Raw genomic sequence first — 112,014 nt, 5'->3', positions numbered from 1 at the left:
TCCCACGGCGGCCCTCGACGCCGCCCGCACCGCACAGCGCGCCGCGATCGGCGCCGCCCGGGTACCCGCCTGGTTTCCCGCCGTGGCCGGGCTGACGTATGTGGCCGGATTCGGCCTGCTCGGCGCCGCCGCGCTCACCCACGGCGGCGGGCGGCCAGCGCTCGCCGCGGCCGGTGCCGTGCTGTGCGTTCTCAATATCGTGGCCTTCGCCCTTGTGGCCGGGCGGGCGGTGCGTGCGGGTGTACTGCCGCGATCGAGCGGGAGCACGGTGCCGGCGCAGTGGGTCTGGGTGTCCGGCTGGCTCGTTCCGACCGAGATCCTGCTGGCCGGGCTGGTCTGGCTGGTGACCCGTGAGGTCGGGTGGGGATGTGTCGCCTTGGGCGTGCTGCTCGGGATCTCGACCTGGTGGCGGATGTCGGCCCTGCGGCAGCACGTCGCAGCGAGGTGAGCGCAGTGGGTGGCCTCGACGAAGCTTTCGCCACGATGCCGCGGCTCAAGGCCGCCGCGTTCCTGGCGGGCTGCGCCGAGGCCGAATTCGGCGTCGTCGCGGAGAAATGCGATATCGCGCCCTCCGCGCTGTCGAAGGCCGCGGTCACGCTGGAAGAGGCGGGCTACGTGCGGATCCGCAAGGGTCATGTCGGCCGTCGGCCGCGAACCTGGCTGTCGCTCACCGAGTTCGGCCGCACCGCCTTCACCGCCCACCTGGCCGCACTCACCGACCTGACCGAACGCGGTCGCGCGCACACGCCCACGGAGACGCCGGAAGGCAACGCGCCGTAGGCTGCCCGGGTGCTGACTGAACCGGATCCGCGGCTGATCGACACGGTCGCCTGGGTGTTGATCGAGGGCGGCCGCATCCTCTGCGCTCGCCCGGCCGGCAAGGACGAGTTCTACATCCCGGGCGGCAAACGCGAAGGGGCCGAGACGGATCTACAGACCCTGCTGCGGGAGATCGACGAGGAGCTGACCGTGGCACTCCTGCCGGAAACGGTCGCGCACGTGGGCACCTACGAGGCCGCGGTATCGAGTGACACCGCGACGGTGGTCCGAATGGCTTGTTACACCGCCGATTTCACCGGCGTCATCGCGCCGAGCAGTGAGATCGCCGAGATCGACTGGTTCGGCTACGCCGACCGTCCCCGGGTGCCCCTGGTAGACCAGGTGCTGTTCGACGATCTGGTTGCCCGGGGGCTGCTGCCCGCCGATTCACAGGACTGAAGGTCCGGGCCTCATCGGGTTCGGCAAGCACCGAACACCGTGTCCGACCCACCCAACTGGTGCTGGGTGACGCCGTGTCGGGTGACCGTGTCGTAGTTCTGCTCGGAGCCGTTGGCGAGCGTGTCGGATTCGGCCACCCACTGCTCTCCCCATTGCCGGGCGTCGGTTGCGGTGCCGGTGAAGGTGGCACTACCCGTCTGCACCCGCGCCACCTCCGCGAGCACTCGTACATGGCCTATCTCGTGCGCCCGTACCCGCCGCATGTACTCGGCGACGGATTTCTGCTGGACCGCGGTCTCGCCCGGCCATGTAGGCGTGGTCAACGTGATCGTCGTGGTGCGGAGCGGGGTCCCGGTGAAAGCGACTCGATATGACGATGCGGTCAGCGGAGCGAATGTGTATGACCTGTTCCACCGCCAGTTGGTTATCCCCGCGTTACCCACGACCTGAATCCAGGACGCGGCAGCCTGGCAGTTCGCGAGGCTCTTGGTTTTCGTAGACACACTCCACCACTGCCCGAAGCCGTCTTCCGCGGGGGTTTTCAGCGCGGTGCACAGGTCGCTGCTTCGGAATCTTCCCGCGATCGGCTGACAATCGAGTTGCGCGACCGCTGGACCGGACAGGCCGGTGATCGTCACAGCGAGAATCACCAGCGGCAATACCCGGCACAGGATCCGCCGCATGGAAACCGATCGGCCGATTACCGACCAGCCCGCGGTGAACCCGTTCCGGTCGCACGGCACCTATCCATTCTGAATCGTCGGTTCCGGATCCACTAGGGGGGCTACGACGAGCAGGTGACCGTCTGGCCCTGCGGTCGTCGACATCTTCAGCCCCTCCGATCCCACGTGCCGCCACCGACCCGCTCCGGGACTGAGCGCCCCACCTGCGGCGCTGTCGACTTCTGCGCGGCGCGACTCAGGCGGTGGGGCGCAGGCCGCTGAGTACCCGGATCGCGTCCGACAGCGGGATCATTCGCTCGGGTTGTTCTGCGGCCAAACCCATTTCGATGTATTGCCGGATCAGCATCGAGGCGGTGACGCATCTGTCCGCCGCCACCTCGCGCAACCGGTCGCGCAGGCTCGCGGGCAATTTCAGCGACGTGGTCACCATGTGCTGTTCCGTCTCCGCCGCGGTCGGCGGTAGCGCGGGGACCGCGCCGGTGTCGTCGAAGACCAATCCGGCGACGATATCGGCTGGGTCGCCGCCTACGGGTTCGAAGCTGTCGTTCATCGCTGTGCCTCCCATGCGGTGTATTCGGCGAGCTGATCGGGCCGCATCGGGGCGGCCAGCATGATCTGCCAGGAGGTGGCGTAGGGGCGCGGCCGGCGCAACAGCACCACGAGGGGCCGGTTCTCGTCGGTGCGTCCCCAGACAGTAAGCACGGACAGGCCGTTCGGGGTCTTCGCCGGCCGGGGCCAGCGCGTCGCCGAGTAGAGCACCTCGATCACCTCCCACCGGGCGATGTGCGCGCGGTCGAGCAACGGCTGGGCGCCGATCCACCACTGATATTCCACGTGGGTAACCATAATACCTCGGTATTACCCCTCGTCGGAGGGTTGCCGAACCGCAACGCCCGGCTTTACGGCATCGACCGTAATTGCGCGTGCAGCCGCTCGTACTTGTCCCCGTCGTGCCACTCGCCCGGCGGGAACGGGGAGGGCTCGCCGCCCATCTCCCGGTATCGCTGCCGCATCGGCCCGAGATCGAACAGGTCCACCGGGCCGATGTCCCCGCCGGCCGCTTCGAGCTTGTTCTGCCACTGTCGATACCGCGCGCTTCCGGCCTCGACCTCCGCCGCCCACTGCGACGACGACGTCAACATGTCGTGGTCGAACACGGCGACAGCGCTCGGCGACCTACCCGCCTGCTCCAGCCCGAGGTTCATCAGGATCCGCGAATGCCGGCCGTGGAAGTCGCCCTGCCAGGCGTGCGCGGAAATGAGCCGCTGCTGGAACTCGGCGGCCAGCCGGTAAGGGTCGGAACCCGGCTCTACCTTCGCGGCGTTGTACCAGTCGCACAATTCCTCGTGGAATGCGCGCGCATTCTCCACGCTGCCGAAGTGCGGGTAAATGATCAGACCGTTCTCGGTGGGCGGGTTGATTTGACCGTGCTGACCGACCAGCCCGCCCGGTGGATGGTATGTCGACAGCGGATCGTCTGCGATCGCGGCCAATTGCTCCGCCGTAGGCAGGGCGTCCAGCCGACGCACGGTCCGAGCACCGGGCCGACCGGCGATTTCGGGCTCGAACACGAGCCCGTAGGGTTCGGTGCGGACCGGGCCCGACACATGTGTGAGCAGCGGGTTCTCCTCGATGGCGGCCAGCTCGCTCCGTGACAACGGCCTCCGCAGACTACCGATTCCCAGCATCGGGATCCCGCCCATCTGCCCGGCGATCTCCGGGCTGTGCCGAATTTGCAGCCTCCGATGTATTTCGCCCATGAGGTCCACCGACATGTCGCGGTCGAGGTTTCGCCGGGCGTCGAGCCAGCTGGCCCAGCCCTCGGGACCGTCGAATATCGTTTCCGGCCGTGGCTGGCCGGAGATGTAGCCGATATCGCGGAACTTGTCCTCCATGAACAAGCTCATTTCGAGCGCCCAGTCGGCGTCGGTCCGGATACCGTGCGCGGCCTCCAGCCGGCGGATCTGCTCCTCGATGGGCAAGTCCAGAAAGCCGTCCGCCGCGGTCGGGTCCGGCGCGTGGACCGGTCCCCGCGCATCCGCGCCGGAATCCGAGTTCGCGGCGGTGGGATCGCGGGCGACGGGCGGGTCGCCGATCAGTTCGCGGCCGTCCTGGTCGACCGCGCTCATCCGTTCCGTCTCCCGGACCTCTTCGGCCAGATCGCCCAGGGTGCGTTGCATCCGGGGGCCGGCCCGGTGGGCGAGTACCTCGACCATGTCGTCGCGCATGCGCCGGAGCAGAGCGCGTCCCGCGTCGACCAGGGGCGCCTCGCTCACCGAGCCCTCCGGCAGACCGCGGGCCGCGCATCGTCGGCCGACCGCGGAAGCATCCGCACCAACTCCATCTCATACCCGAATCCACTGCCGCACATAGCTTCCCGGGTCATGACGGCGCGGAACGCCATACGCGCCCGCTCATTGTGACCGGAACGGCTCAGTCGGGGAGCATCGGGACCGTCAGGCCGGTACCTCGGTGCAGTAGGGCGGCGCGCGTGACGGCGTCGGACCCGAACCGGTCGCGTAGTGCGTCGAGCGTGGAATCCAGCGTGGAGTCGGCGCGGGCTTCCAGCGGGAGGGTCAGTTGCATACTGTCGGCGTCGTCGAGATTGGTGAGCGACAGGCCGATCAGGGTGAGGCCGCGCTCGTGGATCAGCGGCAGTGCCGCCGTCAGCAGGGTACGGACGGCGTGCAGCAGGACCGCGTCGCGGTCGGTGGGCTCGGGCAGGGTGTGCGAGCGGGTGGCGCGGGTGAAATCGTCGAATCGCATGCGCAGCACCACAGTTCGGCATACTCGCCGGGCCGCGCGCAGGCGCCGGCCGAGCCGGTCGGCGAGACCGTGGGCGTAGGCCTCGATCTCGTCGTCGGCGCGGACCCGCCGGCCCAGAGCGCGCTGGGCACCGATCGAGCGCCGCCGGCGCCCGGTATCGACCCGGCGCGGGTCCTGAGCGCGCGACAGCGCGTACAGATGGCGGCCGGCCGCCGGTCCGACCGCGGCGGCCAGCGGGCCCTCGCCCAGTTCCGCCAGTTCACCGATGCGGCGAATACCCCGCTCGTGCAACGCACGAGCGGTGACCGCGCCGACGCCCCACAGCCGCTCGACCGGCAGCGGGTGCAGGAACTGCAGCTCGCCCTCGGGCGGTACCTCCAGCAGGCCGTCGGGCTTCGAGACCGCGCTGGCCACCTTGGCCAGGAATTTCGTGCGCGCGATACCGACCGAGATCGGCAGGCCGACCTCGGCACGCACCCGCGCGCGCAACCGCTGGGCGATTTCGACCGGGGAGCCGGCGATCCGCCACAGCCCGCCGACGTCGAGGAACGCCTCGTCGATCGAGATGCCCTCGACCTCGGGGGTGGTGTCGCGAAAGATCTCGAAGACCGCCTTGCTGGCCGCCGAATAGGCGTGCATGCGTGGCGGTACCACGACGGCGTGCGGGCACAACCGCAGTGCCTGTTGCACATTCATCGGTGTGCGCACGCCGGAGGCTTTCGCCTCGTAGCTCGCCGCCAGCACGACGCCGCCCCCGACCAGTACCGGTCGGCCGAGCAGGCGTGGGTTGTCGCGCTGCTCGACCGAGGCGTAGAACGAGTCGAGGTCGGCGTGCAGGATCGCTGCCCGCGCGGCGTGTGGAGGCCGCCGCTGCTGGGCGGCATCGCGCGCAGAACTACTGGTGGACGATCCGGGCACTCACCGATGGTCGCACACCGGCGCCATGGTGTCGAATATATGTTCGATCAGTTGTGTTCGATCCGGGCGGATCGAATCAGAGCATGACCCCGGGGACCGACAGGGTCGAAGCGGTGATGACTGCCGCGAAAATGAGTCCGATGACGTGCTTCATGTTGCCCTCCAACAAGATTCGGCTGCTGCTTCAGCGGGCTGAATACTAACAACAGACGAACCCGACACGAAATCCGTTACCGCCAACACGCCGCTTGTGATATGGCCGAGATTTTCCAGCGAAAAAGTAGAACCTGTTCTACTCTGGAGGCGAGAGCCGGACGGACGGCCCATCGATCGCGCGACCGTGGCATCCGTTCGGGTGGATCCACCAAGAGGAGTACGCAGGTAATGCGCACCGAGATTTGTGATCGCCTGGGCATCGACGTCCCGATCTTCGCCTTCACCCACTGCCGCGACGTGGCCGCCGCGGTCAGCAACGCCGGCGGGATGGGCGTGCTCGGCGCCGTCGGGTTCAGCGCCGAACAGCTCGAGATCGAGCTCACCTGGCTCGACGAGCACGTGAAGGGCTTCTACGGTGTCGACCTGGTGATCCCCGCCCGCTACGAGGGCGCCGGGATGGACGACCTGTCGCCCGAGCAACTCGAAGCCGCTCTGGCGGAACGGGTTCCGGCCGGGCACCGCGAATTCGCCGAGGAGCTGCTGAACTCGCACAACGTGCCGCACCTGCCGCCGGAGGAGCAGCACGCGCAGCTGCTCGGCTGGACCGCGGTCACCGCCGCCCCGCAGGTCGAGGTGATCCTGCGCCACCCCAAGGCCAAGCTGGTCGCCAACGCCCTCGGCACCCCGCCCAAGGACGTCGTCGAGAAGATCCAGGAGTCGGGCCGGCTCATCGGCGCGCTGTGCGGCTCCGTCAAGCACGCCATGAACCACAAGAACGCCGGGCTCGACTTCGTGGTCTGCCAGGGCACCGAGGGCGGCGGCCACTGCGGCGAGATCACCTCGATGGTGTTGTGGCCGCAGGTCGTCGAGGCCGTCGGCGACCTGCCGGTGCTGGCCGCCGGTGGCATCGGCTCCGGCGCGCAGATCGCGGCCGCGCTGGCCATGGGCGCCGCGGGCGCGTGGACCGGCTCGCTGTGGCTGACCGTCGAGGAGGCGAATGTGCCTCCGGCCCAGCAGCAGACGCTGCTGGACGCGAGCAGCAGCGACACCGTGCGGTCCAAGTCCTGGACCGGTAAGCCGTGCCGCATGCTCAAGAACGACTGGACCGAGGCGTGGGAGCGCTCCGACACTCCGTCGCCGCTGCCCATGCCGATGCAGATGATGGTCGCGCTCGACGCGGTCAAGCGCGGCCACCGCTACCCCGAGGCCGCGAAGGATGTCGCGTTCAACCCGGTCGGCCAGGTCGTCGGGATGATGACGAAGGTCGAACGGACCGGTGCGCTCATGGGCCGGCTGGTCGAGGAGTACCTGGCGGCGTGCGCCCGCCTGGAGGCGCTCAACCAGCGCTGATTCCCCAGGCCCGTTCGAGGCCGGGAAAATACGTGCAATGTCCGGATCCGGTTGTGGAGAAAGATCTTTCGCCACAGCCGGATCCGGACGTGAGTCACTGGATGTTCACATGCGCTGCTCGGCACGGTCTTTCACGGCGGCGGTCATGGCCGCGAAGCCGCTGCGCAGCGCCGGGCCCATGATCGAGGTGACCACCGGCCGCAGCCAACCGTCGATCTCGAAGTGCGAATCGTAGCGGCAGGAACCGTCGCCCTGCGGGGTGATCGTGTGGGTGCGCAGACTGCGCAGCGCGCCCGCGGGATACGGCTTCATGCTGTACCCGAAACCGGTACCCGGGTTGACGGTGTGGATCCATTCCCGCTGCCGCACTTCACGTCCCGCGATCAGCTTCACGGTCATGTCGATCGGGGCGCCGGGCGCCAGGGTGGCTTCACAGGACAGGCAGAACGGGTTCCATTCGGCGTAGGCGGCGAAGTCGGTGAGGACGTCCCACACGGTCTGTGCGGGCGCGTCGATGTGGACCGAGTGGTCGAGAACGAAGGCCATTTCCGCACCGTACCGGTCGGTCGGAGCCCGCCGCAGCGAGACCCCGGATCACCCGCGAATTCCCCAGGCGGAACGCGTTCCTCCACAGGAACGCGTTCCATTCACAATCGGCGGCCGCCGGACGTGAACAACACTCGTTCCACCCCCGTCCCGAGTCGCCCATAACACCCGAAACGGGAAGGGGCACGGACGGATTCGAGTCGGGTTGTCCCCAGTGGGGACAACGCTCGAGGATCAGGCGCGGCCCAGCGCGAGGGTCACGTTGTGCCCGCCGAAACCGAACGAGTTGGTCAGCGCGTAGCTCATCGCCTGCTTGCGCGCCTCGCCGTGCACGATGTCGAGCTCGACACCCTCGTCGGGCTCACTGAAATTCAAGGTGGGCGGGACGATTCCGTCGCGCAGCGTGCACAGTGTCAGGATCGCCTCCAGGGCGCCGACCGCCCCCACCGAGTGCCCCAGTGCCGACTTCGGCGCGTACACGCTCGCGTGCGGGACCACCGAGGTGATCGCGCGGGCCTCGGAGACGTCGCCGACCGGGGTCGCCGTCGCGTGCGCGTTGACGTGCTCGATATCGGCCGGCACCAGACCCGCCGTCGCGATCGCCTTCCGCATCGCCCGCGCCGAACCGGCGCCCTCCGGGTCGGTGCCGGTGAGGTGATAGCCGTCGGAGGTGATGCCGGCGCCCAGGACCCGGCCGTGCACGGCCGCGCCGCGCGCGGCCGCGAACTCCGCCGACTCCAGCACCAGCAGCGCGCCCGCCTCGCCGAAGACGAAACCGTCACGGCTGCGGTCGAACGGCCGGGAGGCGCCCGCCGGGTCGTCGTTGCGGGTGCTCAGAGCGCGCAGCATGGCGAAGCTGGACAGCTGCAGCGCCTCGATGTAGCTCTCCACACCACCGGCGACCACCACATCGGCCTCACCGGTCGCGATCAGCCGCCACGCGTGCGCGATCGCCTCCGCACCCGACGCGCACGCCGAGGTCGGGGCGAAGACACCACCGCGGGCGCCGACCTCCAGCCCGACCCGCGCGGCCGGGCCGTTCGGCATCACCATCGGCACGGTCAGCGGGGCGACCTTGCGATACCCGCCCGCGCGGATGGCGTCGATCGCGGAGATGAAGGCGTCACCGCCGCCGAGCCCGGTGCCGATACTGACCGCCAGCCGCTCCGGGTCGACCCCGGGCGTACCCGCCTTGGCCCACACCTGCCGGCCCAGCACCAACGCCAGCTGCTGCACATACGAGTGCCGGCGCTGCTCGATCCGGGTCAGATGCACGCTGGGGTGTTCGACCAGCCGGCCACCGATCCGGACCGGCAGATCGTACTCGGTGAGGAAATCGTCGTCGAGGGCCCGAATACCGCTGGCGCCGTCCACGAGCGCCGACCAGGTGGCGTCCAGCTCGGGCGCCAGCGAGGTGGTCGCGACCATTGCCGTCACGACGACATCGCGGCCGGTCGCGGTATTCGAAACAGTCATGCGTCACTGGATACCGCGACCGACCCTCACCAGTCAAACCAATGCCGCAACTCGGACACCGCGCCGCCGCCGGTGACACAGACGGCGCTCCGGGGAACCACAGCCGGGCGCCGCGCGCCGCGTTCGCTACCGTTGATCCGAAATGCCCGAATCCGCCGGATCGACCGACCGGCGAGAGATGCGCGAGCGGAAGGTGGAGACGGCGGATTGAGTGAGAGTTCGATCGCGTGGGAAGACGGTGCACTGGTCACCATCGATCAACGCGGGCTGCCGCACGAGCTGCGGGAACTGCGGATCACGACCGTGGACCAGGTCATCGACGCGATCTCGACGCTCGCCGTCCGCGGCGCGCCCGCGATCGGCGTGGCCGGCGCGTTCGGGGTCGTGCTCGCGGCGCAGAAGTTCGGCGGTGATATCGAGGAGGTGACGGCCGAGGCGCAGCGCATCGTCGCCGCCCGGCCCACCGCGGTGAACCTGGCCTGGGCGGTGCAGCGCGTGCTGGCCCGCCTCCCCGAGGGCGCCGAGGCCGTGCTCGCGGCGGCACTCGAGCTGCTGGCCGAGGACGGCCGGGTCAACCGGGCCGCCGCCGCGCGCGCCGCCGACCTGGTCCAGGAACTGGTCCCGGGCCGCCCGCTGCGGGTGCTCACCCACTGCAACACCGGCCGCCTGGCCACCACCGCCCACGGCACCGCGATCGGCGCCCTGCGCGAACTCCACGCCCGCGATGTCCTCGAGTCGGTGCTGGTCGACGAGACCCGCCCGCTGCTGCAGGGCGCCCGCCTCACCGCGTGGGAACTGGCCGAGGCCGGTATCCCGCACCGGCTGACCATCGACTCGGCCGCGGCCTGGGCGATGGCCACCGGCCAGGTCGACGCGGTCCTGGTCGGCGCGGACCGGATCACCGCCGACGGCTCGGTCGCCAACAAGATCGGCACCTACCCGCTGGCCCTCGCGGCCCGCGCCCACGGCATCCCGTTCATCGTGGTGGCGCCGGAGTCCACGCTGGATCCGGCGACCGCGACCGGCGCCGAGATCGTGGTCGAGGAACGGTCCGCGCACGAGATCACCCACGTCGGCGGCGTCGCGACCGCACCGGCCGGCACCGCGGTCTTCAACCCCGCCTTCGACGTCACCCCGCCGGAACTGGTGACCGCCGTGGTCACCGAGGACGGCATCCGCTACGGCACCGTGCTCACCGCCGCCGCGGGCGCGGCGATCGCGGCCACGGCCCGCGGCCTGTACGACCGGGACTGGATGCCCGGCACCGCCGGCAACATCTCGGTCCGGGCCGGCGAACGCGCCGTGGTCACCGGAAGCGGCCTGTCCAAGGGCGAATTGACCGCCGCGGACATGGTGACCGTGAACGTCGCGGACTCGGCGAAGGTGTCCGGCAGCCGGAAACCGTCCGCGGAGACCACGATTCACACCGCGGTGTACCGGGCCACCGACGCCGCCGCGGTCGTGCACGTCCACCCGCCGTACGCGACCGCGCTGTCGGTCGGCGCGCCGGATCGCCTGCGGTTCACCGGATACGAGCTCATCAAGGGACTCGGCGCGACCGAAACCGTCGACATTCCGGTCTTCGCCAATCATGCTGAGGTCGCCCGGATCGGCGCCGACATCGAGCGTCACCTGATCGAGCACCCGGACAGCCCGCCGGCGCTGTTCATCGCCGGCCACGGCATCACCACGTGGGGCGCGAGCCTGGAACAGGCCCGCGATCGCGCCGAGTGCCTGGAGGCGATGAGCCGCCTGGCCCACCTGACCGGCCGGCGCGAGATCGACCCGGGCACACCGGGGACCGACCGTCACCCGGACCGGACACCACAGAGTTCTCAGGAGCAGCCGAAATGACCCTGTTGCAGATCATGGCCGACAGCGACGCCACCGACATACGGTTGCGGACCTCCGACCCGGCGGTCATCGCGGCCGAATTGAACCGGCGCGGAGTCGATTTCGACCGCTGGCCGATCCTCGAGACGCTGGACGCGACCACGGCCACCGACGACATCCTGGCCGAATATGCCGGGCGCATAGAGGAATTGAACGCCGACGGCCGGTTCAAGTTCATCGACCTGGCCCGCATCCACCCCGACGCCGCCGATCCGGAATGGCCGGCCAAGGCAGCCGGGGCGCGCGGCAAGTTCCTCGCCGAGCACCGGCACGCCGAGGACGAGGTGCGCTTCTTCGCCGCCGGGCGCGGCTGCTTCTACCTGCACCTCGGCGACGAGGTCCTCGCAACCGTCTGCGAGGCAGGCGATCTGGTCTCGGTCCCGGCGGGGACCCTGCACTGGTTCGATATGGGAACCGAGCCGGAGTTCGTCGCGGTGCGGTTCTTCGAGGAGGAGGACGGCTGGATCGGCGACTTCTCCGGCAACACCATCGGTGAGCGGTTCCCGACTCTGGACGAATTGGTGGTGACTTCATGAGCGCAGTGGTCTCGGCGATCGTCGTCGACATCGAGGGCACGACCAGCCCGACCGATGCGGTACGCGGTGAGCTGTACGGTTACACCCGGCAGCGGCTGCCGGAATGGCTGGCCGAAAACGCCGGCGGCGTGGCCGACGAGGTCGTCGCCGGGGTGCGCGAGCTGGCGGATCGGCCCGACGCCGACCTCGACGAGGTCGTCGAGATCATGCGCGGCTGGCTGAACGCCGACGTGAAGGCGGAGCCGCTGAAGACCGCGCAGGGCTATATCTGCGCGGAGGGTTTCCGCTCCGGCGACCTGTACGGCGAGTTCTTCCCCGACGTGCCGCCGGCGCTGACGGCCTGGCACGCGGCGGGCCGCACCCTGTACGTGTATTCCTCGGGATCGATTCGCAACCAACAGGATTGGTTCACCTTTGCCCGAGACGGCAAGCTGTCCAACCTGATCAGCGGCTGGTTCGACCTGACTAACGCCGGACCGAAACGCGACATCGCCTCGTACCAGGCGATCGCGGCGGCCGTCGGGGTGCCCGCGGGCGAGATCGTGTTCCTGTCCGACCAGGCCGACGAACTGGACGCCGCGGTGGCGGCGGGCTGGCAGGTGGTCGGGGTGACCCGGCCCGGCGAACCGAATCTGCCCCGCGAACCGCACCGGTGGGTCACGACGTTCACCGAACTCGCCGACCTGAGCCACTGACCGTTCGGGGGTCTCCGGCCGGAGACCCCCGAACAACGGTGTGCCGCAGTCAGTTCGACATGGCCTGCGAGCGGTTGATCAGGTGCTCGATGAGCGTGGTCAGCACCGCTTTGCAGGAGTTGCGGTCGCGGGCGTCGCACAGCATGACCGGCTGCTCGCCCGGCAGGTCGAGCGCTTCACGCACCTCTTCGGGCGTGTAGCGCGGGGCACCCTCGAAGCAGTTCACCGCGACGGTGAAGCTGAGCCCGCGCCGCTCGAAGAAATCGATGGCGGCGAAAGAGGATTCGAGGCGGCGGGTGTCGGCGATGACCACCGCGCCCAGCGCGCCACGCGCCAATTCGTCCCACAGGAACCAGAATCGGTCCTGGCCCGGGGTACCGAACAGGTAGAGCACCAGCTTGTCGTCGATGGTGATGCGGCCGAAGTCCAGCGCGACGGTCGTGGTGCGCTTGCTCTCCACGCCCGACAGGTCGTCGACACCGGCGGACAGCTCGGTGATCATCTCCTCGGTGCGCAGCGGCGCGACCTCACTGATCGACGCCACCATCGTCGTCTTGCCGACACCGAACCCGCCGGCGATGAGGACCTTCACCGAAGCGGCGAGGCCGAGGTCTGGATTGGTTTGGGGCACGGTGTTCCTACAGCTTTCGGATTCCGTCGAGCACTGCTCGCAACACGGTCAGGTCGCCGGTGTCGACGTCGGCCGCGGGCGCTCGGAACCGCAGCAGCCCGTCAGCGATGAGGTCACCGACCAGGATCTTGGACACCGCCAGCGGCAGTGTCAATTTGGCCGAGACCTCGGCCACCGACTGCGGCTCCCGGCAGAGCCGCAGGATTTCGGGATATTCCGGTTCGGTTCGCCGCAGCCGGGGTCCGGGCACCACTGTTGCGACCAGGGTGAGGATGTCGAGGTCCTGGCCCGCCCCCACGGTGCGCCCACGGGTCACCGTGTAGGGACGGACCAGTGGGCCCGCCTCGTCGTCGAACCACTGACCGCGCCCGGTCATGACGAGTGGCGACCGGCCTGGTCTACCAGTCCGGTACGGGGATAGGTGGTCAGCAGGCTGCCGATCCGCTGCACGGTCAGATTCATCTCGTAGGCCACCATGCCCAGGTTCGCGTCGTCGGTGGCCTGCAACGCGATACAGGCGTTCTCACCGGCCGCGGTCACGAACAGCACCGCCCGGTCGAGCTCGATGACCGCCTGCCGGACACCGCCACCGTCGAACCGGGTGCCGGCACTGCGCGCCAGACCGTACAGGGTGGCCGACATCGCACCGAAATGCTCGGCGTCCTCCCGGACCATGGTCGAGGACCGGCCCAAGAGCAGCCCGTCGGTCGAGTGCACCACTGCGTAGCGCACTCCGGCCAGCCGGTCGACCAGTTCGTCGAGCAGCCAACCCAGATCACCTGCGGAGTTAGAAGTCACCGCTGCCTTCCTGTTCCTGCGCCCGGAAACGGTGCGCTGTCGTCGTGACGGTCTCGTCGGGTACGGCCCGGCGGCCCTGCCGGGTGCCGTTCTCGATGGCGGACATCAGGTCTCGCGCTTGGTCCGCCGACCGGGGCCGCTGCACCGCAGGCCCGTCGGCCGGGCGATGCGTCAGTTCGGGGGAGATGCTGGCCTGACGCCGGCGCCGCGGCAGCGGCGGGCGTCCCGGCACGTCCACCGGGCCGGGAGTGGCCGGCGCCTCGTAGGACTCGCGCAGCGGGGCCTGCGGCCGGAACTGCGGCTGCGACGGGTACGGGTCCGGCTCGGCGAAGGGCGCCTGCTGCGGGTAGGAGGTCGGCTGCTGGAAGGAGGCGGGCTCCGCGATCGGTGCCTGCTGCGGTGCCGGTGTCGGCTCGGGGTACGAGATCGGCGCCGGCGGCGCGACGGCCACCGTGGACTCCGTTTCCGTTGCGCCGGTGACGATTTCGGCCGTGATGATCGGGAGTGCGGCCGGCTCGGCGGCGTGCGCGGGCGCCCGGTCGAGTTCGGGGCGGCCGATCGCGGTCCGGTCCCGGAGGTGGTCGGCGTCGGCCGCCTCGCTGACCACGAGCGAGGTGGGGATCAGCACGATGGCCTTGATCCCGCCGTAGTCGGACTCGGTGAGCCGCACCGAGATTCCGTGCTGGGAACCCAGCTGCGCCACCACGAACAGGCCCAGGCGGGAGTCGGCGGTGAGCGAGGCGACCCCGATCGGCGGCGGGTTGCGCAGCAGCTCGTTGCGGCGCTCGCGGTCCTCGGGCTCCATACCGACACCCTGGTCGGAGATCTCGATGACCAGGCCGCGCCCGACGACATTGGCGTTCACGTCCACCCGGGAGTCGGGCGGGGAGAACGCGGTGGCGTTGTCGACCAGTTCGGCGAGCAGGTGCACGAGGTCGGTGACGACCGCGCCGACCACGAACAGCTGCGGCATCCGGCCGGTGCGCACCTGCGCGTAGTCCAGGGTCTCGCCGACCGCACTGCGGACCAGCTCGACCAGCGGCACCGGGCGCCGCCACTGCCGGCCCGGCCGGCCACCACCGAGGATGGTGAGGTTCTCGGCGTTGCGGCGCTCGCGGGTGGCGAGGTGGTCGAGCCGGAACAGCATCTCCAGCAGCTGCGGGTCCTCCTGGCGGGCCTCGGCCTCGTCCAGGATCTCCAGCTGCCGGTGCACGACGAGCTGACTGCGGTGCGCGAGATTGAGGAACACCGCCTGCACGCCCTCGCGGGTGCGGGCCTCGGTGACGGCACCCTTGACCGCGGCATTGAACGCCTGGTTGAAAGCCGCTGCGACCGAGCCGATCTCGTCGGAGCCGAAGTCCAGGTGGCCGGCCTCGATCTCGGTGGGGTCGATCTGCTCGCCCGCGCCGAGCCGGCCGAGCAGATCCGGGAGCCGCTCGTCGGCGAGCGCGATCGTCTCCGAGCGCAGCCGCTTGAGGCGGCGGGCCAGCCGGTCGGCCAGGTACAGCGACACCAGGAACACCAGAACCGAGGCGCCGAAGGCGAGCCCGACCGCCTTCTCCGCGTTGGCATTCTGGTGATCGGTGAGCGCGATGGCCTCGTCGGCGGCCTGCTTCTGCTGCAGGGTCCACAGTTGCAGCATGTCCATGGCGAGTTTCTCGACGTCGCCGCGGTACGCGTTGAGTGTCATCGGCGCAGCGGGCACCGCGCCGCCGGGCTTGGCCGGCTCCGGCGGCCGGATGATGTAGTCCTCGAGCGCGCTGATGCGCTGCAGCGCCGGGTCGGCCAGCATGGCCTGCGCCCGCTTCACCGTCTCCGACTTCGGATCACCGGTGGCCAGCTCCTGCAGCGTCGAATGGTAGGACCCGACCAGGTTGCGGTAGATGGTGGCCTGTTCGGGGGTCAGGCCGGGGCCGTCGAGCGCGACGGCGGCCCAGCCGCCACTGCGGGTCAGGCCCTCGAGTGCCTGCAGGGTCACCAGCGCGCCACCCAGGTCCAGGGCGATGCTGCCGGTCGGCGCGACCTTCGCCATGACCTGCAGCGCCACGGTCATCGACCCGAGCATCTGGGTGAACGCCGCGTCGGTGTCGGTGGGCGGGATCATCTGGGCGTCGATGGCCATGCGCAGCTTGTCGAGCGCGGCCTTGGTGGCGGCGGTCTGCGCGTTGCTGTTGGGGGTCTCGGCGGGCAGGCTGTAGCCGGGAAGCTTGTGGAAGTCGTCCACCATCTTCATGACGGCCACGGTCGCGGAGTCCACCTGGGCGCGCGCGCCGGGCAGCGCGGTCTGGTCCGGTGGCTCACCGGCCAGCGACCACATGGACGCCATGCGTTCGCGTTCGACGGCGGCCAGAATAGCGGCGGTCGGGCCGCTGCCCGCGGACAGCGCGTTCTGGAAATCCTTTGCGTCTCGGGCCCGGTACACCAAATATGCGGTCCCGACACCACCGAGGGTCACCAGCGAGATGCTGGGCACGAGTGCGATGGCCACAATGCGGGTGCGGAGACCGAGCCACGGTTTCGACATCACAGCAACATAACGCCCAAAACGAACGGTGTAAACTCGATCTCGATGAGCGGGACGTGATTTGACATGTCACCTGGGAAAACGACTGTGGGGCCGGAAAATTCCGGCCCCACAGTGTATAGCGACTATCGGTCGCCCCGAAAAGGTCAGCGCCCGGGCAGGAATCGCAGCGAACGCGCGATACCCATCAGCATGGGCTGCCACACCGACTGCGACAATCCGAAGGGCGCGTCCAGGTTCAGGAACCGGGTCACCACGACCGTCTGTGGCTCGGTGAACTTCAGCAGGCCGTCGTCACCGTGGCGGCGGCCGACCCCCGAGATCCCCATGCCACCCATCGGGGCACCGGTGGAACCCCAGGCCGGCGCGTAACCCTCGTCGACACAGACGGTTCCGGTGTGCAGGCGTGCCGCGATGGCCTCGCCCTCGGCCTTGCTACCGGCCCATACGCTGGCGTTCAACCCGTAGTCGGTGTCGTTGGCACGGGTGATCGCCTCCTCGACATCGGCGACCGGGTAGATCGAGACCAGCGGGCCGAAGGTCTCGTTCCGGCACACCTCCATGTTGTCGTCGACCTTCGACAGCACGGTCGGCTCGAAGAACAGCGGGCCGAGGTCCGGGCGCGCGTTACCGCCGGTCAGCACGGTCGCGCCCTTGGACACGGCGTCGGCGACGTGCTTGGTCACCGTCTCGAGCTGCGATTCGGAGATCAGGCTGCCCATGTCGGTCGAATAGTCGTAGGCCACACCGAGTTTCATCGCCTCGACCGCGGCCACGAACTTGGTGGTGAATTCCTCGGCGACGGCCTCTTCGACGTAGATACGCTCGATGGAGATACACAGCTGGCCGGCGTTGGAGAAACACGCCCGCAGTGCGGCCTTGGCGACCTTGTCCAGGTCGGCGCCGCGGGTGACGATCATCGGGTTCTTGCCACCGAGTTCGGCGGAGAACCCGATCAGGCGGCGCCCGCACTGCTCGGCGAGCAGCTTGCCCGTCGCGGAGGAGCCGGTGAACATCAGATAGTCGCAGCGGTCCACGATCGCGGTGCCCACCACACTGCCGGGGCCGGGCACGACCTGCAGCAGGTCGGTGGCGAGGCCGGCCTGGCGCAGCAGGTCGACGTTGGCCAGCGCCGAGTACGGGGTCTGGCTGTCGGGCTTGATCACCACGGCGTTGCCGGCGAGCAGCGCCGGGAGCGCGTCACCGATCGCCAGCGCGGCGGGGTAGTTCCAGGGGGCGACGACACCGACGACACCCTTGGGCTGGTGCAGGACGGTGGTGCGGTTGAGGACCGGGAACGCGCCGCGCACCGACTGCGGGGCCATGAGCCGGGGGGCGTGCTTGGCGAACCAGCGGGCGGCCAGGATGAGCGCGAGGACTTCTTCCTGGGCGGCCCAGCGGGCCTTGCCGGTCTCGGCCTGGATGACGTCCATGAGGAATTCACGGTTGTCGATGACCAGTTCGCGGTAGCGCTCGAGCACCGCGGAGCGCTGCTTGGCGGGCAGGGCACCCCAGGCGGCCTGTGCCTTGCGGGCCTTCTCGAAGGCGATCTCGACGTCCTCGGCGGTGCCGACGGGCACCTCGCCGAGCGGCTTGCCGGTGAACACTTCCGAGATGGTCCGCGTCGGGCGCGATGCCGCGGGGTCGACGGCCGCGTAGCCGCGCAGCCGTTCGAAGACGGCAGCTTCCGGCACAGGCATCTTTGCCTCCAAATTGTCAGTTACTACGAGGTACACCTAACCTACCCGAAGGGTACAACCCGGATGGTCCGGTAGGTCACATCCATCCGTACTCCAGAGTAGGTCGCGGGTCACTTGTTGAAAAAGATTCCCGCGACGTCGGCGTTCTTGATCGGGGTCTGCGGGTCGCGCTGCGTACTGCACAGCAGACCGACCGCGGCCATCGTCATGTCCACGGTCGTCCCCGCGGGCTGATGCTGGGTGTCACCGGACTGCTGCTGGACGAACTTGGTGACGGTCATCCGCTGGGTGTCCTGGTCCTGCTTCACGTACTCGCTGCACGGGGTGTCGCCACCCTTGTTGAGGGCCTGCTTCACCTCGGTACAACCGGACAACAGAACGGCGGCCACAGCGGACAGGGCCAGACCAACGGCGGACCAACGGCGAATGCTCATGTGCCCAGCCTAGGCCCTCGCGGCCGCGACGGCAGCAGCCGAACCGGCCGCTGACGTCGGCGCCTGCCGCGGATCGACCCGAACGCGGACGGCGCCGGATCCGGATACCCTTCGCCAGGTGAAGGTGTCGCAGATCTCCGCCGAATTGTCCTCGGTGACCGACCGACTCGGTTCGGTCTCGGCCGCCCCGCCGCCGTGGGTCGTGCTGGCCACAGCGTTCGCGGCACTGCTGCTGGTCGGCTGGAATCCGGTGTGGCGACGGCTGCGCACCGGGGTCACCATCGTGCACGAGACCGGCCACGCGATCGTCGCGGTCGCTACCGGCCGCAGCCTCAGCGGCGTGCGGCTGCACTCGGACACCTCGGGGGTCACGGTGTCGCGGGGCAAGCCGTACGGGCTGGGCATGGTACTCACCACGCTGGCCGGCTATCCGGCACCGTCCGCGGTCGGGCTGGGCTGTGCCGCACTGCTCGGCGCCGGCCGGCTGACCCTGATGCTGTGGATCGGCGTCGCCGCGCTGGCCGTGCTGCTGCTGTTCATCCGCAACGCCTTCGGCCTGCTGGCGGTGCTGCTGGCCGGGGCCGCCGTGTTCACGGTGTCGTGGTTCGGAACCGTGGTGCAGCAGAGCGTGTTCGGCTACACCACGGCCTGGTTCCTGCTGTTCGGCGGCCTGCGGGCGGTGGCCGAACTGCAGCGCACGCGCGTGCGTGGCGACGGCTCCGACGCCGACCAGCTGGCCGGGCTGACCAAGATTCCCGGCCTGTTCTGGGTGCTGCTGTTCGGCGCGGCCGCGCTGGCCGCCCTCGGGTTCAGCACGCGGCTGCTGATCGACTTCCGCGCGGTCGGCTAGGCGGCGGCAGCCACACCGGCTCCGCCGGGATCCGCTCCAGCACCCCGCCCGCGAAGACGTCGTACAGCGGGACCTGCTCGGCGTGCACATAGCCGATATGGCAGTCGCAGACCTCCAGCGGGCAAGGCCTGGGCCGCAACGCGTCCCGGAACGAGCCGTCGTACAGGTTGCCCAGTACTTCGGGCACGAAATGACAGCGCCGGACGGTGCCGTCACCGTCCACCGACACCACCGACTCCCCGGTCCGGCAGGCCCGGCCCCGCGTCCGGTGCGGGCGCCGGCTGTAGTCGAACAGGGGGTCGACGGCCGTCCAGTCGACCGCCTCGGCGTCGGTGTACCGGTGGCCCTCGGCGGCGTTGACCCACAGGTACACCGCATCGGCGAGGTCGGCGCGCAGGCGGCGGGCGGGCTCCAGATGCTCCGGCAGTCCGACGACCCCCACGCTGAAACGCACCCCGAGCGCGGTGAGTTCGGTGGTCTTCGTCAGGAACCGGTCGTACGGTGTCTGGCCGGGGTGGTAGGTGCACCACAGGGCGACGGTGTCGCGGTCGGCGTCGGCGAGCCAGCCGGTGCGGCAGCTCAGGTTGGTCTGGATCGCCACCCGGCGCACCTGCGGCAACCGGGACAGCTCGACCAGCGCCCGCCGGTACCAGGACCGGACGAGACCCTCACCCCAGGGCGTGAACAGGATCGACAGCTCCCGCTCCTGGCCGGCCACCCACGCGCAGAAACGCTCCAGCGCGGCGCGGTCGGCGCGCAGCTGTGCGGTGGTGTCGCGGCGCTTCGCGAACGGGCAGTACGGGCAGTCGTAGTCACAGGACGCGAGCGGGCCGCGGTACAGGATGGTCAGCACGGTCAGCGGCCCTCGTAGGCGGCCATCGCGGCCCGCACCCGGGGCGAGAACAGTTCGGGCCCCAGCGCGTCGGAGTACGCCAGACCCAGCTCGGTGAGCCGCAGCCGGGCGTCGCCGGCGCGCAGCCAGCCCCGGGCGGACCAGCGGTCGAGCTCGGCACCGAAATGCTCGTGGGGATCGGCGCCGAAACGGGAACGGTAGTCCGCCAACGGCATTCCCGTCGCCTGCAGGATCGACTGCAGCAGGTGCCGGCGCCGGGCTTCGTCCTCGGTCATCACGTGGCCCACCGCGGCGTGCCGGAAGTCGGCGACCGTGCCCGCCACATAGTCGTCGATGATGGCGCGCACCTCGTGCGCGCCGACCGCGTAATCGAAGGAGTAGTGCAGCGTCCGCGTGTACGACCGTGCGCCACAACCGAGTCCGATCATGCCGTCGGTCTGGCAGGCGTAGTCGCTGGGACCCGGATCGGGCGCGTCGCCGCGCCGGAACATGCGCATCGACTCCTGCACGTAGCCCGCCGCGAGCAACCGATCGCGGCCGCGGCGATACAGGTCCAGGCGATGCGCGTCCCACTGCGGGTCGGGTCGACCGCCCCGCCGGGCCAGGCCCGTCAGCGGCCGCACGTACAGCGGGTACAGGTACAGCTCCTCGGGACGCCAGGCCAGCGCGGCGTCCAACGACGAAGCCCAGGAATCCGTTGTCTGGCCGTCGATTCCGTAGATCAGGTCGATATTCAGCAACGGGATCGCGGCGTCGCGGACCCGCTGCAACGCGGCCTCGACGTCGGCGCGGCGCTGCGGCCGGACTGCGGCACGGGCCTCGGTGTCGTCGAAGCTCTGCACGCCGAGGCTGAGCCGGGTGGCACCGCGAGCGGCCAGCACCGCGAGCCGGTCGGCGGTCGCCGTGGCCGGTGACGCCTCCACCGACAGCGGGACCGCCCGCAGGTCGGCACCCAGGCTCTCGGCGATGTCGCACAACCGGTTCAGCTCCGCCGCGGTCAAGTAGGTGGGGGTCCCGCCGCCGAACGCGGCGGTCGCGAACCTGGCCGACGGCACCAGCGCCTCGCGCACCGCCTCCGCCTGCCGCTCGAGCGCGTCGAGATAGCGGGTGGTCAGCTCGCCCGGCGCGCCGACCCGGGTGAACAGGTTGCAGAAGCCGCAGCGCACCTCGCAGAACGGCACGTGCAGGTAGAGCGACAGCGCGTCCTGCGGTTCGTGCGCCCACAGCTCGGTCAGGGCCGGACGGGGACGCAGCTGCCGGTACGCCGTCTTGTGGGGGTACGCGTACACGTAGTTCTGGTAGGGCGCAACGTATCCCGGCGGCACCTCGTCCGACGGCGGCGCCGGCACGGGCAGGTCGGTGACGGTCATCGCGGCCCCGCCAGGAAGAAGTGGGCGTACGGCACGGTCCACACCACGGGGTGTGCGAGCCGATGCCCGGTGTAGCCGTCCTCGCCGTAGGCGGTGCCGTGGTCGGAGCACACGATCGCGAAGCAGCGCCGCCTGCTCGCCATGGCGGCGAACAGGCGCCCGATGTGCCGGTCCACGTACTCCAGCGCCGCCGCGTGCGTGGCCCGGGTATCCCCGGCGTCCGCGGTCGCGCCCGCGGCGTAGAACCAATTCGGTTGGTGCAGAGCGGAAACGTTGACGAACAGGAACAGCCGGCGTTCGGCGGGAAGCCCGGCCACCACCCGCGCGGCCAGCTCCACCTGCGCCTCGAACGAGGTCGGCGAGGTCACCCCCAGCTCGGGTGACCAATGTGCCTCGGCGAACAGGCCGGGCAGCACCGAACCCAGCGCGCCCCGGCGGTTGAAGAAGCCGACGCCCCCGATGCACGCCGTGTGGTAGCCCGCGGCGGTCAGACCCGCGACCAGATTCGATTCCGGGAACACGAATGTCCCGGCGGCCGTGGACTCGCTCCCGCCGAACTCGGCGGCGAACAGCCGCGGATGCGGACCCGGCCCGACCGGGGTGGGCAGGAACCCGGCGAATATCGCTTGATGTGCGGCGTAGGTGAAACTGCCGGGGGCGTGGCGCTGCTCCCATCGGCCGCCGGGCAGGTGTCGCGCCAGGTTCGGGATCCGCCCGGCGGCCGCGAGCTCGCAGGCCACGTCGTAGCGCAGGGTGTCGAGGGTGACCAGCAGGATGTCGTCGGAGCCGACGACGGCGGTCATGTCCGGGTGCACGGCAGTGCGCTGGTCAGGCCGCGGCACGGTCGGACCAGCCTTCGCTGACCGCGACCAGTTGGGCCGCGTACGTGTCGAGGCCGTCGGCGCGGCCCGGGAGCCCGGTCAGGCCCGGGAGCAGGTCGCCGAAGGCATTGACCTCGCCGACCGCGACGCCGCGCCAGTTCGCGGCGGGCAGCAGGTCCACCCCGACGCACAGGGTGCGCGGGAAGGCCGCGGCGGCCGCTTCGGCCACCGCGAGTACGGTGTCCCAGCCGTAGCCGGCCGAGTCGAACGCGGCCCGCGCGGTGTCCAGGTCGCCGCGCCGCCCGCCCAGGTGCAGGTTGGTCATGGGGTGGGCGCTGGTGCGCAGCACCGCGTGGGTCGCCCGCCCGGCGATCACGACGATGCGCAGGTCGGCGGTGCGGCCTTGCCACGACGGTTTCGGTAGCCATGCCTCGAGGTGCAGGCGTTCGCCGGCGAGCGCGTCGACGAGGGCACCGACCTGTGCCTCACCGGTGAGCCGGCGCACGCGCAGCGAGTTGTGGACACCGTCCGCGGCGACCTCGGCGCTGGTGCGGGCCTGCACCCGTCCGCCGGACGCGGTCTCTACCGCGACCACTCCGGCCGCGGCGGAGCCGTGTGCGGGCTTGAGGAAGAATCGCCGCAGTCCGGCCGCGGCGGCCAACTCGCGGACCGCCGGCCAGTCCGGTGGTACCGGGGCCCCGGCACCCGAGGTGGGGGAGGCCGGCACCGGGACGTTCCTCGCGGCGAGTTCCGCGTGGCAGCGGCGCTTGTCGAACAGGACCGCCAGATCGCCGGGATCGGTCAGCCGTCGTCCGCCGCGCAGGGTATCGACCGCGGCGAGCAGTGCCGTGTACCAGCGTGTTCCGTCCGCGATGCGCGTCGGGGCGCCCGGGCCGCGCAGGGCGGTGTCCACGTCCGGGTTCTCGCCGGGTGAGTCGAGGCGCACCACCTCGTCGGGGTCGAACCGGGCACCGCGTGCGGTGAGCACCTCGCGCCACGACACCACCCGGGGGCCCGGAATGCCCAGGCGGGCAGCGGCATCGAGCAGCATCGTGACGCGGCGGTTCTCCGGGTTGCCGACGACCGCCAGGCGGGGCGGGGTCATTCGGCGACCGCGACCGACCGGTAGACGGTGCTGTCGTATTCGTACTCGTCGGCGTCGCCGGGGTCGAGATCCAGGCGCACGCCGGACGGTTCGAGGGCCGCCCGCACGCGGGCCCGCATGTCGTCGCTGAGATAGTTGTGGTGCAGATCGAGCGATTCGAGGTGGGTCAGCGGCTGTCCGGCGAGCAGCGCCGCGGCACCCGCGTCCCGCAACACTCCCTTGGACAGGTCGAGCGCATGCAGTCGCGGCAGGATCGGCGCCGTCGCGACGGCGGCCGCGATCTCGTCCTGGTATTCGCTGTCCGACAGCGCGAGCCGGGTCAGTCGCGGCAGCTTGTCACCCGACAGGATCGGGGCGAGGTCCTCGACGGACGAGTCGGCCCCGTAATCGGCTGCGCCCAGCCACAATTCGAGTTCGGTCAGGCCCGGCAGGTCGGATGCGGCCACCGCCCGCACCACCTCGGCCGGCAGTCCGCCCGACTCGATCACCAGGCTGTGCAGGGTCTCGTGCCGGACCGGAGTCAGCGCCAGCTTGTTGCCACCGCGTACCCCGAGGCGCTCGAGCCGGGGAAACGCGGACAGCAGGGCGGTGATGTCGGACTGGGTGATCCAGGAGATCTCGCAGTCCTCGGCGGTCATGTCCCCGAGGAACACCGCGCGCAAGGCGGTCAGTTCGCCGGCGGCCGCGACGAGGGCCTCCACCACGGGCGCGGAACTCCGTTCGTAGGGATCGGACCAGCCGCCGACGACGATCGCCTGCACGCCCGCCGGATCGACTGTGGCACGGAACTTCTCGAACGCCTCCGGCCAGGTGGTGGGTGCGTCGTAGGTGGGGACGGAGATTCGCCAGGCGACCGGGCCCGGTACGGGCGCGGGGTCGGTGTCGACGGGGAACTCCACGACGGGCAGGCCGTGGAACTCGTGTTGCAGCTCGCTGATCACCGTGGGGCGCTCCTGGTCTCGGGTGGGTCCGGTGGGCATTATGCCCGTTGCGCGCGGCCGCATCCGACCCCGCGGTTCGGAATCCGTGGTCGGGCGAGAGTCTCCCAGAACCCACTGACACTAGGCCGGTACGGCGGCGGCGCTGGCTCGCCAGGCGCGGGCCTCGCCGGCATTGCCGCGCCGGTCGAGTACCTCGGCCAGTCCGGCCATGGCGCGGGCGTCGCCGTGGCCGGCGGCGGCGCGCCACCAGCGCTCGGCCTCGGCGTGCTCGCCGAGCCGGAACCGCACCACGCCCAGGTCGTAGGCGGCGCCGGCATGACCGAATCCAGCTGCCTGCCGCCACAATTGGCAGGCCTGTTCGACGTCACCGCGCCCGTGCATGGCGACCGCCAGCTCGTAGAGCGCGCGTCGGTATCGTTCGGCCTCCGGGCTCGGCGGCGCGGTCGCCAATTCGACCACCAGCTCGGAGAATTCGACCGCGCCGACCCCGACGCTGCAGTGCAGCACCACGATTCCGCGCGGATCGTGTTCGATGACCATGCCGTAGTTGCCCGACCACGAGGTGACCGTGCCGTCGGCACTCATCCAGACCGGGGTGAGGCTGAACGCCGCCTCCGTGTCGTCCGGGCACAGTGCCAGTTGCACGCCGCCGGTCATGGCGTCGGCCCACACGTCGACCCCGCGCAGCACCCGGCCCTCGAATTCGACGTGCCCGCCGCTGACCGCCAGCCCGATCCCGACCCCGCGCAGTCCCGGCGGCGGCACCACGGTGCGCAGGGTCAGGGTGACGGTGGCGGATTCGGTGCCGAGTTCGCGGAAGAACATGGGGTGCACCGGAGTGCCGTGCCAGTCGACCGGGTCGGGGCTGAGATAGAGCTCGGACAGGGGCGGCGCGGACGGGTCGTCCCGCCCGTGGGTGTGGGGGTACGGGCCGGTCATTCTGCCCCGCCTTTCGCCGTGCTCGACCGTACGACTGCTGCGATATCGCGCAATAGGCTAGCGGGGGGCGCGCGGAAAATCGGCCGAACGACGAGCGCACTCTCGGGAAATTCCCTTGCAGCAGTGGATGTTTCGGGTGATATATCCGATAAGCGAGCCGATTTGTCGGACCCGCCCCGAATGGTCAGTCGTCGCTGCGGGTCCGGTCGCCGAGGAATTCGAGCAGGGCGGGATCGGTTGAGCTGATTCGATCCATCTCGGCATCGCCGCCGCAGTCGCACAGCGCCACCGTCACCACCGCACCGCGGCGGGCCACCACCCGCCAGCTGCCGCCGGCTTCGGTCCAGCGCCGCAGCACGCCGATCGGATCGTCCGTCACGAGATCACCGCCGATTCAGGAAGAATGCACACATGACCAGTCAGGATTGGAACACGCAGATCATCGACGAGTTCCGCGCGAACGAGGGACGCGTCGGCGGCCCGTTCGAGGGCGCACCCATGGTGCTCGTGCACCACGTCGGCCGCAAGTCCGGGCGCGAACTGGTGACACCGCTGGTGCACCTGCCCGACGAGCAGGACCCGAACCGGGTGTACATCTTCGCGTCCAAGGCGGGAGCACCGACCAACCCCGCCTGGTACCACAACCTGGTCGCCGCCGGAAAGGCCACCGTCGAGATCGGAGTCGAGACCTTCCCGGTCACCGTCACCGAGATCACCGGCGCCGACCGGGACCGGATCTTCGCCGAACAGGTCCGGCGCAATCCCGGATTCGCCGAGTACGAGGCCAAGACCGCGGGCATCCGCACGATTCCGGTGCTGGCGCTGCACCGGGCCTGACCGCCCGTCCGGCCGGTGACATCCACCACCGGCCGGACCCGGCTCACACGCCGACGTAGTCGGCGAGGTGTTCACCGGTGACGGTGGACCTCGCCGCGACCAGATCCGCGGGCGTGCCCTCGAACACGATCTGCCCGCCGTCGTGACCGGCGCCGGGACCGAGGTCGATGATCCAGTCCGCGTGCGCCATCACAGCCTGATGGTGCTCGATCACGATCACCGATTTCCCGGAGTCGACGAGCCGGTCCAGCAGACCCAGCAGCTGCTCCACGTCGGCCAAGTGCAGACCGGTGGTCGGCTCGTCGAGCACGTACACCCCGCCCTTCTCACCCAGATGGGTGGCCAGTTTGAGCCGCTGCCCCTCACCGCCGGACAGCGTGGTCAGCGGCTGGCCGAGGCTCAGATAGCCCAGGCCGACATCGTCGAGGTGACCGAGGATCTTGACCGCCGCCGGGATGGCGGCCTCGCCGGAGGCGAAGAACTCCTTGGCTTCGGTGACCGGCATCGCCAGCACCTCGCTGATGTCGCGGCCGCCGAGGTGGTAGTCGAGCACCGCCGCCTGGAACCGTTTGCCCTCGCAGTCCTCGCAGACCGTGGCCACGCCGGCCATCATGGCCAGGTCGGTGTACACCACGCCCGCGCCGTTGCAGGTCGGGCAGGCGCCCTCCGAATTCGCGCTGAACAGTGCGGGTTTCACACCGTTGGCCTTGGCGAACGCCTTGCGGATCGGTTCGAGCAGGCCGGTGTAGGTGGCGGGGTTGCTGCGGCGGGAGCCCTTGATCGGGCTCTGGTCGACCGAGACGACGTCCGCGCCGGCCGGGATCGAGCCGTGGATGAGCGAACTCTTGCCCGACCCCGCGACTCCGGTGACCACGACCAGCACCCCGAGCGGGATGTCGACGTCGACGTTCTTCAGGTTGTGCGCGGTCGCGCCACGGATCTCCAACGCGCCGTTGGGCTTTCGCGTGGTCTCCTTGACCGCGGACCGGTCGTCGAAGTGGCGGCCGGTGACGGTGCCGCTCGTGCGCAGACCCGCCACGGTGCCCTCGAAACAGACGGTGCCACCGGCGGTTCCGGCGCCCGGACCGAGATCGACGACGTGGTCGGCGATCCCGATGGTCTCCGGCTTGTGCTCGACGACCAGGACGGTGTTCCCCTTGTCGCGCAACCGCAGCAGCAGATCGTTCATCCGGGTGATGTCGTGCGGATGCAATCCGATGGTGGGCTCGTCGAAGACGTAGGTGACGTCGGTGAGCGCCGAACCGAGATGACGGATCATCTTGACGCGCTGGGCTTCACCACCGGACAGGGTGCCCGAGGGCCGGTCCAGCGACAGATAGCCGAGCCCGATCTCGACGAACGACTCCAGCACGTGCCGCAGGCTCGCCAACAGCGGCGCCACCGACGGCTCGTCGAGTCCGCGCACCCATTCGGCCAGGTCGCTGATCTGCATGGCGCACGCGTCGGCGATGCTGATCGTCCCGATCTTGGACGAGCGGGCCGCCGCGGTGAGCCGGGTGCCCTCGCAGTCGGGGCAGGTCTGGAAGGTGACCGCGCGGTCCACGAACGCCCGGATGTGCGGCTGCATGGCCTCGGGATCCTTGGCGAGCATCGACTTCTGGACCCGGGGGATCAACCCCTCGTAGGTCATGTTGATGCCCTCGATCTTCATCCGCTCCGGCTCGTGGTACAGGAAGTCGGCGAGCTCCTTCTTCGTGTACTTGCGGATCGGCTTGTCCGGATCCACCAGCCCCGACGACGCGTACAGCCGGTAGTTCCAGCCGCCGGTGGTGTAGCCGGGAATGGTCAGCGCGCCCTCGGACAGCGACTTCGAGTCGTCGTAGAGCTGGGTCAGGTCGATATCGGTGACCGAACCGCGGCCCTCGCAGCGCGGGCACATGCCGCCGGTGATGCTGAAACTACGGCGCTCCTTGACCTGTTTGCCGCCCTTGTCCACGGTGACCGCGCCGGCGCCGCTGATCGAGGCCACATTGAAGGAGAACGCCTTGGCCGAGCCGATGTGCGGTTTGCCCAGCCGGCTGAACAGGATGCGCAGCATGGCGTTCGCGTCGGTGGCGGTGCCGACGGTCGAACGCGGGTCGCCGCCCATCCGCTGCTGGTCGACGGTGATGGCGGTGGTGAGACCCTCGAGTACGTCGACCTCGGGCCGGGCCAGCGTCGGCATGAATCCCTGCACGAACGCCGAATAGGTCTCGTTGATCAGCCGCTGGGACTCCGCGGCGATGGTGCCGAACACCAGCGAACTCTTCCCCGAACCCGACACCCCGGTGAACACCGTGAGCTGCCGCTTCGGGATCTCGACGCTGACGTCCTTGAGGTTGTGCTCGCGGGCGCCCTGGACGCGGATCACCTCGTGGCTGTTGCTCGCTGCGCTCATCAGCGGGCCTGCTGGATGCGGATCAGGTTGCCGGCCGGGTCGCGGAACGCGCAGTCGCGCACCCCGTAGGGCTGGTCGGTGGGTTCCTGGACGACCTCGCCGCCACCGGCCGCCACCTTGGCGAAGGTGGTGTCGAGGTCCGGGCTGGACAGCAGGATGTTGGCGTAGGTGCCTTTGGCCATCATCTCGTCGATGACCCGGCGTTCCTCGTCGGTGAGGCCCGGGGTGGCGTGCGGCGGGTAGAGCACGATCGACACCTCGGGCTGTCCGGGCGGTCCGACGGTGATCCAGTGCATGCCGTTGAATCCGACATCGTTGCGGACCTCGAAGCCGAGCGTGTCACGGTAGAACGTCCGCGCGGCGTCGGGATCGTTCTGGGGCAGGAAGCTCGATGCGATGCTGATGTCCATGCGAGTCAGGCTAGTGCGGGACCTGGCAGTGCGGCTTCTCGATTCCTGATCGAGTCCGGGTGGTGCCGTTCACTGCCCGTTGCCGAAGGACTCCCGGAGTTTGAACTTCTGCAGTTTCCCGGTGGCGGTGCGGGCCAGTTCGGTGCGGAACTCGATCCGGCGCGGGATCTTGTAGCCGGCCAGGAACGTGCGGCAGTGGGTGACGAGTTCCTCGGCGGTGACCCCCGAGCCGTCGGTGACGACGAGGGCGGTGACCAGTTCACCCCATTTCTCGTCCGGGGTACCGATGACGGCGGCTTCGCGGACCGCCGGGTGCGAGGTGAGCGCGTCCTCGACTTCGATCGAGGAGACGTTCTCGCCGCCGGAGATGATCACGTCCTTCTTCCGGTCGGAGATCACCACGTAGCCCTCGGCGTCGATGGTGCCGCCGTCACCGGTGTGGAACCAGCCGTCGGTGATCGCGGCCGCGGTGGCCTCGGGTTGTTCCCAATAGCCTTCCAGCACATGGTTTCCGCGGGCCAGGACCTCGCCGTCGGCGTCGACGCGCACCGAGACGCCGAGCGCGGGTACGCCCGCCCGGGACAGCCGGCGGGCCCGTTCCTCGGCCGGCAGGCCCGCCCATTCGGCGCGGTCGCGGTTGACGGTGAGGATCGGGGTGGTCTCGGTGAGCCCGTAGATCTGGTTGAACTGCCAGCCCAGGACCTCGCCGACCCGGGCGATGGTCCGGGTGGGCGGCGGCGCGCCGGCCACCACGATCCGCACCCGGTCCCGGCCGGGGATCGGGCCGTCCCAGGTGGCGGCCGCGTCAAGGACGGCGTTGATGACCGCGGGTGCCGCGCACAGCAGGGTGACACCGTGGCGTTCGACGCGCCGCAGGATCTCGGCGCCGTCGACCTGGCGCAGCACGATCTGCGGTACGCCCATGGCGGTGGTGATGTAGGGCATGCCCCAGCCGTTGCAGTGGAACATGGGCAGGGTGTGCAGGTAGACGTCGTCCTCGTGCACGCCCATGTGCAGCCCGAACACGGTGGCGTTGAGCCAGATGTTGCGGTGGGTCAGCTGTACGCCCTTGGGGCGGGCGGTGGTGCCGGACGTGTAATTGATCGTGGCGGTGGCGTTCTCGTCGGGGTCCGCCCATGCGGCGGGTTCGACACCGTCGAGGTACAGGTCGTCGTCGGCGCCGAGCACGAATTTGTGTGTGGCCGTGAGGTGTTCGAGGACGTGTTCCAGGGCGGGGTCGACGTAGACGACGTCGGCGCCGCAGTGTTCGACGATGTACCGGATTTCGGGCAGTGCGAGCCGGAAGTTGACCGGCACCAGTACCCGCCCCCATCCCGAGACCCCGAAGAACGACACCAGCAGCCGCGCGCTGTTCTGCGAGATCACCGCCACCCGGCCCCCGACCGGCACGCCCAGCCGATCCAGCCGCGCGGCCTGCGCCCGCGCCCGCGCGGCCACCTGCGCGAAGGTGAGCGTGCCCAGGCCGGGAGCCGGCTGATCGGGCTCGTCGACCACCGCGATCCGATCGGGGTAGACGTGCGCGGCGCGATCGAGGAAATCACGAACCGTCAAAGGCACCAGCATGATCGGACTCATTCCCTGAAAGCCTGGCGGGCCGGCGACGACCGCGCCCCTACTCGCAGTCCAGCGTATCGAGTCCCGATCGAACGCTCGGGGAATCAGCGAGAAGGCTTCGGGCCCACGATCGAAGCGCGTTCGACGATCCGGCGCTGCGGCCAGTAGTCGCTGGCCGCGTAGTGCTGGACGGCGCGGTTGTCCCAGAACGCGACGGTGTCGGGCTCCCACTTCAACCGCACCTGGATCTCCGGTGCGTCGGCGGCGCGGCACAGGCGGTCGATGAGGTCCCGGCCCTCGTCCGCGTCGAGGCCGGCGATACGGTCGGTGAAGATGCGGTTGACGTAGAGATGCTTGCGGCCGGTGGCCGCGTGTGTGGCGACCACCGGGTGGGTCACCGAGGGATGCGCGGCCCGCATCTGCGCCTGCTGCTCTTCGGTGGCGAAGGCGCCGAACGCCCGGGTGAAGTCGTGGACCGCGTCGAGGTGCTCGATCTGCGCCTTGGTTTCGTCGTCGAGGCCGTCGTAGGCGGCGTACATGTCCGCGAAGAGGGTGTCACCGCCGATGTCGGGCACCTCGATCGCGTGCAGGATCGCGCCGAGGGACGGCTGTTCGCGCCAGGTGACGTCGTGGTGCCAGGAGTTCTCGAATCCCGCTACCTGCGCGGTCTTCTCGAAGCGCACCAGTTCCGGCTGTCCGGTGTTGGATCCGAGGGCCGGATGGATCTCGAGTTCGCCGAAGCGGCGGGCGAAGGCGACATGCTGGTAGGCGCTCAGCGGCTGGTTACGGAAGAACAGGACCTTGTAGTCGTGCAGGGCCTGACGGATCTCGGCGATCGTGGCGGGCGGGAGGTCGGTGGTGAGGTCGATACCGCTGATCTCGGCACCGACGGTGGCGCCGATCGGGCGGGCGTCGAAATGTTGCCAGCGCAGGCCGGCGAGCCGCTCTCGTTCGGCCGCGAGATGGGTGAACGGCCCGACCGGAATCGGGTATCCGGGTAGCCGCAGCGCTCGCACCGTGTTCTGGTCCGCGATTGTCGTCTCGGTCATGTCCGCTCCCGCCGCAGTAGTGGTGTAGTCGATTGACTACACCACTACTGTAGACACATGACTACACCGCGGTCGAGGAAAAAACCCACCGAGATTCCAACCGGCCGGGACGCCGTGAGCACCGCGGTGCTCACGGCCGCCACCGAGCTGTTCGGCGAGCGTGGACCCACCGCCACCTCCATCCGCGATATCGCCGAGCGCGCCGGCGTCAACCACGGACTGGTGTTCCGGCACTTCGGCGCCAAGCAGGCACTGGTCGGCGCCGTCCTCAACCACCTGGCCGCCGAATCCGCGGACGCGCTCACCGGACCGGACCCGGCATCGGATCCGCGGCTGCGCCGGCACTGGACCGTGCTGGCCCGCTGCATCCTCGACGGCTACCCGGTCGGTGAACTACAGGACCGGTTCCCGGTGATCGCCCACGGCGTGGCCATGGTCCGCGAGCGCGGCGCCGACGAACGCACCGCCGCGCTCACCGTCGCGCACGCGGCCGCGTTCCGGCTGGGCTGGGAGATGTTCCGGCCGTTCCTGCGGGCCGCCGCGGGCCTGACCGAGATGTCCGAGACCGAACTGGACCGATCCATCGATCGCCGGCTGGAACAACTCCTCGAACTCGACTGAGGCGCAGCGTCTCTCGGCGCCGGAGTCACCAACTCACGTGCAGCGCACCGGGACCGCGCAACGCGGTGCCGACCTGGGCGACGATCGTGGCGTGCGTCGCGGCGTCGGGTTTCAGCCGCAGGCCGGGCAGGCGCTGCAGCAGGATTCGCAGTGCGGTCTCCAATTCGGCCATGGCCAGCCAGTTTCCGGCGCAGCTGTGCACGCCCTGGCCGAAGGAGAGCATGGACATCGAGCGCCGGGTGATGTCGAAGTCGTCCGGCCGCTCGTACACGGCGGGGTCGCGGTGGGCGGCGTTGATGGAGAAGATCATCGGGGTCAGCGCGGGAATCGACAGCCCGTTCCACTCGACCGCCTCCGGGCACGCGCGCGGGAGCAGCCCGACCGGCGGCTCCCAGCGCAGTCCTTCCCAGATCGCCCAGCCGATTTCGGTCGCCGGGTCGGCCTGGACCGCGGCGAGCTGCTCGGGGTGGGTGAGCAGTGCGGACAGGATGTTGCCCAGCGCCAGCATGGTGGTGTCGGCGCCGGCGGGGAACAGCAGCCGCAGGTGGGCCATCACCTGTTCGTCGGTGAGGTATTCGCCTTCGGAGGATTCGGTGACCAGCAGGGAGATCATGTCGTCGCCGGGGTCGGCGCGGCGGGCGGCCAGGATCGGGGCGACGTAGTCGGTGAACTCCTGCGAGGCGCGCACGGCGGCGGCGGGGTCGAGCGGGAAGTAGAACAGGTCGTGTGCCCACCGGTGCACCACGGCTTCGTCGTCGACCGGCAGCCCGAGCATGCGGCTGATCACGAGCACCGGGTATTTGACACAGAATTCGGCGACCAGGTCGGCGTGGCCGCGGGATTCGAACCGGTCGATCAACTCGTGGGCGAGCGGTTCGAGCAGCGGTTCCAGATATTCGGCGATCCGGTTGCGCCGCAGCGAGGGTGCGACGACACCGCGGGCGATGCGGTGTTCGCGCCCGGTCATGCACTGCAGGGTGTGGCCGAGGACCGGTTCGGTGGTCATCCGGTACACCGCCGAGGCGGGGAAGGTCTGTTCGTCGGTGAAGGCCGCGCGGACCAGGTCGTGGGTGAGCAGCAGCACCGCGCGGACGCCCGCGAACGGCACGATCGCGTACGGCTTGCGGCTGCGCAGGTCGGCCAGGGTCGCGTGCAGGTCGGGGATGTGGTCGAAGGCGAAATCGATCCCTTCGATATCGAGCTGATCCAGGAGCGCGGGTGTGGACATCGGACCTCCAATACGGATATTCGTATCGTATGATGCGAATATTGGCGCCGAGACTGTAGGAGGTCCGATGCCGGACGGCAAGACCCGAATCGACGACCCGTCACCGCCGACCCAGCGCGTGATCTCGGTCCTGGAATACCTCGCGGAATCCGACAGCCCCCGCACCTCGGCGCAGATCGCCGACGACCTGGGCCTGAACCGGTCGACGGCGGGCGCGATCCTGGCCGGACTGCAGTCGCGCGACTGGGTCCGCCGCCGCGACGACCTGCGCTACGAGCTCGGCCCGGGCCTGTGGGCGATCGCCCACACCGCCCGCCCGGCCGCCGGCAGCGACCCGCTCGACGCGGCCCTGCGGGCGCTGTCGGCCGAAGTGGGCTGCGGGGTGGCACTGACCCGGATGGACGGGGCGGAAATCGAATTCGTCGCCCTGATCGAGACCCACGGCCGGATCCCGGCCGGGCTGGCCCGGGGCAGCCGGCTGCCGCTGATGCCGCCGGCCGCGGCGACGATCGTCGCCCATTCCGGACCCGAGATCCGCCGGGCATGGCTGGACCGCGCCGACCCCGCCGAACGCCACCTGTATGCCCGCCTGCTCGACGATATTCCCCAGACCGGGGGCGCGGTCTGGGGTTCGGGTGCGCAGGGCGAGGCCCTCGACGTGCTGGCCGAGGTCGTGGAACACCTGGCCCGCGACCGCGCCCAGGCGCAGCTGCGCGACCGGGTTCTGGCGCTGCTCGGCCAGATCAGCGGCACGGCCTACACTGCCGAGGACCTGGACGAACCCCGCCCGCTGCCGGTCAGCTACCTCTCCGCGCCGGTGCTGCGTCCCGACGGCAGTGCCTGCGCCGAGCTGCTGATCGGCCCGATGCGCCACGCCGCGACCCGGGCCGACCGCAGCCGCTACCTGGCCGCACTGGTCGGCACCGCCCGCCGGATCGAACCCTTGATCTGACCGAAAAGAACGTTCCCCGAGCGGATTCGGGCGGACCCGGCGACACTGTCCCAGATGAGAAGTCCCAGGGGCACAATGGTCGCCGGGCGAGCCGCGGTCGACGTCCGCCGGCTCGGCCGGCGCGATCGCGCCTGGCGCGCGGTTCCGGTCGAGAAGGTGGTCGAGGCGATCACCCCGCCGGGCGCCGACCGGATCCGGGCCCGGCTCACCGACTGGATCGCCGCGCACCCCCGCGACCCTCGAATTCGCTTGCTGGACATAGACACCGGTCACACCGGCGGGGTATTGCCCGCGGAGCGGGCCGATTTCGTCCGGGCGCTCGTGGTGGCCTCCGACGCGCCGTGCCCGGCGGTGGGTTCCGGCTCCGCCGATCTGGACGGGCTGCCGTTCCGCTTGACCGTGGGCCGCGACTGGGCGCACCTGCGGCATTCGCACGCGCTCGGCGACGGCGCCTCGACCTGGCAGTTCCTGGGCATGCTGCTGACGGAACAGGATCCGCCGGCGGCGCGGACCCCGGCACCGCTGCAGCGGGCACTGCTGCGCACCTTCGGCCGGGTGCCGCGGCTGTGGCGGGCGATCGCCCTGTACCGGGAACTCGAATCCGGACGCGCGCCGGCCGAACCCCGGAATATGCTGTGCCCGTACGACTCCGGCTATTCGTTCGCAACCTCGACCGCGGTGAGTTCCGCCGATTTCGGCGCGTTGGTCCGCGGTTTCCGGGGCGAGCGGGAGTCGACGGCGTCGGTGATGGCGATCATGACGCTGCGGGCGCTGCTGCTGTGCCGCCACCACGGTCTCGCGGTCGACGACCGGGTCGCCTTCATGGTCGACCTGCGCCGGTATCTGCCCGCGACCCCGGCCGTGGAGGGCAATTTCAGCTGGTCGAAGTCGGTCCCGGTCCGGGACTCCGATACCCCGGCGCAGCTGGGCGCCCGCATCGCCCGCATCGTCGCCACCGGCCTGCCGCTGCTGGTGTACAGCCGAGACGTGTTGCGGCGCAGCCTGATCCGGACCGGCCGGATGTCGCCGGCCCCGGCACCGACGGGCGCCACCGTGCGTTTGATGATCTCGTACGCGACCCGCTGGACGACCACCCCGCCCCCGGCCGGGGCCGCGACACCCCGGATCGCCGTGGCCATCGCGCCGCCCGGCCCGGGCTTCGTCGGCTTCAACGTGATCGAGGCCTACGGGCGGATCCACGCGTCACTGAACTGGTGTTCGGCCTCGCTGGATCCGGTCCGCGCGGCCCGGATCGCCGCGGATTTCGTGGCCGATCCGGGTACCGGGCCGGTCGACGCCGCGCTGTGGGACCGCGGCCGGTTCGAACCCCGGGACCCCTCGCCCGCCCCCGGTTAGTTCAGGCGCCGGATCTGTTCGGCCACATCGTAATCGGCCTTCGGCCAGTCCAGCCGCATCCGTTCCAGGGCGTCGACGAGCAGGTGCTGTACCGCCAGGCGCGCGTACCACTTCTTGTCCGCCGGGACCACGTACCAGGGCGCGTCCGCGGTGGCGGTGCGTTCGAACACCAGCTGATAGGCCTTCTGGTATTCGTCCCACAGCTCCCGTTCGTCGATGTCGCCGGGATCGAACTTCCAGTGCTTGTCGGGCCGGTCCAGCCGGTCGAGCAGGCGGCGGCGCTGCTCGGCGGGCGAGAGGTGCAGCATCACCTTGATCACCGTGGTGCCGCAGGCGACCTGGGCGGCCTCGAAGGTGTTGATCGCGGTGTAGCGGCGTTCGATCTCCTCCGGCGGGGCCAGCTTGCGGACGCGCCCGATGAGCACGTCCTCGTAGTGCGACCGGTCGAAGACGCCGATCATGCCCGGTGCGGGAACGCGTTTGCTGATCCGCCACAGGAAGTCGTGTTCCAGTTCCTCGGGGGTGGGGCGTTTGAACGCGGTCAGCTGGACGCCCTGCGGATCGACCGATCCCATCACGTGTTTGACGATGCCGCCCTTGCCGGCGGTGTCCATGGCCTGCAGGACCAGCAGGATCCGGCGGCGGTCACCCAGCCGGCTGGTGGCGAACATTCGTTCCTGCAGTTCGGCGAGCACGAGTGCGCCCTCGGCGAGTGCTCCGCGGCCCTGCTCCTTGTCACCGTCGAAACCCGGCGTGTCGTCGGTCGGGCGGTCGACCAGGGAGAATTTCTTGCCTACCCGCAGCAGCTCGGAGGGATCGACGGTCCAAAACGATTCACGGCCCATACCGGTCATGATGCCGCGCCGCGGCACCGAAGCCACGTACCCGCGCCGGGATCGGCGGCACTGTGAAACGGTCCCGTGCCGCTCAGGTGGTTTCGTCCCCGCGGGCCCGGGCCACGATCAGCGCGGCCAGTTCGGCGGGCCGCTCCTCGGGCACCCAGTGGGTGGCGTCGAGGACCTCGATCCGGTACGGGCCGGTGACGTAGCGGGCGGCGAGGTCGGCGCTCCTGCGGGCGATGAAGGCGTCGCGGGTGCTCCACACGTGGGTGGTGGGCGCGGCGACCTTGGCGAGCCCGCTGCGCGGCGTCGTGATCGCCATGGCGCGATACCAGTTCAGCGCGTAGGGCAGCGCGCCGCCGTCGACGATGTCGCGCAGCAGCCGATCGAACTGTTCGTCGTCCAGGTGCGCCGCCGCCATGGCCCGGGCCCGCCGCTGCGGGCCGCCGGTCGCCGCGGCGCGCAGCATCCGGGTCAGTACCAGTTCCGGTAGCCACGGAATCTGGAACACCGCCATATAGATCGACCGGAAGCCCTGGCTGCTGGACACGATCGACCGCACGAACGCCATCGGGTGCGGCACCGACACCGAGGTGAGCGTGGCGACCAGGTGCGGGCGGTTCGCGGCGGTGGACCAGGCGACCGCGGCACCCCAGTCGTGGCCGACCAGGTGCACCGGCCCGGCGCCGAGCGTGTCGATCAGGGCGGCGACGTCGCCGACCAGCGCGCTCATCCGGTAGGCGTAGCGCCCTCGGGGACGGGCGCCCGGCGAATATCCGCGCTGGTCCGGGACGATCGTGCGGTAACCGGCGGCGTGCAGGTGGGGCGTGACTCGCGCCCAGGAGGCCGAGGTCTGCGGAAAGCCGTGCAGCAGCACGACCGGGGTCCCGTCCGCGGGACCGTCGTCGTGGACGTCGAAGGTGAGACCGTCGTTGGTGAACGTGGTCAGGCGTGCGGTCATGCTTCCCCCCGGATCGGATTCGAGTTGCAGGCGACGGCAACCCTACCGGCGCGTAGCGGTTCGCGGCAGTCCCCGCATCAGGCTCCGGGATCCGCGGTGTCGGGCGCCTCGGATTCGCTCGCGTCGAGCATCGCCGAGATCCGCGGGGAGAAAACGACTTTCACCGCTGCCGCGAACGGGATCGCCATCAGCGCGCCCACCAGCCCGAGCAGTGTGCCGCCGGCGAGCGCGCACAGCAGCACCGTCATCGACGACAGGTCGACCGCGTTGTGCAGCACGCGCGGCACCAGGATGTAGTTCTCCACGGCCTGATAGCCAAGGAAGAAGGCGACGACGACGATCGCGGCCCAGATGCCGGTGGTGGCCACCGTGACCACCACACACACGATGGCGCCCAAGGTGGCCCCGACCAGCGGGATCAGGTCGGCGAGGCCGACGGTGACCGCCAGCGGCAAGGCGAACGGAACATGCAACAGTTCCAGGCACACCCAGGTCGCGCCGCCGGCGATGAACGAGACGGCGATATTGCCCATCATGTACCCGCCGACCTTCTCCACCACCACGTCGACGACGTCGACGACGCGATCCCGGTAGCGCGGCGGGGACAGCTGGGCGAGCCCGCGCCGCAGCCGCGGCAGGTCGGCCATGAAGTAGATGGTCAGTGCCAGCACCGTGACCGTCGAGGCCAGGAAGCCGACGAACTGTTCGAAATAGCCGATGGCGCCGCTGCCCAGGGCGGCGGGGATCCGGCCCGCGAGGTCGGTGAGCCGTTGGGTGAGGTGATAGCGGTCGGTGACCTGGCGGACGGCGCTCGACTTGTCCGACAGCCGTTGCAGATAGCCGGGCAGGTCACCGAGCAGGTTGCCGCCCTGATCGACCAGCGGCGGCACGACCAGCCAGAAGAACCCGCCGACGAGCGCCAGCCCGACCAGCACCACCGTCGTCACCGCGGTCCAGCGCGGCAGGCCGCGTGCGGTGAGCCAGCGCACGGTGGGATCGACACCCACCGCCAGGAACAGCGCGACCAGCACCAGGACCAGTACGCCGCGCAGCTTGTACACGCCGTAGGCCCCGACCGCGACGGCCAGCACGCCGAGGGTGGCGGCGGCCGCCTGCCGGAACACGGTGCCGGGTGGGGTGGGCGACGGTGGCGTCATGTGCCTCACGCTAGCCGCCGGGCGGCGTCGCGGGAAACGTCTCCGCCCCTGGGCGGTTCGTGGCGGTGCCGTGAACTGCCCAGGGGCGGTGGACGATCGGTGGCTAGGGGGTCGGGTCGAGCGAGTTGCCCGGTGCGATGGACCCGCAGGTCGACGGCGCCGGCTTGCCGGCGAACCGGTCGTTCAGCCACACCAGCGAGGTGGGCAGCCAGGCGACGGCCGAGGGGACGTGGCTGAGCAGGTCGTACTGGTGGTATTCGACGGGTGTGCCGTCGGCGCAGTACTGGTTGGCCAGGCTGCGCACGTCGCCGGCGATCATGACGCCGTCACCGCCGCCGATGCCGGGCTTGTCGTTGTCGGTGCCCTCGATCGAGCCTTGCGCGCCCTGGCCGATCAACATGGGGATCGTCGGTGTGGGCGCGAGGCCGAGGTCGATCCGTCGCAGCGCGTCGACCATGGGCGGGACGCTGGCCGGGTCGGCGTATTCCGGCCGGACCACCTGCTGCCAGGTCAGGCCCGGGTACTGCCACAGCACATTGCTGATCGCCGCGTACCGCATGCGGTCGACGATCGCGTGGCCGTAGTCGCTCATGTAGGGGGTGAAGTCGATGTCGAAGGAGCGCGCGACACCGATGATCGCCATGCCCGCGACCCCTGCCCAGCCGACGCTGCCGCTGACGTATCGCAGGTTGCGGGCCGGGTTGACCAGGACTCCGCCTTCGGCGGCGCCGACCAGGCGCGCGTTCACATCCGGCGCGTAGCCGGGGGCCAGCGCGGCGGCCCAGTTGGTCGCGATCGCGCCGCCGGAGTATCCGGTCAGGCCGATGCGGGTGTCGGGGCCGAGCCCGGTGTCGGGGGACCGGGTGGCGGCGCGGATCGAGTCCAGGGTGTTCATGCCGTATTCGGGTCCGGCGGCGAAGTCCGCGTGCTGGCCTTCGGTGTCGGCGACGATGACGGTGTAGCCCTGGGCGAGCGAGGCCGCGAGCAGCGGGCCTTCCGCGGCGTTGGTGAGGCCGCCGAAGCTCACGTCGCCGGCGATGGACCGCGAGGGGCCGTCCTCGGGGTTGAGCGAATCGTAGAACGACTGGTAGGCAATGGCTTTGGCCGGGTCGCCGCCGCCGGGCGGCTTCAGCACCGAGGTCACGTTGGCGACCGCGCGGTCCTGCGCGTCGGTGGTGCGGTACAGCAGCTGCACGACCGGGACCGGCAGCGGTACGCCGGCCATGTGGTAGTCGAGGGTGCGGGTCGCGAGCACGGTGCCGGGTTCGATCGACGCGAGCGGGGTGTCGCCGGTGTATTCGTAGAACGGGTCGGTGGCGGCGTGCGCGGCCGGTGCGAGCTGGGCTGTGGAGGCGAAGAGCACTGTGAGCGCGGATAGCGCCGTCGCCACGTTGAGAACGGTTCGTGCCTTGCTCAATTGATGCCCCTTACAGCGTATTTCCCGACCGGTAACCGTGTTACCGAACAGTAGTGTGAACGAGGTCACCGCGGTTCGTCAACACTCGAACGACAAATCCCGGTGCGGTCGGCCCGTTCCGGTAACAAGAAAATGCCCCCGGCCGCAGCCGGGGGCATCGCTGTTTCCGCGTCGATCGTCGCGGCTAGATCAGGACCACGTTCGCGGCCTGCGGGCCCTTTTCCCCCTGGGTGATATCGAACTCGACCCGCTGCTGCTCTTCGAGGTTGCGGAAGCCCTGGGCCTGGATGGCGGAGTAGTGGACGAAGACGTCCGGGCCGCCACCGTCCTGCGCGATGAAACCGAAGCCCTTGTCCTGGTTGAACCATTTCACGGTGCCTTGAGCCATCAATTCACTCCCTGTTGTGGTCCTCGATCCGGCAGCGGTGCCGGTTCGGGTGAGGTCGGCCAGGAGCCGGCCTGCCGCAAGCCTCCCACACCCGAACCGGCGAATTCCGCTACGACACCCGGGGTGTCACAGGGTCGCCGCCAGCCCGGCCCGCAGGTCGGCGAGGATGTCGTCGATGCCCTCGATACCGACCGCCAGCCGGACCAGGCCCGGCGTCACGCCCGCGGCGAGCTGCTCGGCCGGGGTCAGCTGGGAGTGCGTGGTGGAGGCCGGGTGGATCACCAGCGAGCGGACGTCACCGATATTGGCTACGTGACTGTGCAGGGTCAGGGCGTCGACGAACCGCTTGCCGGCGTCCACGCCGCCGGCCAGCTCGAAGCCGATCACCGCACCGACGCCCTTGGGCGCCAACGCCTTTCCGCGTTCGTACCAGGGCGAGCCGGGCAGGCCCGCGTAGTGCACCGCGGTCACCTCCGGCCGTTCGCTCAGGAACTGCGCCACCGCCTGCGCGTTCTGCACGTGCCGTTCGATCCGCAGGCTCAGCGTCTCGAGGCCCTGGCTGATCAGGAACGCGTTGAACGGCGCGATCGCGGCACCGAGGTCGCGCAGCAGCTGCAGCCGGGCCTTGAGCACGTAGGCGGGCGCGCCCAGGTCGGCGTAGACCACGCCGTGGTAGCTGGGGTCGGGGGTGGTGAAGTCCGGGAACCGGCCCGAGCGCCAGTCGAAGCTGCCACCGTCGACGATGACGCCCGCGATCGCGGCACCGTGACCGCCCAGGTACTTGGTGGCGGAGTGCACCACGATGTCGGCGCCGTGCTCCAACGGCCGGATCAGGTACGGGGTCGCGACGGTGTTGTCGACGATCAGCGGAATCCCCGCGGCATGGGCGACCTCGGCGATCCCGGGAATGTCGAGGATGTGGTTCTGCGGGTTGGAGACCGTCTCGCCGTAGAAGGCCTTGGTGTTGGGCCGGATCGCCGCGCGCCACTGCTCGAGGTCGTCGGGGTCCTCGACGAAGCTCACCTCGATGCCGAGCTTGGGCAGCGAGTAGTGGAACAGGTTGTAGGTGCCGCCGTAGAGCCGCGGGCTGGACACGATGTGGTCGCCGGCGCCGGCGATGTTGAGGATCGCGGCCGTCTCGGCGGCCTGCCCGGAGGCCAGCAGCAGCGCGCCGACGCCGCCCTCGAGCGCGGCGATCCGCTGCTCGACCGCGTCCTGGGTGGGGTTCATGATGCGGGTGTAGATGTTGCCGGGTTCGGCGAGGCCGAACAGGGCCGCCGCGTGCGCGCTGTCGCGGAAGGCGTACGAGGTGGTCTGGTAGATCGGCAGTGCCCGCGCCCCGGTTATCTCGTCGGGCGTCTGCCCGGCGTGGATCTGCTTGGTCTCGAAACTCCAGGCAGCGGTGGGATCTTCGGTTCGATCCTGATCGGTCATCGGGGCCTCCGGGCGAGTGGGTGGGACGGACCTGGCGGTCGCGGCGCACGGCACGCGCAATCGCCGTGCCGGCCCCGGCCGTCATCCCCGCCGACGCTACGAGAGCACGCTGGCACGGGCGAGGCTTTCGCGCACGCTGATCCCATTTCGTCGCCGAAGCTGGATCACCGGGCGGGCGCGGGATCGGTCCGGTCGGCGGCGGCCGCGACGGTGGTGAGCATGTCCCGGAAGCGGGCCACGGCGGCGGGCGCGCCGTCGATCTCGAGGTCGGCCCCGCCGAACGCGGCCGCCGCGAAGGAGCCGGTGTCGGTGTCGATCGTGAGGTCCGGTTGCGCGGGAACGGTGTCCGGGGCCAGGGTCCAGGCGTGGCCGTCGCAGGTCAGGGCATAGTCGAGGCCGTCGAGGCGCAGGTACCACCGGGCGGGCGCGTGGTCGCCGGCCTGTTCCACGGCGCGGGTGAACGCGCGCAGCAGGTGGTCGGGATGCAGCGGTTCGCCGGGCAGTGGGGGCCGGAAGGCGTGCCGCAGACCCCAGTCGCCCAGGGCGTCGAGGATCGGTTCGAGGTCGGCGCCGGCGGGGGTGAGCCGGTAGCGGACCTCGCGGCGGCCGGGTTCGCGGTCGGCGACCACCAGGCCACTGTCCTCGAATTCGGTGAGCCGCTGGCTGAGCGTCTTCGGGGTGATGCCGCCGAGGCGGTCCATGAGGTCGGTGAAGCGTTTGGGGCCGCTGAGCAGGTCCCGGATCACCAGCAGCGACCAGCGGTCGCCGACCTGTTCGAGGGCGCGCGCGAGGAGGCAGAAGTGACCGTAGGTTCGGGCGTTCCGCGTCATGCCCTCAGACTACTATCTTCGAACTAGTATCTAAAGTATAGTTTCTTGGAGATATCAATCTGAGGAGGATCCGATGTCCGAAGCCCCGTTCTACGTCTGGGCGATCGCGCTCGCGGGCGACGTCGCACTACCCACCCTGATCGGCGTCGCGGTGTTCGGCGGCGCCCTCGCCACGGGCCGCGACCGGGCGCGCGCCGCCTGGTTCGCCGGTGCCGCGGCCACTGTCGTCGGCGCGTGGACCCTGGTCAGCGCACTGATCGCGCAGCGCGGCGGATATCACGGCCGCCTCGGCGACGGGCCACCGTGGCTGCCCATCGCCGCGGTCGGCGCGATCGCGGGGTTCTATGCGCTGACCCGGATTCCGGCGGCGGGGCGTGTGCTCACCGCGCCCGGGATGGAATCGCGCCTGCTGGTACCGCATGCGATGCGGGTGGCCGGGTTCGTGTTCCTGGCCATGATGTTCCTGGGACGCCTGCCGGCGTTGTTCGCGATCCCCGCCGGACTCGGCGACATCGCGACCGGCCTCGCGGCGCCCTTCGTGGCCCGCAGCGTGAGCGCTGGGAACGGTTACCGGAATGCGCTGTGGTTCAACATCTTCGGTATGGCGGATCTGATCCTGGCGCTGACGCTGGGCGCGATCACCGGCTTCCACCTGATCGATGTCACCCCGGCCTCGGACGCGAACGGCCTGCTGCCGCTGGCACTCATCCCGACCGCGGAGGTCCCCGCGCTACTGATCCTGCACGTCACCGCGCTGCGTGCCCTGCGCACGCGGGCCGGAGCGCCCGTACCGGCACGTGTCCGGCCCGCGGGAGTGCCGGCCTGAACCCACCTGGCCGCCGCTCGCACGGGTGCGCGAAGTCCTTGCTGGCGGCCCGAATTCGTAGTGCGGGTGCCCACATCGAACCTGACGTGGGCACCCGCGCTGTCGTGCGAAACCCTCAGTTGGCCACCATCATCAACATCTCCATCACCAGCGCCGGCTTGGCCCCGCCCGCGTCGACCACGACCCGCAGGGTCAGCACCGCGCCCGCGGCGTTCTCGGCGATATCGGTGAAGGTGACCGTCGAGCGCAGCTCGCTGCCCACCGGCACGGGGGCGGGGAAGCGAATCTTGTTGGCGCCGTAGTTCACCCGGGCCGAGCCGAAGTCGATGGTGTAGAGCTGCTCGCCGAACTGCGGCACCAGCGACAGGGTCAGGTAGCCGTGGGCGATGGTCGTGCCGAACGGCCCGGTGGCCGCGCGCACCGGGTCGACGTGGATCCACTGATGGTCGCCGGTGGCGTCGGCGAAGGCGTCGATGCGTTCCTGGGTGATCACCAGCGGTTCGCTGGGACCGATGGGTTCGCCGAGCGCGGCGCGGACCTCGTCGAGCGAGGCGAATACTCGGGGCACTGTCTACTCCTGCTGATCGGATGGTCGGGGCCGGTGCGCGAGTGAGCCGGGTCACCGGCCACCGCGTAGCCTACGGCCGGGCGCGCCGATCCCGGTGCCGAGTCGTCACCTCCGTCCGTCGGCGGGAGGCCGGCCCGGGTGGGCCGCGCCGGCGCCCGGCCGTTCAGCTCGACGGGGTGTCGGTGAAGCGCTGCAGGTAGAGCTGCTCGCCGAGGGTCTCGAACAGGGCCAGTTCGGTTTCCAGGTAGTCGAGGTGGTGTTCCTCGTCGGCCAGGATGTTCTCGAAGATGCGGGCCGAGGTCGCGTCGCCGCGCTTGCGCATCAGTTCGATGCCGGGCCGCAGCCGGTCGACGGCTTCGATCTCGATCTGCAGGTCGGCCTTCAGCTGTTCGGGGACGGTCTGGCCGATGCGCAGCGGGTTGAGCTTCTGATAGTTGGGCAGGCCGTCGAAGAACAGGATCCGGTCGGTCAGGATCTCGGCGTGCTTCATCTCGTCGATGGATTCGGCGCGGGTGTGCGCGGCCAGCTTCGGATAGCCCCAGTTCTCCTGCATCTTGGCGTGCAGGAAATACTGGTTGATCGCGGTGAGTTCCGCGGTCAACTGCTCGTTGAGCAGCGCGATGATGTCCTTGTCGCCTTTCATGCGGCACATCCTGGCATCCGCCCGCGCCGGCAGGCCCCGTTCGCGCGTCCGTGTCCGGGGTTTTTCAGGCAGCGGGCAGTTCCAGGGCGGCGGGCGTACCCCGCATCTCGCCGACGATTCCGGCGATTCGGGAGACGCAGGCGCCGCAGCCGGGCTTCCAGCCGCAGGCCTTCTTCACCTGGCGAGTGGAGCAGGCACCCGCTGCTACGCAACCACGCACCTCGTCCTCGGTGAGGGCGTTGCAGATACACACGTACACGGGAGCCTCATACGCTTGGAAGATTACGGTTAGCCTCACCTAATGTAACTGGCGATGCGCCGATACACCAGAGCGAATCGCGGCCAGTTATCCCTTCGCCACGGTGACGAGGCTCACCAGGCCCGGCATGAGGAATCCCGCCGGCACCTCCGGCGCCGGATGCCCGAGGGACGCGAGCAGATCCGACAGCTTCGTGGCGGTCCCGGACCAGCCACGCGCGCCGAACCAGGCGACCGCCTCGCTGTGCGGTTCGTTGTGGATCAGGCTCGCCCACGCCGCCTGGTCACCGCCCGGCTGGTCCTGGGCTTCGAGCATGGCCCGGTAGACCTCGGGGTCGATCGGGTCCATCTGCTCGACGCCCACGAAACTGCCCGGCGCGGACAGCGACTCGATCCGCTCGTAGAGCACGTCCTGTTCGGCGGGTGACAGGTAGATCAGCAGGCCCTCCACCAGCCACGCGGTCGGGGCGGTCGGGTCGAAGCCGGCGGCCCGCAGCGCGGCCGGCCAGTCGGTCCGCAGATCGACGGGCACCTCGCGCCGCCGCGCCACCGGCCGGTCGCCGTGTGCGGCCAGTACCGAGCGCTTGAATTCCAGCACCAGGGGCTGGTCGAGCTCGTAGACGGTGGTGCCGGCGGGCCAGGGGAGCCGGTAGGCGCGCGCGTCCAGGCCGGCGGCGAGGATCACGATCTGCCGGACGCCCGTGGCGACGGCGGCGGCACAGTAGTCGTCGAACCAGCGGGTGCGCGCCGCCTGGAAGTTCTGGAACGGGATCCCGAAATCGGCTGAGCGCAAAGGGTGTTCGGCGGTAGCCGCTGGGTCGCCGGTGAACAGCGCCGCCCATTCGTCACCGGCCGCGACACAGAACACCTCGGCGAAGCGGTCGACGGCGATCGGGTCGGGCCGGCGCGCCGCGAGCCCGCGGGCGGCGGCCACGAACAACGCGGTGGATCCGACGCTGGTCTTGATATCCCAACTGCCCTGATCGCGCATGGTGTGCACCGTACCGGCGGCTGCGGCGAACCCGGCGGACCGACGCGGCGCCGGCCCGAGCTCCCCGTCCGACAATCACGATGCGACGGGCCGCATTTCCGGCATCATGAGGGACACCCGAACCGGCTCGCCGAGCCGCCGCACCCCCGCGAAGGACATACGTGGCACGAATTCTGGTCACCGGCGGCGCGTCCGGCCTGGGTGCCGCGCTGGTCGCGCGGTTCGCCGCCCGCGGCGACCGGGTCCTGGTGACGGACCTGGCCGACACCTGCGCACCGACCTGGCCGCCTCGCTGCACGACGACGACCCGCAGATGAGCGCGACCGCCCGCAAACTGATCGACCACACGCCCCGCGACGCCGACCAGATCGCCGCCGCCGTCGTCTCCGGTATCGACCCACGCCGCTTCCTGATCCTGCCCGACCCCGACGCCCGCAAGGCGTTCCGGATGAAGCGTCTGGCCCGGCCGTTCTACGACCGCACCATGTTCGGCATGGGCCGCCGGACCGCCACGCTGCGGGAATGACACTCACGCGAAGTTGTGAAAAGTTTTTCCCAGCCCGTGTCGATCCGGCCACTGCGCCGTTCGACCTTGCCGTGAGAGGGTCGGACCGCGACCCACGACCAGGAGGACGATCGTGAAGTACATGCTGATCTGGCGCGCCACCGACGAGGGCAATGCTGCGCTGGCCGACGCCGACTTCGACAAGATGCTCGAGACCGTCGGGCGCTTCAACGACGAACTGATCCGCGCGGGTGTGCTGCTGGCCGCCGAGGGGCTGGCCGAGCCGGAGGACGGCGTGGTCGTCGACTACTCGTCGGATCCGCCGCTGGTCACCGACGGGCCCTACGGGGAGACGCGGGAGCTGTTCGGCGGCTTCTATCTGCTGAACGTGGCCTCCAAGCAGGAGGCGATCGAGTGGGCGAAGCGGGCGCCGTCGTTCGGTGCCGGTTTCAAGACCGAGATCCGGCGGGTCACCACCATCGACGAGTTCCCGCAGGACAACGAGTGGGTGCAGAAGGAACGGGCGTGGCGCGAGGCCACCGGGCAGCTGTGAGCCGCTGACCGATGGCGGACCCCACCGGTCGTGATGCCGTGGCCGCGGTGTGGCGGATCGAATCCGCTCGCGTGGTCGGCGGATTGGCCCGCTACACCGGCGATTTCGCCTTGGCCGAGGATCTCGCGCAGGAGGCGTTCGCCGAGGCGCTGGTGACCTGGCCGCGCGAGGGTGTGCCGCGCAATCCGGCCGGCTGGCTGCTCACGGTCGGGCGGCGGCGGGCCATCGACGCCTTCCGCCGCCGGGCCACCCGCGACGACCGGTACCTCGCCCTCGCCCGGGAACTGGGCGAGGGCGAGGCGGCCACCGGCGGCGCGCCCGCGCAAGACGATGGGGCGCAACCACTGTGGGATCCCGATCGGATCGACGACGATGTGCTGGCGCTGATGTTCGTGGCCTGTCATCCGCTGCTGTCGCGGTCGGCGCAGGTGGCGCTGACGCTGCGGGTGGTGGGCGGACTGACCAGCGACGAGATCGCCCGCGCGTTTTTGGTGCCGACCGCGACCGTGCAGGCCCGGATCACGCGGGCGAAGAAAACCCTTGCCGCGGCGAATGTTCCGTTCGAGGTGCCGTCCGCGGCGGAGCGCGGCGCGCGGGTCGCGGCGGTGCTGAACGTCGTCTACGTGATCTTCACCGAGGGGTCGTCGGCCACCACCGGCGCCGAGCTGATCCGGCTCGACCTCGCCGCCGAGGCGCAGCGCCTGGCGCGGGTGCTGGCGCGGCTGGTGCCGGGCGAGCCCGAGGTGCACGGGCTGCTCGCGCTGCTCGAACTGACCGCGGCGCGGTTCCCGGCCCGCACCGATGCGAGCGGGCGGCCGGTGCTGCTGGAACATCAGGACCGCGCGCGCTGGGACCGGGCCGCGATCGGGCGCGGGCGGGCCGCACTCGAGCGGGCGGCCCGGTCCGGGCGCGGGCTGGGCGCGTACGGGTTACAGGCGGCGATCGCCGAATGCCACGCGGTCGCCGAGTCGGTGGCGGCCACCGACTGGGAGCGCGTGGTCGTGCTCTACGAGGCGCTGGGCCGGCTGGCGCCCTCGCCGATCGTCGACCTCAACCGCGCGGTCGCGGTCTCCATGGCGCGCGGACCGGCGGCGGCCCTCGAGATCGTCGACGGCCTCGGGGCCGCGGCGGCGCTCGCGAATTCGCATCTGCTGCCGAGTGTGCGCGGTGAGCTGCTGGCGCGGCTGGGCCGGGCCGGGCAGGCCCGGACGGAATACGAGCGGGCGATCGCGCTGTGCGGCAACGATCAGGAACGCGCGGTGCTGCGGGGCAAGCTCACCGACCTACCGGCCTGAGCTCAGAGCTTCTTGCCCACCCCGCCGTAGAGCGAGACCTTCTTGTCGTGGCTGCGCGGGTGTTCGATGCCGGGGTTGCGCCAGCGGTGGATCACCTCGATGCCCGGCTCGACCAGTTCCAGTCCGTCGAACAGGCGCTCGACCTCGGCCTTGGGGCGCGGCGACACCGGAATCCCGCGGTCGATGTAGACCTGCAGCAGGCGCATCATGCCGTCGGGGTCGGCGGGGCTGTCGTCGAAGTCGGTGGTCACGTGCGAGATCGCCAGGTAGGAGCCGGGGGCCAGGGGTTCCATGAGCTTGCGGACGATCTCGTGCACGTCGCCGGGCACGAAGTGCAGCAGCGCCATCAGCGACACCGCGACCGGCTGCGACAGGTCCAGTGTGTCCAGCAGTTCGGGGGAGGACAGGATGGCGGCGGGGTCGCCGGCGTCGGCCTCGACGTAGGCGGTGGCGCCCTCTTCGGTGCTGGTGAGCAGCGCCCGCGCGTGGGAGAGCACCAGCGGATCGTTGTCGACGTAGACGACGCGGCTTTCGGGGGCCAGTTCCTGAGCGACCTGGTGCAGGTTCGGCGCGGTCGGGATGCCGGTGCCGATGTCGAGGAACTGGCGTATCCCCTGGCCGGCCAGGTAGCGGGTGGCGTGGCGCATGAATTCGCGGTTGGTGCGGGCGGTCACCCGAACGGCGGGGAATTCCTGCAGTGCCTTCTCGGCGGCGTCGCGGTCGGCCTGATAGTTGTCCTTGCCGCCGAGGAAGTAGTCGTACATCCGGGCCGAGTGCGGCACATCGGTGTGGAGGTCGATCGAACCGGACACGGCAAAGTCTCCTTGCGCGTTGGGATCTCGAAGTTCCGTACCGGACAGATATACCGCAGCCGAGCGTGTCGCACCGCGTGTCGGTGCGAATGCGGCGCGATCGGGACAGGGATTCCGCTCGCGGCGCAACCGCTTCGGACCGGTCCGGGGACGCGCTCCGGCTGCTAGACTTCGAATTAGAACACGTTTCACTTTTGATGGGAGTTTCCATGGCAGTGCAGCCCCGGGATGTGGTCGAGCAGTACGTGAAGCTGGTGGCCACCGGCCCGATATCGGCGATCCTGGACCTCTACGCCGCCGACGCGGTCGTCGAGGACCCGATCGGCACGCCGGAGCGCCGCGGCCACGAGGCCATCGCCGAGCTGTACCAGGCGCTGGAAGGCCTCGAGCGCACCACCGAACTGCATACGGTGAAGGTCGCCGGCAACCACGCCGCCGCCTCGTTCACCCTGGTCGCGGTCGGCAACGGGCACCGGATGACCCTGGCGCCGATCGACGTGATGGAGCTGAACGACGAGGGCAAGATCGTCGCCATGCGCGCCTTCTGGGGCCCCGACGACCTGAAGGTCGTCCCGGCCTGACCGGCTCGCGCTGCGGTGTGGGGTTTCCGCAGCGGAAATCCCCACACCCCATCACGATTCACGCTATCCCGGTCGCCGAATCCCGCCGCCGAGATTCCGACCGCTGGGTAACCTACCGCCGGAACATGGCCCACCAGCTGGTAGGCAATGGGCGTCTAATGTTCGACCGAAGGGATAGCTGTGCGCGCATCGGCCTTTTTGGCCTTGTTACCGGTGGTCGCGCTCGCACTGCCCGCCGCGGCGGCCGTCGCCGATCCGGCTCCTCCGGCGATTGGCGACTGGAACTGCCATCCGACGGCCGAGCACCCGCGTCCGGTGGTGCTGATCCACGGAACCGCCGGTGGTGCTCGCGATTGGCGGGTGCTCGCGCCGCGCCTGCAGGCGCAGGGCCGGTGTGTGTTCGCCCTCGATTACGGCCGTGATCCGCGAATTCTGTTGCCGTTGAACGCGTTCGCGCCGATGGCGCAGTCTTTGGACGCGGTCGGCGCGTTCACCGAGCAGGTGCTGGCGGCCACCGGTGCGACGCAGGTCGATCTCGTCGGGCACTCCCAGGGCGGCGTGCTGGCCATGCAGATCGCCCAGCGGCTCGGCCCCGACGCGATCCACTCGGTGCTGGCGATCGCGCCGACGACGCACGGGACCGCGCTGGACGGCCTGGTGGACCTGTCCGACGGCACCGGGCTGCGTCCGGTGGTCGACGACGTGCTGCGGCAGGGGGTCTGCCCGGCGTGTGCCGATCAGGAGGTCGGCTCCGAGGCGGTCGACGAGCTGAACAGCGCCCCGATCACCGTGCCGGGGATTCGCTACGGCATTCTGGCCACTCGGCAGGACTTGGTCGCCACGCCCGGCGGGCCGGGGTCGTTCGTCGACGAGCCGGGTGTGATCGACGATCTGGCCGACGATCTGTGGCCCGGGCATGTCCTCGAACACGGTTCGCTGCCGCGGGATCCACTGGTCGACGATTGGGTCTGCGCGCATCTCGACGATTGACCTGGACAGCGTCTCCCGTCGAGCGGTATGAAATTGGAACACGTTTCAGTTCGAGGGAGTGGCGATGGAGAACACGGCAGTCGACCCGGTGTGGGCAGGGTTCCAGCAGCTCGGATTCATCCGGTACACCGGCATGGAATCGGTGGAGTACCGCCCGGGCCGCAATGTCGTGCAGATCGCGCCGAAACCCGAACACCTCAACCACAACGGGGACCTGCACGCCGCCATCCTGTTCGGGCTGGCCGAGACCGCGGCGATGGGCGCGTCCGTCTCCGGGATCGTGGACCTGATGGGGGAGACCTTCATCGTCGCCCGCGACGGCCGCATCGAATACCTCGCCCGCGCCAAGGGGGACGCCGGGCCGATCCGCGCCACCGCCGAACTGTCCGACGAGGTGCTGCGGCAGGCCCGCGCCGACATCCAGGCGCAGGTCCCGGTCGAACTCGCCGTCACCGTCGACCTCACCGACAACACCGGAAAGTCCGTCGCCGCAGCCACTTTCACCGCCGTACTCCGCCCGCGCCGCAAGTAGGCGGTGCGCGGTGCCACACACCGGCGGGCCTTCCCGGCACCGGATCACCGTGCTCGACCAGGCATTTCGCGGTCGAGCCGCCACGGCGCCGGTTCCGGCGGTGCGGCGGTGCGCAACCGGTCACACGCACAGACCGCTGGTGGTGTGGCCCTGATCGCCTAGGCTGGTGGCATGACGGTGATCCTGCTGCGGCACGGGGTATCTACCTCGAATACCGCGCGCACGCTCGCAGGTCGCAGCCCGGGCGTGGACCTCACCGACCAGGGCCGCGAACAGGCACGATCGATCGCCGCGCGCCTGGGTGAACTGCCGATCGGCGCGATCGTGCACTCCCCGCTGCTGCGCTGCACCCGGACCGTCGCGCCGCTGGCCGACAAGCTCGGGATCGAAGGCGAACCCGACGAACAGCTCATCGAGGTCGACTACGGCGAATGGACCGGCCGCGCCCTGGCCGACCTGATCAGCGAACCACTGTGGAAGATCGTGCAGCGTCACGCCTCCGGCGCGGTGTTCCCCGGCGGCGAAGGCCTCGCCGACGTCCAGTACCGGGCCGTGGCCGCGATCCGGTCCCGCGACCGGGAACTCGCCGCGGCCCACGGCGGCGACGTGCTGTGGGTGGCGTGCACGCACGGCGACGTGATCAAGTCCGTGATCGCCGACGCCTACGGCATGCACCTGGACAGCTTCCAGCGCATCGTGGTGGAACCGGCGTCGATCAGCGTGATCCGGTACACGCCCGCCGCACCCATGGTGTGGCGGGTCAACGACACCGGCAGCGACCTGTCGGCGCTGGCCGTGACCGCCGGCCACGGTGGCGAGCGGTCCGGGCCGGTGCCCGGCGGAGAGGTCGGCGCACGCACCTCCCCGCCACCGGACCCGGATAATGGGAGTGCGCAACGTTCCGATGCTGGTGAGTGAGTCGGTTATGCAACCGGTTTCAGGAGGTGCTGGTGGCCCGTGCAATTCATGTGTTTCGCACCCCCGATCGTTTCGTCGCCGGAACGGTCGGTGAGCCGGGCGACCGCGCCTTCTACCTACAGGCCGTCCAGGAGCCCCGGGTGGTCAGTGTCCTGCTGGAGAAGCAGCAGGTGAAGGTGCTGGCCGACCGGATGGGCCTGCTGTTGGACGAGGTGGCCCGCCGCTTCGGCGCCGAGGTGCCCCCACAGCCGTCCGACGTCGACGACACCGCCCCGCTGCGCACCCCGATCGACGCGGAGTTCCGGGTCGGCACCATGGGCCTGGGCTGGGACGCCGACGCCGGCGCGGTGGTCGTGGAACTGCTCGCCATCACCGAGAGCGAGGTCGACGAATCGGTCGTCCTCGACGACACCGAGGAGGGCCCGGACGCGGTGCGGGTGTTCCTCACCCCGAGCCAGGCCCGGGAGTTCGCCCTGCGGTCGACGCGGGTCATCGCGGCGGGACGCCCGCCGTGCCCGCTGTGCGGCGAACCCCTGTCCTCGCGCGGGCACATGTGCGTGCGCACCAACGGGTACAAGCGCGGCGATATCTTCGGCGCGACCGATCTGGAGGAATGAGCGTTTGCAGTCGGCCGTCGACGACAGTTTCCACACCGGTGACCTGTCGGTCCTGGGACGGGTGTCCACCGCCAGCAATCTGACCCTGGTGTGCGAACTGCCCACCGTCGGCGACGCGGCTGCGCAGCGGGTGGTGTACAAGCCGGTACGCGGCGAGCGGCCGCTGTGGGACTTCCCCGACGGCACCCTCGCCGGCCGCGAGGTCGCCTCCTATCTGGTGTCGCAGGCGCTGGGCTGGGGGTTGATCCCGGAGACGGTGTTGCGCGACGGCCCGTACGGTCCCGGCATGGTGCAACGCTGGATCGAGATCACCGAACCCGATCCGGCCCACCCCGACCTGGTCGACCTGGTGCCCGCGGGGGCGGTGCCCCCGGATTTCCTGGAGGTACTGCAGGCCGTCGACGGCTCGGGCACCCCGGTGTCGCTGGTGCACGCCGACGATCCACGACTGCGGCGCATGGCGGTGCTGGACGTGCTGATCAACAACGCCGACCGCAAGGGCGGGCACGCGCTCGACGGCGTCGACGGGCAGGTGTACGGGGTCGACCACGGTATCTGCCTGCACAGCGAGCCGAAGCTGCGGACCGTGCTGTGGGGCTGGGCGGGCACCCCGGTCCCGGCGGACCTGCTCGGCGATATCGAACGCTTCGCCGCTGCCCTGCCCGGCGCCACCGCCGACGCGCTGGCCGCGCACATCACCGACGCCGAGATCGACGCGCTCGCCGGGCGGGCGAAGACCCTGCTGGAACAGCCGGTGCTGCCGTTCCCGAATTCGGCGCGCCCGATCCCGTGGCCGCCGTTCTGATCCGGATCGAATCGTACTGATTTCAACTATCGACACCTGCGGATATCGGCAACGACGCAGGTCACCACGACCCTGCCCGATACTCGCCGGGGTGCTGTGACCGGGGTCGACGTACGCGGTGTCCGGTTCGGCCACTACCCTCGAATCATGCAGTCCTGGTCCGAAACCGCCGTCCCGACCGTCCCCGGATCCGGACCGCCCTTGCGCCTGTACGACACCGCCGACCGCCAGGCCCGCCCGGTCACCCCGGGCAAGGTCGCCGGCATCTACGTCTGCGGGATCACCCCCTACGACGCCACCCACCTCGGGCACGCCGCCACCTACCTGACCTTCGATCTGGTCAACCGGACGCTGCGCGACAACGGCCACGACGTGCACTACGTGCAGAACGTCACCGATGTCGACGACCCGCTGTTCGAGCGCGCCGACCGCGACGGCATCGACTGGCGGGACCTGGGGACCCGCGAGATCGAACTGTTCCGCGAGGACATGACCGCGCTGCGGGTGCTGCCGCCACGCGACTACATCGGCGCGGTCGAATCGGTCGGTGAGGTGGTGGAACTGGTCGACAAGCTGCTGGCCTCCGGCGCCGCCTACACCGTCGCCGACGCCGGGTTCCCCGACGTCTACTTCCGCCACGACGCCACCGAACAGTTCGGCTACGAGTCCGGTTACGACCGGGCCACCATGGACGCCCTGTTCGCCGAACGCGGCGGCGACCCGGACCGGCCGGGCAAGCACGATCCGATCGACGCACTGCTGTGGCGGGCCGCGCGCCCGGGTGAGCCGTCGTGGCCGGCGCCGTTCGGTGCGGGCCGGCCGGGCTGGCACATCGAATGCGCCGCGATCGCCCTCAACCGGCTCGGACCCGAGTTCGACATCCAGGGCGGCGGCAGCGACCTGATCTATCCGCACCACGAGTACTCCGCCGCGCACGCCGAGGCGCTGGTCGCGGGGCGCCGCTTCGCCCGCCACTACGTGCACGCCGGGCTGATCGCGCTCAACGGGGAGAAGATGTCGAAGTCGCGCGGGAACCTGGTGTTCGTGTCGAAGCTGCGACGCGCCGGGGTGGATCCGGCGGCGATCCGGCTGGGACTGTTCGCCGGTCACTACCGGCAGGACCGGGAATGGTCGGATCCGGTTCTGGCGCAGGCACAGTCGCGGCTGGCCCGCTGGCGGGAGGCCACCGCGCTCGCGTCGGGCCCGGACGCCACCGACACCGTGGCGCGGGTGCGCGCGCATCTGGCCGACGACCTGGACACCCCGAAAGCGCTGGCCGCACTGGACAGTTGGGCCGAGCGGGCGCTGGCCTACGGCGGGGCGGACGCGGCGGCGCCGCAGGCGATCGTCACGGCGGTCGACGCGCTGCTCGGTGTCACGCTGTAGCACCACGACCCACCGGTGGCCCCGGCTCGCGCGACGAGCCGGGGCCACCGGTGTATCCGGGTGCGGCCGAGCGCGATTCGTCAGGCCGTGGCGACGACCTTGACGTACTCCTCCTGCAGCGCGGGCCAGCCGCCGGGGGAGGCGACCGCGTCCCGCATGGATTCCCATCCGTCGCCGTGGTTCTCGAATCCGGAGTGGATCAGGGTCACGCTGGTGCGGGTGTCGTCGAGCGGGGTGAAGGTGACATCGACGCGGCTGGCGCGGGCGGGGTCGGTCTCGAGCTGCCAGGTCAGATCGATGGCCCAGGTGAAGGAGAACGCGGTCGGCGGCTGCCACACCAGCACCCGACCCCAGGCGCATTCGGTGCCGTCGACGCAGCGGCCGTAGAGGCGGCCGCCTTCGAACGGCTCCACCACCTCTTCGGCGAGCGGGCTCGGGCCGATGTGGTGGTCGCGGTTCCACCAGCTGTCGATGCCGGTCGTGAAGACCTGGTACGCCTGTGCGATCGGCGCCTCGACGACCATGTCGACGCGCACCTCGGTGCCGGTGCGCGCGGGGCTGTCCTGAGTCATGGTTGTTCCTCCGTTGCGGTTCGGGTGCCTTCCTGGGCCTGCCGGTGGGCTTCGTCGCGGTAGGCCGACAGCGCTGTCGACCAGAAGTGGGTGAAGTAGGCGCAGAGTGCGTCGATGCCGGCCGGGTTCAGCCGGTACACCCGGCGGGTGCCGACCGCGGCGTCGGTGACCAGGCCGGCCTGTTTGAGTACCTTCAGGTGCTGGGACACGGCCGGCCGGCTGATCGGCAGTTCGGCCGCCAGTTCCCCGACCGCGCAGGCTCCGTGGCCGAGCCGCTCGAAGATCGCCCGGCGGGACGGATCGCCCAGCGCGTCCAACGCGGCCCCTTGGTAAGTCCCCACGAACCGTAAGTCTACGCTTACATATATCGCTCGACCAGCCCCGGAAACGACGAACGCCGCCGGAGCACCGGCGGCGTTCGTCGTTGGTCGTGACGGGCTAGCTGTCCACGTGGACATGCGGCCGCTGCCGACGCTGGGGGATCTCGCGACGCAGGATCTCACGGGTCACCGGCGCCACCTCACCCTCGCCGCCGAAGATGAACTTCAGCAGGTTCACCAGCGGATTCCCTTCCGTCCATTCGAAATAGACGTGCGGGTTGAGGCCGGTGCGGTCGCGGATCGCGATCAGGATCGCCGCGATCGAGTTCGGCACCGCGGTCGCCTCCACCGACAGGATCTTGTACTTCTCCAGTTCGACCGCCTTGACGTGCAGGGCGGTGGAGAACTCGGAGGCGTCCTTGACGATGACCTCGAGGAACAGGATCGGCTCCTTGGCCGGAATGTGCGATTCCAGCCGCTGCTCGGCCTCCTTGGCCCGGTACTCCTCGGGATCGCGGTCCTCGACGCCTTCCAGGTCGTGGGTGACGATGCGGATGGTGCCGGTGGCGGCGATCTTGTCGATCAGCCAGGCGGCCTTCTCGTCGAAATCGACCTCGATGGCGCGCAGCTCGAACGCGCGCCGCACCCGCGACACCATCGACACCACGATGATCGCCACGATGAACAGCGACGCCAGCTGCACACCCTCGGGGCGTTCGAACACATTCGCCACGGTCGTGTACACGAAGACCGCCGACACCGCGCCGAAGCCGAGGATCTTCCATTTCTCGCCGGCGCGGGCCGCCGACAGCGTCACCGCGACCGCGGCCGAGGTGATCAGCACCAGCACACCGGTCGCGTACGCGCCGCCCTGGGCGTCGACGTCGGCGTCGAAGTACACGGTGATGCCGAAGGAGATCACCGCGAACACCAGCACCAGCGGCCGCGACGCGCGCGCCCACTCCGGTGCCATGCCGAAGCGGGGCAGGTAGCGCGGCACCAGGTTCAGCAGGCCCGCCATGGCCGAGGCGCCGGCGAACCAGAGGATCGCGATGGTGGAGATGTCGTAGACGGTGCCGAAGCCGTCACCGAGGTACTGGTGGGCCAGGTAGGCCAGGGCGCGCCCGTTGGCCTCGCCGCCGGTCTGGAACTTCTCGTTCGGGATCAGGATGGTGGTGATGATGCTGGTGACCACGAGGAAGCAGCTCATGATGATGGCGGCGGTGGTCAGCAGTTTGCGGGTGCCCGCGATCCGGGTGGTGGGGTGGTCGGGGTCCTCGCCTTCCTTGCCGCGGATCTGCGGCATGACCGCGACACCGGTCTCGAACCCGGACAGGCCCAGGGCCAGTTTCGGGAACACCAGCAGCGACACCCCGATCATGGCGACGATGTTGCCGTGCTGGGAGAACATCAGGTCTTTCCACACCACGGTCAGGTGGGGGGCCTTGACGACCTCGTAGACGCCGACGACCGACACGATCAGGTTGAGCGCCAGGTAGGCGAACACCAGGACCACGGCGGTCCCGATGGCCTCGGCGAATCCCTTCAGGAAGATCGCGGCCAGCAGGGCGAGCAGCGCCAGCGTGATGAGCATGTTGTGGCCGTGCAGGGCGTGCGGCACGATCGGGTTCTCGACCAGGTGCGCGGCGCCGTCGGCGGCCGACAGGGTCATGGTGATGACGAAGTCGGTGGCCGCGAACCCCAGCAGCACCAGGATGAAGAACTTGCCGGTCCAGCGCGGCAGGATGGCGGTGAACATGGCCAGTGAGCCGCCGCCGTGCGGGCTCTCCGCCGCCACCCGCCGGTAGACGGGCAGGGCGCCGAGCAGGGTCAGCGCGACCAGTACGACGGTGGCCATGGGGGACAGCACACCGGCGGCGACGGCGGCGATGCCCGGCTGGTAGCCCAGGGTGGAGAAGTAGTCGACACCGGTCAGGCACATGACCTGCCACCAGGAGCGCTGGTGGTGGACCTCGGCCTTCTTGACCATCGGTCCGGGGTGGCGCGAGTACTTCTCGTCGTCGGCTCCTTCCAGGAGCCACGTTGTGAAACCCGAACGCGGCCGTTCGGTGGTGGTGGTCACCTATGTCCCCCTCAGGGAGTCCTCGTCCGGAATGCCCGAACCCCTCGTCTGTCCGGGGTCAATGTACAAGTTCCTTACACCACGCGAACCCAAGGGTGAGGACCGTACGGTCCGCGACACCGACCGTCCGGCCCGCCTGCGGCACCGGCGATCTCCACCCGCTGGCAACTGTTCGGCATCCTTGAAGGGTATCCGGTCACCATCGCGAAGTGAGCCGCGATCCGCTGAACAGCATCGATGCCGCAACCATCCCCGGAACGGGCCCACCACCCACCCGTCCCCCCGGAATACCCGGTTGCGCACCCGCGCCCTGCCCGCCCGGATCCATACGAATCCTTTACGCCCCCACCGTGTTACCCGGATCACGCACACGACCGGAACGGCGCGACGACGCATATGCGCCACCCGCGTGTCATACACTGCGACCAGCACCGAATCGCCCACCGCACAACACTGTTCACACCCGCCGAGCCCGCGCCGACCACACCGCGGGCCACCCGCCGGCATTCGGCTTGCGCACGGGCGGTCCGCTCGTGTGGGATCGACACAACGGCCCGCTCCCGCGCGCCGCACGGAAGGACCGACCCAGATGCGCCCGCTGGCCCCCGACGACCCCACCGTCATCGGACGCTATCGACTCCTCGGCGTCCTCGGCGCGGGCGGCATGGGCAAGGTCTACCTCGGCCGCACCATCGGCGGCCGCACCGTCGCCGTCAAGGTCGTCCGCGCGGAACTGGCCCACGACAACGAGTTCCGGACCCGCTTCCGCCGCGAGGTCGACGCCGCCCGCCGCGTCGGCGGCCGCTACACCGTGCCCGTCCTCGACGCCGACGTCGACGCACCCACCCCCTGGCTGGCCACCGGCTACGTCGCCGGACTGTCGCTGCGCGACGCCGTCGACGAATACGGGCCGCTGCCCGAGCCCGCGCTGCACACCCTCACCGCCGCCCTGGCCCACGCCCTGGCCGACATCCACCGCGCCGGGGTCGTCCACCGCGACCTGAAACCGTCCAATGTGCTGATCACCGTCGACGGGCCACGCGTCATCGACTTCGGGATCGCGCGCGCCGCCGACCAGAGCGTGCTCACCGCCACCGGCGACGTCATCGGCTCACCGGGATACATGTGTCCCGAACAGATCACCGGCGCGGCACCGGTCGGCGCCGCCGGTGACGTGTTCGCCCTCGGCGGCGTCCTCACCTACGCGGCCACCGGAGCCGGCCCGTTCGGGGAGGGCGATTCACTGGCCATGCTGTGGCGGGTCGTGCAGGAGGAACCGCGCCTGGACGCGGTGCCCGCCGGCCTGCGCCCGATGATCGCGGCCTGCCTGGCCAAGGAACCCGCCGAACGGCCCGAGCCGGGGGAGCTGGCCGCCCGGTTCCCGGCCACCGACACCGTGGGCTGGCTGCCCGGACCGATCCTCGAGGTGGTCAGCCGCCGCGCCATCGAACTGCTCGACCTGGAATCGCATCCGGTCGACGCCCCCGAACCGACCGCGACCCGGCAGTCGCCGGCCTGGGAGAACACCGGGGCACCGGGATTCCCGACCGCGGCACCGGCGTTCCCGGTCCCCGCGCACCCGCACACCGACCGCTCGGCGATCACCGCACACCATCCCGGCCCGGCCCCCGCGGCCCCGGTGACGGCGCGCCGGTCGCGCCGGAAGGTGCTGGCGACCGCCGGTGCGGGGATCGTCGCGCTCGCCGCCGCCGGTGGGCTGAGCGCACTGTTGGCCTACAACCACGGCGGCGGGGGGAGTGCCGCGACCACGACGACCACGTCGGTGGTCGTGGCGGCTACCACGGGCGCGACGGTCGCCGGGGCGCCGGGCGCGGCGCTGCCCGCCGCGTATGTCGGCACATGGACCGGTACCGCCAGTGACGGTCTCGCCGCCTTCGACATCGAGCTGACCCTGCACGCCGGCCAGGTCGGCGACGAGCTCGGCACCTCCAGCAACACCGGTCAGACCATGGGCGACAGGTGCAGCCGCGCGGAGACCCTCACGGCCGTCACCGGTACCGCCGTCACCCTGCGGGCCCGCCTGACCGGAGGAGTCGCGTGCATGGACAACGGGCAGCCCTCCACCGTCCAGCTCGGCACCGACGGCACCGCGAACTACAGCATGACCGGACCATTCGGCGATATCCACGGAATCCTGCACAAGAGGTGACAGCCACGTAGCACCAGGGAGATCCGCCCCCACCGACCGTTTCCGACCGGGAACGGCCCGTCTGAAAGATATAGCGTCACACCATGATCCACACCGGAGCAGCCGCGACCAGCCCGTACGAAGACCCGTGGCCGACCGCACAGCGGCCACGCCTGGACGTGCTGGCATCCGACTCGGCCCCCGAGGTCCCCGCCCTGGGCGCCAACCCGCTCCCGGCCGCCGACATCGCCCGCCTGCCCAAGGCTGCCCGCCACCGTATCTCGGCCTACATCCACATGCAGCTGGCAGCGCTGGAGGAGATGCCGGACCCCCTGTGATGCGCTTGTGGCCACGGCCCTTCGGGCTACAGGGCCCGGTGATCCGATCGGGAGACGGGGGAGCCGGCAGCAATGCGCCGGGCACTTCACCGAACTCGCTTATCTGACATAACGTATTGCGATTCGGGGCGTTCAGCGGCCAGCCGATCCATTCCGGTGTCGGCGTCCCGAAACTGCGGCACGGCAAGGGCGGGGTTGTGCGGCGGATTCCATGAGTCCGGCACAATCTCGACCCATGCAGCGCGCGGCCATCATCAGCGCGCCAGTTTTTCTCGCGGATCAAGTCGCCACGGCGGCCTGATTCCGTTCCTTACCGTGCCTCAGGAACGTGGACACAGAGCCCCTTCACCCCGCCTTAAAACGTCACTGTGACGAAATAATGGAACACAAAGGGGAGGAGGGGCGTCCAGAGTGGCCACCGCAGAGCGCCGACGACACAATACGACGCGTCACCGAAGACGGTCCGGGACATCACATCGATTGCCTCGCGGCGACCCCAGCAAGAATAATCGACGGCAGCGAGTAAACGCTCCCGGTCGTCACGAAAGTTTCCCAGCCCGACGTTGTGCGCCGGACACAGCAGTCCACGTAGCGCGATCGTGGTCGACCGACAGTGGCATCTTCAGCACAGCAGAGCCCGACCATTCACGGGCTAACGAAGCTGAGGGCTTCCCGGTGCGCCGCGCGTTCGCCGGCGTTCCGTCCGGTCAGCTGCCTGGCACTGCACGAGCTGGCTAGGCGACATTGGTCATGCCGGGAAGCGGGGTACTACATCCCCTTTACTTGTCATAATGTCGATTATCGGCGTTACATAACTTCGCAGATTACGTTGTTGTGCAACAGATTTCGCGCGCCAGGTGTCGCTATGTGCCGGTGGTGGCAATCAGGTCACCGGTTTCGAGCAGGGTTTTGAGGTCGGCGAGGACGCGGGGCCAGCCGCGGCTGATGCTGTCGAGGACTTTGCTGCCGGGCGGGAAGCCGTCGTGGATCACGGTGAGTTTCACGAGGTCGCCGAGGTCTTCGATGTGGAAGGCGACTTTGGATCGGGGTTCGGTTGTTCCACCGTCGCAGGTGGTCGTGTGGTGCCAGGTGTAGGCGAGCAGGCGGAACGGGTCGGATTCGAGGACGACCTGTTCGGGGTCGTCGGCGATGCGGCCGTCGCCGGTGGTGACGGTGATGGCCGAGCCCGGCCGCCAGTCCGATTCGAAGGTGTAGCCGGCCCAGTACCGGCGGGTGAAGGCGGGTTCGGTCAGTGCCCGCCACAGCTGTTGTGGGGTGGTGCGGATGTAGGTGGTGTAGACGAAGTCGTCTCGGCCGCGCGTGTCCACGGGGGTCCCTTCCAGGGCTTGTTTCAGATCGGCCAGCGCCTCGACGCGGGCGCGGTCGTAGCGGTCGATCCAGCGTTCGGCGATCTCGTTGATCGGCGCGGGGTTGAGGTAGTGCAGTCGTTCTCGGCCGCGTCGCACCGCGGTGATCAGGCCGGCGTGCTCGAGGATCGCCAGGTGCTTGCTGACGGACTGCCGGGCCATGTCCGCGCCGGCGCACAGTTCCCGTAGCGTCTGGCCGTTGCGGGCGTTGAGACGGTCCAACAGGTCGCGGCGGGTGGGATCGGCCAGGGCCCGGAAGACGTCGTCCACGAGGGCGGTCAATTCCAGCTGCTGGCGCGCGGCATGTCCGCGACCGGCTGCCAGCCGCCGTGTTCGAGTCCGTTCTTCAGGCTGAACAGGAACTGTCCCCAGCGGGTGGAGCAGTGGTGCATGAATTCCACCGGCTCACGCCAATCCGCGTGGGTGAAGTTGACGACGGTCTCCCCTGCCGCCGGTCCGGGAGAGAAATCGAAGGTGATGGTGGTGCCGACCCATTCGCCGGGGCCGGTGACGCATTCCCATCGCACTCGCCTGCCCGGCACGAGTTCGGTCACCCGCGTGGTAAGGACAGGTTCGTCCTGATCGCCGAATTCGAGTGCGTGTTCGCCGTCGCCGCGGGCGGGCATCCACCATTTCGATACCCCTTCGGGAGTGCGCACGGTGTCGTAGACCTGCTGCTGTGGCGCGTACACGCCGACGCGATGACGGATGTCGGGCATGGTGGTCCCTCCTCGGCGATAGGCAGCCGATCGACTACCCATTCAGATTAGGCAGCCGATCGGCTGCACGTCAACGGGCAACGCGAAATACACCGACCAATCGGCGGGCTCTCCGGCGTCTCAACAGGTGCATGGGCCGGACAGGGCCCGGTGGCGGGACGGAAGGCGAGGATGGATGCCGATGGAGACAACGGAGCTGATCGCGCGGGCGCGGGCCGGCGACGAGGACGCGTTCCGCGATCTGGTGCACGGCCACTCGCACGAGTTGCAGGTGCACTGTTATCGCATTCTGGGATCGTTGCAGGACGCGGAGGACGCGGTGCAGGAGACGCTGATGTCGGCGTGGCGTAATCTGGCCGGCTTCGGCGAGCGGTCGTCGCTACGGACCTGGTTGTACAAGATCGCGACGAATCGGTGTCTGGACATGGTGCGGGCCGAGGGTCGTCGCCCGCGGATCGCACCGCGGTTGCCGGCGGCCGTCCTGCCCGATCCGTCGGGTGCCGGGGACCCGCCCTGGCTGGACCCCTACCCCGATGTCCTGCTCGACCGTCTCGTCGAACCGGGACCGGAGGTCCGCTACGAGACCACCGAGGCTGTCTCGCTGGCGTTCGTCACCGCCCTGCAACTGTTGCCGCCGCGCCAGCGTGCCGTGCTGGTGCTCCGTGACGTGCTGGGCTACCCCGCCGCGGAGGTGGCCGGGATGCTCGACACCACCCAGGATTCGGTGCAGAGCGCGCTCAAACGGGCCCGCGCCACGGTCGACGATCACCTCGCCGGATCCGGCAGGCCGGCCCGGCGAGCCGACTCCGCGGCCGAGCAGCGGCTCGTCGCCCGGCTCGCCGACGCGCTGGAACGCGCCGACCTGGACGCGCTGATCGAACTGCTGGCCGCGGATGTGCGGCTGTCCATGCCGCCGGTCATGCTGGAGTACCACGGAATCGACGCGGCCCGGCGTGTTTTCGCTGCCGCGATCTTCCGTCCCGGCCTGGTCTACCGTGTGGTCCCCACCCGCGCCAATGGCCGGCCCGCGTTCGGGGTGTACCTGGCGGACCTGCACACCGGCATCTTCCGGGCGTACGGCCTGCACGTGGTGACCACCGACGGCGACCGGATCTCCGCCCTCACCTGTTTCACGGCCGATGTTCTGTCGCGCTTCGGACTCCCCCGCACGCTTCCCGAAACAGATTGACCGGCTCCCGCACACCGGCTGGTCGCCTGTCGGCGGCGGTGAGCCCGACGACTGGACTCGTTCGCCTGCGCCATCGCCTCCCCAGCCGCCACCTGGGCTGGGGAGCACCGCATCGGCCGCTGGTTCACTGGAAGTCTGGGTGATCGCGCTCGCGGGCGACGTCGCACTACCCCCTGAAGCCGCCGAACAGCTCCCGCGTCTCACTGCAAGGCACCGGGAGTGCCCTCTTCTGGATGGGGTCGGCGCCACGGGATCCTGCCGCCGACTGGAAGGCGAAATATGTTCTACTGCAACCGTAGTGAAGGTGTCAGCAGCTCTTTCACCTGCCGAGGACTGAGGAAATCCGCCGATTCCGCCGCTGAGCGGGGCCGGTGCGGCTGCCGCCGGTGATGCTGGGCACGCCTCGAGGCGTCGGCCGCGACCGGTTCGGGCGACCCGAATGGAGGCCGCCGCGGCCCTCGTCGCATGCTGCCGCAGACGAGCGGCACCGATGAGTCTCGGGCCGGTTCGTCGTCGGTAGTGCGAAGGGTTCGACCGACAGGAGTTGCAGCTGTGACCAGACCGTTTCGATTCGGGGTCGTTGCCCCGCTCATGACCGAGGTGGCGACCTGGCGGGATCAGGCGCGCCGGATCGCCGACAACGGGTATTCGACGCTGCTGGTGCCCGATTTTCCGTTGACGCAGCCGGCGCCCGCCGCGATGCTGGCCACGGTGGCGGCGCTGACCGAGTTGCGGGTCGGTACGTGGGTGTACGCGTCGCCGTTGCGTCCGGCGTGGTCGACGGCGTGGGAGGCGCATTCGCTGTCGGTGCTGACCGAGGGCCGGTTCGAGATGGGTATCGGTGTGGGGCGGCCGGGTATCGAGGACGAGTTGCGGGACAAGGGGCAGCCGGAGGTGCCCGGGCCGGGTGCGCGGCTGGCGGGGATCCGGGAGACCGTGGACCGGTTGCGGGAGCTCGACGGCCCCGACCGCTACACGCCGGTGGCGATGGCGGTTTCCGGCCCGAAGGCGCGTGCGTTGGCGGCCGAGGTCGCGGACACGGTGACGTTGGCGCTGGGCGATCAGCCGCGCGCGGAGGTGGCGCGGCTGGCGCGGGAGTTCCGGACCGAGGCAGGTCCGGAACTGGCGCTGGCGGTGCCGGTGGTCGGCGATGTGGTGGCGCCGTATATGGCGTCACCCGCGACGGATGCGGCGGCGTGGCGGGCGGCGGACGCGATGACGGTGCTGCCGGACGATCCGGCGGCGGCGATCGAGGAGATTCAGCGGCGGCGCGAGGAGATCGGCTTCTCCTATTTCGTGTTCGGTGCGGTTGCCGCGGACCGGTTCGCTCCGGTGGTCGCCGCACTCGCGGGGCGTTGACCGGCGAGCCGGGCGGATTCGACTGGCGGGCTGCCGAGTTCGACCGGCGGGCTGCCGAGTTCGACCGGCGAGCTGCCGGACTCGATCGGCAAGCAGCGCGGACTCGACTGGCGGGCTGCGCGGTTCGAGTCGGCCGACGGGTTGTCGGCGCGTGGTTGCCGTGCGGTGCGGATCTCGAGAGCGGTTGCCGCTCACTGCTGTAGTCGGCGGGTGACTTCTTCCAATCCGTCTGCGAGCGCGGTCAATTGGGCGGGGGTGAGGACGTCGATGAGGATTTCGCGGGCTTTGGCGACGTGGCCGGGGGCGATGGCGGCGAGGCGTTCCCGGCCGGCGTCGGTGAGGACGGCGTTGATGCCGCGGACGTCGGTCGGGCAGGGTTCGCGGCGGACGAGTCCGGCGTCGACGAGTTGGCCGATCTGGTAGCTGAGTCCGCTCTTGGAGTGGGTGAGGTCGGCGGCGAGTTCGGTCATGCGGACCATGCCGCCGGGTGCTTCGGAGAGCCGGACGAGGACTTCGTATTGCAGGTGGGACAGGCCGGCGTCGGCGCGCAGTTGCTGGTCGAGGCTGCGGTTGACGAGTCCGGCCGCGGTGAGGAAGGCGCGCCAGGCCCGTTGTTCCTCGTCGTCGAGCCACTGCGGTGGTGTCACGTGGTTCACCCTACCCGCCTGTTGTTCGAATTCGAACTGGCTGCTACGGTCGCAGTAGTTCGAATTCGAACATGTCCGAGGTTTGGAGGCAGCATGGCGACCACCACCGACCGCATGCCGGTGATCTACCTGTCCCACGGCGCGCCACCGCTGGCCGACGACCCGATCTGGCCCGGCCAGCTCGCCGCCTGGTCGGCGGACCTGCCGCGCCCGACCGCGATCCTGATGATCTCCGCGCACTGGGAAGCGGCCCCGATCACGGTCGGCGCCACCGAGACCGTGCCGCTGGTCTACGACTTCGGCGGCTTCGCACCGCACTACTATCGGGTCACCTACCCCGCGCCCGGCGCGCCGGAACTGGCCGCGAAGGTCGCGGCGCTGCTCGGCGGCCCGCACGGCGCGGTGCGGCAGGAACCCGAGCGCGGACTCGACCACGGCGCGTACGTGCCGCTGGCCGAGATGTATCCCGACGCCGACATCCCGGTACTGCAGCTGTCGATGCCGACGCTGGCCCCGGCCGAACTGGCCGCGCTCGGTCAGCGGCTCGCACCGCTGCGCGACGAGGGCGTCCTCATCGTCGGCAGTGGCTTCTTCACCCACAATCTGCGCGCGATCCGCGCCGGCGACCGGCGGCTCGCGCAGGCGCTCACCGAGTTCGACGATTGGGGTTCGCGCGCACTGGACGCCGGCGACCTCGACAGCCTGTTGAACTTCGAGCACGCCGCGCCCGCCGCCCGCCTCGCGCATCCGCGTACCGAACACTTCGCGCCCCTGTTCGTCACCTTGGGCGCGGGCCTGGACGATCTGGGCACCCAGCGCAGTGTCATCGACGGCGAGTGGCTCGGACTGTCCAAGCGTTCCATCCAAATCGGCTGACCCCCGGCCACTCTCGAAAGGCTTCCCATGACCACGCTCGCTCCCTCCCCCGCAGCCGACACCCGCACCCACGACCTGGGCGTGCTGGTGCTGCGGGTGATCGTCGGCGGCATCATGGCCGTGCACGGCACCCAGAAACTGTTCGGCTGGTTCGGCGGTCACGGTCTCGACGGCGCGGCCACAGGGTTCGCCGCCATGGGGTATCCGGCGGCGAAGGCGATGGCGACGCTGGCCGCGGTGATCGAGACCTTCGGCGGGCTGGCGCTGATCGTCGGGCTGCTCACGCCGTTGGCGGCGGCCGCGATCGTCGGCAACATGCTCAACGCGGTCGTGGTGAAGTGGGACGGCGGGTTCTTCGCCCCGAACGGTTACGAGTACGAGCTGCTGTTGACCGTGGCGGCGGCGGCGCTGGCGTTGACCGGGCCGGGCGCGATCGCGGTGGACCGGTTCGTGCCGGTGTTGCGCCGGCATCGGCTGGGTTACGGGGTGGCGGCGTTGGTGCTCGCCCTGGTCACCGGTGTGATCTTCGCGCTGATCCGGAACTGAACGACGAGCGTGCGGGCCTGCGGCTGTTCGCGGCAGGCTCCGGCGGATCGCGATGTGGTCTCCGTTCGGCTACCACCGGGCAATCGGTCTCGCGGATCGGGTGCACAGGGCATAGCGTCGGTGTCTTGCGGCTTTGGCTCGACAGCAGAGGAGCACCGATGCCCGACGATCAGGACTGGAGCAAACCCGCCGCGCTGGCCATCCCCAAGGGGGGCTATTTCGAACTGGAACGCGGCCGGTTCGGCCCGATTTTCCCGAGAACGCCTGCCTGTTACGGGTTTTCGATCATCGCGAAGGTGAAGCCGGGCCGCGAGGACGCGATCCGCGAGCACGGCAAAGTCTTGGAGCAGGCGGTCGCGGCGGATCCGACCGTGCTGGCGGTGCTGAAACTGCACTATCTGCGCTGGCAGGTGTTCCCGATCGGCGACGACCTGTACTTCCAGTATCAGGGCATCTTCGACACCGATTTCGACAAGTACACCGAGGACGCGGTCGCCCTGTTCAGCGCCACCGGCATCGACACGGTGTTCACGAACCTGGAGGGCTTCCCGGCGGACTGGAAGGAGAACCCGGCCGCGTTCGTCGAGTTCGTCCGCGAGCATCACGTCCCGAGTTTCCTCGAGTACGGCGAATACCCGTACGTGTCCGCCGACGAGATCAAGAAGGCGTTGCGGCTCAAGGCCGCGTTCTCCGACATGCTCGACCAGATGCAATGACGCTGGAACTCGACGACATCCAGCACATCCTGCTGACCCGCACCCCCGCCATCACCGGCCGCTACGAGTTCCTCACCTTCGACACCGCGGCCGGGGGGCGGGCGTGGCTGACCGCCCTGCTGGACCGGGTGCAGTCCGCGGCCGATGTGCGTGCCACCGTGGACGCCGCCGACCGGTGGGTGACGGTGGCGTTCACCTGGACCGGGCTGCGGGCGCTGGGGGTGCCCGAGGACGCGCTGGCGAGCTTTCCCGACGCGTTCCGGGAGGGTATGGCCGCGCGTGCCGACATCCTCGGCGACACCGGCGACAACGCGCCCGCGCACTGGGGCGGCGGGCTGGCCGGGCCGGACCTGCACGCGATCGCGATCCTGTTCGCCCGCACCGACGAGCAGTGCCGGGCCTCGATCACCGAACACGACCGGCTGCTGGCCCGCACCGACGGGGTGCGCAGCCTGTCGCATCTGGATCTGAACGCGACCCCGCCGTTCGACTACGCCCACGACCATTTCGGGTTCCGGGACCGGCTCTCGCAACCGGTGATGAAAGGCTCCGGGGAGGAACCGACCCCGGGGTCGGGGCCGCCGCTGGAGCCGGGCGAGTTCATTCTCGGCTACCCGGACGAGGACGGTCCCGCACCGCCGCTGCCGCAGCCGGACGTGTTGTCGCGCAACGGGAGTTATCTGGCGTACCGGCGGTTGCGCGAGCATGTCGGCGCGTTCCGTGACTTCCTGCGCGCACACGCCGACACCCCGGACGGGCAGGAGTTGCTGGCGGCGAAGTTCATGGGCCGCTGGCGCAGCGGCGCCCCGCTGGTGCTGTCCCCCGACCGTGACGATCCCGAACTGGGCGCGGACCCGTTGCGCAACAACGACTTCGGCTACAAGGAGCAGGATCCGTTCGGGTACGCGTGCCCGCTGGGCTCCCATGCTCGCCGCCTCAACCCTCGCGACACCGCCGCGAACATCAACCGGCGCCGCATGATCCGCCGCGGCGCCACCTACGGTCCGGCCCTGCCCGCCGACGCACCCGACGACGGCGCCGACCGGGGTATCGCGGCGTTCATCATCTGCGCGAATCTGGTGCGGCAGTTCGAGTTCGCGCAGAACGTGTGGATCAACGACGAGAGTTTCCACGAGCTCGGTAACGAGCACGACCCGATCGTCGGCAGCCAGGACGGCAGTCTGGACTTCACGGTCCCCAAGCGCCCGATCCGCACCGTGTACCGGGGGTTGCCGGCGTTCACCACCGTCACCGGCGGCGCGTATTTCTTCCTGCCCGGGCTGACCGGGCTGCGGTATCTGGCATCGCTGCACACCTGACCTCGCGAAGGGGCCCCGATCATGGGTACACCGGCACGCACCTACAACCAGAACCATGTGGCCCGCCCGCACACCGGTGGCCGCCGGATCAGCATCTACTGGACGTGGAGTTATCCGTGGGAGGCGCAACGGGATCCGGCGGCGATGGAGAACCGGTTCTCCACGATGACCGAGGTCCGGAATGTGACGTGGCCGGCGTACGAGACTCCCGAGTACGCGGCGGATCATTTCCTGCAGGGCATCGCGGGCACGCTGGAACTGTTCCACCGCTCGACACTGTCGTTCCAGGCGCTGGCCGGGCAGGTGACCGGTCATCCGGTGGCGGTGTTCCAGCGCATCGACCAGGCCGGGTATCGGCTGCCGATCGACGAACGGATCCTGGCCGACACCGACACCCTGCTGGTGTTCGGTCTCGACCATCTGCTGGCCGAGCAGGAGGCCGGACCGGAGGAGATCGAGGCGATCCGGGCGTGGCTGCGCCGCGAAGGCACGTGCCTGCTGTTGGCCCCGCATCATGATGTCGGGTTCACCGACGATTACGCGCAACGCCAGATGGAGTACCTGCATCACGGGGATCCGTTGGTGCCGCGTCAGCAGCGGTTCGGCCAGTACACCCGGTCGCTGATGCGGGCATTCGATGTTCCGGTGCACAACATCTGGGGTCTGCGTCCGGCGGTCGTCCCCGGTACCGACGAGATCGCGCCCTTGAACGGCCGCCGTGATCTGGACGCGGCCGGGCTGCTGACGGATGTGACCACGTTCAACTTCCATCCGCATCTGCCGCATTACGAGCTGACCGCTCCCGAGAGCGACGCGCTGCGGGTGCTGGCCCGCCAGCCGGTGGAGCTGTCGCGCCCGCACCCGTTCACCGAGGCCGGTAACACCGAGTTCAACACGCTGGTGTGGCTGCCGCCGGCCGGTGACCGGGCCGGTGACATCGTGCTGGCCGATTCCACCAATTTCACGACCCTGTTCGGTGGGACGGACAGTTTGGAGAACTTCTGGCGCAATCTCGCCACCCTGGGCCGCTAGGCCGCCGGGGGATGTCGGCCACGCCGGACGGAACCGACCTGGCCGAAGTCCAGCCGCAGGGTTGAATTCCTTGCCGCACAGTGTGTTTCGTGGTGGTACTGCTGTTCGGCGGCCGGGAACCGGACCGGTTGCACCGCGTCGGCGAGCCAGTAGCCCGGCGTGGTGTTCCGTGCCCGGCCGTCGCGCCGGTGACCGTGTGGTGCGGGGTCAGTGGTCGCGTCGGCCGATGATGGCGGTGGCGGTGGCCGCGACGGTTCGGTCGCTGTCGGTGGTGAGTTCGGTGAGCGCGTGGTGGGCGGCGGGGCCGGGAATCTCGGCGAGCGCCTGTGTGATTCGCAAGCGGACCGCGGGGTCGCCGGTGTCGGTGAGTGTCGCGCGTAGCTCGGTGACGATCTCGGCGCCGGAATCGGCGGCAGATACGTCACCGGCAGCTATGTCGGTGGCAGCTATGTCGGTGGTAGACGAGTCGGCGGTGGTCGGCCCGGCGGCGATCACCCCGAGCGCTTCGGCGGCCTCGATGTCGGCGCGGCCGGCGACGATCATGTCGAGCAGGGCCGCGACGGCGGCGGTGTCGCGGCGTGCTCCGAGCGCGAGGGCGGCGCGGTCGCGCACGGTGGGGTCGCTGTCGGCGAGTGCGGTGCGCAGCAGGCCGGTCGCGGCCGCGGTGGGGACGGCCGCGATCGCGCCGGCGGCCCGGCGGCGGATCTCGGGTTCGGGTGCGTCGAGGCCGGCGGCCAGCCCGGCCAGGCCCGCGCCGCCGGCCCGGGCCAGCGACCAGCGCAGTGCGCCGGCGACATTCGCGTCGTCCTCGGCCAGGGCGGCCTCGACCAGCGCGGCGACCGGCAGCGCGCCCCCGTGCTGGGTGAGTACGGCCTGCTGGCGGGCGGCACCGGAATCCGATTCCAGGGCTCGTAGCAGGGCGACGACGCCGGTGACGTCCGACCAATCCGCGGGTGCGGCGGCGTCGACGCGTTCGAGCCGGTGCAGCAGTTCGCGTTCGGCGGCGATCCGGGCGCGGGTGTGGTCGATGAGGTCGCCGACCAGGTCGGCGGGCGCGAATTCGGGGTCGTCGAGTGCTCGTTTGGCGTCGTGCAGGGACAGTCCGAGGGTGCGCAGGCATTCGACGTGGAACAGGCGGGCGATGTCGGCGGTGGTGTACTCGCGGTAGCCGCCGGAGGTGCGGCCGGTGGGCCGCACCAGTCCCAGGGTGTCGTAGTGGCGCAGCATGCGGGTGCTGACGCCGCAGCGGCGCGAGACCTCACCGATCAGCATCGCGTCCTCCTCCTAGCGGTCCGGGCCGGTCACCGCGACCCGTTTCGCCAGTTCCCGGGCCGTGTCGAAGCCGCGGTCGGGGTCGCGGCGCAGTTGTTCGGTGGCGGCGGCGTGGGCGCGCACCCGGGGGTCGGGGCTGGTCGTGGCGGCGGCGAGTACCGGGTCGGCGGCGTCGCCGAGCGCGGCCAGGGCGCGGCTCAGTGCCAGGTGTACGGTACGGTCGCCGCGGCCGAGCGCGGTCCCCAGGTCGGCGGCGAGGGCGGGTTCGGCGCCGGAGGGGACGAGCGCGACCGCGGCCCGCCACGCGCTGAGCGCCACCTCGTCGTGGTCGTCGTGCAGTAGCGCGGTCACGGCGGGCCAGGCGGACCGGTCCCCGATCTTGGACAGGGTGTGCAGGGCTTGCGCGCGTGCCTGTGCGGCGGCGGAGGCGAGTTCGGCGCGCAGGGCGGGCACCGTGATCCGGGCCGGCATCCGGCACAGCGCCCAGGTCAGCATGTCGCGGACGTAGAAGTCCGGTTCGACGGCGCTGCGGGCGAGCAGGATCGGTACGAACGCGGGGTCGGCCAGGCTGCCGGCGGTGAGCGCGGCCCGCAGCCGGGTGGACGGGTCGTGGCCGGCGAGGGCGGCGAGGAGGCGAGCGTCGGGCTCGCCGGGGTGGGTGGGGTTCATGTGACCACCTCCTTCACCGACCAGTGCAGACCCTGTCACTGTGTGAAGGTCAAGTCCTCGGTGAGGTAGTCGCTGCCGCCGACGAAGACGGTGCGGGCTTCGGTGCCGGGGCGGGCGGCTTCATCGGCGACGGCGGTGGCGAATTCGGTGACGGTGGGCAGGGGCAGGGCGGCGCGGCGGGCGGCGACGGCGGCGGGGTCGCGGCGTTGCAGGAGCCGCACGACGATGGTGCCGTCGACCATGTCGCCGGACACGATGGACAGGCCGATGCCATGCTCAGCGAGTTCGGTTGCACGGCAACGCATATCGTCCTCACCGGCGCGTTTGGACTCGGCGACGGGACGGTAGGCGGCTGGAACGTCGCGGCGGGCGACGAAGTGGGCTTGGTGGCTGGTGACGAACACGATGCGGGAACCGGGGGCCAGCAGGGGCAGGGCGGCGTCGACGAGCCGGTTCGGGGCGTCGCGGTTGACGCGCATCGCGTAGCCGGGGTCGGCGCCGACTTCGAGGCCGCCGGAAGCGTTGAGGACGAGTGCGTCGAGCCGGCCGTGGCGGGCGCGGATCTCGTCGAACATGGCGGTGACGTCGGCGGTGTCGGTGATGTCGGCGGTGTCGGTGATGTCGGCGCGGACGGTGCAGGCGCTGCCGCCGGCGGCGGCGACGGTGGCGGCGACGTCGCGGGCGCGGCGTTGTTTCTCGCGGTAGTTGATGATCACGTGGTGGCCGCGGGTGCCGAGGAGGCGGGCGGTTTCGGCGCCGATTCCCCGGGAGGCGCCGGTGATCAGGGCGATGCGTGTGCGCGGTTCGGCCATCGGTGTCGCTCCCATGCTTCTGATCGAGAAGTGCTTCTGATCGAGAAGTGAGTATGGTGGTTCGAAATGAGAAGCGCAACCGCGGACGACGACGACCCCGAGGCCCCCGTGTACGCCGCCATGGACCTGCTCGGGCAACGCTGGATCCTGCGCGTCATCTGGGAACTCGAACCCGGCGCGCTCGGTTTCCTCGAACTGCGCCGCCGCATGGGCAACTGCTCGTCGAGCATGCTCGCCGACCGTCTCGCCACCCTGACCGCCGCGAACATCGTCACGAAACTGCCGGACAAGAGCTACGAGATCACCCCCAGCGGCACCAGTTTGGGACGCGCGCTCGAACAGGTGTGGCGGTGGGCCGACAAGCACGCCGCCGACCTCGACACCGCCACCCGCACCACACCCGCCGGCGCCGGCGCCCGCCGCCGCACCTGACCGAGACCCGCTGCCGTACAAGAGAATTCGAGAACCCGGATTCCGGTACCGATCGCCGGAATCGGGCTTTGCGCCTACGAGATCGCCATGGCCGCCTGTTTCGCAGGCGGTGTTCCTGCCGGCCGTCGCGCCCGGCCGGGAGCGTTCTCGACCGGGACCGGCGGCGAACCGATCCGGGCCCGGGCGGACGCGGTGAGCGCACTGCCCGACAGGACTGCCCGGGGTTGCATCCGGTACCGGGGTACAGGCTTACCGTCGAGGTATGACGTTGTCACCAGCTCACGAGGATTGGGTGCCGTCGGCGTGCACGCTCGCGACCGCGGAGCAGCCGATCCGGGTCGCCGAGCTCGACCGGTTCTTCGCCACGTCCGTGCGTGCCGTCCGCCGTCGCGGACCGGCGCGGCTGGAGGTGATCGTGGATGCGGGCGCCGGAGCGTGGGCGCGGGATCTGGCCGGGCGCGAGTCGCGATGCTGCTCGGTGTTCGGTTTCGACTTCACCGACACCGCGGACGATGTGGTGATGGGTGTCGCGGTGGCGGCGGCCCACCGCGAGGTGCTGGACGCGTTCGCCGCGCGGGCGGAGTCGAGGATCGGTGCCCGGCGGTGAGCGCGCTACGTACCGGCGAGCTCGCGGCCGCAGCCGGGGTGAACATTCAGACGTTGCGCTACTACGAGCGCCGCGGGCTGCTCGCCGAACCCGACCGCAGCCCGGGCGGGCATCGGCTCTATCCGCGGGAGTCGGTGACGGCGCTGCGGGCGATCAAAGCCGCCCAACGCCTGGGGTTCACGCTCGACGAGGTCGCGCAACTGCTCGCAGGCTCCCGGGCCGGTTCGCGCCGGCGCCCGCCGGCGGGCCTGCGGTCCCGTGCCGGCGCCAAGCTGCCGAAATCGACGCCCGGCTAGCCGAACTCACCGAAGTCCGTGACACGCTGCGCGCGGCGCTGGCCGCCGGCTGCGCGGATCTGCTGGCGTGCAGCGAATCCCCCGCTTGCCCTGTTCCGTTCGACCCGGCGCCTACCGGACGCCGGTGACCGCGACGGCCCGTGCGGTGACCGGGCCGCGGCTGGAACGGTTCAGGCCCGTGCGGCGAGGTCGGGGTGGGCGCGGCCGGCGACGACGGGCAGATCCAGGCTGGATTTGATGCCGGGCGCGGCCGCGCACACGTACGGGATCGAGTTGACGCAGTGGTTGGCGGTGGCCACGATCCCCGGGTTGCGTTTCAGGCCTTCGGCGATACTGCTGGGCTGCCAGCCGCGGATGGTGACGAAAGTGTCGGGGTCGCCGTTGATCTCGATCTCGTAGCGTTCACCGTCGGGACCGAATTCCCAGCCCGGTTCGAGGCCGTCCTCCCCCATCAGCCAGTTGACCGCGATCCGCACCACCGGCCGCTCGCCGACGATCGCGTCCCAGCAGAAGCGTTGCGCGGCGACCTGCCCGGGTTCGATGATCCCGAGCGGTGATTCGATCGGCGCGGCCGCGACCCCGACCTCATGGGTGGTGTCGATGCGGGCCTGCGCGAAACCCAACGTGTCCAAGCACATTCGCACCGACTGCCGGAATCCGCCGGACAGCAGTTTCAGCATCGGGGACTGCCGGGCCTGTTCGGGTGTGCCACCGAATCCCATCACGAAACGCAGCACGTCGGGGGCGTCGTAGGTGCGCATATCGGAGAATTCCTCGGCCCGCACGAACGTCACCGCCGACGACATCGCCGACAGCACCAGCGGATGCAGGTCGGTGGTCCCGCCCGGGTTGATCCCGATACCGTGCAGGGTGACACCACCGTCGAGGCACGCCTGAGCCAGTTCGCGGTCACGCTCGCCGGGATAGAACCAGCCGACCGGGGTGACGACGTTCTTGCCCGAACGCAGAATCCGCGCCACCTCAGCGGGATTCGGGACCAGCGGCGCGTACACGACCGCGTCCGCGTCCAAGGCCAGGATCTGCTCGATATCGGTGGTGGCGGACACCCCGATCGGCGCGATACCGACGATGTCACCGACGTCACGGCCGTGTTTGGTGTCGCTGTGTACGTAGCAGCCGACCAGTTCCAGGTCCGGATGTGCTTGCACCGCTTCGACAGCCGCTTTCCCGACCCCGCCGGTGGCCCACTGCACGACCCGCACCATCGGTCCTCCTCGACAGACGCTGTGAGAGACGATCTCCCGAGCAGGCTCGAGTCTCACAGAGTCCCGCGGTTCGCGCAGCGATTCCACACCCGCGGTCCGGGCCTGTTCGGTCAGGGCAGGGCGGCGCAGTTGTCGGGGGCGGGGATGCCGGCCAACCGGTCGCGGACCCAGGCGGCGGCGTCCCCGATCGCGGGCGCGAACTCCAGTCCGTGCCCGATCGCGGTGCCGGGGAACAGCGGGGGCAGCCAGGCGGTCCGGTCGAGTTGCACGATGGCGCCGTGTCCGCACCAGTCGGCGGCGAGCTGACGGACCTGACTGTAGGGGATGACGTCGTCGGCGGTGCCGGCGGCGATCAGGACCGGCGCGGCCGGGTCGAGGCCGCCGATGCGCTGTTCGTCGACGCGGGCGGCCAGTTCCGGTGACCGCTCGATCATCTGGTCGACCGATTCGCGGCCGTCGGTGTAGCTGTCGATCGGGCGCAGCATGGTGCGCAGCCCGAGTTCGGCGACGCAGGATCCGGCGGCGGCGGCGAGCATCTGCCGGCCGTCGGGGGTGAGCGCGCTGTCGATGGCCGGGCGCACGTCGGGATAGTCGGCTTCCATGCCGTTGAGGACGTAACCGACCAGGCCGGGCGCGAGACCGCCGACGATTCCCGGCAGGGGCCCGTCGATGACCGCGCTCTGGTCGAGCACGGCCCGCAGGTCGGCGGGCGGGGCGCCGACGTAGGAGCCGACGAGGTCGATGTCGGGCGCGTACCGCGACTGCAGTTCGGCGGCCGCGGCGGCGGCGTTGCCGCCTTCGGAGTAGCCGACGATCGCGGTCGGCGGGTGGGTGCCGGTGAGCGCTTCGGCGGCCCGGACCGAGTCGAGGACGGCGTGCGCGCCCGAGAGCCGGTTGACGTAGTCGTGCACACCGCCGTTGGTGAATCCGGCGTAGTCGGTCATGACGACGGCCATGCCCTGGGACAGGAACGTGTAGGCGGTGAGGACTTCGTAGCTGGTGACCCAGATGTCGAACGGGAACGTGTAGTGGACGAGCTCGCCGAGGGTTTTCGACGGCGCGCACTGGCTGCCTTGGCCTTGGGTGCCGGGTGCGACGGCGACCAGCGGGCGCGGTCCGGGCCCGGTCCACGGGGCGGCCGGTTCCAGGTAGGTGCCGGTGACGGCGTTGGGTGCGTCGTTGGTGTCGTTGCTGCGGTACATGATTCGGGTGGCGTTGCCGGGCAGCTGGCCGCCGGGGCCGGGGACGGCCAGGGTGAGCGGGAACGGCTGGCTGCGCAGGATGTCGCCGGGCGCGCTGCCGGACAGGTCGGGGGCGTCGTAGAAGGGGTCGTAGGCGGCGGTCTTGTGCGGGCCGGTGATCGGTGCGGCGGTGGCGGTCCAGGTGGGTGCGGCGGCGAGGACGGCGGCGGTGACCGCGGCGCCGAGCAGGCGCGTGGTGGTGCGGCGGGTGGCGTGGGGGTCCCGGGGCATGCTGGTGCGGGCGCAGCGGCGTGCGCGGGAGGGGTCGAGCGTCATGGTTCGGGACTTCCTGGACGAGCAGTATTTCCGCGCCGGGATCGGCAGCGTCGGATTCGGGTGCGGCGCCGCGAGAACTCACATGGCGGGCCATTCGGTGGCCACCGCGGCGGCGGTGGGAGCCACACGATCGAATCGAAATACGAGCGTCGCAAGCAACGATCCGGACGATAGCGGCACGCTCTCGCCGTGGTCAAGAGTGTCGTGGTCGACCGACCGGTTCAGCTACCGGTGGGCAGCGACCGTGGACGGCACCGTTGCGGAAACCTGCGTGTAACCCACCCGGACCTAGCAGTCCGCGACACCCGGTTGCGCGCCGGCGATACGGCCGACGCGCGCAGCCACGAACGGACACAACACGACCAGCGCGGTGACCCGCGCCGATCGTGTTGCCGGGCAAGATCTTGCCGCCGTCGCAGGTACCGGGACCGCGACCGCGACATCCACCGGCACCTCCGCCGAGGGCCGCGCTTCCGGGCCGCGATCGCACCACACCCGCGCCACGGACCCGGCGGCGGCACCGACCCGCCGGGATTAATGCCAGGTTACGAAAAAGCGCATGTTAACTACAGATTCGCTATCTGAGGTGTCTGGGCGGCGGCGATCTATGGGAGGGATCACACCCCATCGAATACCACCCGCCGCCCGAACAGGACGGCAACCCACCGGCATACGAAGGCCGAGGTGCCGTCCCGGATCCACGGGCCCGCATCCAGCGCATCAAGGCAACGCAGCGCAGTTCGTCGGAGCGGGTTTGCCGAGCAGCCGCTGCCCGATCCACCCGACCGCCTGGGCGAGCGCGGGCAGCATCTCCAAGCCGTGGTCGACCGCGAAACTGGGCAGCAAGGTCGGCAGCCACGCGGTGCGGTCGAGTTGCACGACGGCGCCGTGCCCGCACCAGTCGGCGGCGAGCTGACGGACCTGACTGTAGGGGACGACGTCGTCGTTGGCGCCGGCCGCGATCAACACCGGTGCCGCGGGCCGCAACCGCCCGATCCGCTGGGCGTCGAGCACGCGCGCCACTTCCGGTGATTCGTCGATGATCCGGTCGAGCGGCCGGCCCGCCGCCGTATACCGTGTGATCTCCCGGAACGTGGTCGACACCGCCAGCTCAGCCACGCACGTGTGCGCCACGGACTTCAGCATGGCGCGCCCGGCGGGGCTCAGCGCCGCGTACAGGACCGGCCCGACCTGCGGATAGTCGGCGATCAACCCGTTGAGCACGTACCCGACCAGACCGGGTGCGAGTCCGCCGAGTCCGGGCACGACACCGTCGATGACCTGACTGTGGTCGAGCATGGCCCGCAGGTCCGCGGGCGGCGCACCGACATACGAGCCGATCAGGTCGAGTTCGGGCGCGTACTGCGACTGCAGTTCCGCCGCCGCCGCCGCGGCGTTACCGCCTTCGGAGTAGCCGGCGATGACGGCCCGGGGCCGGGTGCCGGTCAGGGCGTTCGCCGCCCGGATCGAGTCGAGGACCGCGTGCGCGCCCGAGAGCCGGTTCACGTAGTCGTGCACGGTGTTGTCGGTGAACCCGTAGTAGTCGGTCATTACCACCGCCATCCCTTGCATCAGGAACGTGTAGGCGGTGAGGACCTCGTAGCTGGTGAACCACAGGTCGAACGGCCCGGTGTAGTGGACGAGTTCGCCGAGGGTCTTCGACGGCGCGCACTGGTGACCTTGGCCCTGGGTGCCGGGCGCGACCGCGATCAGAGGGCGCGAGCCGGGACCGCGCCAGGCCAGGGCCGGTTCCAGGTAGGTGCCGGTGACCGCGACCGGCGCGTCGTTGGTGTCGTTGCTGCGGTACATGATTCGGGTGGCGCGGCCGGGCAGCGGGCCGTCGTGACCGGGGACGGACAGTTTCAGGGTGAACGGGCTGCTGCGGATCACGGCACCGGGTGCGCCGGCGGGCAGCGGATCGGGTGCGCGGTAGAAGTCGTCGACCGCCCGACCGATGGTCCCGGCCGCCGGATCGCTGGACCCCGAACCCGATCCGGCGCCCGAGCCCGAACTCGATCCGATGGCCGGTGCGGCGCCACCGATTCCGGTCGCGCACCAGGGCGCCACGATCAGTGCGGCCAGAGCCGCCCCGATAAGCAGCCGCTGACGCGCGGGGCGCCCCCGCCGCCGCGGTGTGCGGGCGGGTGGGCCGGGCCACCGCACCCGGGCGCGGTCGGCGGGGCGAGCGGCGGCTGGGCGCGTGGGCGGCTCCTGACGGTCAGGCGGTGGCGGCGAGCGCGGCGGCCACCGTTGCGGGTGCGGTCCGCATCGCCGATTCGAACGCGCTGCGACGATGCTTGCGGTCCATGAAGTTCGGCGGCAACCCCGCCAAATCGCGACTGTCCGGACAGATAGTAACCACACGAGTGCCCCGCGCCGCGGTAGCCGCGATCTCCGTGGCGAGTACCGCGGTCATCGGCCGCCGCAGCAACCGGTCCTCCAACAGCCCACCGATCCCCGGAATCCGGTCACCGGACAGCGACGCCATCGGCGCCACGACATAGATCTCGTCGACGTTCTCGCCCGCTAGCAGGTCGACCGACGCCGTGGACGCGGCACCCCCGTCGATGAACACGCTGCCCGCCGCGTGCACGGGCGGCATCCACCCCGGCACCGACCACGACGCCGTCAGCGCCGTCGCCGGCGACACCCGCGGCGCGCCCGGCGCACCGAACGCCACCCGCTCCCCGGTACGCACGTCGACCGCGACCATACGAGTGTCCTTGTGCGCCACCCATTCCCGCCCGCCGGTCAGCGCATCGGCCAGGCGCCGCAACCACTGCGGGTTACCGCGGCCCACCGGCGCCAGACCGGCCAGCGCGGCCAGCCCGCGCTGGGTGCGTAGCAGCGACGGATTCAACGGACGAGGAAAGGGCAGCGGCGGCAGGCTCGGTGGCGCGGCCGCGTAATGGGCCCGCAGCACCGGGTCGGTGGCGGCACCGCGTTCCATGGCGACCAAGTCCCCGACCCCGATCCCGCTGCCGAGCACGGTCACCAGCTCCGCGCCCGCCGACGTCCCCTGCAGGATGTCGGCGTCGCGCGGATCCCAGTCGAGCTGCTCGGACAACGCGGCGAGCGCGGCGACGATCCACGCCCCGCCGATGGTCCCACCGCAACCGATCACCAGCGCACGTGTGGTCATCGCATACCACCCGAATCCGGCCGGACACACCGGGACACAGCGGGAGACGCGATCCGGTGACCCGCGGTCACCGCGCCGGACACGACACCGGGTCCGGCGCAACAGCTCATGGCAGACATCGCCGGAAAACATATCGGCCCGCCGAAGTACCGGTCAAGGACGACCGGCCCGCGCGCCCGGCCCGGAAACCCGGTCGCGCCCTGCCGATACCGGCCCGCGGCGGGCATGCGACATCGCGTGCCAGTCGACCGGCAATTCGTGCCTATCTCGATGTTGTTGGTAGACAAGCGTTTACCGGTGCCGCCCGGGTCGTAGAGTTAACGGCACGGGTGCTGGTCGTCGCATTGAGCCGCCGCGATCAGCCCCGTTCACCCACCGAGGCCCTTCCCCCGCGAACCGCACGCACCCCCGCGACTCGCCACACCGGCCGATCCCGGGGTGCTCGCATCCGCACCACCGGCACACTCTCGCACGCCGTGCCCTGGGTCACATCGATCTCCCGTGATCACCCCCACCCTCGCACAACTGGGACCCATCGATTCCATTCGGTAGTGTTTCCGGTGTAGACGCGGCCCACCGGAGCGCCCGCTGAGTCCTGAGAGAAACGACAGGAAAAGGTTGATCATGGGACAGCAGACACCACCGAAGACCACCGACCGCCGCGGTAACGACCTGATCGCCGCGGTCGCACGAGCCCGCGCAGCACTGCCCGGCGACCCCGCGTTCGGCGACCCACTGTCGGTATCCGGACCCGGCGCCCCCGAAGCCATGGGACGCGTCGTCGCCGGCGGCTCCACCGGCGTGGCCCGTGAGATCGGCCTCGGCGCACTCCAGCTCTGGCAGGCCGCCCTGGGCCGCGGCCGCGGCACCCAGGAAATGACGATCCTGTTCACCGACCTCGTATCCTTCTCCACCTGGTCCCTGCAAGCCGGTGACGAGAAGACCCTCGACCTGCTGCGCGCGGTCGCCCAAGCGATCGAACCGCCCGTCACCGCCAACCGCGGCCGCGTCGTCAAACGCATGGGCGACGGCATGATGGCGGTGTTCCCCACCGCCGACGGCGCCGTCCGCGCCGCCCTCGCCGGGCGCGCGGCACTACGGCAGGTCGAACTCGACGGATACCGGCCACAGATGCGCATGGGCCTGCATACCGGCACCCCCCGCGAGATCGGCGGCGACTGGCTGGGCGTGGACGTCAATATCGCGGCCCGCATGATGGAAGCCGGGGGCAACGGCAACACCATGCTGTCGGAGGCCACCGTCGCTGCCGCCGGGGTCGACACCAGCCCCGGACTGGGCACCCGCGCCCACCGCGCTACGCGCCGCCACCTGCAACCACTCACCGGGGTGCCTGCGGACCTGCAGATCTTCCGCCTCGCCGACGAACACTCCCACCTGCGGCCGGTGCGCGACGACGACGGCGTGCCCGTCGCGGGCCTGTGCGCCGTTCTCTGAGCGACGGTCCGATCACGGAGCCGGTCAGCGCGTCGGCGCGACCGGCTCCTGCCCGCTGCGCACCACGACCAACCCCCAATGACTCACCCCGGCGCCCACACCCAGGAACGCCAGATACGCCAGGTCGACCATCGGCCCGAACATCCGGATCAGATCGTCGAGCCAGCGATATCCGACCGCACCCCCGATCAGCATGATCACGCCCAGAATCAGCGCGGGCAGCCCCAGCGGCGCGAGATCGGAGTCGCGACCGGCCCGGCCGATCGACAGGATGGGGTGTGACGCGGTGGATTCCATGTGGTTTCTCCCGGCTCGCCGGCCGCGACGGCCGACATGTGATGTCAACTGCGAACGCCGGAACCCACGCCACGGTGAAAGGGTGGAATCCGGATCACGAACCGCGATCGGGAAGAACGTCGATCACGAGTAGCTAACGATCAGCTACGCGAGAATGTACACGGAATCCACCCGAATCGAGGCCGTTTCGGCCGAATAATTCCGGAGATCCCATATGAAAGATTCCACTGCCCGACATCACCGAACCCGGTAACACCGCAGGTCACAGCAGCGATCACACCCGTCCACGTCCCGCACCCAGCAACCACCGCCACCGCGGCAACTCCGCCACAATCGTCACCACCACCAACACCGAAACCCCCCACACCGCCCACACCGGCAACAACGCCCACGCACCGTACCCAGCCGCCACCAACTGACTCACCATCATCGCGATCGTCGCCACCCCCGGCACCGCCACCGGCACATCCTTCTTGTCACCCGGCGTCGCGAACACCCCCGGCACCACGATCAACACCACCAACGCCACCGGCACCAACCACACCGAACACCGACTCAACGCCCACGGCGCCGTCACCCACCCCACCAACTCGACACACACCCGCAACACCGACGGAACCCGGCCCGCAACAGTGAGATTCGGCGACACAACAGCACGATCGGACACCCCGCCACCCTGCCACAACCCACCCCCGCCAGCCACCGGGCAGCCGATCACCACGGACCCGATGACGCCGACCATCGAGCCCGAAGTAGCCCAGGGCAACTGGCTGCCGATCCCCAGCACCGGCCCATTCACCCTCGTACTACGCCTCTACGCACCCAAACCCCAAGTGGCCAAGGGTGACTGGAAACCACCAGTAGTCAGCCCGCAAAACTGAACCGGCGGTCCGTCCAAGGCGATCCGACAGGGCGCCACCGAATCAATCCGTCGCATAGCAGGAGCCTGGCCGCGATCAGCCATGGTCCGGAGGCCCAGTCCGTGACCAGAAGCCCTGCACCGGTGGCTCCTGGCCGCGTCGAAGTGATGCTGCGGGCCTCGCCTACGGTCCCGGAGGCGGGTCGCGCACTGCAGCCGCCCGACTACAACTCGAAGTTCCCGCGGAAACCAACCGCGATCAGCCCCGCGGCCGCATCCGCACCGCGGGCAACGGCGGCGCCGGCAACGCCGCACCCTCATACCCCGGCACCACACCGAACCGGCGCTCCCCATCCGCCTCCGGCTCGGCCAGCTCCCGCTGCCACTGCTCCCGGAACCCCGCGACCTCCTCATGGGTACGGCCCACGAAGTTCCACCACATCAGCACCTGCTCACCGAACGGCACACCACCCAGAATCAACGCGCGCGCCGGGCGCGCCGTCGGATTCCCCAGCACCAGCTCACCCGGCCCGCACTCCTGCGCCGCCAACTCCGACCGCTCCACCCGATGCCCCGCCACCGTCATCGGACCCGCATCCACCAGCACACCGTGCTCGAAAGCAGGATCCACCGGCACACTCACCCGCGCACCCGGCGCCAACACCACCTCCGCCCCCAACAACGGCGTGAACGTCCGCACCGGCGACGACGCACCCGCCAACTCACCCAGAAACACCCGCAACGTCGCCCCGTCGAGCTCGACCGGCTCCGGCACGTAATGCTCGAACGCCGGCGGACAGTCCCGCGCCGCATCCGGCAACGCCACCCACAACTGCACCCCGTGCAGAATCGACGTCCCCGCCGTCGACACCTCCGAATGCGCGATCCCGTGCCCCGCCGTCATCAGATTCAGCTCACCCGGCCGCACGAACGCATGCGACCCCAAACTGTCCCGATGCTCGATCTCCCCGGTGAACAACCAGCTCACCGTCTGCAACCCCGTATGCGGATGCGGCGGCACCCGCATCCCGCCGGTCTCGGCCACATCATCGGGACCGTAATGGTCAGCGAAACACCAAGCCCCGATCAGCGACTTCACATGCTGCGGCAACGTCCGGCGCACCGTCATCGCCCGCGGACCACCCAACGGCACCTCCCGCGCCGACAACACCGTCACCCCACCCGCGACAGGCCCCGGCACACACCGCACTTCATCGGTCGTCGTGTTGCTCATGCCCTAACACATACGCCAGCCGCCCCCACACCGCCACCGCCGGCCGCACCACCCCCGACCAGACCGCCCACAACAAGCCCGGTAGCCCCAGGTCACCCCGCTGACAACGGCGCCACCGCACGGGCCACACCTCCGGCTTCCCGCACACCGGAACCGACGACCCCGCAGGTGACTACCGCCGCGCGAACATCACCGCGTGCGCCGCCCGCACCAACTCCACCAGCTCCTTACCCTCCACGTCACCCAGCACCGAGAACGCTGGTGCGACAAGCTCATCGGTCAACGCCTCCGCCGCCTCCCACCGCCGCACCACATCCGCATCGACCTCCGCGTACGGCTCCGGCCAGCCGAAATTCGCCGCCGTCTTCGAGCCGTCACCCATCGGACCGCCCTTCACCAGCACCGCCTGCTGCGGCGTCAACCCCGTTGCCCGCACCGCCAACAGATGTGCGCCACCACGGAATTCCCGCAACACCTGGATCAGCTGTTCCACCCGCCCCGTCGCGTCCGCCCCCAACGGCAACGCCCGCCAGCCCGCGAACAACGGCAGCCCCGCACTGTCGCCGGCCACCACCACCCGCTCCAGCAGCCCGGCCAGTCGCTCCGCCGCATCGAACGACTCCAACTTGCGCATCCCGAACCGCCGGCACGCCTCCACATAGCCCTGTGCCGCCTCGGACGCGGGCATCGCCACCGACTCCCACGCCCGCCGCACCGCGCCCGGCTCGAAGAACCCGAACGCCGCGCTCACCACGTCCGCGTCGACCTCTCCGAGCACGCCGCCGCGACCCCGCGTGTACGGGCCCATGAACCCCTCGACCCCCGTACCGGCGGCGAAAGCGGCCGCCTCCCGGGAGAACATGAACGCACCACCCATCACCTGGATCTCGTCTGCGACCTGGCCGGCGACCGACACGGGCGCCCCCTTCCTCGGAGAATTACACTGCCGCGCAGCGTATCTCACTATCCCTAACTGATGTCAGGTCCCGCCGAAACCCCTTCCGGACCACAATCATTCGAACAAGATCGGCTAATCTCGCTGCGGTGCTAGGACATTCCCATGCGACCAGCGGCGCGCTCGCCTGGTCCGCGGCCGCCGCCGCGCTCCCGCTGTCGGTACTCACCTTCCCCGTGCTCGAAACCGGCCACCTCACCACCCCCACGACCGGCCACCTCGGCATCGCCGAAGTACTGCTCGGCACCTTCCTCACCGCGGGCGCAGCCCTCATCCCCGACGCCGACCATCCACACGGCACCATCGCGCACGTCCTCGGCCCGCTCTCGCACGCCGCCTGCAAAGCGATCTCGAAAATATCCGGCGGGCACCGCCACGCCACCCACTCGTTCGCCTTCGTCATCGCCTCCGGAGCCGTCACCTGGGCCGGCGAACACTACATCGGCCGCTGGTTCACCCTCAGCCTCACCTTCTTCCTGCTCGCCCTCGCCGCCCGCGCCCTCAACCTCTGCCCACCCGGCAAGGGCGTCGACTCCTACGGCACCATCATCGTGCTCGCGCTCGCCGGCACCTTCGTCATGGACCAGTGGATCGAAGACCGCCCGGTGTGGCTACCGTTCTGCGTCTTCCTCGGCGGCCTCACCCACCTGTTCGGCGACTGCCTCACCGACCACGGCTGCCGCCTGTTCTGGCCACTGCGGATCCGGACCTCCGTCCCGTTGATCGATCACACCGGCAACCGGCTCGAAACCTGGGTATTGTCACCACTGTTCGTCCTCGGCACCCTCGCAGCACTGTGGTACGGATTCACCCATCACCCCTGATCCGGTGCCGGCCGTTCAACTGGAAGGGGACAGCGCATGTCCGACCGGGAAGAGCTGACCTGGGAACTCTTCGGCACCGCCAGCCGCGAACTCGCCGAACAGATCGCCGCCGACGATTTCGAACCCGATCTGATCCTGTCGATCGCCCGCGGTGGACTGTTCGTGGCCGGCGCCCTCGGCTACGCCCTCGACGTCAAGAACCTGCACGTCATGAACGTCGAGTTCTACACCGGCATCGATCAACGGCTCGACATGCCGGTCATGCTGCCCCCGGTGCCGAGCGCGGTCGACCTGGCCGGCGCCCGCGTCCTGGTCGCCGACGACGTCGCCGACACCGGCGCCACCCTGGAACTGGTGCGCGACTTCTGCGCCGGCAAGGTCGCCGAGGTGCGCTGCGCGGTCGTGTACCAGAAGCCGCGTTCCCACGTCGACTGCGAATACGTCTGGAAGCGCACCGACCGCTGGATCAACTTCCCCTGGTCGGTGCTGCCCCCGGTGGTCGACCGCATCCCGCGCGTCGTCGAAGCCTGACTCCCGCGGGAACGACACGGGCCCCCGCCCGGCAGTGCAGCCGGAACGGGGGCCCGAGGTGTACGGGTGCGATCAGACGATCTCGGCCGAGGTGATCGTGATCGCGTCGACCGGCACATCCTGGTGGCCGGCCCGCGAACCGGTGCGCACCTTCTCGATCGCGTCCACGACGTCGGTACCCGAGGTCACCTTGCCGAACACGGTGTAGCCCCAGCCGTCCTGGCCCGGGTAGTTCAGGAAGCCGTTGTCGGAGGAGTTGATGAAGAACTGGGCGCTCGCGGAGTGCGGGTCCGAGGTGCGGGCCATCGCGACGGTGTACTTGTCGTTGCGGAGGCCGTTCTTGGCCTCGTTCTCGACCCGGTTGGGCGCCGGTTTCTGCGTCATGTCGGCGGTCAGGCCGCCGCCTTGGATCATGAAGCCGGGGATAACCCGGTGGAAGACGGTGCCCGAGTAGTGGCCCGACTTCACGTAGTCGACAAAGTTCGCGACCGTCTTGGGGGCCTTCGCGTCGTCCAGCTCCAGGGTGATGTCGCCGGCAGAGGTCTTCAGCAGCACTGTGGTCATCGGCCCATCGTATGGGACCCCCCTCTCCTCCCGGCGAAGTGATCATGAAAACCGGTCGGTCGTCCCGATCTGTGGGACGACACGCTGTTTCCGGACATGCATGCGTAGATGCGCATATCTACGTTTCCTACTGAATGAAATCAGGCCTCGTAGAGCTCCAGCGGCAGATCGTCGGGATCGAAGAAGAACGCGTAGCGGCGCCCGGTGTACTCGTCCACGCGCACCTCCTCCGTCCGCACCCCCGCGGCCCGTAGCTCCGCCAGCGCGGCCGGCACATCCCCCACCGCGAACGCGAGATGCCGCAGCCCGCACGCCTCCGGACGCGACAGCCGCGCCGGTGGGTCGGGGAAGGAGAACAGCTCGAGCTGCACACCGTCCGGAAGCGCCAAATCGAGCTTGTACGAGCGCCTTTCGGCCCGATAATGCTCCGCCACCACGCGCAGCCCGAGCACGTCGGTGTAGAACCGTTTCGACTCCGCGTAGTCCGAGGCGATGATCGCCGCATGATGTATCCGCCGCAGTTCCATGTCGGCGACGCTAACCGATCCCGCGGCCACGAGCGGCCGACTCGGGACCCCCTCCCCTCTCCTGCGCGCTTGCGCGCGTCCGCATCCCCCACGCCGGACGACACGGCGGCAAGGTTGGCATCACATGCCAAGATGCGCATATCTCCATTTCCACATCATCGAAACCCATGTCCACGCTGTCCGAATTGCCTTGGCGCAGGCCCACTCCGATCAGCGCCCGGCCCCCACCAGGGCTATGGTGGGTTCGTGTCGATGGTTCAACCTGTCCTCGATCGGCTCCCCCAGCAGTACCGAGCCGCACTCCAGCAGCACAGCGAGCTGCTCAAGTTCGCGATCGTCGGCGCCGTCACCTGGTTCGTCGACACCGGGACCGTCTATTCGCTGAAACTGACCGTCCTACAGGACAAGCCGCTCACCGCGCGCTTCCTCGGCGTGCTGCTCGCCACCATCGTGTCCTACATCCTCAACCGCGAATGGTCGTTCAATACGCGCGGCGGCCGGCAGCGCCACCACGAGGCCGCGCTGTTCTTCACAGTCAGCGCGCTCGCCATCGTGGTCACCCTCCTCCCCCAGGCCGTCGCCCTCTATGTCTTCGGCCTGCGGGTCCCCCACGTCAGCGCCCCCACCCAGGCCGTGTCGAACTTCCTCAGCGGCCAGATCGTCGGCGTCCTGCTGGCCATGGGCTTCCGGTTCTGGGCGTTGCGCCGCTTCGTCTTTCCCGACGAACTCGAACCCGCGCTGACCACCGGCCGCGCCGCCTGAATTCTTCACCCGCTCCACCGCCCGCGTTCACTCCCGCGCACCGTGCCGGATCGCCCGGCGCTCCTACGATGTCGCCAGCCGTAACCGACCTCGCAGGAGAACAGCGCACCGATGCCGGACCACCCTGTACTCGAGCACGGCATCGCCGGCACGACACGCCCGTTCACCCGCTTCGTCGCGCTCGGCGACAGTCAGACCGAGGGCGTCGGCGACCCGGACGGCCGCGGTGGCCTACTCGGCTGGGCCGACCGCTTCGCCGGTCGGCTCGCCGCGGCCGATCCGCAGGTCCGCTACGCCAATCTCGCGGTCCGCGGCCGCAAGACCGCGCAGATCCGCGCCGAACAGCTCGCTCCCGCACTGGAATTGCGGCCCGACCTGGCCGCCGTCATCGCGGGCATGAACGACCTGATCCGGCCGGTGTTCGACCGCACCGCCCTGCTCGCCGACATCGAGGCGATGGTCGCCGAACTCGCCGCCGCCGGCGCCCGGATCATCATGTTCACCTACCCCGATATCGGGGACGTCGCGCCGATCGTGCGGCCGATCTCCGCCCGGGTGCGCGACACCAACGATCACCTGCGTGAGCTCGCGAGCCGGTACCCGACCACCCTGGTCGACTTCGAGGCCGAGCCCGCGGCCGTCGACCCTCGGGTCTGGTCGCAGGATCGCCTGCACCTCAATCCCCTCGGCCACGACCTGGTCGCCCGGGCGGTGGCTGCCACCCTCGGCCTGCCGGGCGCCGGCGAGGACTGGCGCACCCCGTTCCCGCCCGCGCCCGCGCCGTCACTGCCCCAGCGGGCGTTCGACGAGGCACGCTGGCTCGCGCTGCACATGATGCCGTGGATCGGCCGCCGCCTGCGCGGTACCTCCTCCGGCCGCGGCCGCACCGCCAAACGCCCGGACCTGCTACCGGTCGCCGAACTCGCCGTCCCCTGACCACGGGTCGAACAACCCGCTGTGCCCGAGCGCAATTCACTCCACGAGAGTGAGACGCGCCACGATCGCAATCGCCGCGGGCGTCCACCACACACCCGACCACAGGCCCTAGGCTCTGTAGCCGTGACGGAACGGCAGGCACGGTGATGGAACAGCGGGCGGTGGGGCACAGCGGACTTCGCGTCTCCCGGATCGGGTTGGCGACCCATACCTGGGGCGACCGAACCGATCCCGAGTCCGCCGCGGCCCAGCTGGTGGCGTTCACCGAGGCCGGCGGCACCTTCATCGACACCTCGCCGATGTACAACGCGGGCGCCGCGCAACAACTGCTCGGCAGCCTCCTCGGCGACCTCGTCCCCCGCGACGAGCTGGTGATCAGCGGCTGCGCCGGCCTGGCACCGGTTCCCGGGGTCGTCGACCCGGCCGGTGCGGGCGCACTGCGGTGGCGGCCGGACGCCTCCCGCCGCACACTCATGCGCCAACTCGACGACACCCTGGCCGATCTGGGCACCGACTATCTCGACGTGTGGAGCGTGGCGGCCTGGGATCCGCACACGCCGCTCGCCGAGGTGGCCGCGACCGTCGAGCACGCGGTCGCCTCCGGCCGGGTCCGCTACGCCGGTGCCCGCGGCTTCGAGGCCTGGCAGCTGGCCACCCTCGCCGGTGCCGCGCCCCTGACCGCCGCGCAGGCGCCCTACTCGCTGCTGGCGCGCGCCGGGGAAGCCGACTTCGTTCCCGCGGCCCTGCACCACGGCATCGGCCTGTTCGCGACCGCCCCGCTGGCCGGCGGCATCCTCACCGGCAAGTACAGCGACGGCGTGCCCGCCGACTCGCGCGGCGCCGACGAGGACACCGCCGCGGAGATCATCGACAGCCTCGACGACCGCGCGGTCCGGGTGGTCGACGCCGTCGTCACCGCCGCCGACGGATTGGGCACCTCACCACTCGCGGTGGCGCTGGCCTGGATTCGTGACCAGCCGGGGGTGGCGACGACCATCGTCGGGGCACGCGACATCGCGCAGCTGACCGGGATCATGGCCGCCGAGACCCTGGAACTCCCCCGGGCCATCGCCGCCGCCCTGGACGACGTCAGCCGGATCTGAACGGGCGGCAGCGCTCACTTCCGCGGGCGCCACACCAGTTTCAACACCGCGGGCGTCAGCAGCATGCGGATCACGGTGGCGTCCAACAACAATGCCGCGATCATCCCGTAGGCGATGTACTTCATCAGCACCAGGTCGGAGAACCCGAACGCGCCGGTGACCACGATCAGGATGGCCGCCGCCGACGTAATCACGCCGCCGGTGTGGGCGATCCCGAACCGGATCGCCTCCTGCGGTGAGGCGCCCGCGGCCCGCGCCTCGGTGATGCGGGACTGCAGGAACACCTCGTAGTCGGTGGACAGCCCGAACAGCACCGTCACGATCAGCACCAGCACCGCGAACATCAGCGGCCCCGGCGTGAAATGGAACAGCGTCGAGCCGTGGCCCTGCACGAAGATCCAGGTCAGCACGCCCAGGGTGGCGGCGAGGCTGAGCGCGCTCATGGCGACCGCCTTCACCGCCAGTACCAGTGACCGGAACGCGATGTACATCAACGCGACCGCCGCGACCACCAGGATCAGCGCCAGCTGGGGCAGTCCGGCGACCAGCCCGTTGATGCTGTCGCGTTCCAGGGCCGGCACGCCCGCTACCAGCACCCGCACCCCGGGTGGGTGCGGGACGCGGCGCAGCGCGCTGATCGTGGTGTCGGCGGTGCGTTTGTCGACCAGGCCGCTGGAGAGCACGTTGATGCCGTTGGTGGTCGGTTCGGCCGCCTCGAACGGCCCGGTCAGCCCCGGCGCCTGGTTGGCGGCGTAGCGGATGTCGGAGAGTTGCTGCGGATCGGCGCCGACGACGACGAGTTTCAGCGGGTCGGTGCGGAATTGCGGGAACAGCCGGTCGAAGTGCTCCTGCGCCACCCGCGCCGGATTGTCGACCGCCAGATAGCGTTCGCTGAGCCCGCCGAACTCGATGGCCCGGAACGGGATCACCAGGACGGCGATTCCGACCAGGATCGGCACGATCACCGTGACCGGGCGGCGCATCGCGAACACGGCCAGCCGGGAGAAGAATCCGGCGTCGATCTGTTCGGCGGTGCGGACCTTCGACACCCGATGCCAGCCCCACAGGTCGATCCGGGTGCCCACGATGCTCAACGCGGCCGGGAGCGCGGTCACCGACAGCAGCGCGGCCAGCGCGACGGAACTGATGCCGCCGTAGGGAACCGACCGCAGCACCCCGATCGGGTAGATGAACAACGCGCCCACACTGACACTGATGATGGCCGCCGAGAACAGCACGGTGCGTCCGGCGGTGGCGACGGTGCGGGCGGTCGCCTCCTCGACGCTGCGGCCGTCACCGAGTTCCTCCCGGAACCGGGTCACCGCGAACAGCCCGTAGTCGATGGCCAGCCCGAGACTCACCAATGTGACCACGGCGGAAGCGAACACGTTCACCTGGATGTGGTGGGTGATCTGTTCCATGATGCCCTGGCTGCCCAGGATGGTCATGCCGCCGATCAGCACCGGCAGCAGCGCGGCCACCACGCCGCCGAACACGAAGTACAGCAGGATCGCCACCAGCGGCAGCGCGATCAGCTCGGCGCGGTGGATGTCGTGCTGCATACCGATATTGATGCCTTCGGCGATCGGTTGCAGCCCGGCCAGTTCCACGGTGGTGCCGCCCGGGCCGCCGCCGGGTTTCCCGGCGCCGAACGAATTCTCCAGCGCCAGATAGTTGTTCACCGCGTCGGTGCCCTGCCCGCGCAGGCCGACGCTGGCGAACGCGTGGGTGTGCGAGTCGTCGGCGAACGCGCCCAGCAGGGCGGTGTCGAAGTAGCTGTCGATCTTCTGGATGCGGGTCGGGTTGTCGCGCTGCAGGGCCGCCAGCGTCGCGGTGATCGCGGGCCGGATCCCGGGGTCGTCGACGGTCTTCCCGGGCGGCGCGGTGTAGAGGACGATGATGTCGCCGTCACGGTCGCGGCCGAAGGTGTCGTCGGCGATGCGCGAGCCGATCACCGATTCGCTGTGGTCGTCGAACCAGCCGTCCTGGCGCAGGTGCGAGGCCATGTCGCGGCCGTAGAACCCGGCGACCGCGACGGTGAGCAGGCAGATCACGAACACCAGGTAGCGGTGGCGGTGGACGAAACGGCCCCACCGCAGCAGTGCGGAATCGATCATTGCCGGTCAGCCGCAGGCGGTGGTCTTGTAGTCGGCCGAGCGCAGGATCCCGCACAGGTCGTTGCGGGAGATCTTCCACATGCCGTCGATGTCGATGAAGTGGACGATCGAGGTGCGCACGTTCTCCCCCGTCCCGGACTTGTCCAGTTTCATGGTGGCGGTGAGGGTTCCGTCGTGGTTGTCGAATACCGGATCGGTGACTCCGTAGACGGCGTTCGGGTTGTCGTGCAGCGCCTTGTACAGGTCGGGGATGGCGTCGGAGAAGGCCTGGCCGTCCTGGATGAGGGCGGTGCGGTCGCTGTCGGGCAGGTTCGGGTCCAGCGCGCGCTTGATCTGGGCGTCCAGGTCGGCGGCGCTGGGGATCGGGGGCCGGTTCGCCGCCGAGGAGGCCGAGGACAGCGAGGACTGGGTGAGCGAGGCGTAGGCGGAGGAGCGGGCGGCGTCGACGGCCGACTCGTCGGTTCCGCTGCTGCAGGCGGTCGCGACCAGGCCGGCCGCGAGCACGGCGATCCCCGTACCTGTGGCACGCACTGTCCTGCTGTGGCGTGTCCTGTGTGACCTCACCGACTGTTCCCCGTTCTGTGTTACCGACCTCACGGTCTTTGCGCCCAGTCTTGCACGGGCCGGAGCGGGGTGGTGATCACCTGTGGTCAGAGTCCGCTGAGCCGCTCGAGGAGGGTGCGCACGGTGTTGTTGCCGGACACGACCGGGGTGGCGGTGGGTATCAGGTCGCGGACCAGCGCGGTCACGCTGCGTTCGTCGTCGAGGTCGATGTCGGTGACGGGTGCGGTGGCGACGGCGACGATGTCGGTCGCCGCGGGGACGGGGGTGTCGAGGTCGGCGCGGTAGATCTCGACGGTCAGGGTCGAGCCGACGGTCCGGAATGCGAACGGGCGTCCGTCGTGTGCGGTGCCGAACCCGTGCGCGAACCGTCCGATGGTTATGTCTTCTAGGACAAACCCAAACATCGGGTCTGGTTTCAAGGCTTCTCCCTGACTTGCGTTACGTTTCCTGCTCGACCGTAACCCCTAGTATCGAACGCCGGTACTTGTGATCGGATGTCGCGTCATCGAATTGTGGCCGGAAACCGGAGGCGCGAAGCACCCCGCCGCGCCGGGCGGTGGGGCAATCATGGTCAGATGGACTGAAATGCACGAACGCTCGGTGACCCGGTCACCGGCGCGGACCCTGCCGCGGACACCCGCGCCAGCGGAGGAAGAGAGGGCAGCATGACTCACGCCTCGGCGCATCGTTCCACGCGCAGATGGTCACTCCCGGCGAGCTGGGAAGAACTGCGCCAGGAGGACGGCTACGAGTACGTCCCGCTGCACCTGCCGCGCGAACTCAACCGCGTGACGGCCTCCATGCGGCTGGCCATCCAGGCCGAGTTCGGCGGCTGGGAACTGTCCCGCGTCCGCGCCTACACCGACGGCAGCCGCCGCGTCCTGCTGCGCCGCAAGGCCGTCAGCGACCAGGCCACCTCGGAAGCGGGGATCTGACACCCATGTTCTACGCCTTGCTGTTGCGCCTGATGTTCCTGTTGCCCCCGGAGCGCGTCCACCACCTCGCCTTCGCCGCCATGCGGCTGGCCACCGCGTTCCCACCGACCCGCGCCCTGCTGCGCCGGCTACTCGCGAACCCCGACCCGATCCTGGCCACCACCGCCTTCGGCGTCGAGTTCACCGCTCCCCTGGGCCTGGCCGCCGGCTTCGACAAGGACGCCACCGGCGCCGACGCGTGGGGCCCGCTCGGCTTCGGCTACGCCGAGGTGGGCACGGTCACCGCGCAAGCCCAGCCCGGCAACCCCGCGCCCCGGCTGTTCCGCCTGCCCGCCGACCGCGCCCTGATCAACCGGATGGGCTTCAACAACCACGGTGCCGCCGCGGCCGCCGCCCGCCTGGCCGCCCGCCGGCCCGGCGGGGTCCCGATCGGCGCGAATATCGGCAAGACCAAGATCGTCGAACCGGAGCACGCGGCCGCCGACTACGCGGTCAGCGCCCGCGCGCTGGGCCCGCTCGCCGACTTCGTGGTCGTCAACGTCAGCTCCCCCAACACCCCCGGGCTGCGCGACCTGCAGGCCGTGGAGTCGCTGCGGCCGCTGCTGGCCGCCGTGCTCGACGCGGTCGAGGTACCGGTCCTGGTCAAGATCGCCCCGGACCTGTCCGACGACGACATCGATGCGGTCGCCGACCTGGCCGTGGACCTGGGCCTGGCCGGAATCGTGGCCACCAACACCACCATTCGCCGGGACGGGCTGGCCACCGACCCGCGGATCGTGGCCGACGCCGGCGCCGGTGGGCTGTCCGGTCCGCCGGTCGCCGACCGCTCGCTCGAGGTGCTGCGCCGGCTCTACGCCCGCGTCGGCGACACCCTGGTGCTGATCTCGGTCGGCGGAATCGAGAACGCCGATCAGGCCTTCGAACGGATTCTGGCCGGCGCGAGCCTGTTGCAGGGCTACACCGGATTCATCTACGGCGGCCCGTTCTGGGCCCGCCGCATCCACCGCGGTATCGCCGCCCGGCTGCGTGAGCACGGCTTCCGCAGTCTCGGCGACGCCGTCGGTGCCGCCCACCGCAGCGCCCGTTCGTAACTCGCGCCGGCCCGGTTCGGGCCGGTGATCGCCGCTCGCCGGCGCACACGAGCGCGCAGTCCGCGGTCGAAGGGACCGAACGGGGATGGCCGGTTGCGGGGCACCCCAGCTGCGCCGCGCCGTCCGGTTCGGGGCAGTCGGGTCCTCGTGTCCGGCACGGGACGCGGCGCCGCACTCGATGCAACCCCGCACCGTCGGGATCGGGACCGCTCTGCAACGAATCGGTAGAAACCGTCTCAAATGCCCGGTCAACGCTAGGATGAGTGAGCCACGCCACACCTGAAGTGCGGCGTGGCCACCGCCCGGTGGAGGTGCCCCGGGCGCGCGGCGCGACGGGGATACGACATGACCGATATCGGATACACCCACCAAACCGGCGAGACGGTGCACACTGTGCCAGAAGGCTTCCAGCAGACGGTGACCTTGCGGCCCGACCAGGTGGCGCTGCGTACCTCCGGCGGCGGCACCGAGATCACCTGGGCCGAGTACGACCGCCGCGTGCGGGAACTGGCCGCCGGCCTGGCCGGGCTCGGCGTCCGCCACGGTGACACCGTCGGCATCATGCTCACCAACCGGCCCGAGTTCAACATCGTCGACACCGCGGCCCTGCACGTGGGCGCGGTCCCCTTCTCGGTGTACAACACCAGCTCGGCCGAGCAGGTCACCCACCTGTTCGGCAACGCCGGCAACCGGGTCGTCGTCACCGAACGGGCGTTCCTGCCGGTCGTCACCGCGGCGGGCGCCGACCTGGCCTACATCGTCGTCGTCGACGGACCCGCCGCCGACGCCGACGACACCGCGCCCCGGCAGCTGAGCCTCGACGACGTGGTCGCCGCAGCCCCTGCCGATTTCGACTTCGATGCGGCCTGGCAGGCCGTGCAACCCGACGACCTGGCCACCCTCATCTACACCTCCGGCACCACCGGCCCCTCCAAGGGCGTCGAGATCACCCACGCCAACGTCATCGCCCAGCTCGCCCTGCTGCAGAGCTCGTCGCAGCCCTGCACGATCGACGACCGGCTGGTGTCCTACCTGCCCGCCGCGCACGTGGCCGACCGCATGTCCGCGCACGGCAACAACCAGCTCACCGGCGCGGTCGTCACCTGCGTCGCCGACCCGCGCCAGATCGCCACCGCCCTGCCCGATGCCCGCCCGACCGCCATGTTCGGTGTGCCGCGGGTGTGGCAGAAGCTCAAGGCGGGCATCGAGGCGAAACTGGCCACCGAACCGAGCCCGGTCAAGAAGGCGCTCGGCCTGTGGTCGCTGCGGACGGCGGTCGCGCACGCCCGCGCCGAGCTGCGCGGGGGCGCGAATCCGCTGCTCGCGCTGCAATACCGGCTCGCCGACGCGCTCGTGCTGTCGAAAGTCCGTGCCGCGCTCGGCCTGGACCGGTTGCAGGTCGCCGCCTCCGGCGCCGCCGCCATCCCCGCCGAGACGCTGGAGTTCCTGCTCGGCCTCGGCTTCGGGGTCAGTGAGGTCTGGGGCATGTCCGAAACCACCGGTGTCGCCACCTACACCCCGGTGGAGGCGCCGCGTCCGGGTTCGGTCGGCACGGCCGGCCCAGGTATCGAGGTCAAACTGGCCGAGGACGGCGAACTGCTGGTTCGCGGCCCGGTCGTCACCCGCGGCTACCGCGGCATGCCGGAGAAGACCGCCGAGGCGCTCAGCGACGACGGCTGGCTGGCCACCGGCGATGTCGCCACCATCGACGCCGACGGTTACGTCACCATCGTGGACCGCAAGAAGGAACTGATCATCACCGAGGCCGGCAAGAACATCTCACCGACCAATATCGAGAACGCGGTGAAGACGGCCTCCTCACTGGTCGGGCCGATCGTCGCGATCGGTGAGGCCCGCGCCTACGTCACCGCCTTGATCGTCCTCGAACCCGATACCGCCGCGGCCCGCGCGCAGACCCTCGGCCTGGCCACCGCCGACCCGGCCACCGTGGCCGCGCACCCGGCGGTGATCGCCGAGATCCGCGGGGCGGTCGCCACCGCGAACGCGCGGCTCTCGCGGGCCGAGCAGATCAAGCGCTTCCGGATTCTGCCGCAGGCCTGGGAACCGGGCGGGGACGAACTGACCCCGACGCTGAAGCTGCGGCGCGTGCCGATCGCGGCCAAGTACGCCACCGAGATCGAGGAGCTCTACACCTCGCCCGCACCGGACGGCGTCGTCGACCTGGGCTGAGTGCGGCCGCGAATGTTGTGGATTCCGAACGCTTTCCGCGCGGCCCGCGGGTTCCTAGGATAGATCGCTATGGAGTCATCCCGCGCCGGCGCGCGACATACCGACGACGCGGCGGTCCGCGCGGGCCAGGCGCGGCCGAGTGTCGCCCGGGTCTACAACTTCCTGCTCGGCGGCAGCGAACACTACGCGGTCGACGAGGCCTACGGCGGCTACTTCGACCAGGCCCTGCCCGGTTCACCGCGCATCGCCGTCACCAACCGGCAGGCGGTGGAGCGCGCCACCCACGCCGCGGCCCGGGCGGGGATCCGCCAGTTCGTCGACTTCGGTTGCGGCCTGCCGACATCCGACAACGTGCATCAGATCGCGCAGCGCTACGACGCCACCGCGCACACGGTGTATGTCGACCATGATCCGATCGTGGTCGCGCATGTGCGCGCCGAATCCGATGTCGACGACCGCACCGCCGCCGTGCACGCCGATATTCGCGATCCCGAGGCGATTCTCGACAGTGCGGAGATCCGCGACCTGATCGACTTGGATGAACCGGTGGCCCTGCTGTTCAGTACTGTGCTGAGCTTCCTCGACGACGCCGACGACCCAGCGGGCGCGGTGCGGTTCTGGACCGACCGGATCGCATCGGGCAGCTTCGTCTACGTCTCGCATTTCCGCAGCGGCGGCAACGCGCAGACCACGGCGCTCGAACTGAAGGTCCGGGAGGCGTTCGGCCGCGGCCGGTGGCGGCGGCCCGACGAGATCGCCGCCCTGCTCGCCGGTCTCGATCTACTCGACCCCGGCTGGGTGCCGTGCGTCCAGTGGCGGGCGGGCACCGACGACATCCCGGAACCGCCCACGGCCTGGGAGGAACTGATCGTGTCCGGCCTGGCCCGCAAACGGTGACCGAGCGCGATAGCCCCCACACCGGGGGCTATCGCGTTGCGGCTCAGAGGATTTCGTAGGTGGCCAGCAGCTGCGCGCGGCCCAGCGTGTGGAAGAACAGGTGGAAGCCCAGCACCGCGGGCGACACCGACGGGTCCAGCTCGAGCGACTCCACATCCACCGCGTGCACCACGATGAAATACCGGTGATAGCCGTGCCCGGACGGCGGGGCCGCACCCACGAACCCGGGGAACCCGGCGTCGTTGCGCAGCGACAGCGCACCCGCGGGCAGCGAACCGCCCGCACTGCCGGCGCCGCTGGGCAGCTCGGTGACCGTGGCCGGGATGTCGGCGACCGCCCAGTGCCAGTAACCGGACGCGGTCGGGGCGTCCGGGTCGAAGACCGTCACCGCGAAACTCTTGGTCTCCGGCGGGAACCCGCTCCACGACAGCTGCGGCGACACGTCCTCACCACCCGCGCCGAGCACCCCGCTCACCTGGGGGTGGGCGAACGGCTCCCCCTCGGCGACATCGGCGGACACCACGGTGAAGGCCGGCACCTGCGGCAGCGCGGCGTACGGATCGTACGAATAATCAGGCAAGGCACATCCTTTCGGAGAGAACAGGTCAGCTGTGCAGCAGGAAGTGTTCCAGCACCCGGGTCCCGAATTCCAGTGCGTCGACCGGTACCCGTTCGTCCACGCCGTGGAACAGGGCCGCGAAGTCCAGTTCGGGCGGTAGGCGCAGCGGCGCGAACCCGAAGCAGCGGATCCCCAGCTTCGCGAACGCTTTCGCGTCGGTGCCACCGGAGAGCATGTAGGGCACGATCCGCCCGCCCGGGTCGTGGGCCAGGACGGCGGCGTTCATGGCGTCGACCAGATGCCCGTCGAAGGTGGTCTCGTAGGAGTCGAGTTTCGTGATCCACTCCCGCTCGATGTCGGGGCCCAGGATCGCGTCCAGTTCGGCTTCGAACTGTTCCTGCCGGCCCGGCACCACCCGGCAGTCGACGGCCGCCTCCGCGGTCTGCGGGATCACGTTCACCTTGTAGCCGGCGCGCAGCATCGTCGGATTGGCGGTGTCGCGCAACGTGGCTCCGATGATCCGGCCGATGCCGCCGAGTTTGGCGAGCTGACCGTCGAGGTCGGGGCCGTTCGGATCGAACGGAACCCCGGTCTCCTCGCTGACCGCGGCCAGGAACTCGGTGACCGATTCGGACAGCACCAGCGGGAACCGGTGCCGGCCCAGCCGCGCCACCGCCTCGGACAGGATGGTGACCGCGTTGTCCTCGTGCAGGAACGAGCCGTGCCCGGCGCGGGCGCGGGCCCGCAACCGCATCCAGCCCAGCCCCTTCTCCGCGGTCTCGACCAGGTACAGCCGCGAGTCGCCGCCGTCGCGGCGCGGCACGGTCAGCGAATACCCGCCGACCTCACCGACCGCCTCGGTGACTCCGTCGAACAGGTCGGGCCGGTTGTCGACCAGCCAGTGCGATCCCCACGTGCCACCGTTCTCCTCGTCGGCGAGGAACGCGAACACCAGATCCCGTGGCGGCACAGTGCCTTCGGCCTTGAACTGGCGGGCGACGGCCAGCGTCATCCCGACCATGTCCTTCATGTCGACCGCGCCGCGCCCCCACACGTAGCCGTCGCGGACGGCACCGGAGAACGGGTGCACACTCCAGTCCGACGCCTCGGCGGGCACCACGTCCAGGTGCCCGTGGATCATCAGCGCGCCGCGCGAGGAATCCGCGCCCTTGAGCCGGGCGAACACGTTGCCGCGCCCCGGCATCCCCGATTCCACGTATTCGGTGGTGTACCCGGCCTGATGCAGCTGATCGGCCACCCACTGCGCGCATTCGCGTTCCCCCGCCGTGGTGTCGGGATCACCGGTGTTGGAGGTGTCGAACCGGATCAGCCGGCTGACCAGCTCGACCACCTCCGAGACGGCACGGGACGGACTTGCGCTGGAGACATCACCGGTTGCGGACACGCCACCCTTCCTACCATTGCGCCCGTCGCGCGCAAGGGATCCCCGCACGGTGCGCGCAATCGGGCATGCGGGGGACGTGCTTTCACCCGGGCGGTACCCGCCCTGGCGCCGCCGGATGTGTACGGCGGAACATACTGCGGGACAGGCACTTTGGCCTGCGTGTGCGGAAGTCGCACTCGGTCCGGGGTTATCGGTGTACTCACGGCCGCGAGGCTGCGGCGCACCGGGCGGACACCGGCGCATGCGGCGCAGCAGCGCGAGACCGCGGCAGGCACCGGCACGTGCGGCGCAACAGCGCGAGACCGCGGCGGGCCCCACGCGTGCGGCACAGCAGCGCCAGACCGCGGCAGGCACCGCACGTGCGGCACAGCGGGCACCGTGCGTGCGGCACAGCAACGCCAGACCGCGGCAGGCACCGGCGCTAGACGCGGGCTGGAGACAGGCGGTCGAGGAGGCGGCGCAGTGCCGTGCGCGGCCGGTCGGGCCGGATCCAGTCCGCGATATCGGCGGCCACCTCGCCGGCGAAGTGGGCGGGTACCTGATAGCCGGCGGCCGTCGACGGTCCGGAGCCGGAGAAGTACATATGGTCGACGCCGGGATAGGTGCGCAGCGTGGTGTGCGGGCGGCCGGCGAGCCCGGTGCGCCAGGCGGGGAAGTCGTCGGCGACGGTCACCTGGTAGTCGCGTTCGCCCTGCAGCACCAGCGCCGGGCAGTGGAGCGCGGCGGTCGCGGCGACGGCGTCGTAGTCGAGGCGGTCGCGCCAGTAGGCCGGGGACCAGCCGAACAGCAGGTCGGCGGCGGTGGCGGTTTCCAGACCGGGACTCTCGACGACGGCGGCCTGCCGGATGATCGTGTCCACCAGTGCCGGGGTGGCGAATTGCGGTTCGGTGGTGGCGAGGTGGCGGGCGACGCGCACGGCGGACCGGGGCAGCGGCGCGGTGGCCACGGACAGCAGGATCACGCCCGCCGCCGCGGGCGCGGCGATGGCGACCCGCGGGGCCGAGCCGGCGCTGTGGCCGAGCAGATACAGTCGCTGCGAGTCGATTCCCGGTGTGCGGCGCAGGATTTCGAGGGCGGCCAGCCCGTGCGGGATGAATTCCTCGGCCATCGTGAACGCCGGGTCGTCGGCGATCCGCGGGTGCGTGAAGGTCACTTTGTCGAAGCGCAGCACGGCCACCCCGCGCGAGGCCAAACCCCAGGCGAGGTCCTTGAACGGCTTGTTCGGTCCGACGGTGGCGTCGCGGTCGGCGGGCCCCGACGCGAGCAGCACCACCGCGGGATGGGGGCCGCGCCCGCGCGGCACGCTCACCGTGCCACCGACGGCGAGCTCGCCGGAACCGACGGTGACCGCGTGTTCGGTGAACCGCTTCGGATGCACATATTCCGGTGCTACCCAGCCGCTTTCGGGTGCGGCCAGCCGGAAGCCGTGCAGCGTCCCCGCGGCGTCGACGGCCATGCGCACCGCCAGCCCGCCGCGTTGGGCGTCGAGGTCGACGATCGCGCGGACCTGCCCGCCGCCGATCGGTTCGGTGCGCGGCGCCACGACCCCGGTGATAGCGCCGACGCGGGCGAGTTCGGCACGCCAGGCCGCCGCGACCACCGGCGCGGCGGCCGCTTCCCGCAGCGGCGGCGCGAAGCGGCGGGTCAGCTCGTCGAACCGTTCGGCGCGCAGCAGCTCGACGACCTCGGTCGCGACGGCCGCGGGATCGGTTGTGGTGCCCATCGTTCCACCTTTCTCGTGATATGAGAATGGTAGCGCGATATGAGAACATTGGGGAGTGGAGACTCTGGAACTGCTGGCCCACCCCGTGCGCTTGCGCATCGTGCACGCCCTGAGCGGCGGGCGGACCCTCACCACCGGCGAGCTCTGCGAACGCATTCCCGACGCCTCCAAGCCGATGATCTACCGGCACGTCGACCTGCTCGCCACCGCCGGAATCCTGGAGGTCGCCGCGGAGCACCGGGTGCGCGGCGCCGTGGAACGGCACTACCGACTGCGCGAGGGCAGCACCGCCGTCGACTTCCGCGCCATGAGCCTCGACGACTTCCGGCGCACCTTCGCCCTCCAGATGGCCGTCCTGGTCACCGAATTCAACGCCTACCTCGACCGCGGCGACGCCGACCCGATCGAGGACATGGTCAACTTCACCCAGCGCGCCCTCTGGCTCACCCCCGCCGAACTCGCCGCCACCTTCACCGAACTCCGCCGGATCCTGCGCCCCCTGATCGGCAACGAACCCACCCCCGATCGCAGCCGATACATGCTCAGCCCCATCATCTTTCCGCTCGAAGGGCCCGCGGAGGAGAGCTGAACGACACCCGTTCCGGTACGCACCCGGCCGCTACACCGAAGCAGCAGACGCCGTGGCGATCAGATCCCGATACACCCCCGCCAGATCACGCAACGCACCCGCGCCGTCACCCCGGAACGCGGGCCCGTGCATGAGCGCCAGCGTCGACGGTGACAGGGCCGCAAGACTTTCCATGATCACCGGGGTCGCCGGGGCCAGCGTGGAGAAGTGGAACATCTCCTCGGCCACCGCGGCGGGCCCGACCAGATCACCGCCGTCGAGCAGCGCCCCGCTCTGCCCCGACTGACTGAACAGGTCACCACACAGCAGGGTGCCGGTGGTCTCCTCGAACAGCACCCGAGCCTCCCACCCGTGCGGCACGTGCGGGGTGTCGAGGTGGCGGACCCGCAACCCGCCCAGGTCGATCACCTCACCGTCGATCAGCGGGCGCGGCGGCCGGTCGGCCATGTGGTCCAGCGACACCATGCAGCCGATCGCGCCGTGCGCGACCCGGGCACCCGGCGCCGCGGTCAGGAACTCGTTCATCGCGCCGCATTCGTCGGATTCGACGTGCCCGAACGTGATCCAGCGCAGCGCCGATACCGGCAGCACCCGCTCGATCGCCGCGCACACGTCCGGGAACATCGCGCGATGCCCGGTGTGGAACAGCAGCGGCTCGTCGGCGTCGAGCAGATACTGGTTGAACACCATCCCACCCGGCCCTGCTTGCGGCACGTAGGTCGAGATCCGGTAGATGCGCGGGGCGATCTCGTCGACGGTGGTCATGGCGGCCTCGATTCGGTGCGGTGCGATGCCGGAACGGCGGCCCACCCGGTGGCCGGGCCACACCTGGTCATTGTCCCATCGGGTCCCTGGGCTGCCGAGATCGAGAACCGGCCACCGGTATGGACCTCGGACCACACGAACGGCCGGACGGTGGATATCGCGCGCCCGCGAGCAGATCATGGAAGACGGGGACGATCGGCCGGAGGTGCCGGTATGGGATGGTTCAACGCAGACGACTACTGGTGGAGCCGGCTGATCATCGAACGCGGCGTCGCGGTGATCTATCTGTGCGCGTTCCTGGCCGCCGCCCGCCAGAACCGCGCGCTGATCGGTACCCACGGACTCACCCCGGTACCGCGCTATCTGGCCTATCGCTCGTTCCGGCAGGCGCCCACCCTGTTCCAGCTGCGCTACACCGACCGCCTGGCCGCCGGCGTCGCCTGGACCGGTGTGCTGCTGGCCGCCGCGCTCGCCGTCGGCGCGGCCGACCTGGTACCGCTGCCGGTCGCGATGGCCGGATGGCTGGTGTTGTGGGCGCTGTATCTGTCGATCGTCAATGTCGGCCAGCTCTGGTACGGCTTCGGCTGGGAATCGCTGCTGCTGGAGACCGGTTTTCTGGTCGTGTTCCTCGGCAACGACCACGTCGCCCCGCCCGTGGTGACGCTGTGGCTGCTGCGCTGGTTGCTGTTCCGGGTCGAATTCGGGGCCGGACTGATCAAGATGCGCGGCGACTCCTGCTGGCGCGACCTGACCTGCCTGTATTACCACCATGAGACCCAGCCGATGCCCGGACCGTTGAGCTGGTGGTTCCATCACCTGCCGCGGCCGCTGCACCGGGTGGAGGTCGCCGCCAACCATGTCGCGCAACTGATCGTGCCGTTCGGGTTGTTCGCGCCGCAGCCGGTCGCGACCTGGGCCGCCGCGGTCGTGATCGTCACGCAGCTGTGGCTGATCCTGTCCGGCAATTTCGCGTGGCTGAACTGGCTGGCGCTGCTGGCGGGGTTCGCCGCCGTCGACCCGAGCCGGGTACTGCCCGCGCACCTGCTCACGCACCCGGCCACCGGCGCCGCCCCGGTGTGGTTCCAGGTCGCGGTGCTCGGCTGCGCGGCGGCGGTCGCGGTCCTCAGCTACTACCCCGTACTCAACCTGCTCTCGCGTCGGCAGCGAATGAACCAGTCCTACAACCACTTCCACCTGGTGAACAGTTACGGCGCCTTCGGTGTCGTGGGCCGGACCCGCTACGAGGTGGTCATCGAGGGCACCATGGACCGGCAGCTCACCGACGCCACCGTGTGGCACGAGTACCGGTTCAAGGGCAAGCCGGGCGCGGTCGGGCGGCTGCCCCGGCAGTGGGCGCCCTACCACCTGCGCCTGGACTGGCTGATGTGGTTCGCGGCCCTGTCACCCTCCTACGCTGATCCCTGGTTCCGTCCGCTGCTGCACCGCCTGCTGACCGGCGATCCCGCCACCCTGCGGCTGCTCGGCGCGAACCCGTTCCGCGACCACCCGCCGCGCTACGTGCGCGCCCGGCTCTATCACTACCGCTTCACCACTTTCACCGAACTACGCCACGAGCACGCCTGGTGGCATCGGGAACCGGCCGGGCTGTTCCACCCGGCGACGACCTTGGACCGGCACGTCCGCCACCGCTGAGCGGCACACAGCGGGCCCACAACAATCGCTCAGCTTCATCCCATACGTGCTGCCTATCGTCGGGCCCATGACCGAGAACAACGAGCCGGCGCGCTCGCCCGAGCCGCACCCGGCACCCACCGAACCGCAGCCCGCACCCACCGAACCCCTCACGGCCGGTACCGCACCTGTGACCGGCGATGCCGCAACTCCAGTGGCGGGTGCCGAAGCCTTCGCGACCGGCACCAACCCCGCCACCAGCGATAGCGCGACTCCCACGGCGAGTACCGAATCCCTCGCGACCGGCACCGCGCCGACCTCGGCCGACCCCGCGCCGCACGCGACCGGCGCGGCGCCCGGCACAGCCGCAGCTCCCGCGACCGGCACCGCTCCCGCCGCACCGGCACCAGGTCCGGTCCCGCCTCCCGCCGCACCGGCACCAGGTCCGGTCCCGCCTCCCGCCGCACCGGCGCCCGGCTTCCTCGCCACCCGTCAACAGCGCACCGTCGCGGGCGTCGTCGGCGCGCTGGTCGCCGCGGTGCTGATCGGCGGCGTCGGCTTCGGTGCCGGTGTCGTGGTCGGCCACCACGACGGCCACGACCGGTACGGCCCGATGGCCGCCCACGACCACCGATTCGGCGGCCCCGATTTCGGTGGCCGCTGGGACGACGACCGCGGCGGCATGATCTGGCGGGGCGGCCCGAACCAGGGCCCGCACCTCCGGATGCCGATGCCCGACGACACCGCTCCGGCCGCTCCCACACCGGGTACCAGCAGCCCGGCACCGACCCGCTGACCCGGTCTCCGCACACCGATCGACCCCACAGGGCTCCGCCACGGCGGCGCCCTGACCGTTTCGACCTCGGGCGGCGCCCGCGCACCCGAAAACGACCGCCGCGCAACCCCGTTGCCGCGGTCTGTACCGAAGCTGTTCGCGGGCAAGGCGATTGATCGCTTTGGTCGGATGACCTACCGTGGGTTCCGGGCGCGCGGCACACTCGAACATGTCGGAAATGTCGCAGCACGCGGGATGAAGCGGGGGGACATGAGGATTCAGCCTCGGCAACAGCTGGTCGATCTGTGGCGCGCGATCCTGGACTCGTGTTACGTCCGCGATCCCGAGTCCGCCGACCCCGACGCCCGGGTCTGGATCTGGGGCGGCACCGGCGGCGCCAATTCGATCAGCGACGCCGAACAACTGCTCTGCCTGCTGTACCCGGCCACCCAGATCGCCACCTTCGCCCTCGACCAGCCCGACAACATCACCGGCGACGTCCGCGACGCCCTGGAACCCTTCGGCACGCCCACCCGGATCGGCGGCGTCGTGGTCGGCCTGCTGGAACAGTTCTTCGAGCGGCACGCCGAGAACGGGGAACCGGTCTTCGCCGCGGGCAGCTATCTCGGCGGCACCGACGGCATCGAGCCCACCGCCGACCAGTACCGGCTCGAACTCGTCGACTCGTTCTCCATGTCATTGAGCCTGTGCATCGCCGCACTGCGCTTCCTGCGCGGCTTCGAGGGAGTACTCGGCGGCGAGGTGCGCCGCGAGGCGAAACTGCTGCGGCCCCGCATCGCCGCACTGGAGCCGGTGGTCCGGGCCCGGCTCACCGCCGCCATGGTCGGCCTGGTCCGCAGCTTCGTCATCCACACCCCGGAACCGCGCTCGGCGGCCGGGCGCGCGATGCTGCAGATGCTCAACCGCGGCGAGGCCGCCTCCGACGCCGCGCTGGCCGCGATCGCGGCCCGGCTGGAACGGCTCCGGGTTCAGACCGCCAACGAGGTCCGGCTGGCCCAGAGCGAGGACATCGACGTCGCCGACGACCGGCTGCTGTTCGAATGCGGCTGGACCTGGGGAGTGTCCAGCGCGGCGGACGCGGTCGACCTGATCGGCCACCGCATCGCCACCACGCCCGGTGTCGCGGAATCGCGCCCCTACCTGTACTTCACCGTCGTGGCCCTCGACGGCATCCTCGATCTGCTGTCGGAGAAGATCAAGGAACGCGATCTGCTCGACGACACCCAGCGGCAACTGGCCAACGCGCTGAAACTGCGCCTGGAACTCACCCAGAAATACTGGTCCACCGTCGCCCGGTTCTCCCCCGGCCACTGGCCGCTGGAGGACTTCCCGTGGCGCACCTCCGACGGCGAGGAGTCCGACTACTATTCGCTGGCCGTAGGCGCCCTGCTGATGCAGGACATGATCTACCGCGAATCCACCGACGACCTGGTCCGCACCGTCGCCGTATTCGACCAGCTGGCCCGCCGCGGCCGCATCACCAGCCGCCTCACCGCCGGCGACCCGGCCGCCGTCATGCACAGTCCCGGTGTTCCCATGCGCCTGGTCGGCAGTGAGCACGCCGGTGACGGCACCGGCCCCCGATTGCTGTGGCAGGTACCGGATTTCGCGACCATGATGCTGAAGCGCTGCCTGCAGGCCGCGGGCCTGCCCAGCTCCGTCGACACCCGCGACCGACTGCTGGAACTGGCCGACTCCGCCATGGACCACCTGGACGCGCGCATGCTGCGGCACGGCGCCGCCGCCGGCCTGTGGGACGACACCAGCGTGATCGCCGGCTCCGCGGCGACCAACGGGGCCGGTCCCTTCGCGCCGGACCGGCCGTCCTGGTTCATCACCGAACGCATGATGGAGTGCTTCGTCATCGCCTACGACACGTTCAGCCAGCCGCCGCTGGCGCCCGAGCCGATGATCAAACGCGCCGTCGAATCACTCAGTGAGGCAGAGCATCTGCTCAATCAGGAGCGGCTCGAGGTCGGCGACGACGACCAGTCCGCGAAACGGGTGGCCCTCGACCGGATCGAACAGTCCCTGGAACGCGCCCGCAGCGTGCTGGGGCGGCGGCCGGCGACCGCGCTGTCCCTGGCCACCCAGGCGCTGGCCCAGCTCGACGAACTGGCCTACGCCCGCGAGAATGCGACCCGGTGACCATGCTGGTGTTCTCCACCTCCGACAAGGGCGGTACCGGCCGCTCGGTGACCAGCGCGAATCTGGCCTACCGGCTGTGCCTGACCGGACGCAGCGTCGCCTATGTCGATTTCGACTTCGGATCACCCACGGCCGGAGCGCTGTTCGAGATCAGCAATTGCGAACGCGGCCTGCCCGAGGGCGGCGGCACCCACTCCAACCTGCTGGGCAATATCGGCACCATCGTGAAACTCGATATCGGCGCCCACACCAGCCGCGCCGAATTGCGCCGTGCCGCACCGCGTCTGGGTCGGCTGGCGCTGGTGCCCGGCGACGAGGGCGGTGCGGAGTTCCTCGAATGCGACGAGGCGATGGTCAAACGCTGCCACAGCATGCTGAACACGTTGAACAACGAGTTCAAGGTCGTCATCGTCGACCTGTCGGCGGGCCGGTCGGCGGCGTTGGAGCTGGTGCTGCGCGCTACCGCGCAGATGCCGCGGCACACCGCCCGCTGGCTGATCTTCCATCGCTGGACCCGACAGCACATCATCGCCGCGAACGGCCTGGTGTACGGCCCGAACGGGCTGCTCGCGCTGGGATCCGACGACAGTGAGACCTCCGAGCCGCGCCACTCCCGCGCCGATCTGCTGGCCACGCTGCGTTTCGTCCGGGTCGCCTACGGCGGGGACGGCACCGGCGAGCAGGCGAATCAGCATCCGGCACAGGCGGCCTGGTTGAAGGAGCAGAACTCGGCGCTCAAGCGGATGGCGTCGGCCAACAAGCTCGGGGAGACCACCATCCTGGGGTTCGTCCCCCGCGAGCCGATCCTGCAGTGGCGCGAGCAGATCATCCTCGACTCCGACGTCAACGCCTACCTCGCCAATCGGGAGACCGCGCGCGCCTACACCGATCTGGCGCGCCGGCTGGTGGATCCGGCCACCTGGGAACTGGCGTGATGGCCGGCTACACCGAATCGACCGAGCACCCGGTCATCTCGTCGCTACCGCTGTCGCACCTGTCGATCGAGGTCGGCCACTTCGCGCTCAAGGACATCGCCCGTGATCCGCGGGGCATCCGGGCCCAGCTCACCCACATCGCGCCGCTGGTGGCGGCGTTCACCGAATCGGCTCGGCTGCGTTTCGGCCGTGGCGCCCGGATCAGCACCTGCTACCTGATCGACGACTACTTCCAGCCGGAGCTCCCCCCGGCCGATATCGTGCCCAAACTGCTGGCCGCGGCCGCCGACACCGGCGTCCGGATCGACTATCTGGCCCGGGAATCGGGGTGCGCGTCGGCCACCCGGTTCGCCGGTGGCGAGCCGATCGGTGAGCCGGTGCCGATCGCGGAGATGGTGGCGGCCCGCATCGTGCCCGATCCCGCGCCGCCGGCCACCGGCGGCCGCGCGCCCACCGCCGAGTCGGGCTGGTTGTGCAACGGCCGCCGCTCCTCCGAACACGATCCGGCCCAGGCGATGACCGACCGGCGGTACCGGCCGCCGGAGGAGTTCGGCCGCCGCGAACACACCATCTTCCTCGACGTGGAACTGTGGAGTCACCCGAACGGTCCGGGCCGCGACAAGCGCTGGTCGTGCGCGTTCCTGGCCGCGGTCTGGCATCTGCTGCGGCTGGGCATGTTGCGCGATCACGGTGCGCCCGTGCTGGATCCGCTGGTGTGGGTGCCCGACGACCCGGCCGAGCCGTGGCCGGACGAGTGGAGCGATCTGCCCGCCGTGATCCGGCTGAACCCGGCCGCCCAGCCGTTCGCCGCCTACCAGACCCTGTCCATGCTGCCCAAGCGCTACATCGGGATCGAGCACGCGGTGCGGGTGATCCTCGAACACCTCGATCTCGACGAGGATGTGGTGGCCCGCACCGTGGCCGACGGGGTCGCCGACGGGGTCACGGTCCCCGATCTGGTCAGCGAACGGCTCTCGCATCTGCTGCTGGACGGGTCCTGACATGGTGTCCGCGGCGCCGCTGGCGGCGTTCGGTGAGGTCCGCACCTGCCTGTTGCCGTCGGCGACGGCATTGACCCGCACCGAGGCCTGCGATCTGCTGGCACTGATGCCGGGCCGCGACATCAGCTGGCGGGAGCGGCCCGGAAGTCTCGCGGTCTCACCGAGTCTCGCGGTCGGCGTGGACTGTCACGTGCACCTGGGCGCGTCGGCGGACGACGCGGTCGCATCGGCGGCGACGGCGACGGCGCAGATCGTCGGCACGGTCGCCACCCGGGTGGTGCTGGCCGGCGGGATCGTGCTGCAGTCCTCGGTGAACACTCGCCTGGTCCGGGCGGCCGACCGGCGGCGCCAGACCTGGTCGCACTACATCCGCCGGCGCGGTGTCGCCGAGGTGATCAGCCCGCTGCCCGATCGCGCCACCGCGATCGACGCTCTCGTCGAGGGCTATCTGCGCGGCCGCCCGCATCCGCACGTCCTCGATCTGGCCTCGATCGGGGAGCGGCTGCTCGGGCGGATCCGTTCCGATCCGCTGCTGGATCAGCAGCCACCACTGGCGGCCGGCGCCACCCGACTGCGCTGGACCGCCGTGATCGGCGGCGCCGCGGGCCCGTCGGCGTCGTTGCGGATGAACGACGACACCACCCGCTCGGTGCGCCTGATCCTGCGCCAGGAATCCGATCTGGTTGCCGCGCAACGCTTCTGCGAGGACCTGGCGGCCCACGACTGGCTGCTGACGGTACTGTCGGCGGGCCTGGCCGACGCCGACCGGTACCGCCCGCGCAGCCCGGAACGGCACGATATCCTCGCCGCCCTGCTCGACACCCTCACCGGCCTGTGGATGCCCGGCGCCCACACCCCGGCGTCGATGCGCAGCCTGTGGACGGCCCTGCAGGCCGATCCCGGCCTGACCCGGCAGTGGGCCGCGCTGGTCGAGCGGCTCCGCGACCGGGTCGCGGTCGCCACCCTGGACATGGTGCGGCACAAGGAATCCTACTGAGCCGGCCGTTCACATCCGGAACCACAAGCGCACCAGCAACGCGAAATACACCGACATCGACACCGTGCCCGCCCACGACTCCACCGCCAGGACCGGGCGGGCGAACGGCCCCTGGGTCGCGGTATCGCCGGGGCCCATCGGGTTCAGGAAGCTCGTCGTGCTCATGTAGAGCGTGGTCTGCCAGTCCTGGCCGCGGAAGGTCAGCAGCCCCACCACGGTGAACACGACCAGCTCCACCACGACCCAGGCCAGCAGCCGGAACGGCTGATACCCGTAGCCGCACAACGTATCCGCCACTCGGCCGATCAGGCGCCGGCGGCCGGTCTCGGCGGCGGTGCGGGCCCGCTCCAAGGCCAGGCCGCTGCGATCCTGCCCGGTGAATTCCTCGACGGCACGGTACAGCGACACCGCGCGCCGCAGGGCCAGCACCGCCAGGCGGGGCAGTCCCGCCGCCCGGAATCCCGCCCCGCAGCGTTCGTAGACCTCGGCCAGCTGGTTCTGCTGCCGGGTCCCCAGCCGCAACGGGCCCCGCGACTCCACCTCGGCGGCCAGCAGCCCGGCGGCCAGGACCCGCAGCAGCGGGCCGGCGTCCTCGGCATCCGGCGGGTCGGCGCGGTACGCGTCCAGACCCGGCACGGCCGCGTACAGCTCGCCGAACAGCGCGCTGTCGGGTACCCGGCGGGGTGGCTCGTAGTAGGTCAGCATGCGCGCGACGTAGGTCTCGAACTCGTCCGGCCGGTCCGCTCCGGCCGCGCCGCTCTCCTCGATCCATTCGGCGAATTCGGTGGCGCGCTGGGCAATTCGATCGGCGAACGACTCGACGAACTCGGAGAGGTCGGTCATTCCGCCAGTCTAGACACCGGCATTCGGCGGGAACCGGACGTTGCGACCGGGGCTGGGTACACCGGGGCTGCGTGCGCGAATTCCTTGTGCAGTGCGAGGGCCTGATCGGCGACGATCCGGGCGTAGGACGGGCCGACACTCCATCCCACGCCGATGAAACCGTTGGCGTGCAACACATTGGGCCGCTCGGAGTCGACCTCGATCCGGATGTCGCCGGACCGGAATCCCACCCGGTTGCCGGCCGAGTGATACAGGATGTCGCAGTGCCGCAACAGATCCGGACGCAGCCCCGCGGCCAGGTGCGCCACCCGTTCCAACAGGATCGGCAACCGCCGCAGCAGATCCTGCGCCTCACGGCGCTGCGGCACCGACCGGCCGGCCGGGGCGTAATACGGCGCCCCGATCCGCACGGTGCCGTTCTCGTGGGGTACCACGACCAGATCGTCGGCCCCGAGAATCTGGTCGGGCAGATAGCCGCGGTGCGGCCGCAGGGTCACCACGTGTCCCTTGAAATGCTCGAGATCGGGGTCGCCGGTCAGCCGCTGGGCGCCGTCGCCGGTCGCCGCGACCACGACCCCCGGCAGCTCCCGCAGGTCGTCGGCGGTCACGGTGCGCCGCCGGAACTCGACCCCCTTGCGGG

The 112,014-nt window shown here is 70.1% G+C and carries 119 protein-coding genes and 1 pseudogene (2 of these 120 only partly in view); 54 read left to right on the top strand and 66 right to left on the bottom strand.

All coding sequences use genetic code 11. The features are described from left to right. The 3 genes in view from EBN03_RS09285 to EBN03_RS09275 are tightly spaced (at most 9 nt apart) and all read left to right on the top strand, a layout consistent with a single transcriptional unit that may run on beyond the window. Nucleotides 1–448 carry the 3' portion of a hypothetical protein gene (locus EBN03_RS09285; RefSeq protein WP_122187545.1) on the top strand. Its footprint begins 17 nt before the window's first position, so 448 of the gene's 465 nt are visible here — the last part of the coding sequence; the start codon falls outside the window, past its left edge; the stop codon is at nt 446–448. 5 nt (nt 449–453) lie between these two features. Next, a complete protein-coding gene (locus tag EBN03_RS09280) occupies nt 454–780 on the top strand; it encodes a transcriptional regulator (protein ID WP_199742687.1) in 327 nt (108 codons plus the stop codon). A 9-nt stretch (nt 781–789) separates the two neighbouring features. Next, nucleotides 790–1,218: an NUDIX hydrolase gene (locus EBN03_RS09275; protein WP_122187544.1), complete on the top strand. Its 429-nt coding sequence runs from the start codon at nt 790–792 to the stop codon at nt 1,216–1,218. A gap of 11 nt (nt 1,219–1,229) precedes the next feature. Here the strand turns inward: EBN03_RS09275 and EBN03_RS35975 are convergent, their stop codons facing one another. The 5 genes from EBN03_RS35975 to dinB form a co-directional block, all read right to left on the bottom strand. After that, complete coding sequence (locus tag EBN03_RS35975; RefSeq protein WP_456093811.1) at nt 1,230–1,541, bottom strand: hypothetical protein; 312 nt, start codon at nt 1,539–1,541, stop codon at nt 1,230–1,232. A gap of 595 nt (nt 1,542–2,136) precedes the next feature. Further along, entirely contained in the window at nt 2,137–2,451 is a 315-nt protein-coding gene (locus EBN03_RS09265; protein ID WP_122187542.1) for a ribbon-helix-helix domain-containing protein, read from the bottom strand. After that, entirely contained in the window at nt 2,448–2,735 is a 288-nt protein-coding gene (locus tag EBN03_RS09260; protein WP_122187541.1) for a hypothetical protein, read from the bottom strand. The genes EBN03_RS09265 and EBN03_RS09260 overlap by 4 nt, the downstream gene beginning before the upstream one ends. A gap of 65 nt (nt 2,736–2,800) precedes the next feature. Beyond that, nucleotides 2,801–4,177, bottom strand: coding sequence for a hypothetical protein (locus EBN03_RS09255; RefSeq protein ID WP_122187540.1), 1,377 nt, complete (start codon nt 4,175–4,177; stop codon nt 2,801–2,803). A 157-nt stretch (nt 4,178–4,334) separates the two neighbouring features. After that, nucleotides 4,335–5,507 carry a DNA polymerase IV gene (gene dinB / locus EBN03_RS09250; RefSeq protein ID WP_122187862.1) on the bottom strand — a complete coding sequence of 391 codons (1,173 nt, stop codon included), beginning with the start codon at nt 5,505–5,507 and terminating at the stop codon, nt 4,335–4,337. A 462-nt stretch (nt 5,508–5,969) separates the two neighbouring features. On the opposite strand from dinB, the gene EBN03_RS09245 reads away from it, so the two are divergent. Next, the gene (locus tag EBN03_RS09245) at nt 5,970–7,091 is read left to right on the top strand and encodes a nitronate monooxygenase (protein ID WP_122187539.1); all 1,122 of its coding nucleotides are present in this window, start codon (nt 5,970–5,972) and stop codon (nt 7,089–7,091) included. A 105-nt stretch (nt 7,092–7,196) separates the two neighbouring features. On the opposite strand, the gene EBN03_RS09240 is transcribed toward EBN03_RS09245, so the two are convergent. After that, nucleotides 7,197–7,637, bottom strand: coding sequence for an SRPBCC domain-containing protein (locus EBN03_RS09240; protein ID WP_122187538.1), 441 nt, complete (start codon nt 7,635–7,637; stop codon nt 7,197–7,199). A gap of 234 nt (nt 7,638–7,871) precedes the next feature. Next, complete coding sequence (locus EBN03_RS09235) at nt 7,872–9,113, bottom strand: KasA/KasB family beta-ketoacyl-ACP synthase (RefSeq protein WP_122187537.1); 1,242 nt, start codon at nt 9,111–9,113, stop codon at nt 7,872–7,874. 207 nt (nt 9,114–9,320) lie between these two features. On the opposite strand from EBN03_RS09235, the gene mtnA reads away from it, so the two are divergent. From mtnA to mtnC, 3 genes are read left to right on the top strand one after another with little or no spacing between them, the layout of a single operon-like run. Beyond that, nucleotides 9,321–10,967 carry an S-methyl-5-thioribose-1-phosphate isomerase gene (gene mtnA, locus EBN03_RS09230; protein ID WP_122187536.1) on the top strand — a complete coding sequence of 549 codons (1,647 nt, stop codon included), beginning with the start codon at nt 9,321–9,323 and terminating at the stop codon, nt 10,965–10,967. Continuing rightward, on the top strand, nt 10,964–11,542 hold the full coding sequence (locus EBN03_RS09225) for a 1,2-dihydroxy-3-keto-5-methylthiopentene dioxygenase (protein WP_122187535.1): 579 nt from the start codon (nt 10,964–10,966) through the stop codon (nt 11,540–11,542). Before mtnA ends, EBN03_RS09225 begins: the two co-directional genes overlap by 4 nt. After that, nucleotides 11,539–12,237: an acireductone synthase gene (gene mtnC / locus EBN03_RS09220; protein WP_325052062.1), complete on the top strand. Its 699-nt coding sequence runs from the start codon at nt 11,539–11,541 to the stop codon at nt 12,235–12,237. Before EBN03_RS09225 ends, mtnC begins: the two co-directional genes overlap by 4 nt. Before the next feature lie 49 nt (nt 12,238–12,286). Here mtnC and EBN03_RS09215 read toward each other — a convergent pair whose 3' ends face one another. From EBN03_RS09215 to EBN03_RS09190, 6 genes are all read right to left on the bottom strand, one after another. After that, nucleotides 12,287–12,868, bottom strand: a complete 582-nt coding sequence (locus EBN03_RS09215; protein WP_456093810.1) for a GTP-binding protein — start codon at nt 12,866–12,868, stop codon at nt 12,287–12,289. A 7-nt stretch (nt 12,869–12,875) separates the two neighbouring features. Then, entirely contained in the window at nt 12,876–13,244 is a 369-nt protein-coding gene (locus tag EBN03_RS09210) for a DUF742 domain-containing protein (RefSeq protein WP_122187534.1), read from the bottom strand. Continuing rightward, nucleotides 13,241–13,666: a roadblock/LC7 domain-containing protein gene (locus EBN03_RS09205; RefSeq protein ID WP_122187533.1), complete on the bottom strand. Its 426-nt coding sequence runs from the start codon at nt 13,664–13,666 to the stop codon at nt 13,241–13,243. Before EBN03_RS09205 ends, EBN03_RS09210 begins: the two co-directional genes overlap by 4 nt. Then, entirely contained in the window at nt 13,656–16,190 is a 2,535-nt protein-coding gene (locus EBN03_RS09200; RefSeq protein ID WP_122187532.1) for a sensor histidine kinase, read from the bottom strand. Before EBN03_RS09200 ends, EBN03_RS09205 begins: the two co-directional genes overlap by 11 nt. A 146-nt stretch (nt 16,191–16,336) precedes the next feature. Continuing rightward, nucleotides 16,337–17,890, bottom strand: a complete 1,554-nt coding sequence (locus EBN03_RS09195) for a succinic semialdehyde dehydrogenase (RefSeq protein ID WP_122187531.1) — start codon at nt 17,888–17,890, stop codon at nt 16,337–16,339. Between the two features lie 110 nt (nt 17,891–18,000). Next, nucleotides 18,001–18,324 (bottom strand): hypothetical protein, encoded by a 324-nt coding sequence (locus EBN03_RS09190; protein ID WP_122187530.1) that lies wholly within the window; start codon nt 18,322–18,324, stop codon nt 18,001–18,003. A 118-nt stretch (nt 18,325–18,442) separates the two neighbouring features. On the opposite strand from EBN03_RS09190, the gene EBN03_RS09185 reads away from it, so the two are divergent. After that, nucleotides 18,443–19,174 (top strand): M50 family metallopeptidase, encoded by a 732-nt coding sequence (locus tag EBN03_RS09185; protein ID WP_122187529.1) that lies wholly within the window; start codon nt 18,443–18,445, stop codon nt 19,172–19,174. Here the strand turns inward: EBN03_RS09185 and EBN03_RS09180 are convergent. The 7 genes from EBN03_RS09180 to EBN03_RS09150 form a co-directional block, all read right to left on the bottom strand. Continuing rightward, a complete protein-coding gene (locus EBN03_RS09180) occupies nt 19,134–20,027 on the bottom strand; it encodes an STM4011 family radical SAM protein (RefSeq protein WP_122187528.1) in 894 nt (297 codons plus the stop codon). The genes EBN03_RS09185 and EBN03_RS09180 overlap by 41 nt on opposite strands. 2 nt (nt 20,028–20,029) lie before the next feature. After that, a complete protein-coding gene (locus EBN03_RS09175; protein ID WP_122187527.1) occupies nt 20,030–21,397 on the bottom strand; it encodes an STM4012 family radical SAM protein in 1,368 nt (455 codons plus the stop codon). After that, nucleotides 21,394–22,239: an STM4013/SEN3800 family hydrolase gene (locus tag EBN03_RS09170; protein ID WP_233608269.1), complete on the bottom strand. Its 846-nt coding sequence runs from the start codon at nt 22,237–22,239 to the stop codon at nt 21,394–21,396. The genes EBN03_RS09175 and EBN03_RS09170 overlap by 4 nt, the downstream gene beginning before the upstream one ends. Continuing rightward, a complete protein-coding gene (locus tag EBN03_RS09165; RefSeq protein ID WP_122187526.1) occupies nt 22,226–23,323 on the bottom strand; it encodes an STM4014 family protein in 1,098 nt (365 codons plus the stop codon). The genes EBN03_RS09170 and EBN03_RS09165 overlap by 14 nt, the downstream gene beginning before the upstream one ends. Then, complete coding sequence (locus EBN03_RS09160; protein WP_122187858.1) at nt 23,320–24,264, bottom strand: STM4015 family protein; 945 nt, start codon at nt 24,262–24,264, stop codon at nt 23,320–23,322. Before EBN03_RS09160 ends, EBN03_RS09165 begins: the two co-directional genes overlap by 4 nt. 120 nt (nt 24,265–24,384) lie before the next feature. Continuing rightward, complete coding sequence (locus EBN03_RS09155; RefSeq protein WP_122187525.1) at nt 24,385–25,203, bottom strand: tetratricopeptide repeat protein; 819 nt, start codon at nt 25,201–25,203, stop codon at nt 24,385–24,387. Nucleotides 25,204–25,387: 184 nt separating this feature from the next. After that, nucleotides 25,388–25,582 carry a hypothetical protein gene (locus EBN03_RS09150; RefSeq protein ID WP_122187524.1) on the bottom strand — a complete coding sequence of 65 codons (195 nt, stop codon included), beginning with the start codon at nt 25,580–25,582 and terminating at the stop codon, nt 25,388–25,390. A 32-nt stretch (nt 25,583–25,614) separates the two neighbouring features. Between EBN03_RS09150 and EBN03_RS09145 the strand changes: the two genes are divergently transcribed. Then, nucleotides 25,615–26,040, top strand: coding sequence for a nitroreductase family deazaflavin-dependent oxidoreductase (locus EBN03_RS09145; protein ID WP_122187523.1), 426 nt, complete (start codon nt 25,615–25,617; stop codon nt 26,038–26,040). 43 nt (nt 26,041–26,083) lie between these two features. Here EBN03_RS09145 and EBN03_RS09140 read toward each other — a convergent pair whose 3' ends face one another. The 4 genes from EBN03_RS09140 to EBN03_RS09125 all read right to left on the bottom strand — a co-directional run bounded on the left by EBN03_RS09140 (nt 26,084) and on the right by EBN03_RS09125 (nt 31,472). After that, nucleotides 26,084–28,438, bottom strand: coding sequence for an excinuclease ABC subunit UvrA (locus EBN03_RS09140; protein WP_122187522.1), 2,355 nt, complete (start codon nt 28,436–28,438; stop codon nt 26,084–26,086). After that, complete coding sequence (locus tag EBN03_RS09135; RefSeq protein ID WP_122187521.1) at nt 28,438–28,848, bottom strand: VOC family protein; 411 nt, start codon at nt 28,846–28,848, stop codon at nt 28,438–28,440. Before EBN03_RS09135 ends, EBN03_RS09140 begins: the two co-directional genes overlap by 1 nt. Nucleotides 28,849–28,917: 69 nt before the next feature. Continuing rightward, on the bottom strand, nt 28,918–30,432 hold the full coding sequence (locus tag EBN03_RS09130) for an AMP-binding protein (RefSeq protein ID WP_122187857.1): 1,515 nt from the start codon (nt 30,430–30,432) through the stop codon (nt 28,918–28,920). Between the two features lie 95 nt (nt 30,433–30,527). After that, complete coding sequence (locus tag EBN03_RS09125; protein WP_122187520.1) at nt 30,528–31,472, bottom strand: TauD/TfdA dioxygenase family protein; 945 nt, start codon at nt 31,470–31,472, stop codon at nt 30,528–30,530. Between the two features lie 57 nt (nt 31,473–31,529). Between EBN03_RS09125 and EBN03_RS09120 the strand changes: the two genes are divergently transcribed. Beyond that, nucleotides 31,530–32,093 (top strand): TetR/AcrR family transcriptional regulator, encoded by a 564-nt coding sequence (locus EBN03_RS09120; protein WP_122187519.1) that lies wholly within the window; start codon nt 31,530–31,532, stop codon nt 32,091–32,093. A gap of 25 nt (nt 32,094–32,118) precedes the next feature. Here EBN03_RS09120 and EBN03_RS09115 read toward each other — a convergent pair whose 3' ends face one another. Continuing rightward, the gene (locus EBN03_RS09115; protein WP_122187518.1) at nt 32,119–33,321 is read right to left on the bottom strand and encodes a cytochrome P450; all 1,203 of its coding nucleotides are present in this window, start codon (nt 33,319–33,321) and stop codon (nt 32,119–32,121) included. A 67-nt stretch (nt 33,322–33,388) separates the two neighbouring features. On the opposite strand from EBN03_RS09115, the gene EBN03_RS09110 reads away from it, so the two are divergent. Continuing rightward, nucleotides 33,389–34,273 (top strand): helix-turn-helix domain-containing protein, encoded by an 885-nt coding sequence (locus tag EBN03_RS09110; RefSeq protein WP_122187517.1) that lies wholly within the window; start codon nt 33,389–33,391, stop codon nt 34,271–34,273. A gap of 54 nt (nt 34,274–34,327) precedes the next feature. Next, a complete protein-coding gene (locus EBN03_RS09105; protein ID WP_147471499.1) occupies nt 34,328–35,629 on the top strand; it encodes a hypothetical protein in 1,302 nt (433 codons plus the stop codon). Here the strand turns inward: EBN03_RS09105 and EBN03_RS09100 are convergent. From EBN03_RS09100 to EBN03_RS09070, 7 genes are all read right to left on the bottom strand, one after another. Further along, nucleotides 35,626–36,474, bottom strand: coding sequence for a PPK2 family polyphosphate kinase (locus tag EBN03_RS09100; RefSeq protein WP_199742684.1), 849 nt, complete (start codon nt 36,472–36,474; stop codon nt 35,626–35,628). The genes EBN03_RS09105 and EBN03_RS09100 overlap by 4 nt on opposite strands. A gap of 82 nt (nt 36,475–36,556) precedes the next feature. Then, the gene (locus EBN03_RS09095) at nt 36,557–37,429 is read right to left on the bottom strand and encodes an alpha/beta fold hydrolase (RefSeq protein ID WP_122187515.1); all 873 of its coding nucleotides are present in this window, start codon (nt 37,427–37,429) and stop codon (nt 36,557–36,559) included. 77 nt (nt 37,430–37,506) lie between these two features. Further along, nucleotides 37,507–38,586, bottom strand: a complete 1,080-nt coding sequence (locus EBN03_RS09090) for an AI-2E family transporter (protein WP_122187514.1) — start codon at nt 38,584–38,586, stop codon at nt 37,507–37,509. Nucleotides 38,587–38,689: 103 nt separating this feature from the next. Continuing rightward, on the bottom strand, nt 38,690–40,003 hold the full coding sequence (locus tag EBN03_RS09085) for a lipase family protein (RefSeq protein WP_233608268.1): 1,314 nt from the start codon (nt 40,001–40,003) through the stop codon (nt 38,690–38,692). Nucleotides 40,004–40,187: 184 nt separating this feature from the next. Further along, nucleotides 40,188–40,391 carry a cold-shock protein gene (locus tag EBN03_RS09080; RefSeq protein WP_122187513.1) on the bottom strand — a complete coding sequence of 68 codons (204 nt, stop codon included), beginning with the start codon at nt 40,389–40,391 and terminating at the stop codon, nt 40,188–40,190. Nucleotides 40,392–40,517: 126 nt separating this feature from the next. Then, nucleotides 40,518–41,825, bottom strand: coding sequence for a bifunctional o-acetylhomoserine/o-acetylserine sulfhydrylase (locus EBN03_RS09075; protein WP_122187512.1), 1,308 nt, complete (start codon nt 41,823–41,825; stop codon nt 40,518–40,520). A gap of 164 nt (nt 41,826–41,989) precedes the next feature. Beyond that, nucleotides 41,990–42,655, bottom strand: a complete 666-nt coding sequence (locus tag EBN03_RS09070; protein WP_122187511.1) for a winged helix-turn-helix transcriptional regulator — start codon at nt 42,653–42,655, stop codon at nt 41,990–41,992. Between the two features lie 73 nt (nt 42,656–42,728). On the opposite strand from EBN03_RS09070, the gene EBN03_RS09065 reads away from it, so the two are divergent. Then, nucleotides 42,729–43,481, top strand: coding sequence for a hypothetical protein (locus tag EBN03_RS09065; RefSeq protein WP_122187510.1), 753 nt, complete (start codon nt 42,729–42,731; stop codon nt 43,479–43,481). A gap of 115 nt (nt 43,482–43,596) precedes the next feature. Here the strand turns inward: EBN03_RS09065 and EBN03_RS09060 are convergent, their stop codons facing one another. The 4 genes from EBN03_RS09060 to EBN03_RS09045 all read right to left on the bottom strand — a co-directional run bounded on the left by EBN03_RS09060 (nt 43,597) and on the right by EBN03_RS09045 (nt 45,941). Then, the gene (locus EBN03_RS09060) at nt 43,597–44,049 is read right to left on the bottom strand and encodes a MaoC family dehydratase (RefSeq protein WP_122187509.1); all 453 of its coding nucleotides are present in this window, start codon (nt 44,047–44,049) and stop codon (nt 43,597–43,599) included. 163 nt (nt 44,050–44,212) lie between these two features. Continuing rightward, nucleotides 44,213–44,692 (bottom strand): bacterioferritin, encoded by a 480-nt coding sequence (bfr, locus tag EBN03_RS09055; protein WP_122187508.1) that lies wholly within the window; start codon nt 44,690–44,692, stop codon nt 44,213–44,215. 64 nt (nt 44,693–44,756) lie between these two features. Then, on the bottom strand, nt 44,757–44,951 hold the full coding sequence (locus EBN03_RS09050; protein ID WP_122187507.1) for a (2Fe-2S)-binding protein: 195 nt from the start codon (nt 44,949–44,951) through the stop codon (nt 44,757–44,759). An 87-nt stretch (nt 44,952–45,038) separates the two neighbouring features. After that, nucleotides 45,039–45,941 (bottom strand): SAM-dependent methyltransferase, encoded by a 903-nt coding sequence (locus EBN03_RS09045; RefSeq protein ID WP_122187854.1) that lies wholly within the window; start codon nt 45,939–45,941, stop codon nt 45,039–45,041. Nucleotides 45,942–46,102: 161 nt separating this feature from the next. On the opposite strand from EBN03_RS09045, the gene EBN03_RS34065 reads away from it, so the two are divergent. From EBN03_RS34065 to EBN03_RS09030, 4 genes are all read left to right on the top strand, one after another. Then, a complete protein-coding gene (locus EBN03_RS34065; protein ID WP_158675571.1) occupies nt 46,103–46,258 on the top strand; it encodes a hypothetical protein in 156 nt (51 codons plus the stop codon). Next, nucleotides 46,255–46,467, top strand: coding sequence for a hypothetical protein (locus tag EBN03_RS09040; RefSeq protein ID WP_122187506.1), 213 nt, complete (start codon nt 46,255–46,257; stop codon nt 46,465–46,467). The genes EBN03_RS34065 and EBN03_RS09040 overlap by 4 nt, the downstream gene beginning before the upstream one ends. Nucleotides 46,468–46,579: 112 nt before the next feature. Next, entirely contained in the window at nt 46,580–46,999 is a 420-nt protein-coding gene (locus tag EBN03_RS09035; protein WP_122187505.1) for a YciI family protein, read from the top strand. Between the two features lie 11 nt (nt 47,000–47,010). Further along, nucleotides 47,011–48,294, top strand: coding sequence for an RNA polymerase sigma factor (locus tag EBN03_RS09030; RefSeq protein WP_122187504.1), 1,284 nt, complete (start codon nt 47,011–47,013; stop codon nt 48,292–48,294). A gap of 2 nt (nt 48,295–48,296) precedes the next feature. Here the strand turns inward: EBN03_RS09030 and EBN03_RS09025 are convergent, their stop codons facing one another. Next, on the bottom strand, nt 48,297–49,106 hold the full coding sequence (locus tag EBN03_RS09025) for an SAM-dependent methyltransferase (RefSeq protein WP_233608267.1): 810 nt from the start codon (nt 49,104–49,106) through the stop codon (nt 48,297–48,299). A gap of 209 nt (nt 49,107–49,315) precedes the next feature. Here EBN03_RS09025 and EBN03_RS09020 point away from each other — a divergent pair, with 209 nt between their 5' ends. The 7 genes from EBN03_RS09020 (at nt 49,316) to mshC (ending at nt 54,935) form a co-directional block, all read left to right on the top strand. Beyond that, a complete protein-coding gene (locus EBN03_RS09020; protein ID WP_122187503.1) occupies nt 49,316–49,687 on the top strand; it encodes a nuclear transport factor 2 family protein in 372 nt (123 codons plus the stop codon). 180 nt (nt 49,688–49,867) lie between these two features. Further along, on the top strand, nt 49,868–50,677 hold the full coding sequence (locus EBN03_RS09015) for an esterase/lipase family protein (RefSeq protein ID WP_158675570.1): 810 nt from the start codon (nt 49,868–49,870) through the stop codon (nt 50,675–50,677). 64 nt (nt 50,678–50,741) lie between these two features. Then, entirely contained in the window at nt 50,742–51,209 is a 468-nt protein-coding gene (locus tag EBN03_RS09010; RefSeq protein ID WP_122187501.1) for a PaaI family thioesterase, read from the top strand. Nucleotides 51,210–51,380: 171 nt separating this feature from the next. Continuing rightward, nucleotides 51,381–52,127: a histidine phosphatase family protein gene (locus EBN03_RS09005; RefSeq protein WP_122187500.1), complete on the top strand. Its 747-nt coding sequence runs from the start codon at nt 51,381–51,383 to the stop codon at nt 52,125–52,127. A 32-nt stretch (nt 52,128–52,159) separates the two neighbouring features. Then, nucleotides 52,160–52,744 (top strand): DUF3090 domain-containing protein, encoded by a 585-nt coding sequence (locus EBN03_RS09000; RefSeq protein ID WP_122187852.1) that lies wholly within the window; start codon nt 52,160–52,162, stop codon nt 52,742–52,744. Between the two features lie 4 nt (nt 52,745–52,748). Beyond that, the gene (locus EBN03_RS08995) at nt 52,749–53,549 is read left to right on the top strand and encodes an SCO1664 family protein (RefSeq protein WP_122187499.1); all 801 of its coding nucleotides are present in this window, start codon (nt 52,749–52,751) and stop codon (nt 53,547–53,549) included. Between the two features lie 147 nt (nt 53,550–53,696). Beyond that, a complete protein-coding gene (gene mshC / locus EBN03_RS08990; RefSeq protein ID WP_122187851.1) occupies nt 53,697–54,935 on the top strand; it encodes a cysteine--1-D-myo-inosityl 2-amino-2-deoxy-alpha-D-glucopyranoside ligase in 1,239 nt (412 codons plus the stop codon). A gap of 80 nt (nt 54,936–55,015) precedes the next feature. Here the strand turns inward: mshC and EBN03_RS08985 are convergent, their stop codons facing one another. The 3 genes from EBN03_RS08985 to EBN03_RS08975 form a co-directional block, all read right to left on the bottom strand. Then, a complete protein-coding gene (locus EBN03_RS08985) occupies nt 55,016–55,507 on the bottom strand; it encodes an SRPBCC family protein (RefSeq protein WP_122187498.1) in 492 nt (163 codons plus the stop codon). Then, complete coding sequence (locus tag EBN03_RS08980) at nt 55,504–55,848, bottom strand: ArsR/SmtB family transcription factor (protein ID WP_233608266.1); 345 nt, start codon at nt 55,846–55,848, stop codon at nt 55,504–55,506. Before EBN03_RS08980 ends, EBN03_RS08985 begins: the two co-directional genes overlap by 4 nt. 97 nt (nt 55,849–55,945) lie before the next feature. Further along, nucleotides 55,946–57,817, bottom strand: coding sequence for an APC family permease (locus EBN03_RS08975; protein ID WP_233608305.1), 1,872 nt, complete (start codon nt 57,815–57,817; stop codon nt 55,946–55,948). 682 nt (nt 57,818–58,499) lie between these two features. Between EBN03_RS08975 and EBN03_RS08970 the strand changes: the two genes are divergently transcribed. Continuing rightward, on the top strand, nt 58,500–60,080 hold the full coding sequence (locus EBN03_RS08970) for a serine/threonine-protein kinase (RefSeq protein WP_122187496.1): 1,581 nt from the start codon (nt 58,500–58,502) through the stop codon (nt 60,078–60,080). Between the two features lie 83 nt (nt 60,081–60,163). Beyond that, nucleotides 60,164–60,397: a hypothetical protein gene (locus EBN03_RS08965; RefSeq protein ID WP_122187495.1), complete on the top strand. Its 234-nt coding sequence runs from the start codon at nt 60,164–60,166 to the stop codon at nt 60,395–60,397. A gap of 355 nt (nt 60,398–60,752) precedes the next feature. On the opposite strand, the pseudogene EBN03_RS35815 reads toward EBN03_RS08965, so the two are convergent. The 3 genes and pseudogenes from EBN03_RS35815 to EBN03_RS08955 all read right to left on the bottom strand — a co-directional run. Further along, nucleotides 60,753–61,001 (bottom strand): annotated as a pseudogene (locus tag EBN03_RS35815) (hypothetical protein); the annotation flags it as partial. 259 nt (nt 61,002–61,260) lie between these two features. Continuing rightward, on the bottom strand, nt 61,261–62,034 hold the full coding sequence (locus tag EBN03_RS08960; protein ID WP_122187849.1) for an ArsR/SmtB family transcription factor: 774 nt from the start codon (nt 62,032–62,034) through the stop codon (nt 61,261–61,263). 8 nt (nt 62,035–62,042) lie between these two features. Beyond that, on the bottom strand, nt 62,043–62,483 hold the full coding sequence (locus EBN03_RS08955) for an SRPBCC family protein (protein ID WP_122187494.1): 441 nt from the start codon (nt 62,481–62,483) through the stop codon (nt 62,043–62,045). Nucleotides 62,484–62,664: 181 nt separating this feature from the next. Here EBN03_RS08955 and EBN03_RS08950 point away from each other — a divergent pair, with 181 nt between their 5' ends. Further along, nucleotides 62,665–63,672: an RNA polymerase subunit sigma-70 gene (locus EBN03_RS08950; protein ID WP_199742682.1), complete on the top strand. Its 1,008-nt coding sequence runs from the start codon at nt 62,665–62,667 to the stop codon at nt 63,670–63,672. 552 nt (nt 63,673–64,224) lie between these two features. Continuing rightward, nucleotides 64,225–65,031, top strand: a complete 807-nt coding sequence (locus EBN03_RS08945) for an LLM class flavin-dependent oxidoreductase (RefSeq protein WP_122187492.1) — start codon at nt 64,225–64,227, stop codon at nt 65,029–65,031. 191 nt (nt 65,032–65,222) lie between these two features. Here the strand turns inward: EBN03_RS08945 and EBN03_RS08940 are convergent, their stop codons facing one another. Next, nucleotides 65,223–65,678, bottom strand: coding sequence for a MarR family winged helix-turn-helix transcriptional regulator (locus tag EBN03_RS08940; RefSeq protein WP_122187491.1), 456 nt, complete (start codon nt 65,676–65,678; stop codon nt 65,223–65,225). A 93-nt stretch (nt 65,679–65,771) separates the two neighbouring features. On the opposite strand from EBN03_RS08940, the gene EBN03_RS08935 reads away from it, so the two are divergent. The 5 genes from EBN03_RS08935 (at nt 65,772) to EBN03_RS08915 (ending at nt 70,167) form a co-directional block, all read left to right on the top strand. Continuing rightward, on the top strand, nt 65,772–66,554 hold the full coding sequence (locus tag EBN03_RS08935) for a dioxygenase family protein (protein WP_122187490.1): 783 nt from the start codon (nt 65,772–65,774) through the stop codon (nt 66,552–66,554). A 27-nt stretch (nt 66,555–66,581) separates the two neighbouring features. Next, nucleotides 66,582–67,100, top strand: a complete 519-nt coding sequence (locus tag EBN03_RS08930; RefSeq protein WP_122187489.1) for a DoxX family protein — start codon at nt 66,582–66,584, stop codon at nt 67,098–67,100. A gap of 158 nt (nt 67,101–67,258) precedes the next feature. Then, entirely contained in the window at nt 67,259–67,816 is a 558-nt protein-coding gene (locus EBN03_RS08925; protein WP_122187488.1) for a hypothetical protein, read from the top strand. Continuing rightward, nucleotides 67,813–69,135, top strand: coding sequence for a Dyp-type peroxidase (locus EBN03_RS08920; RefSeq protein ID WP_122187487.1), 1,323 nt, complete (start codon nt 67,813–67,815; stop codon nt 69,133–69,135). Before EBN03_RS08925 ends, EBN03_RS08920 begins: the two co-directional genes overlap by 4 nt. Before the next feature lie 21 nt (nt 69,136–69,156). Next, nucleotides 69,157–70,167 carry a hypothetical protein gene (locus EBN03_RS08915; RefSeq protein WP_199742681.1) on the top strand — a complete coding sequence of 337 codons (1,011 nt, stop codon included), beginning with the start codon at nt 69,157–69,159 and terminating at the stop codon, nt 70,165–70,167. 207 nt (nt 70,168–70,374) lie between these two features. Here the strand turns inward: EBN03_RS08915 and EBN03_RS08910 are convergent, their stop codons facing one another. Genes EBN03_RS08910 through EBN03_RS08900 form a run of 3 tightly spaced genes read right to left on the bottom strand, consistent with a single transcriptional unit; the run spans nt 70,375 to nt 72,920 of the window. Further along, a complete protein-coding gene (locus tag EBN03_RS08910; protein ID WP_122187485.1) occupies nt 70,375–71,439 on the bottom strand; it encodes a MerR family transcriptional regulator in 1,065 nt (354 codons plus the stop codon). 12 nt (nt 71,440–71,451) lie between these two features. Then, nucleotides 71,452–72,108: a HEAT repeat domain-containing protein gene (locus EBN03_RS08905; RefSeq protein ID WP_122187484.1), complete on the bottom strand. Its 657-nt coding sequence runs from the start codon at nt 72,106–72,108 to the stop codon at nt 71,452–71,454. 35 nt (nt 72,109–72,143) lie between these two features. Continuing rightward, nucleotides 72,144–72,920 (bottom strand): SDR family oxidoreductase, encoded by a 777-nt coding sequence (locus EBN03_RS08900; RefSeq protein WP_233608265.1) that lies wholly within the window; start codon nt 72,918–72,920, stop codon nt 72,144–72,146. Nucleotides 72,921–72,986: 66 nt separating this feature from the next. Between EBN03_RS08900 and EBN03_RS08895 the strand changes: the two genes are divergently transcribed. The 3 genes from EBN03_RS08895 to EBN03_RS34515 all read left to right on the top strand — a co-directional run bounded on the left by EBN03_RS08895 (nt 72,987) and on the right by EBN03_RS34515 (nt 74,255). Then, the gene (locus EBN03_RS08895; protein WP_122187482.1) at nt 72,987–73,352 is read left to right on the top strand and encodes a winged helix-turn-helix transcriptional regulator; all 366 of its coding nucleotides are present in this window, start codon (nt 72,987–72,989) and stop codon (nt 73,350–73,352) included. Between the two features lie 262 nt (nt 73,353–73,614). Further along, complete coding sequence (locus EBN03_RS08890) at nt 73,615–73,959, top strand: hypothetical protein (protein WP_122187481.1); 345 nt, start codon at nt 73,615–73,617, stop codon at nt 73,957–73,959. Further along, the gene (locus EBN03_RS34515; RefSeq protein WP_199742736.1) at nt 73,956–74,255 is read left to right on the top strand and encodes a MerR family transcriptional regulator; all 300 of its coding nucleotides are present in this window, start codon (nt 73,956–73,958) and stop codon (nt 74,253–74,255) included. The genes EBN03_RS08890 and EBN03_RS34515 overlap by 4 nt, the downstream gene beginning before the upstream one ends. A gap of 170 nt (nt 74,256–74,425) precedes the next feature. Here the strand turns inward: EBN03_RS34515 and EBN03_RS08880 are convergent, their stop codons facing one another. The 4 genes from EBN03_RS08880 to EBN03_RS08860 all read right to left on the bottom strand — a co-directional run bounded on the left by EBN03_RS08880 (nt 74,426) and on the right by EBN03_RS08860 (nt 80,140). Beyond that, complete coding sequence (locus EBN03_RS08880; protein WP_122187480.1) at nt 74,426–75,481, bottom strand: NAD(P)H-dependent amine dehydrogenase family protein; 1,056 nt, start codon at nt 75,479–75,481, stop codon at nt 74,426–74,428. A gap of 110 nt (nt 75,482–75,591) precedes the next feature. After that, nucleotides 75,592–76,998: a lipase family protein gene (locus tag EBN03_RS08875; RefSeq protein WP_233608264.1), complete on the bottom strand. Its 1,407-nt coding sequence runs from the start codon at nt 76,996–76,998 to the stop codon at nt 75,592–75,594. A 720-nt stretch (nt 76,999–77,718) separates the two neighbouring features. Then, nucleotides 77,719–79,161 carry a lipase family protein gene (locus EBN03_RS08865; RefSeq protein WP_158675569.1) on the bottom strand — a complete coding sequence of 481 codons (1,443 nt, stop codon included), beginning with the start codon at nt 79,159–79,161 and terminating at the stop codon, nt 77,719–77,721. 55 nt (nt 79,162–79,216) lie between these two features. Beyond that, nucleotides 79,217–80,140 (bottom strand): patatin-like phospholipase family protein, encoded by a 924-nt coding sequence (locus tag EBN03_RS08860; protein ID WP_122187847.1) that lies wholly within the window; start codon nt 80,138–80,140, stop codon nt 79,217–79,219. A 624-nt stretch (nt 80,141–80,764) separates the two neighbouring features. Between EBN03_RS08860 and EBN03_RS08855 the strand changes: the two genes are divergently transcribed. Beyond that, nucleotides 80,765–81,595 carry an adenylate/guanylate cyclase domain-containing protein gene (locus tag EBN03_RS08855; protein ID WP_122187477.1) on the top strand — a complete coding sequence of 277 codons (831 nt, stop codon included), beginning with the start codon at nt 80,765–80,767 and terminating at the stop codon, nt 81,593–81,595. A gap of 24 nt (nt 81,596–81,619) precedes the next feature. On the opposite strand, the gene EBN03_RS08850 is transcribed toward EBN03_RS08855, so the two are convergent. Together EBN03_RS08850 and EBN03_RS08845 are read right to left on the bottom strand one after the other, a co-directional pair. Next, nucleotides 81,620–81,892 (bottom strand): hypothetical protein, encoded by a 273-nt coding sequence (locus EBN03_RS08850; RefSeq protein ID WP_122187476.1) that lies wholly within the window; start codon nt 81,890–81,892, stop codon nt 81,620–81,622. A 274-nt stretch (nt 81,893–82,166) separates the two neighbouring features. Next, entirely contained in the window at nt 82,167–82,691 is a 525-nt protein-coding gene (locus EBN03_RS08845) for a hypothetical protein (protein WP_233608316.1), read from the bottom strand. Here EBN03_RS08845 and EBN03_RS35810 point away from each other — a divergent pair. Then, nucleotides 82,621–82,773 carry a DUF1214 domain-containing protein gene (locus tag EBN03_RS35810; RefSeq protein WP_122187474.1) on the top strand — a complete coding sequence of 51 codons (153 nt, stop codon included), beginning with the start codon at nt 82,621–82,623 and terminating at the stop codon, nt 82,771–82,773. The genes EBN03_RS08845 and EBN03_RS35810 overlap by 71 nt on opposite strands. A 237-nt stretch (nt 82,774–83,010) precedes the next feature. On the opposite strand, the gene EBN03_RS08835 is transcribed toward EBN03_RS35810, so the two are convergent. After that, on the bottom strand, nt 83,011–83,985 hold the full coding sequence (locus tag EBN03_RS08835) for a pirin family protein (protein ID WP_122187473.1): 975 nt from the start codon (nt 83,983–83,985) through the stop codon (nt 83,011–83,013). A gap of 172 nt (nt 83,986–84,157) precedes the next feature. After that, nucleotides 84,158–84,901, bottom strand: coding sequence for an SCO6745 family protein (locus EBN03_RS08830; RefSeq protein ID WP_233608263.1), 744 nt, complete (start codon nt 84,899–84,901; stop codon nt 84,158–84,160). Nucleotides 84,902–85,029: 128 nt separating this feature from the next. Between EBN03_RS08830 and EBN03_RS08825 the strand changes: the two genes are divergently transcribed. Together EBN03_RS08825 and EBN03_RS08820 are read left to right on the top strand one after the other, a co-directional pair. Beyond that, nucleotides 85,030–85,764 (top strand): metal-dependent hydrolase, encoded by a 735-nt coding sequence (locus EBN03_RS08825; protein ID WP_122187472.1) that lies wholly within the window; start codon nt 85,030–85,032, stop codon nt 85,762–85,764. A 36-nt stretch (nt 85,765–85,800) separates the two neighbouring features. After that, entirely contained in the window at nt 85,801–86,295 is a 495-nt protein-coding gene (locus EBN03_RS08820; protein WP_122187471.1) for a phosphoribosyltransferase, read from the top strand. A 72-nt stretch (nt 86,296–86,367) separates the two neighbouring features. On the opposite strand, the gene EBN03_RS08815 is transcribed toward EBN03_RS08820, so the two are convergent. Both EBN03_RS08815 and gloA2 read right to left on the bottom strand, forming a co-directional pair. Further along, entirely contained in the window at nt 86,368–86,859 is a 492-nt protein-coding gene (locus EBN03_RS08815; protein WP_122187470.1) for a peptidylprolyl isomerase, read from the bottom strand. A gap of 140 nt (nt 86,860–86,999) precedes the next feature. Next, nucleotides 87,000–87,386, bottom strand: coding sequence for an SMU1112c/YaeR family gloxylase I-like metalloprotein (gene gloA2 / locus EBN03_RS08810; protein ID WP_122187469.1), 387 nt, complete (start codon nt 87,384–87,386; stop codon nt 87,000–87,002). Between the two features lie 252 nt (nt 87,387–87,638). Here gloA2 and EBN03_RS08805 point away from each other — a divergent pair, with 252 nt between their 5' ends. The 3 genes from EBN03_RS08805 to EBN03_RS08795 all read left to right on the top strand — a co-directional run bounded on the left by EBN03_RS08805 (nt 87,639) and on the right by EBN03_RS08795 (nt 90,187). Next, a complete protein-coding gene (locus EBN03_RS08805) occupies nt 87,639–88,148 on the top strand; it encodes a GtrA family protein (protein WP_199742723.1) in 510 nt (169 codons plus the stop codon). A 111-nt stretch (nt 88,149–88,259) separates the two neighbouring features. Beyond that, entirely contained in the window at nt 88,260–89,084 is an 825-nt protein-coding gene (locus EBN03_RS08800; RefSeq protein WP_122187467.1) for an SGNH/GDSL hydrolase family protein, read from the top strand. 146 nt (nt 89,085–89,230) lie between these two features. Next, nucleotides 89,231–90,187, top strand: coding sequence for an aldo/keto reductase (locus EBN03_RS08795; RefSeq protein WP_122187466.1), 957 nt, complete (start codon nt 89,231–89,233; stop codon nt 90,185–90,187). A gap of 14 nt (nt 90,188–90,201) precedes the next feature. Here EBN03_RS08795 and EBN03_RS08790 read toward each other — a convergent pair whose 3' ends face one another. From EBN03_RS08790 to EBN03_RS08780, 3 genes are all read right to left on the bottom strand, one after another. Next, entirely contained in the window at nt 90,202–92,304 is a 2,103-nt protein-coding gene (locus tag EBN03_RS08790; protein WP_122187465.1) for an MMPL family transporter, read from the bottom strand. Between the two features lie 6 nt (nt 92,305–92,310). Next, nucleotides 92,311–92,835 (bottom strand): hypothetical protein, encoded by a 525-nt coding sequence (locus EBN03_RS08785; protein ID WP_122187464.1) that lies wholly within the window; start codon nt 92,833–92,835, stop codon nt 92,311–92,313. A gap of 119 nt (nt 92,836–92,954) precedes the next feature. Continuing rightward, nucleotides 92,955–93,272, bottom strand: coding sequence for a hypothetical protein (locus tag EBN03_RS08780; protein WP_122187463.1), 318 nt, complete (start codon nt 93,270–93,272; stop codon nt 92,955–92,957). Nucleotides 93,273–93,533: 261 nt separating this feature from the next. Here EBN03_RS08780 and EBN03_RS08775 point away from each other — a divergent pair, with 261 nt between their 5' ends. From EBN03_RS08775 to EBN03_RS08760, 4 genes are all read left to right on the top strand, one after another. After that, nucleotides 93,534–93,803 (top strand): DUF5703 family protein, encoded by a 270-nt coding sequence (locus tag EBN03_RS08775; protein WP_199742679.1) that lies wholly within the window; start codon nt 93,534–93,536, stop codon nt 93,801–93,803. Between the two features lie 5 nt (nt 93,804–93,808). Beyond that, nucleotides 93,809–94,894, top strand: a complete 1,086-nt coding sequence (locus tag EBN03_RS08770) for a quinone-dependent dihydroorotate dehydrogenase (protein ID WP_122187462.1) — start codon at nt 93,809–93,811, stop codon at nt 94,892–94,894. 345 nt (nt 94,895–95,239) lie between these two features. Then, entirely contained in the window at nt 95,240–97,084 is a 1,845-nt protein-coding gene (locus tag EBN03_RS08765) for an AMP-dependent synthetase/ligase (protein ID WP_122187461.1), read from the top strand. Between the two features lie 69 nt (nt 97,085–97,153). Then, complete coding sequence (locus tag EBN03_RS08760; RefSeq protein WP_122187460.1) at nt 97,154–97,981, top strand: SAM-dependent methyltransferase; 828 nt, start codon at nt 97,154–97,156, stop codon at nt 97,979–97,981. A 43-nt stretch (nt 97,982–98,024) separates the two neighbouring features. Here the strand turns inward: EBN03_RS08760 and EBN03_RS08755 are convergent, their stop codons facing one another. From EBN03_RS08755 to EBN03_RS08745, 3 genes are all read right to left on the bottom strand, one after another. Further along, the gene (locus EBN03_RS08755) at nt 98,025–98,561 is read right to left on the bottom strand and encodes a YbhB/YbcL family Raf kinase inhibitor-like protein (RefSeq protein WP_122187459.1); all 537 of its coding nucleotides are present in this window, start codon (nt 98,559–98,561) and stop codon (nt 98,025–98,027) included. Nucleotides 98,562–98,586: 25 nt separating this feature from the next. Next, nucleotides 98,587–99,945, bottom strand: coding sequence for a M20/M25/M40 family metallo-hydrolase (locus EBN03_RS08750; RefSeq protein ID WP_122187458.1), 1,359 nt, complete (start codon nt 99,943–99,945; stop codon nt 98,587–98,589). Nucleotides 99,946–100,366: 421 nt separating this feature from the next. Further along, nucleotides 100,367–101,668, bottom strand: coding sequence for an alpha/beta hydrolase (locus tag EBN03_RS08745; protein WP_122187457.1), 1,302 nt, complete (start codon nt 101,666–101,668; stop codon nt 100,367–100,369). Nucleotides 101,669–101,723: 55 nt separating this feature from the next. On the opposite strand from EBN03_RS08745, the gene EBN03_RS08740 reads away from it, so the two are divergent. Continuing rightward, on the top strand, nt 101,724–102,257 hold the full coding sequence (locus tag EBN03_RS08740; RefSeq protein ID WP_122187456.1) for a helix-turn-helix domain-containing protein: 534 nt from the start codon (nt 101,724–101,726) through the stop codon (nt 102,255–102,257). Between the two features lie 30 nt (nt 102,258–102,287). Here the strand turns inward: EBN03_RS08740 and EBN03_RS08735 are convergent, their stop codons facing one another. Next, nucleotides 102,288–103,022: an oxygen-binding di-iron domain-containing protein gene (locus EBN03_RS08735; protein ID WP_122187844.1), complete on the bottom strand. Its 735-nt coding sequence runs from the start codon at nt 103,020–103,022 to the stop codon at nt 102,288–102,290. 213 nt (nt 103,023–103,235) lie between these two features. On the opposite strand from EBN03_RS08735, the gene EBN03_RS08730 reads away from it, so the two are divergent. The 6 genes from EBN03_RS08730 to EBN03_RS08705 all read left to right on the top strand — a co-directional run bounded on the left by EBN03_RS08730 (nt 103,236) and on the right by EBN03_RS08705 (nt 110,531). Continuing rightward, complete coding sequence (locus EBN03_RS08730; protein WP_122187455.1) at nt 103,236–104,675, top strand: lipase maturation factor family protein; 1,440 nt, start codon at nt 103,236–103,238, stop codon at nt 104,673–104,675. 67 nt (nt 104,676–104,742) lie between these two features. After that, a complete protein-coding gene (locus EBN03_RS08725) occupies nt 104,743–105,450 on the top strand; it encodes a hypothetical protein (protein WP_122187454.1) in 708 nt (235 codons plus the stop codon). A gap of 249 nt (nt 105,451–105,699) precedes the next feature. After that, on the top strand, nt 105,700–107,598 hold the full coding sequence (locus tag EBN03_RS08720) for an SCO2524 family protein (protein ID WP_122187453.1): 1,899 nt from the start codon (nt 105,700–105,702) through the stop codon (nt 107,596–107,598). Between the two features lie 2 nt (nt 107,599–107,600). Then, entirely contained in the window at nt 107,601–108,533 is a 933-nt protein-coding gene (locus EBN03_RS08715) for an SCO2523 family variant P-loop protein (protein ID WP_122187843.1), read from the top strand. Next, nucleotides 108,533–109,534 (top strand): SCO2522 family protein, encoded by a 1,002-nt coding sequence (locus tag EBN03_RS08710; protein WP_122187452.1) that lies wholly within the window; start codon nt 108,533–108,535, stop codon nt 109,532–109,534. Before EBN03_RS08715 ends, EBN03_RS08710 begins: the two co-directional genes overlap by 1 nt. Nucleotide 109,535: 1 nt before the next feature. Then, a complete protein-coding gene (locus EBN03_RS08705; RefSeq protein WP_122187451.1) occupies nt 109,536–110,531 on the top strand; it encodes an SCO2521 family protein in 996 nt (331 codons plus the stop codon). Between the two features lie 9 nt (nt 110,532–110,540). On the opposite strand, the gene EBN03_RS08700 is transcribed toward EBN03_RS08705, so the two are convergent. Together EBN03_RS08700 and EBN03_RS08695 are read right to left on the bottom strand one after the other, a co-directional pair. Then, entirely contained in the window at nt 110,541–111,374 is an 834-nt protein-coding gene (locus tag EBN03_RS08700) for a hypothetical protein (RefSeq protein ID WP_122187450.1), read from the bottom strand. After that, nucleotides 111,371–112,014: the 3' portion of an NAD(P)/FAD-dependent oxidoreductase gene (locus EBN03_RS08695; RefSeq protein ID WP_122187449.1), read on the bottom strand. The gene runs 526 nt beyond the window's last position; the window shows 644 of its 1,170 coding nt (coding positions 527–1,170); its start codon lies off the right edge, out of view — the gene reads right to left on this strand; the stop codon is at nt 111,371–111,373. The genes EBN03_RS08700 and EBN03_RS08695 overlap by 4 nt, the downstream gene beginning before the upstream one ends.

It is taken from the genome of Nocardia stercoris (assembly GCF_003696265.1).
In the GTDB taxonomy this organism is placed as follows: domain Bacteria; phylum Actinomycetota; class Actinomycetes; order Mycobacteriales; family Mycobacteriaceae; genus Nocardia; species Nocardia stercoris.
Note: the sequence above shows the minus strand (reverse complement) of the source record. Positions and strands in the feature narration are given on the sequence as shown.

Bases quoted from the DNA above. Each gene is read 5' to 3' on its own strand.
- EBN03_RS08975 (WP_233608305.1), bottom strand. From the start codon at position 57,817: ATGGTCAAGAAGGCCGAGGTCCACCACCAGCGCTCCTGGTGGCAGGTC.
- EBN03_RS08725 (WP_122187454.1), top strand. From the start codon at position 104,743: ATGACCGAGAACAACGAGCCGGCGCGCTCGCCCGAGCCGCACCCGGCA.
- EBN03_RS08815 (WP_122187470.1), bottom strand. From the start codon at position 86,859: ATGACCACAGTGCTGCTGAAGACCTCTGCCGGCGACATCACCCTGGAG.
- gloA2 (WP_122187469.1), bottom strand. From the start codon at position 87,386: ATGGAACTGCGGCGGATACATCATGCGGCGATCATCGCCTCGGACTAC.
- EBN03_RS08790 (WP_122187465.1), bottom strand. From the start codon at position 92,304: ATGATCGATTCCGCACTGCTGCGGTGGGGCCGTTTCGTCCACCGCCAC.
- EBN03_RS08910 (WP_122187485.1), bottom strand. From the start codon at position 71,439: ATGCTGATCGGTGAGGTCTCGCGCCGCTGCGGCGTCAGCACCCGCATG.
- EBN03_RS09130 (WP_122187857.1), bottom strand. From the start codon at position 30,432: ATGCTGGTGCCTTTGACGGTTCGTGATTTCCTCGATCGCGCCGCGCAC.
- EBN03_RS08820 (WP_122187471.1), top strand. From the start codon at position 85,801: ATGTCCGACCGGGAAGAGCTGACCTGGGAACTCTTCGGCACCGCCAGC.
- EBN03_RS08920 (WP_122187487.1), top strand. From the start codon at position 67,813: ATGACGCTGGAACTCGACGACATCCAGCACATCCTGCTGACCCGCACC.
- EBN03_RS08905 (WP_122187484.1), bottom strand. From the start codon at position 72,108: ATGAACCCCACCCACCCCGGCGAGCCCGACGCTCGCCTCCTCGCCGCC.
- EBN03_RS08950 (WP_199742682.1), top strand. From the start codon at position 62,665: ATGGAGACAACGGAGCTGATCGCGCGGGCGCGGGCCGGCGACGAGGAC.
- EBN03_RS08805 (WP_199742723.1), top strand. From the start codon at position 87,639: ATGGTTCAACCTGTCCTCGATCGGCTCCCCCAGCAGTACCGAGCCGCA.
- EBN03_RS09200 (WP_122187532.1), bottom strand. From the start codon at position 16,190: ATGTCGAAACCGTGGCTCGGTCTCCGCACCCGCATTGTGGCCATCGCA.
- EBN03_RS09115 (WP_122187518.1), bottom strand. From the start codon at position 33,321: ATGTCCACACCCGCGCTCCTGGATCAGCTCGATATCGAAGGGATCGAT.
- EBN03_RS09110 (WP_122187517.1), top strand. From the start codon at position 33,389: ATGCCGGACGGCAAGACCCGAATCGACGACCCGTCACCGCCGACCCAG.
- EBN03_RS09235 (WP_122187537.1), bottom strand. From the start codon at position 9,113: ATGACTGTTTCGAATACCGCGACCGGCCGCGATGTCGTCGTGACGGCA.
- EBN03_RS08780 (WP_122187463.1), bottom strand. From the start codon at position 93,272: ATGTTTGGGTTTGTCCTAGAAGACATAACCATCGGACGGTTCGCGCAC.
- EBN03_RS09040 (WP_122187506.1), top strand. From the start codon at position 46,255: ATGAGCGCGACCGCCCGCAAACTGATCGACCACACGCCCCGCGACGCC.
- EBN03_RS09100 (WP_199742684.1), bottom strand. From the start codon at position 36,474: ATGGGCCGTGAATCGTTTTGGACCGTCGATCCCTCCGAGCTGCTGCGG.
- EBN03_RS09265 (WP_122187542.1), bottom strand. From the start codon at position 2,451: ATGAACGACAGCTTCGAACCCGTAGGCGGCGACCCAGCCGATATCGTC.
- EBN03_RS09045 (WP_122187854.1), bottom strand. From the start codon at position 45,941: ATGCGCGATCAGGGCAGTTGGGATATCAAGACCAGCGTCGGATCCACC.
- EBN03_RS08915 (WP_199742681.1), top strand. From the start codon at position 69,157: ATGGGTACACCGGCACGCACCTACAACCAGAACCATGTGGCCCGCCCG.
- EBN03_RS09245 (WP_122187539.1), top strand. From the start codon at position 5,970: ATGCGCACCGAGATTTGTGATCGCCTGGGCATCGACGTCCCGATCTTC.
- EBN03_RS08930 (WP_122187489.1), top strand. From the start codon at position 66,582: ATGACCACGCTCGCTCCCTCCCCCGCAGCCGACACCCGCACCCACGAC.
- mtnC (WP_325052062.1), top strand. From the start codon at position 11,539: ATGAGCGCAGTGGTCTCGGCGATCGTCGTCGACATCGAGGGCACGACC.
- EBN03_RS09070 (WP_122187511.1), bottom strand. From the start codon at position 42,655: ATGACGCGGAACGCCCGAACCTACGGTCACTTCTGCCTCCTCGCGCGC.
- EBN03_RS08985 (WP_122187498.1), bottom strand. From the start codon at position 55,507: ATGACTCAGGACAGCCCCGCGCGCACCGGCACCGAGGTGCGCGTCGAC.
- EBN03_RS09190 (WP_122187530.1), bottom strand. From the start codon at position 18,324: ATGAGCATTCGCCGTTGGTCCGCCGTTGGTCTGGCCCTGTCCGCTGTG.
- EBN03_RS09005 (WP_122187500.1), top strand. From the start codon at position 51,381: ATGACGGTGATCCTGCTGCGGCACGGGGTATCTACCTCGAATACCGCG.
- EBN03_RS08955 (WP_122187494.1), bottom strand. From the start codon at position 62,483: ATGCCCGACATCCGTCATCGCGTCGGCGTGTACGCGCCACAGCAGCAG.
- bfr (WP_122187508.1), bottom strand. From the start codon at position 44,692: ATGAAAGGCGACAAGGACATCATCGCGCTGCTCAACGAGCAGTTGACC.
- EBN03_RS08835 (WP_122187473.1), bottom strand. From the start codon at position 83,985: ATGAGCAACACGACGACCGATGAAGTGCGGTGTGTGCCGGGGCCTGTC.
- EBN03_RS08900 (WP_233608265.1), bottom strand. From the start codon at position 72,920: ATGGCCGAACCGCGCACACGCATCGCCCTGATCACCGGCGCCTCCCGG.
- EBN03_RS08965 (WP_122187495.1), top strand. From the start codon at position 60,164: ATGATCCACACCGGAGCAGCCGCGACCAGCCCGTACGAAGACCCGTGG.
- EBN03_RS09165 (WP_122187526.1), bottom strand. From the start codon at position 23,323: ATGACCCCGCCCCGCCTGGCGGTCGTCGGCAACCCGGAGAACCGCCGC.
- EBN03_RS09090 (WP_122187514.1), bottom strand. From the start codon at position 38,586: ATGACGCCACCGTCGCCCACCCCACCCGGCACCGTGTTCCGGCAGGCG.
- EBN03_RS08760 (WP_122187460.1), top strand. From the start codon at position 97,154: ATGGAGTCATCCCGCGCCGGCGCGCGACATACCGACGACGCGGCGGTC.
- EBN03_RS08895 (WP_122187482.1), top strand. From the start codon at position 72,987: ATGAGAAGCGCAACCGCGGACGACGACGACCCCGAGGCCCCCGTGTAC.
- EBN03_RS09210 (WP_122187534.1), bottom strand. From the start codon at position 13,244: ATGACCGGGCGCGGTCAGTGGTTCGACGACGAGGCGGGCCCACTGGTC.
- EBN03_RS08775 (WP_199742679.1), top strand. From the start codon at position 93,534: ATGACTCACGCCTCGGCGCATCGTTCCACGCGCAGATGGTCACTCCCG.
- EBN03_RS08795 (WP_122187466.1), top strand. From the start codon at position 89,231: ATGGAACAGCGGGCGGTGGGGCACAGCGGACTTCGCGTCTCCCGGATC.
- EBN03_RS08850 (WP_122187476.1), bottom strand. From the start codon at position 81,892: ATGGAATCCACCGCGTCACACCCCATCCTGTCGATCGGCCGGGCCGGT.
- EBN03_RS08765 (WP_122187461.1), top strand. From the start codon at position 95,240: ATGACCGATATCGGATACACCCACCAAACCGGCGAGACGGTGCACACT.
- EBN03_RS09145 (WP_122187523.1), top strand. From the start codon at position 25,615: ATGACCAGTCAGGATTGGAACACGCAGATCATCGACGAGTTCCGCGCG.
- EBN03_RS08720 (WP_122187453.1), top strand. From the start codon at position 105,700: ATGAGGATTCAGCCTCGGCAACAGCTGGTCGATCTGTGGCGCGCGATC.
- EBN03_RS08770 (WP_122187462.1), top strand. From the start codon at position 93,809: ATGTTCTACGCCTTGCTGTTGCGCCTGATGTTCCTGTTGCCCCCGGAG.
- EBN03_RS08970 (WP_122187496.1), top strand. From the start codon at position 58,500: ATGCGCCCGCTGGCCCCCGACGACCCCACCGTCATCGGACGCTATCGA.
- EBN03_RS08745 (WP_122187457.1), bottom strand. From the start codon at position 101,668: ATGGGCACCACAACCGATCCCGCGGCCGTCGCGACCGAGGTCGTCGAG.
- EBN03_RS09065 (WP_122187510.1), top strand. From the start codon at position 42,729: ATGTCCGAAGCCCCGTTCTACGTCTGGGCGATCGCGCTCGCGGGCGAC.
- EBN03_RS09125 (WP_122187520.1), bottom strand. From the start codon at position 31,472: ATGACCGAGACGACAATCGCGGACCAGAACACGGTGCGAGCGCTGCGG.
- EBN03_RS09225 (WP_122187535.1), top strand. From the start codon at position 10,964: ATGACCCTGTTGCAGATCATGGCCGACAGCGACGCCACCGACATACGG.
- EBN03_RS08700 (WP_122187450.1), bottom strand. From the start codon at position 111,374: ATGACCGACCTCTCCGAGTTCGTCGAGTCGTTCGCCGATCGAATTGCC.
- EBN03_RS08705 (WP_122187451.1), top strand. From the start codon at position 109,536: ATGGTGTCCGCGGCGCCGCTGGCGGCGTTCGGTGAGGTCCGCACCTGC.
- EBN03_RS09135 (WP_122187521.1), bottom strand. From the start codon at position 28,848: ATGGACATCAGCATCGCATCGAGCTTCCTGCCCCAGAACGATCCCGAC.
- EBN03_RS09080 (WP_122187513.1), bottom strand. From the start codon at position 40,391: ATGGCTCAAGGCACCGTGAAATGGTTCAACCAGGACAAGGGCTTCGGT.
- EBN03_RS09155 (WP_122187525.1), bottom strand. From the start codon at position 25,203: ATGACCGGCCCGTACCCCCACACCCACGGGCGGGACGACCCGTCCGCG.
- EBN03_RS09195 (WP_122187531.1), bottom strand. From the start codon at position 17,890: ATGCCTGTGCCGGAAGCTGCCGTCTTCGAACGGCTGCGCGGCTACGCG.
- EBN03_RS09240 (WP_122187538.1), bottom strand. From the start codon at position 7,637: ATGGCCTTCGTTCTCGACCACTCGGTCCACATCGACGCGCCCGCACAG.
- EBN03_RS09075 (WP_122187512.1), bottom strand. From the start codon at position 41,825: ATGACCGATCAGGATCGAACCGAAGATCCCACCGCTGCCTGGAGTTTC.
- EBN03_RS08890 (WP_122187481.1), top strand. From the start codon at position 73,615: ATGACGTTGTCACCAGCTCACGAGGATTGGGTGCCGTCGGCGTGCACG.
- EBN03_RS08855 (WP_122187477.1), top strand. From the start codon at position 80,765: ATGGGACAGCAGACACCACCGAAGACCACCGACCGCCGCGGTAACGAC.
- EBN03_RS09030 (WP_122187504.1), top strand. From the start codon at position 47,011: ATGGCGGACCCCACCGGTCGTGATGCCGTGGCCGCGGTGTGGCGGATC.
- EBN03_RS08735 (WP_122187844.1), bottom strand. From the start codon at position 103,022: ATGACCACCGTCGACGAGATCGCCCCGCGCATCTACCGGATCTCGACC.
- EBN03_RS09020 (WP_122187503.1), top strand. From the start codon at position 49,316: ATGGCAGTGCAGCCCCGGGATGTGGTCGAGCAGTACGTGAAGCTGGTG.
- EBN03_RS08925 (WP_122187488.1), top strand. From the start codon at position 67,259: ATGCCCGACGATCAGGACTGGAGCAAACCCGCCGCGCTGGCCATCCCC.
- EBN03_RS09140 (WP_122187522.1), bottom strand. From the start codon at position 28,438: ATGAGCGCAGCGAGCAACAGCCACGAGGTGATCCGCGTCCAGGGCGCC.
- EBN03_RS09105 (WP_147471499.1), top strand. From the start codon at position 34,328: ATGAGAAGTCCCAGGGGCACAATGGTCGCCGGGCGAGCCGCGGTCGAC.
- EBN03_RS09010 (WP_122187501.1), top strand. From the start codon at position 50,742: ATGGAGAACACGGCAGTCGACCCGGTGTGGGCAGGGTTCCAGCAGCTC.
- EBN03_RS08715 (WP_122187843.1), top strand. From the start codon at position 107,601: ATGCTGGTGTTCTCCACCTCCGACAAGGGCGGTACCGGCCGCTCGGTG.
- EBN03_RS35810 (WP_122187474.1), top strand. From the start codon at position 82,621: ATGACGCCGACCATCGAGCCCGAAGTAGCCCAGGGCAACTGGCTGCCG.
- EBN03_RS09175 (WP_122187527.1), bottom strand. From the start codon at position 21,397: ATGACCGTCACCGACCTGCCCGTGCCGGCGCCGCCGTCGGACGAGGTG.
- EBN03_RS08800 (WP_122187467.1), top strand. From the start codon at position 88,260: ATGCCGGACCACCCTGTACTCGAGCACGGCATCGCCGGCACGACACGC.
- EBN03_RS08860 (WP_122187847.1), bottom strand. From the start codon at position 80,140: ATGACCACACGTGCGCTGGTGATCGGTTGCGGTGGGACCATCGGCGGG.
- EBN03_RS08875 (WP_233608264.1), bottom strand. From the start codon at position 76,998: ATGACGCTCGACCCCTCCCGCGCACGCCGCTGCGCCCGCACCAGCATG.
- EBN03_RS08710 (WP_122187452.1), top strand. From the start codon at position 108,533: ATGGCCGGCTACACCGAATCGACCGAGCACCCGGTCATCTCGTCGCTA.
- EBN03_RS08730 (WP_122187455.1), top strand. From the start codon at position 103,236: ATGGGATGGTTCAACGCAGACGACTACTGGTGGAGCCGGCTGATCATC.
- EBN03_RS08880 (WP_122187480.1), bottom strand. From the start codon at position 75,481: ATGGTGCGGGTCGTGCAGTGGGCCACCGGCGGGGTCGGGAAAGCGGCT.
- mshC (WP_122187851.1), top strand. From the start codon at position 53,697: ATGCAGTCCTGGTCCGAAACCGCCGTCCCGACCGTCCCCGGATCCGGA.
- EBN03_RS09095 (WP_122187515.1), bottom strand. From the start codon at position 37,429: ATGACCGCACGCCTGACCACGTTCACCAACGACGGTCTCACCTTCGAC.
- EBN03_RS09120 (WP_122187519.1), top strand. From the start codon at position 31,530: ATGACTACACCGCGGTCGAGGAAAAAACCCACCGAGATTCCAACCGGC.
- EBN03_RS08935 (WP_122187490.1), top strand. From the start codon at position 65,772: ATGGCGACCACCACCGACCGCATGCCGGTGATCTACCTGTCCCACGGC.